This window comes from Staphylococcus sp. TE8 (assembly GCF_000692055.1).
Lineage (GTDB): Bacteria > Bacillota > Bacilli > Staphylococcales > Staphylococcaceae > Staphylococcus > Staphylococcus capitis.
Window position 1 is genome coordinate 910,152 of sequence record NZ_JMGB01000001.1, and the last position, 115,343, is coordinate 1,025,494.

Here is a 115,343-nt window from a genome sequence, read left to right on the forward strand (position 1 = left end):
AATATCACCACCATTGATAGCCATTTCCTTTCGATGATGGATAGGTAACTGGTTATATACTTCTTCAATAGAACGTTCATTTAAGATTAAAGGATTAGGTGTGTTAAGATTGTTTTTCTTGATTGTTTCCTTAGTAGCTAATACATTTTTAATATTTTTTATGTCATTATCATAAATCACAATAATTAAATCCTGCTTAGATTGTACCTGTGGTAATGTTTTAATTAAATTCGCTAAGGTGTGAATATTAGAATTTTCGTTATTGCTTATCTTTAGTAATTTAAGTGTATCAGTCATCGGTTGCTGAGCTAGCATGATAGCGATCCACATTTCAAATTCTAATGGTTCATCGATATGAACGCGTTGCATATTAAATGAATTAAAGAATGGAATGTGCTTAAAGGCATCTATCTCTTTCATTTGATTAAAACTTTGAGCAACATTGATACCCTTAATGAGTTTCTTTAGTTCAACAACAATGCGTTCTATAGATAGGTATTGAATATCAGCAATCTGCTTGCGCATCGCATCAAATGTATTGTCTACAATCTTAAAATCGAGTTGAGCTTGAAAACGTAGTCCTCGAATGATACGTAACGCATCCTCTTCAAATCGTTCACGAGGTTCACCTACTGTACGAATCAGCCGTTCTTTTAAATCGCGTTCACCCTCAAAATAATCATATGTTTTATAATTAGAATCCATTGCAATGGCATTTACAGTGAAATCTCGACGTTGTACGTCTTGGTATAAATCACGTACGAAGTGCACTTCGCTCGGTCTACGATGATCCACATAATCTTCTTCAGCACGAAATGTTGTTACTTCATAATTTTCATGATGATAAACGACATTGATAGTACCATGTTCCTTACCTATTGGAATGGTCTTCTCAAAAATATCTTCAATTTCATTAGGCGTTGCACTGGTAGTAATATCAATATCATGGATGTCTCGTCCCATGAGATAATCACGAACTGAACCCCCAACGAAGTATGCTTCAAATCCATGATGCTGAATATGATCTAATATTGGTTTGGCACGTTCAAATAACTCGTTACTCATCTTAATTTTCACCTTGTTCTAACATTTTTTTATAATAATGTTCATACTGATCAGTAATCAATTCTGAAGAAAAGCGATCACGAATATCTTCAAGCATTTTTGATTGCATTTGTTTATATAAATTGGGATTTTCTAAGAGCTGAATCGCATATTGCGCTGCTTGTTCACTGTCACCAATATTTACTATAAAGCCCGTCTCTTCATGCTTAATTACCTCTTTGATACCTCCAGCATTTGTACCAATTGGTAATACACCCGTCTTCATTGCCTCTAATAAAGTTAAACCAAAACTTTCTTTTTCACTTAAAAGTAGCACGAGATCTGATAGTTGATAAAATGCACTTACATCATTTTGTTTACCTAAAAATAGTACATGCTCTTCTACATTGAGTTCGCGAGCTTTTTGGCGCATATCTAGTAATTCTGGGCCGTCTCCAAGTAATATTAGTTTACTAGGAATTCGTTCATGTACTTTGGCGAATGTTTCAATGATTGTATCAATACGTTTTACTCTTCGGAAGTTTGATACATGAATGAGTACCTTCTCTTCAGGTAATATGCCGTAACAATCCTTTAATTCTTCATTATGTCGTGTTGGGAATTCATTTTCACGAACAAAATTATAAATAGGTACAATTTCTTTATTTGTATCAATAATTTCATATGTTTGTTGTGCAAGAGAATGACTCACACTGGTAACAATGTCACTCTGTTCGATACCAAATTTAATAGCATTCTTAAGCGAATGATCATAACCAAGCACTGTAATATCTGTGCCGTGAAGTGTAGTCATGATCTTTACATCTTTGCCGGACATTTGCTTTGCTAAAATGCCACAAACCGCGTGTGGTACGGCGTAATGCATATGTAAAACGTCTAAATCGTATTCTTTAATGACGTCAGATATTTTAGTACTTAATGTGATATCATATGGCGGATATTGAAATACTGCATATTGATTCACTTCAACTTGATGGAAAGTAATATTCGGTAAAGGTTTACGTATTCTAAAAGGAATATTCGAGGTAATAAAATGAACGTCGTGTCCGCGTTCAGCCATCTTTATACCAAGCTCTGTTGCAATGATTCCAGAGCCGCCCATGGACGGGTAACAAGTAATACCGATTTTCATCTGTGCCCATCCTTTCTATATATTATTTTCTTTCGAAACGATCTTTATCTCGTGTATTAAATTTCTCCATCGTTTCATTAAAACTTTCAGTCATATCTATATCTAGTGAATTAGCGATACATAATAATACAAATAAGTTATCTCCTAATTCAGCTTTGATGGTATTGTCAGCTTCAGAATCTTTTTTCTTCTTTTCGCCATAATGATGATTAATTTCTCTTGCTAACTCTCCTACTTCTTCAGTCATTCTAGCGAGATTTGCTAGTGGTGAGAAGTAGCCTGCTTTGAATTGACCAATATATTCGTCAACTTCTTTTTGCATTTGTTCCATCGATTTCATTTTATGGTATTCTCCTTTAATGCGTTTCTCATATAGTATATTACAATTTGTTAGTTGATGCATTTCAAGTGCAATAATAGAAACTGTAGATTTATGTTGAAAATAAAAAACCTGGTAAGTATTACATCTACATGTAATCTTAACCAGGTTTATAAAAAGTATTTATTATATTATTCGCTTGATCTTGCAAGTAAAATGATACGTGCAAGTTCAGCTAATGCTACTGCTGTTGAAGCAACATAAGTCATTGCTGCTGCAGATAACACTTTCTTAGCGTGTTTGTATTCTTTCTCATTTACGATATTTAAAGCAGTGATTTGCTTCATTGCTCTTGAACTAGCATTAAACTCAACAGGTAATGTCACAATTGAGAATAATACTGCAAGTGACATTAATCCAGCACCAATCCATAATGCAGTTGAACCAAATGCACTTCCGAAAGCAGTTAACACGATACCTAACATGATAACCATGTAACTTAAAGAACTACCGATATTAGCAAGTGGTACAAGTGCACTTCTAAATCTTAATGGTGCATAACCTTGTTGGTGTTGAATTGCGTGCCCAACTTCATGGGCTGCAATTGCTGTACCAGCAACTGAAGGTCTATCGTAGTTTGCAGGAGATAAACAAACAACTTTTTTACTAGGGTCATAGTGGTCTGTTAAGAATCCGTCACCTTTAACGACATCAACATCGTAAATACCATTTGCATGTAGTATTTCTTCAGCAACTTCTCTACCTGTTTTACCACTAGTGGATCTCACTTGTGAATACTTTTCATAATTAGATTTAACTTTATGTTGAGCCCACATTGGGATGACCATTAATATTACGAAATATATAATCATAGATATTAAAGACATTAAACTCACTCTCCTCTAGTATTATTTTACTGACAAAATAGTGTTTAATCAAATGTTTTAACTTTCATAAAACGTTGTAAAACTAAGTATAAAATTAAGGCGCTTATACTCAGACATACTGATAATACTCCGATTTGAAATGTATGTGAAGCAATAAAGTCATAATAAGGAAATTGACCGAAACCATAATCGATTATGTCATTAATCAATACCCATATTAAAGCGACTAAGAACCCAGTCATTGTTACTTTAAAGCGTGGATAAAAATAGATAGCTTCAACGGCCATAATACCGTGGGATACAATTAACATAATACCGTTAATTGTCACTTCACCCTGCTCAACAAACATAAGAATATTCATGATAACTGCCCACACAACATACTTAATTAAAGTTACAAAGGCTAGAGCATTTAAAATTGCGGAACGTTTGTTAAACAACATGAGCATGATAGATAAACTTAGAAAAAGTGATGCTGTGGGGCTATCAGGTACAAATGGTTTAAAATAACGTGGAGTAATATAAAGTTGTCCACTATACCAATCATAGCCATATATCGTTCCTGCCACATTACATATAAGTAAGAAAATAAGCACCCATTTCCTATAAAGAGTCATTTCCCATATCCATTTATAGTCACTCATTGTTCTTCCTCGTGTATAGCATCAACGTCTTTCATTTTCAATGCATTTAAAATTTGTGTAAGTTGATAAAATCTTTCAGGTTCATTCATTTGTAAACTTAAATCAATATTTTCTTGTAAATTTTCAATCAAAGAAGATTGCTTTCTTTGATTCATTGAAATCGCATATAAATCTTGTACGTATGCGGAGTAACTTGGTGAATGAATCAATTGTGCCAAGATTAAATCGTCGTAGCGAGGTTCATACTTATGATTATCCGCAAAATGTATTTGAATATCTAGACGAATTGTATTATTAGCGATATATTCAAAGATTTCATTCGTGTTAATGTATGTTTGATCGTCTTTAGTAAATTGAATTGCAGAAGCATGTGCGTTTACTTCTGCAATTTCTAAAGTATGATGTTGTTTAATTTTTCCACTTACGAAATGAACAAGGTTCAGTTTGTCATGATTTGCTTTTAAGTAATTAAGTACCCAAACGGTAATGCGTGATTTGAAACGGTATTGAAATAGTAAATACTCTAAAAAGCTTTGTTTCATTCGTATGAGCGATTCATTCATTAGTATTCACCCACTTAAGATTGGATTCTCATAGCTTCATCATGCCAAGTTTCATTACTAGGATCAATTTCTAATAATTTATCTAAAATTGATTTTGCTTTGTCTTTATGTCCAATTTCTAATAGATAGAAATAATAATCGCTTAAAAATTCAGACTGTGTGTTTAAAGTCGGGTATGCTAATTCGAAGAAATGTTGAGCTTCTTTATCGCGTTCTTCATGACCATAAGCATATGCTAAATGCCACATAAACACAGGGTCTAAGTCTTCCTCATCTACAAAGGTAAGAAGTTGAATAATTGCTTCATAATCTTCTTCATTTCGGTATAAGTCACTTAATATTAGCAATGGTTCATGATAGGCATTGTCGACTTCAAGTGCTTGTTTTAATAATTCAACACCTTCATTCGCATCGCCATGCTCTATTTCTAAGCTACCTGTAGACACCATAAGCTCTTTGTAGAACTGACTTAGTCTAAGCCCTTCTTTACCTGTTTCAATCGCATCTGGGTAGTTCTTTTCATTTTCATATAATGATTGTAAGTAGAAATAACCTTGAATAAAGTCAGGATCTTTAGACAATAATGTTTTCATGATTTTTATCGCTTCTTGCGTTAAATCGTTCTTTTCATAAGCAATAGCCTTTTTGAAATAATCCTCAGAGTTCATTTCATCTTCACTAATTTCATCAAATAATCCAATAGAATCTGTATAGTTACCACTTTGTAAACTACAGTCGGCCATTCTTGAAAATAAATTAACGCCATTCACTTGGTATTCGCCTGTCTCTAGTACTGTCTCATACTCAGTTGTAGCGCGTAAATATTGTCCATCAAAGTATAGTAATTCAGCTAAAGCGAAATGTATAATTGGGTCGTTAGGTTCAATTTCTAACGCTTCTTGAAGCTTATCAATGGCAACTTCCAACATATTAATTTGTTGATATAAATCAGCTTCTAGCATTAACTTTTCAGTTGATGTTTCAACTTCAGCTAAATATTCTAATGCTTCATCAGTTTGATTCTCAGACATTAATCCTTCAATAAAGTAAATAAGTAATTCACTTTCATCAGGATATTTATGATATAACGTTCTAAACACTTCTAAACCTTGAGGTGTTAAACCGAAATTATATAATGTTTCGCCTAAGATAAATAACGCGTCATCGTTATTTGAACTTAATGCTTCGTTTACACGAGAGTCTAAATTCTCTAATTTTTGTAGATTGATATCGTCTATTAATTTATAGATATCTTCCATAATTTATTTTCCCTCATTTTCTAAAAGCTTTAATTTTGGTAAGAAACCTGGGAAAGATACATTAACTGCGTCAAATTGCTCTATTGTTAAAGGTTCAGAACTTAGTAACGAAGCTACAGCTAACATCATACCTATACGATGATCCGTTTGACTATCTACTGTCGCACTCGCTTTAAATTCGGAAGGATGTATAATCAATCCATCGTTTGTTGGTTGTAGGCTGAAACCTAGCATATTGAGCATATCAGCAGTTGTATCTATTCGATTCGTTTCTTTTACCTTTAATTCTTCTGCATCTTTGATAATACAAGTACCTGAAGCTTGAGTGCATAATAATGCGACCACAGGAAGTTCGTCAATCGCTTTAGGTACTATATCACCTTCAATAGTAATTGGCTTTAAAGTTGGGGTGTATTTAACTCGAATAGAAGCTGTAGGTTCAGCGTCGTGAGTCACGTTGTTTAATTCAATATTACCCCCCATAAGTTCAACGATGTCTATGATACCTGAACGTGTCGGGTTAATGCCAACATTATGAATTGTAATATCGCTTCCAGGTGTAATTAGCGCGGCTACAATAAAGAACGCTGCTGACGAAATATCTCCAGGCACATGGAAATCCTGTGCTTTGATGTGTTGAATTGCATGAGGTGAAGTTCGAATCGTCTTACCCTCAATCTCTATTGGAATATTAAAATGTTCAAACATTGTCTCTGTATGATTTCTACTCACATCAATTTCAGTGACGGTTGTTGCTTCCTCTGAAAAGATACTCGCAAATAAAATTGCACTTTTTACTTGAGCACTAGCAACCTCCATTTGATATTCTATACCTTTAATAATAGATGGCTTAATAATTAAAGGGGTATAATTTCCTTCAATACCTGAAATATGAGCATTCATTTGTAACAATGGCTTTAGGACACGATCCATAGGTCTTTTACCAATAGAAACATCACCAGATAGTACACTTTCAATTCCTAAACCACTAAGTAGTCCCGCTAATAAACGTGTTGTTGTTCCAGAATTCCCCGTATACAACACTTGGTGTGGTGTCTTAAATTGTTGATAACCAGGTGAGTCAATAATGATTGTCTCTTCATGTTCAGTTATTTTAACACCTAATAACTCAAATATTTCCATAGTACGGCGACAATCTTCTCCAAGTAAAGGCTTATAAATTGTAGTTTGACCTGTCGCTAGAGATGCAAGCATGATTGCTCGGTGTGTCATGGACTTGTCTCCCGGAACTTCTATTTCACCCTTTAAAGGGCCATTGATGTCGATAACTTCACTATTAGTCATGTTTATCACCTACCTAAAATATGACTGTAATTGATTAAATGCTTTAAGATGTCTCGTTTTATCAACATGAAGTACAATAGGACTACCCCAATCTTGAAGTAAGACCATTTGAATACCTTCACTGTTATTTTTCTTATCAAGTAACATAAATTGATATGTGTCTTCAAAATTAAGCTTAGGGATAATCTCTAAAGGATAATTTAAACATTGGAGATAATTAATGAAATGTTGAATATCATATTCGGTATGCAACATTTGATTAGCTACAATAAATTGATAGAGTATGCCTATCATTACTGCATGACCATGTGGTATTTTATGTTCATATTCCACAGCATGACCAAAAGTGTGACCTAAGTTAAGAAATTTTCTCATACCTTTTTCTTTTTCGTCTTCAACAACGATGTGCAATTTCGTTTCTATGCCTTTAAATAAGTAATAGTCTAGTTGATCTAAAGATTTTAACTGTTTATCAGAACTAAAATGTGCCTCTATATTTTGCGTAGCTTCCTTACCATTCAATAATGCATGTTTATAGACCTCAGCATAACCACTCAAAACTTCAGTATAAGGTAGCGTTTCTAAGAAATTTAAATCATAGATGACAGCTTTAGGTCGATAAAAGGCACCGATAAGATTTTTACCATGCTTTGAATTAATACCTACTTTTCCGCCAACACTTGAATCATGTGCGAGAATCGTAGTAGGAACTTGGATAAATCCTACACCTCTTAATAGAGTTGCAGCAATGAAGCCGGCGAAATCACCCGTTGCCCCTCCACCTAAAGCGATAATACATGTTTGTCGTGTTAATTGATGACTTAATAATGATTCCATTGTTTGATTGTATTGGCCAAATGTTTTAGTTTGTTCGCCAGCAGGAATGATAATTTTCTGCGCATGATGCTTTTTAGTTAAGGTATCTATTTTCTCTGAAAATTGGTAATACACATTAGCGTCAATAATGAAGAATACTTTGTCATAATCTTTGGTAAAAGAATCCAAGTATTCAATTGCATCGTGCTCCACAATAATTGGATAGTTGTTATTTTCATAAGTTGTTTCAAGTTTCATCTTATCACCTCTTAAGGATGGTGTATTTAAAATTCAATGTTTAACTGACGACGTTCTTCGATTTGTGATTTTAATTGATCGATGTGATTAGATTGGAATTCTTCCAGTAATGCTTTTGCCAATTCAAAAGCTACAACATGTTCACATACCACACTTGCAGCAGGAACCGCGCAACTATCAGAACGTTCAATCGTCGCTTTGAAGTCCTCTTTAGTATTGATATCTACTGAGTTTAAAGGTTTATAGAGTGTTGGAATAGGTTTCATTACTCCATGTACAATGATTGGCATCCCATTACTCATACCACCCTCAAATCCTCCAAGGTGATTCGTAGCTCTATAATAACCGCTATCGCTATCGTAATGAATTTCATCTTGAATCTCACTACCTGGTTTTTCAGCGGCTTTAAATCCTTCGCCAAAACTAACACCTTTAAAAGCATTAATACTTACAACGCCTTGCGCGATGCGACCATCTAATTTACGATCATAGTGAACATAACTCCCTACGCCAACAGGCATATTCTCTGCCATAACTTGAACTACACCACCAATTGAGTCGCCTTCTTTTTTTGCTTCATCAATTTTATCACGCATTTGTTGTGCGATATCTTCATTAATTACACGTACATCGTTTTTGTCAATATTGGCTTTGAAAGTTTCAGTATCATAAAGGCCTTCATCTTTAACGCCACCTATTTCAACCACACGACTGTACATATGAATATCTAGTTGTTCTAAGAGTATTTTAGAGACAGCCCCTACAGCGACGCGTGCTGCGGTTTCTCTAGCAGATGAACGCTCTAATACATTTCTTAAATCACGATGATTATATTTCATTCCTCCAACCAAATCAGCATGTCCAGGTCTAGGTTTTGTAATGGTACGCTTCATGTTTTCTCTTTCTTCATCGCTTATTGGTGCTACGCCCATAATTTTTCTCCAATGCGTAAAGTCATCGTTAGTCACGACTAAAGTAATTGGACTCCCAAGCGTATAACCATTTCTTACTCCAGAAACAATTTCAATTGCATCCTTCTCGATTTGCATACGACGTCCTCGACCATATCCGCCTTGACGTTTAAACATTTCCTTATTAATATCTTCAGCTTTAATTTCTAAATTAGCTGGTACACCTTCAATGATGACTGTAAGTTGTGGACCATGTGATTCACCTGAAGTGAGGTATCTCATGAGCGCACACTCCTTTCTCTTCTTTAATGCATTAAATTGTAATATGTTTAATATATTATCATATTCATACACACAACATAAGTCTTGAACTTTAGCGTCATGTAACTTCATTGGTGAAAATAAAGAGAACCGATTTAACTTTCGCTAAATCGGTTCTTAGTGGATAAAATGAAATTCATTTATTTATATTTTTTATTCGTATAACCAGTCTTCTCTTGGTGATGTATAATCAGCAATTTCATTGCTATTAAACCATAAACTAATTTCACGTTGCGCTGATTCTACAGAGTCAGAACCATGAATAATGTTTCTTCCAACTGTTAAACCAAGATCGCCTCTAATCGTACCAGGTGCGGCTTCAGAAGGATTAGTACTACCGATAATGTGACGAGATACTGCGACAGCATCTTCTCCTTCTACAACCATCGCAAAAACAGGAGCTGAAGTTATAAATGAAATTAATTTTTCATAGAAAGGTTTACCTTCATGTTCGCTGTAATGTTTCTCAGCTAATTCAGTAGGTACTTGCATCAATTTACCACCAATAAGTTTTAACCCTTTGTTTTCAATTCTTGAAATAATTTCTCCAATTAAATTTCTTTGTACTGCATCTGGTTTGATCATTAAAAATGTACGTTCCACTTTGCGTGTCCCCCCGTAAGTTGTGTTTCATTCATTTACCGAAATATGTATAGGCTTATTTCCTATCGAACAAGATAAGCTTTTATCCTGCCACCATTTCATAGTAACAGGATAGTGAAGCGCTTTCAATACTTTTCACAGAACTTACTTATTTCTACTGCCCATTTTTTTAATGAGTTTTTTAAATAAAGTTTTATTAGGTCCCTCTTCTAATTCCTCAATTAAAGCAATTGCTTTATTTAAATACTTCTCACTTATTGCTTTAGATTCTTCAATGTTATCGGATTTTCGAATAGTTTGAATACATGTATCGAAATCAGATTGAGGACTTTGAGCATTTAAGTTAGTGATTTTTTGTTTGAAATCCTTATTCTTTCTCATTTCTAAAAGTACTGGCAAAGTAATATGACCGTTCATCAAATCGCTACCTACAGGTTTGCCCAATTTCTTTTCTGAGCTTGTGAAATCCAAAACATCATCAATGATTTGGAAACTCATTCCAATATAATGACCAATAAGTTTCAATTTGCGTATAGTTTCTTTAGAAGCACCAGAAGTAATTGCACCTACTTCAGTAGCTAATTGAATCAGTAAAGCAGTTTTACGATTAATACGACGCAAATAATTTGTAATATTTTGTTCGCTATTAAATTGATCTTGAAATTGAAATAACTCTCCCCTACATACGTCTACAATAGAGTTAGAAATAATAGAGTGAACGCGAGCATCTTTAATCTCAGATAGATGTTGAAGACCTAATGCAAGTAGGAAGTTTCCTGTTAATATAGCAGTGGTTTGATCCCATTTTTTAGAAATTGTGGGACGTCCTCGACGCTTGTCACTCTTATCAATAACATCATCATGGACGAGTGTAGCCATATGAATGAGTTCTAGTGCTACAGCCACACGATAGGTATCTTCTGAAGTACCTTCACTTGTGCCAAACTGACTGCTTAAAATTACAAAAACAGGACGTACTCTTTTACCACCTGAAGATAATAAGTGGAAAGAAGCCTCTTCTAGAGTTTGATCCGTACTTTGAATCGCACGTTCCAAACGTTCTTCAACTTTTTTTATTTCATTATTAATGTTTAACTTTGCCACGTTAATCACCTTTGGTAGAATCTTTTTCTTTATAGCCAAGGTGCATTGCAGCAACGCCACCTGTGAAGCTACGTACTGTTATATCATTAAATCCTGCTTCAAAGAATAAACGTTTTAACGTTTGCTTATCAGGAAAATTAAATGTTGATTGCTGTAACCATTCATACTCTTCTTTAGACTTAGCGAACATTTTACCGAATATAGGCATCACAAACTTGAAGTATAGGCTATAAACTTGTTTGAATAATGGTAAAGTAGGTTGACTTGTTTCAAGGCATACTACCATACCACCTGGTTTTAGTACACGGTGCATTTCTTGTAATGCAACAAGATAATCTGGTACATTTCTAAGTCCAAATCCAACTGTCACATAATCAAATGTATTATCATCAAATGGTAAGTTCATAGCATCACCATGAACAAGTTTCACATTGTTTAATGAAGATGTTTTTTCTTTTCCAACTTCTAGCATGTTCTCGCTAAAATCTAATCCAGTCACATGTCCCTTGTTGCCGACTGCTTTACTTAATGCGATTGTCCAGTCAGCAGTACCACAACAAACATCTAATGCTTGACTACCTTCTTTAACACGCATGTGTTTCATCACGTGTTTTCTCCAAACTTTGTGTTGTTCAAAGCTAATAATATTATTTAATCGATCATATTTTTGAGAAATATTTTGGAATACTGTATGTACTTGTTCTTTTTTTGCTTGATTTTCACCCATGTTAATTACCTCTTCTTTTTATATAGCTTTGATTAATTGTATTGAAATATTGGTCGATTGCTTGTTCATCATATTGATTTAAATATGAAGGATAATAGCCATCATCATTTTTAGTTAATTCATAGAATAAAGCGTACTTATCAACTTTCTTTCCAAAATGAGCAAGCGTAATATAAGGGAAAAGTACTTCAATATCAATGATAGCTTCACTTATCTCGTATTCTGACAATGTTTGCTGATGAAGTGAAGATTTTAATTCGTTTACTTTTACAATAGCTTCACTCATTGATAATTGATAAGAAAGATCATTAATTTCTGCTAATAACGTATAATAATGAGCACTTAGCAAATCTCCAATTAAAATTCCATTTTTAGATAAGTTATTCTTAGCAATATCATCTAGATGACTCATTGAAGTGTCAATAGTGAGGCAAGCAAGCTTAGCTTTTTCAGGAATAGAATATGAATCAAGTAAATTTCCTAATGAAGAATTAATATGAATCGATTCGTAATCGTTTATACCTTTAAGCCTTTGTTCTATTTGTTTATTTAGTTTGCTTATTGTCGTTTCCATGTTCACACCTCACGATATTATCATAATAATATTAACATTATATGTATGAAATTAAAATCTATAGGAGTTGTTCTTTTATGTAAAACTCCATTTGTTTAAAAGTGTTGATGTAAATATTACTCTTAATGTTATATATGTAAAAAAATGGGAGTAGAATAAAAAACTAATTCCTCTGTTAGCTTCATTACCCCACTCCTATTTAGTCAATTTATTTTATTTAAAAAGAAAATTAAGTATGTAAAAAAGAATACCTACTATTAAATAATATAAGGAATACATTAGTCTTCGACTAATGCATAAAACCAACTAATAACAACACAGTTGTAAAATGAACGCCTTAGTCTTTGACTAATGCATAAGAACACCTATTTATTTATTAATAAAAAAAGGTGTTCTAAAAAATAAAAAAAGCCCCTGTGGGGCTTTTTGTAAGTAAAATTATTTAACAGCATCTTTTAATGCTTTACCAGCCTTGAATGCTGGTACTTTACTTGCAGGAATGTCAATTTCTTTACCTGTTTGAGGGTTACGACCTTTACGAGCAGCACGTTCACGTACTTCGAAGTTACCGAAACCGATTAATTGTACTTTTTCACCTTTAGCAAGTGATTTTTGGATTGATTCGAATACAGCGTCAACTGCTGAACCAGCTTCTTTTTTAGTTAAGTCTGCTTGTTCTGCAACTGCATTGATTAAATCTGTCTTATTCATTATGAATTCACCTCCTGAGGTTTTATAATGATATATTAAATATCATTATGTTTAGACTTTAACACACTGATTACTGTCATCGCAACGATTTATGCGTTAGAAACATTGATTTTACGCGTTTCATGATGAATTTTTTGAATATTCCTTCTAAAAGTGTAATTATACACTTGTCATTCAGCTTTTTTACCTCTACCCATAAGCTCTTTAACGCTTTCATTAACAGGTACATCTTCAAATAGTACACGATATAATGCACTTGTAATAGGCATATCTACATGTTCTTTTTTAGCTAAATGATAAACAGATTTAGTCGTATAAACACCTTCAACTACCATTTTCATTTCTTGTAAAGCTTCATCCATTGTTTTACCTTGTCCTAATTTAAAGCCAAGCGTATAGTTTCTTGAATGTGTTGAGGTACATGTCACGATCAAATCACCAATACCTCCTAATCCTAAGAAAGTCATTGGATCAGCACCTAATTTTTCTCCTAGACGACTAATTTCTGCTAAACCGCGCGTCATTAGCGCAGCTTTAGCATTATCACCAAAGCCCATACCCGCTACAATACCGCTAGCAACGGCTATAATATTTTTGAGTGCGCCTCCAAGTTCAACACCCACCAAGTCATTATTAGTATAAACACGTAAATAATCATTCATAAATAGATCTTGGATTAAAGCACTGATTTTCTCATCCTTAGAAGATGCTGCTACAGTAGTGGGTTGTTTAATAACTACTTCTTCTGCATGACTTGGACCTGAAAGAACACCAATACCCGCATTGTGTTCTGATGAAATAGAATCATCTATCATTTCAGACACACGTTTAAATGTACCATTTTCAATTCCCTTAGCAACATGTATAAATGTTTTTTTAGAAGTAAGCAGTTTATCAATATTAGTAGCTACTTCTCTCATTGCTTTCGTAGGTAGAGCCATTAGATAAACATCTGCATGCTGTGTTGCTTCTTCAAGTTGAGTTGTTGCTTGAATCGTTTCATCTAATTTGGCATCTTTTAAATAATTTTTATTCATATGGTGCGTATTTAATTCGTTAACACTATCGTTGTTTTTTCCCCACATTAATACGTCGTGACCATTTTGGGCTAAAACATTAGCAAGTGCAGTACCGAAACTACCCATGCCAAAAACTGTTATTTTTGTCATAATTAAATCCCCTTTTTTAATTAATTTCTCTTTCTAGGAATAATATGGATTGGCGTTCCTTCGAAACCAAACGCATTTCTAATTTGATTCTCTAGATAACGTTTATATGAGAAGTGCATTAATTCTACATCATTAACAAAAACTACAAAGGTAGGTGGTTCTATTGCAACTTGTGTTGTATAGAATACATTTAATCTTCGCCCTTTGTCTGTTGGTGTTGGATTCATTGAAATTGCATCCGTTACGACTTCATTAAGTGTTGAGCTTTGAACACGTTTTTTATGATTTTCACTTGCCTCAGTTATGTATGGGAAAAGTGTTCTTAAACGTAAGCTCTCTTTAGCTGATACAAATGCAATTTGAGCATAATCCAAGAATTGAAATTCATTTCTAACATCTTCAGTGAACTTTTTCATTGTTTTGCTATCTTTTTCAACGGTGTCCCATTTATTTACAACAATAACAATAGCTTTACCTTCTTCATGAGCATATCCAGCTACACGTTTATCTTGTTCAATAATACCTTGTTCAGCATCGATGACGACAAGTACGACATTTGAACGTTCGATTGCTTTTAAAGCGCGTAATACTGAATACTTTTCAGTGGATTCATAGACTTTCCCCTTTTTACGCATACCTGCAGTATCTATAAGAACATAATCCTGTCCTTCATATGAATATTCAGTATCCACAGCATCTCTAGTTGTACCTGCAACATTTGAAACAATAACACGCTCTTCCCCTAGAATTGCATTAACTAGACTAGATTTACCAACATTTGGTCTACCTATAATAGAAAGTCTAATTGTATCTTCATCATAAGGATCTTCGGTTTCTTCACCAAAGTTCTCAACTACGGCATCAAGTAAATCCCCAAGTCCTAAGCCATGTGACCCAGATATTGGATAAGGATCCCCAAAACCTAATGAATAGAAATCATAAATATCATTACGCATTTCAGGATTATCTACTTTATTTACTGCTAATACAACAGGTTTCTTAGATTTATATAACATTTGTGCAACCATTTCATCACTTTGTGTAAGTCCTTCTCTTACATTTACCATGAAAATGATAACATCTGCTTCATCGATAGCAATTTCTGCTTGTGCACGTATTTGAGTTTGGAAAGGTGCATCCCCAATTTCAATACCACCCGTATCAATGATATTAAATGCATGAGTTAACCATTCACCAGAAGAATAGATACGGTCACGTGTTACGCCTGGGGTATCTTCAACAATCGATACACGTTCGCCCACTACTCTATTAAAAATTGTAGATTTACCAACATTAGGTTTGCCTACAATTGCAACTATCGGTTTAGTCATAAGGTAACTTCCTCTCTTTCTTAATCTCTATAATTTTATCACATGAATGCGCTTATTCAAAACTTCATTAGATGTTTATCGTCATGTATAAAGGGCTTTTTACAATTTTCATAGAAAAATAAAACTCCAATTAATGTTCTAAGAACTACTTAAAGTTCTAAGACTTAATTGGAGTTTATAATATAAAATATACAAGAAAATTAATCGATAATATTAAAATTTAAGGTCTTTAAATTTATCTCCGAAAACATCCCCTAAAGTTGGGTTATCTTCATCATTATCATTTTCTAAATAAGATTGTGTTGTAGATTCATCACTTTCGATAACATCTTCTTTAGGTAATGTAGCTTTAATTGATAAAGAAATTCTTTCATTTTCTTCATCTATTCCTAAGATTTTAACGTTAACTTGTTGACCAGGTTCTAATTTTTCACTAGGTGAACCAATATGTTTATGGTCGATTTCAGAAATATGAACTAAACCTTGTACGGCAGGAGCAATTTCTACAAATGCACCGAAGTTAGCTAAACGTACAACTGTACCTTCAATAACGTCATCTTCGTGGAATTTACCTTTGATATTTTCGAAAGGTGTTGGTAAAGTGTCTTTAATTGATAATGAGATACGCTCAGAATCTTTTTCGACTGATTTGACTTTGACTTTTACATTATCACCTACAGATACAACTTGTTCAGGTGATTCAACATGTTCGTGTGATAGTTCTGAAACGTGAACTAAACCATCTACACCACCGATATCAATGAAAGCACCAAAGTTAGTTAAGCGAGCTACTTTACCGTCAATAACGTCACCTTCGCTTAATGAATCTAATAATGATGCTTTTTTAACATCATTTTCAGCTTGTTCTACAGCTTTACGGCTTAAAATGACTCTATTGTTTTCAGGATCTAACTCTTCCACTTTAATGCGGATAGTTTGTCCATCAAATACAGAGAAATCTTCAATGAAATCAGTTGAAATTAGTGAAGCTGGTACGAATCCTCTTTGACCAACATCTACGACTAATCCACCTTTTACTACTTCAGTAACTTCAGCTTCAATCACTTCATCATTATCAAGTTTTTCTTGTAAGTATTCATATGATTTTTCAGTTTCAAGCTGTCTCTTAGATAAAATATACGCGCCTGAGTCGTTTTCTTCATCGAACTCAATTTTAGTGACATAAGCTTCAACCTCATCACCGACTTTAACTACTTCACTTGGATTTTCGATGTGGTGAGTAGAAAGTTGGCTGATTGGGATGATACCATTAAATTTACCACCGTTGATGTGCACAACAACTTGTTTATCTTCAACTTGTTGAACCTCACCAGTGACTTTGTCACCTTCTTTAATATCATTAATCATTGATTCATTGAATTCTTCAGTCATCTTGTTTGCCTCCTTATACACTACATAATTATAACATCTTATAAACTGACAGAATTGTCAAGAAATTCTACTTTAAATATACTTTCTTATTCAAGTTAATCACTTAAGAAAGTTGACTGTCAGTCATAAGCCAACCACTTCATTTAATATTATGGCTTAGATTATGATTTAAATCTTTTAAATGCATCCATCAATTCCTTAATATTATTTCAATGATATCTACTTATTAAGATATGTTAAATTATTAATTTGAAAAAATATAGTTTGTAACTATTCACGGATGCAAATCTTATTTTCCAAGTTAATTATATAGAACATTAATACTTAGTTAAACTGATATGCTTAATAAAAAGACTATAATCATATACCAAGTGGTACATCAATTATAGTCTTTAATAACTTATACTTATTTAAGATGATCTACCATAGATAAAATTTCGTTAGTTACTACTTCAATAGACTTTCCAGTTGTATCTAATGTGATTGCATCGTCAGCTTTCTTTAATGGTGAAATCTCTCTATTCATGTCGTAGTTATCACGATCTTCAATTTCTTGTTTTAATTGCTCTAGATTAGATTCAATACCACGTAATTCATTTTCCTTTTGACGACGTTCTGCTCTCTCTTCAACGGAAGCAATCATGTAAACTTTAAGTTCAGCATTAGGCAATACAACCGTACCTATATCTCTTCCATCCATAACAATCCCTTTTTTGGCTGCTAAATCTTTTTGAATTTGTACTGCAAATGAACGAACAGGTTCTTTTGAAGCAACGTAAGAAACATGATTAGTGACGTCATTTTCTCTCAAATAATCAGTCACATCTTTCCCATCTAAAATAATTCTTTGTCCTTTTTCTTTATCATAAGTTAATTCTAACTCAGTACTTTGAATTAACTCGTCAAAATTACTCGGTTTGCCATTTTGTAAGTATTTATATGTTATGGCACGATACATTGCTCCTGTATCAACATATATCATAGTTAAACGGCTAGCAACTTGCTTAGCAATGGTACTTTTTCCTGCAGCTGCTGGACCGTCTAATGCAATATTGATTGAACTCATTATTCATTAACCTTCCTTGTTGTTTTGTAAATATTATTTTATCATAAAAAAGTAAAAGATTAATAGGAGGAAAGACAATGAAAAAACTCCTTGTTATACATACTGGTGGCACTATTAGTATGTCACAAGATGCTTCAAATAAAGTTGTAACCAATGATGATAATCCTATATCAAAACATCAAGATATCATTGGTCAATACGCTCAAGTGGAAGAAACACATTTATTTAATGTTCCTTCTCCCCACATGACTATAGAAAAAGTTACTCAACTTCAACATAAAATTATTCAATGCGTTGAAATAAGTGAATATGATGGTTATGTTATTACTCATGGAACTGATACTTTGGAAGAAACAGCATTTCTACTCGACTTATTACTTGAAATTGAAGAACCTGTTGTTATTACTGGAGCCATGAGATCCTCTAATGAAATTGGTTCTGACGGTTTATATAATTTCATTTCTGCAATAAGAGTTGCTTCTTCTAATGATGCCTCAGGAAAAGGCGTAATGGTGGTCTTTAATGATGAAATACATACCGCTCGAAATGTAACCAAAACCCACACTTCTAATATCAATACATTTCAAAGCCCTAACCATGGACCTCTTGGGGTTTTAACAAAAGATAGAGTACAATTTCATCATCATCCCTATCGTCAATCTTCTTTTAAGATGATAAACCATCAATTGTATGTGCCTCTTATAAAGTCTTATATGGGAATGGGTAGTGACCTTTTAGAGTTTTATGCGAACCAAGGTGTCGACGGTATAGTCGTAGAAGCTCTCGGGCAAGGTAACTTACCCACTACATGTTTACATGGACTTAAGCAAATCCTTGATAATGGCATCCCTATCGTTCTTGTTTCAAGATCGTTTAACGGTATTGTAAGTCCTGTCTATGCTTATGAAGGTGGCGGTGCTGATTTGTTTGAAAAGGGTGTTATATTTTCAAATGGATTAAATGGACCTAAAGCAAGACTTAAATTATTAGTTGGTCTAAGTCAAAATATGAATCATCAAAAATTAAAAAATTATTTTGAAGAATAATTTATAAAAAACGAGTTGTATGCCTCTAAGCCAAGGTATACAACTCGTTTATTTTATTATGACTCAAGTGGTGTTTGTTTTTTACTAAGTATACTTTGTGTAATAATGCCACCGTGGTATTTACCGTTTTCAATGAAGATAGTATTAGCATCATTACCCGCGGCAATGACTCCTGCGATATAGCAATTTTCAACGTTTGTTTCATACGTTTCACGATTGTAAACAGGTGCTGTACCATATTCATTAGTATTGATTTCTATACCAATAGATTCTAGGAAATTGTAATCAGGATGGTAACCAATCATTGCGAACACGTAATCATTTGCAATCTCAATTGTACGTCCATCCTTTTCATAAGTGACTGTATCTTCAGTAATTTGTGTTACATTAGCGTTAAATTCCATATTTATTTTTTCATGGTTAACGAGTGATTCAAAATTTGGTAATATCCATGGTTTAATCGCTTTTGGATATCTTTCACCACGATAAATGACTGTTACATTTGCTCCAGCTTTTTCTAACTCTAAAGCTGCGTCTACTGCAGAATTTTTACCACCAATAATTACCACATTTTGATTGAAGTATGGGTGTGCTTCTTTAAAGTAATGAAATACTTTAGGTAATTCAGCGCCCTCAACCTCTAATTTATTATGTTGGCCGTAATAACCTGTCGCGACAGTTAAAAATTTGCATTCATAAACATCTTTAGTTGTTGTAATGGTAAACTTATTATCAATTTTTTTAACTGTTAAAACTTCTTCAAATGGATGTATGTTTAATTGATGATGTTTAACAACTTCTCTGTAATAGACGAGCGCTTGATTTCGTCTCGGTTTACTTTCTTCGACAATAAATGGAATATCTCCGATACTCAACTTATCACTTGATGAAAAGAAAGTTTGATGAGTTGGATAATTGTAAATTGATTCTACAACATTCCCTTTTTCTATTACTAAAGTTTCAATCCCTTTTTTCTTCTGCTCTATAGCAGCGCTTAAACCGCATGGGCCACCACCAATTATAATGCTTTCAACTCTTTGCATGATTTGCCCTCCTTTAATCACCAAATTATTATATCAGTTATTAATGATTTTAGCTAAGCATGAAAAGAATAAAATTAAAAAAATTGAGTATATTCATGTGAATATAAATATAAAAGAATGAAGTTAAATTAAAAAACGTTCTCTTGGCAATTGCCGAGAGAACGTTTTTTATAGTGTGCTTTATGGTTTCTATTGAGGAATAACTAACGTTTGACCGTTATGAATGTCATTACTACTTAAACCATTAGCACGTTTGATTTTATCAACATTTTGCTGAGTACCCTCACCGTAATACTGGATTGCGATACGGTATAGGTTTTCTTTACCGTTTACAGTATGAGATTGTTGACCTTGGGTATTTTGTTGATTGTTATTGTTACCTTGTGTAGAGTTACCATTATTTTGTTGATTATTTTGTGTACCTTGGTTTTGGTTGTTAGCAGTACCGTTTTGATTAGATGAATTATCTGTGCTATTTGCATTTTGATCTGAACCAGCAGCACCACCGTTAGCACTATTACCATTTTCATCTGAATTTGAAGCGCTATTATTTGAAGAAGCTTTATCTTTGTCGCTGTCTTTATTGCCATCTTTATTTTTATCTTTGTCTTTGTCTGAAGAAGCTTTATCTTTATCATTTGCCTTTTTATCAGAATCTTTCTTACTTTGGTCAGAAACTTTATTATCATCGTTTTTACTATTATTATGATTGTTTAATGCCATTCCACCAAAGATAGCAATTGCACCAAGTATAAGCACTGCAGCAATCAGTGGTAATAATATCTTCATTATTCCACCTTTTTTCTTATTGTCACGGTTATCATTTCTACGGTCATAATTGCGGTCGTCTCTATTGTTGTTTCTATCGTCTCTACGCCCTTGGTCATGTTGATTGCGATTATCTTTATGTTTGTCATGTTCATGTTTTGCTAATCCAGCAGCTCCAGCGGCACCTGCAGCGCCAGTTCCAACAGCAGCAGCTTTTTTACCTTTACCAGATTTCTTATCATGATCTTTATTATCTTTGTTACGTCGTTCATGATCGAAATCTTTGTCATGTTTGTTATTGCGTTTGTCATTAGTGTCATGATGTTGATCATGACTAGCATGTTTGTCTTCATGATTTTTATTTTTCTCATCATGGTGATGTTTAGCAACACCGGCAGCACCCGCAGCGCCAGCAACACCTGCACCTGCGGCAGCAGCTTTTTTACCTTTACCAGATTTCTTATCATGACGTTCTCTATCTTCATCAAAGTCTCGCTCTTCGTGGTCTTGTTGACGACGATGATTGTCTTCAGTTAGATCATTATTATGACCTTCATTAACTTTAGGTCCAGGACGAGCACCTGCTTTTTTATTAGATTGTTGAGCAGCGTTACCAGTAGCTCCAGCACCTGCAGCTCCACCAGCTATAGTTGCATCTTTTCCGCTACCTAATCTATCATCTTGTGCACCTTGGTCTTCACGCACGTTATTACTTGAACGGTTTAAATTTTCATCATGATCGTGTTGACCGTGGTCTGTGCGAGATGCTGTGTCGTAATTATCGTTTTCACCATTATGTAATGATGCTTCATCATAGCGATCATCTAGTGAATTATTTTCATTCGAGTTGTCGTTACGTTCATCTTGTTGTTTATTATGATTAGTAGCAACATCACGACGTCTCTTACGACGTTGTGCGTTTCTAGGAGGAAATTGTTGATTTGATTTATCCTCAATATTTTCTTTTGATTCATCTTGCTGTTCATCGTTTACACGATTGTTGTGTTCTTCTGGATCAATAGATTGACGATTTTTTTCAAAATCATCTTTGAAACTATTATTAGACACAAACATCATCCTTTCTTTGTTTAAGTGAATTTAATAACGTTACATTTAATATACCCACGTATAAGTGTGAATATGTATGAAATTTAAAAATATTTAATACATTTAAATAAGTCTTACATTTTAATTATAGCTTGATAAAATTCTTTAAGTAAAGCGATAGCTAGCCTGAGAATGAAGATTGCCAATTTAGTCAGAAATAAATGATGCTTCATAATCATTTTAATTAGATATAATTATCTGAAGTTAATCTTCAAATAAGTTTTGCAATTTTTCTTTATAATTCATTTTCCTTTTTACTTTTTTGCGATTAAAAGTTTTTATTTCTTCCAATTCAGTATCATTGTCGCAACATCTTACAGGTTTATCCGGATGTTCACCAAAAAACTCGAGTAAATAATTACGGCGACATTGATCTAAATTTTTATAGCCTAGTATGCGCATGTATCCTAAACGTTTACGTTGAAATGATTTTTTAAATATTGATTTAAGGTCATTAATTGTAAACTGACGATATAACGTATCTAGAATATCCTTTTTAACGGGTGGTAAAAATTCACCTAATTCAAACATAGAGATATCCTCTTCAGTCATCATATCTGCAAACAATAAGGTTTCTAAAATGAAACTATCATCGGGTTGATACAAGCTAATGGCTTGACTCGGTTTACCATCTCTTCCTGCGCGACTAATTTCTTGTAAATAATTGGAAGGACTTGAAGATAAATGAAAGTGAATGACAGTTCGGATATCTTTTTTATTTATTCCCATCCCAAAAGCACTGGTGGCTACGATAATAGGTATATCATTATTTAAAAATTGTTGTTGAACAGTTTGACGTTCTTGATAACTTAAATCACCATGATAAATGCCCGTTAAGAATCCCGCCTCATAAATTAATTTAGCTAATTCTAGACATCTTTTCTTAGAGGAAATATAAATAATCGTGGGTCCTGAATAGCTTAAAAAAGGTATGAGCCACTTTATTTTCTCATCATCATCGTTAAAATTCTTATGTTGTAAAGAAATGTTATCTCTATTCATACTCGTTTTAATGACATTTAAATCAATACTAAGAATATGTGATAAATCTTCTTCTAAATGTGGTGGAGCTGTCGCAGTTAACGCAAGTATACGCGCATTTTTGAAGTGAGAAGTGATTTGTCCAATAAGGGCATAATGTGGTCTAAAGTCATAACCCCATTCTGATAGACAATGAGCTTCATCTAGAACTATTAAACCAAAGTCTAAATGTGATATTAACTTGAAATTCTGTGGCTGTAATAAAAATTCGGGACTTAAATAAATGAATCGACTTTGTGAAATTTGATTAATATGGTTTCTCTTTTCGATTTCATCCATACCTGAATGTATATATGAGACGTGAGATTCACCATTAAGTTTCATTTGCATCACTTGATCATCCATTAAAGAAATTAACGGTGATATGACTAACGTTGGTTTCTCAATTAAATATGTAGGAAGTTGGTAACATAAACTTTTCCCGCTTCCTGTAGGTAAAATACCTAAGGTGTGTTTACCTGCTAATATGCTTTCAATAATCTCCTTTTGGCCACGTTTGAAAGTCTCAAATCCAAACCATTCTTTAAGTTTATCTTCTAACACGTAAGTCACCTCGCTCAATACCTACGATGATTAATTTTATTTGAAAATAAGTTAAGTCTTCAAATGCTTGTTTGTATTCTCTTAATCTTAGGCCTATGTGATGATCATAATATTGAATAAATTGATCAATTTCATTTTGATTGACATAAGTGTTGTAATCATTCTGATAACCTTTAATAAATATTTCCAGTACATGATCTTCAATAGTATTTATTTTAACGTTTTGATGTTCTGCTATTTCTTTCATATTCATACCGTGTAGTAATTTTTGATAACTTAGAAAAGTTTGATTTAACAACTGAGGTAAGATAATTGTTTGAGATAGTATAGGATAATTAGATTCGTCTTCAATCTCATCTAATAAATCTATCAGTTGATTCATCTCTAATTCAAATAGTTCAGATTGCTTTATATCCTCTATCAAACTAATTTTCTGACGAGTATACATAGGTTCCTCATACCCTTGTAGATAGTAATGTAGCACATTCTTATTATTGTGACGTTCTATTGCGTCGAATAGTGAATATATTTCTGATATAAATGACGCTTCCAATTGAGATAGTTTGATATGATTATATAGCTGTTTCACTTTCTGTTGTACGTAAGTATTTTGAACTACTGGAATAAATTTAAAAGAATCTTTGCGAGTATTCGATAATGTTTGGATAAGTAGTTGTATACAACTAAATGTTCGGGTTAAACTATCATATGTATATCGAGGATGCGTTTTGATATCTAATTCATGATTAAAATCATCCTTTTGTAGTATAAATCGCTCAAAAGTAGGATATTTTAAATTGGGTAAACTATGATATAATGACAAAAGTTGTTGGCTCGAAGCGTCAAAAAAAGTTTGATGAGACTTCTTGCCTATTAAAATATTATAAATACTTTTATTTGTTTTGTAGTTAAATGCATGATCAATAGCATAAGATAATATATCGTACAAATTAAACCCTCACTCTATAAAACGAATATATTGAAATGAAAAATGTCGATGTCTACAATTGTATTAGTAATACTAGTGTAGCATTTTTATCAAAGGAGGCGAATGAAAATGGCTAAATATACAATCGTTGATATGGATACTTGTATAGCATGCGGTGCATGTGGTGCAGCAGCTCCAGATATTTATGATTACGACGACGAAGGTATTGCTTTCGTAATCCTTGATGATAACCAAGGTACTGCTGAAGTGCCTGAAGAGTTATACGAAGATATGGAAGATGCACTAGAAGGTTGTCCTACTGATTCAATTAAAATTGAAGACGAACCATTTGATGGTGACGCGCTTAAATTTGAATAATAAATTGACTCGAATTCTTAATTATAATTGTTAGGAATTCGAGTTTTTATTTTTGATTACTACTTGCCTCATTTTTATTTAAGAATGATATCAAAAACGCTCTTGATACTAAGATATTTTGAGATAACTTAGTATCAAGAGCATTTATTTATTTTAAAATATTTTTTAGTCTTTTATATAGTAAAACAAAGATAATTGAAATGATGATACCTTTGATAATATTAAACGGTATTACACCGGAGACAATTACAATTTTAAGATTCTTAACGACATCTCCTAAATTAAATATCATTCCATATAATGGAAGTAATACAAAGTAATTTAAGATACTAAGTACAATAGTCATTACAATCGTACCAACTATTAGACCATAAATTAAAGTGCGTGTTGAGCGTTTGTTTTTATATACATAATAAGCTGATAATAAGAAACTTGCCCCGGCTAAAAAGTTTGCTACAGGCCCAACAGGGTCTCCCATGTTAAATAAAAAGTTTAAGATATTTTTAATGAATGCGACAATAATACCTGCAATGGGACCTAATAAAAAAGTAGCAAGTAACGTTGGCACATCACTAAAATCTAACGTTAAGTATGGTGGTAAGAATGGTAGCGGAAACTTTATAAATGTTAATACAAACGCAACCGCACTTAACATACTTATAGTTATAAGACGTTTATTTTGTTGCATATTTAATTTTCTCCTTCCATTCATCTTGCTTAGAAAAGGAGGAAATTTGCACAACAAAAAACCTCCATCTTCTCCCATCCAGACTATACTGTCGGCTTCAGAATCTCACTGAATCAAGAAATAATATGACAACTACGTGTGTTATCGAATTATTTCGTCGCAGGCTTAAATTTACTGCCGGTTGGGAATTGCACCCGACCCCGAAGATGAATATTGATAATGTTTTTATTTAATTTTTATATTACACGATAAAGGTGATAAACTCAATGACTCTGCTTTCTTATTAAAAAATAAAATCGTTAGTATAAAGTACTTAGTTATTTATTATCAAAAAGATATTCGATCAATATAAAAGTGCTTCCTTTCATCAAATCATTCAATTGACCTAATTTTCTATAAACCGAAGATGAAACTTTATCATTGATGTGAAGTTAGAACATATTAGAAACACAAAAATGCACCCCAAAAGTTAGAGTAAATCTCCAACTTAATGAGATGCACATCGAATTTGTATTTTAAAATTTTGTTTACTCTGCTACATTATTTTTAGGTTGAGGGAGCTTAATTATAAATGTGGTACCTTTACCGAGCTCACTTTTTACTTCAATTTGTCCACCATGCTCTTCAATAATCATCTTACAAATAAAGAGACCTAAACCAGTTCCCTGCTTACCACGTTTACGTGAGGCATCCACTTTATAGAAGCGGTCAAACACTTGTTGTAAATGTTCTGGAGCAATACCTGTACCTGTATCGCTAATATATAAAATATTATATTGCTCATCTTTACTTGCAGTTACTGCAATTGTGTCACCTGGTTGTGTATATCTTGATGCATTATCAATGAGATTAGTTAAAACTTGATCCATTCGATCCATGTCATAATCCCATAGAAGATGATCATTGCCAGAGTTAAATTCCATCGTTAATCCTAAATCGTCTGCTTGCATACGGTATTTAGCTTTCATTTTATCTAAAAGATTTTTTATTGGTTGTACTTCTTTCTCAACCGATAGACCTTCAGCATCCATTCGTGCAACATTTAATAATTCATTAACTAGACGATTTAATCGCTTAGATTCATCTAATACAACACCAAGCGAATCACGAATTTCATCTGGTTCAGTGACTATACCATCAACAATTGATTCTGTATAACCTTGTAATAAGGAAATGGGTGTGCGTAATTCATGGGATACATTGGCGATAAAGTCTTTTTTCATTTGATCTAAATTATGTTCATTTGTCATATCACGAATAATCACTACAATACCACTTCTGCCATTCGGCTGAATACGATTGATATAACTTGTGATAAAGACGTAATAACGCGTACTAATTTCTATTTCGAGAAATTCAGTTCCTTTGGATTCAAAAGTTTTTTCGATTTGTTGTTCAATTGATTCTTTTGAAAAATCATCAATAAAATGGATGATATCATCAGCCATTTTATTAGAAAAGATAACGACTCTTTGATCGTTTATACCTAATACACCTTCGACCATGGAGTTTAATAAACTGTCACGAATACTTTTAGATGATGATAAAGCGTCAATATGTTCTTGAATCTCGTAATTCATATTATTGAAAGCTCTTGATAAGTCGCCAATTTCATCTTTAGTAGATACGGAAGATATTTGACTATAATCACCTTCAGAAACTTTTTGTGCTTGTGTCTTTAATTGTCTCAAGGGTTTCGTAATTCTGTTCGATAAGAAGAATGCAAATACTGTACTAGCTGCTATAACTATAATTGCAGTAATCAAAATGATAATAGTTATAGCATTATTTGTATCTTCAATAGATTTTAAGTCTTTATAAATAAACACGCCACTATGCTTACTACTAGCATCTTCTTGTGGTTTCATTGGATAACCTAATAGTATATATGATTGTGTATTACCGTTATTTTTAATTGTGACGTTTTGAGTTTCAAATTCGCCGTTATTGAAGACTCTTTTAAATTTAGGGCTCTTTTTAATTTCATTGAGCATTTGAGTTTTCGTATTATTATATGATGCGTGTGGTTTATCATTAAAATTATTCATAATGATTAAACCACCAGGACCATCTACAAGTTTTTGGCTGTTTTGGATAGCAAGTGATTTATTGTGAGATTTCTCAACGAGTGAACTAATTCTTTTGGCATCTTCTTTAATAGAATTTTCAGTTTCTTGCGTAAAATAATATTGAATAAAGGTAATTAAGGATACACTTAATAAAATTAAAACTGTCGCTACTATTAAAATAATAGTTAACCACAGTTTTATAACTACGCTATTTAGTCGGTTCATCACTGGCTTTGACCTCGAACTTATAGCCTACACCCCAAACAGTTTGAATCATTTGAGCTGCATCGTTAGATACACGATTTAATTTCTCTCTTAAACGTTTTACATGTGTATCTACTGTTCGCAAGTCGCCATAAAATTCATAATGCCATACTTCTTTAAGTAATTGTTCACGATCGAACACCTTATTAGGTGTCTTAGCTAGATATATGAGTAATTCATATTCTTTAGGTGTTAAATTCACTTGCTCGTTATCTGCAAGTACTCTATGTGCATCATTATCAATCACTAAATGATTGAATTCAATAATATCACGTGCATGTGGTTCGCTTTGTTCTGAGTTTGCAGATTGAGTACGTCTTAATAAAGCTTTAACTCTTAATACAACTTCTCTAGGTGAAAAAGGCTTAACAATATAGTCATCGGCACCGGATTCAAATCCTTCAACTCGGTTAGTTTCTTCTCCTTTTGCCGTAAGCATAATAATAGGTGTATCTTTGTGTTCTCTTAGTTTAGATGCGACTTCTATACCATCCATTTCTGGTAGCATTAAATCTAAAAGAATGCACGCATAGTTATTATCCATCGCAAGCTGATAAGCTTCCTTACCATCACTAGCTTCATGGATTTCAAAAGATTCTCTTTCTAAGTATAATTTAAGCAATCTTCTGATTCTGTCTTCATCATCAACGATTAAAATTTCGTTAGCCATATTACTTTTTACCTCCTACACATGCTGTTCAAATTCATTTGTTATTATAGCACAGGTTGAACATATTAAGTGACTGATAGTTAAAACTATGTGAAAAAAATCTCAATCTTATTGGTAAAAACATATTTTTTGTGTTTATTTACCATTTTCTGCTAAATGTCTTAACGTTTTCACCTCATGAGGGGTCAACACACGACCTTCTCCGGCATTTAAACCTTTCAAGTCTAAAGGACCAAATTGAATACGTGTTAATTTATTCACTTCATGACCAAAATATTCAAACATACGGCGCACTTGACGATTTCTACCTTCACTAATAGTAATTTCGACTAATGTAGTGTTTTTCTCTTTATCTTGTCTTTTTATTTTTACTTGAGCCGGTTGAGTAAAACCATCTTCTAATTCAATGCCTTGTTCTAATTCTTTAACTTGTTCTCTCATTAAATAGCCTTTTAATTTAGCAACATATTTCTTTTTAATGTGATAACGTGGATGAGTCATTAAGTTAGTGAATTCTCCGTCGTTTGTTAACAATAAAACACCTGATGTATCATAATCTAAACGTCCAACTGGATATATACGAGTTTCAATATCTTCAAAATAATCTGTCACAACTTTACGACCACGATCATCAGATACACTCGTAATAACTTGAGTAGGTTTATAAAATAAGATATACATTTTATCTTCTTGTTCTATTTTAATGCCCTCTACTTCAACTGTGTCTGAGTGAGACACTTTTGTTCCTAATTCAGTCACAACTTGTCCATTTACTTTGACTTTTCCTTCGGTTATGAGTGTTTCAGCTTTGCGTCGTGATGTATAACCACTATTCGCAATTCTTTTTTGTAGTCTCTCTAATTCTTTACTCATTTGAATCTCCTTTTTGATTAACTAAATTACTAAAGAATTCATCCATTTCAGCATCATCCTCTTCAGTCGTTGGTAATGACTCAAGACTTTCTATACCAAATACATTTAAAAATAAATCGGTAGTTATTAAATGATGACTTCTAGAATGATCGACCTCTTTAGCTTCTACTAAACCTCTAGCTATAAGTGTTTTAACAGCGCCATCGGAATTAATCCCTCTTATCATTTCTATATCGCTACGAGTGAGTGGTTGATTATAAGCGATAATAGAAAGTGTCTCCATAGCTGCCTGAGATAACTTCATTTTAGATTTTTGTTCAATAAGCTGTTCAATATAAGACGATGCGTCTTTTTTCGTTGTTAAAACATATGTTGTACCAAATTTTTGGATAACCAAACCAGGAGATTGATAGGTATCGATTAACTGGTCGAGTTCATTTTCATTCAACTCCAAAATTTCCAATAATTGCTTCTGCTCTAATCCTTCATCACCAGAAGTATATAATAAAGCCTCTAATATTCCTTGGTTATCCAATGTTGTAATTCACTCCTCTAATAATATCGATGTCCTCAAATTGATTGTTTTGATTAATATTGACGATACCAGATTTAGACATTTCTAATATAGCTAGAAAATGTGTTACTACTTGTTCTACTGGTTCGTGGAAAGTAAATAAACTAAAGAAATTAAATGATTCGTGCTCTTTTAGACGATTTGTAACTTGTTCGGTTGCTTGTTGTATTGTAAATGTCTCTTTTTTAATTTCTACAGATTTAGGAGTATTGAGTTCTACTCTATTTTTAACTCTTTGATAAGCTACGATGAGTTCTGTTAAATCTATAGTCTGATTTGGATCCCATGATTCATCAGTTTCCAAATGCGATAAATCAGTAGGATACTTCGTATAATAAAGTTCTCGTTGATCTTTCATATCATTAAGTATTTCAGTATATTCTTTATAGTTTTGATATTCGATTAAACGCCCTACTAAATCTTCACGGGGATCTTCTTCAATGTCATCTTCTACACTCGTTTGAGGTAGCAATAATTTACTTTTAATCATTAAAAGTTCAGAAGCCATGACTAAATATTCACTAGCGATATTAATTTCAAGTTGATTCATCGCATGAACATATTGCATATATTGCTCAGTTAAAGCTTTCATGGGAATATCATAAATATCTATTTCAAATTTCTGTATTAAATGCAATAACAAGTCTAATGGTCCGTTAAACGCATCTAGTTTTACTTCATACATCCTATCTACCTCAATCTCGTGTTGCATCTTTAGTGCATATTTCACACAAATATTATAGCATGAATACATATAACTTTTAAATTTTGGGTGGATTGCCATGGATGACGCGTTAATTCATTTCTATTATCAATTTCATAAGCATCAACATTATTTTTTATGTCATGATATTTTAGAAGAAGCTTGGAAATTAAATCCCTCTTTCTCTAAAAGTGACGCGGTAGTGAGTTTAATACTATTTGCCACAGCTTGTTATCATTACCGACGTGATAATATTAAAGGTGCTTTAAAATCATATAAAAAGTCACTGTCTGTTATTAAACAAGCAAAAGATAAAACTCAATTACATTTAAATATAGATGAGTATCAAAGCATGATTTTACATCAAATAAATTCTATTAAAGATCATCATGCATTTGTACCTGTCAAACTACCTATACACACATCATTTGAGAAAGTTATTAAACGTGTATATCAAGATTACAGTTTTACTCAATTTGTAATATCAGAGCCTTACATTGTTCATCATCATATAAAACGTGATCGAACAGAAGTTATACAAGCCCGTGAAGAAGCAAGACAATTACGTCGTTCACATACTCAACGTCCTTATAATACATTAAAAGACCAATAAACGTATGATAGCTACATTAAATCACTACGTTTATTGGTCTTTTAAATTACAATTAAGCTCTAGGATGAAATTGATTATACATTTTTCGAATTTGAGATTTTGATACATGTGTATATAATTGTGTCGTAGATATATCAGAATGGCCTAACATTTCCTGGACAGCCCTTAAATCAGCGCCATTTTCAAGTAGATGTGTAGCAAAGGAATGTCTTAACGTGTGAGGTGTTAATGTCTTATTAATGTTCGCTTTAATACCATTCTGTTTAATCATCTTCCATATACCTTGTCGTGATAAAGGTTTGCCATGCATATTAAGAAATAATACATGTGTGACAGTTTGTTTTAATAATTGAGGGCGAACTGTTTCAATGTATGTAGTTAAATACTCAATAACAGCATCACCTAAAGGAACAATACGTTCTTTATTTCCTTTACCAAAAACTCTGACAAACCCCATCATTAAATTGACATCTTCGACTTCTAATTGAATAATTTCAGAAACGCGCATACCTGTAGCATATAAAAGCTCTAACATCGTCCGATCACGATAACCATTATTCTTACTCAAATCTGGTGTTTCTAATAAATCCAAAACTTCCTGAACCTCTAATACGTCAGGTAGTTTCTTTTCGTATTTTGGCGTTTCAATTAACACTGTCGGATCTTTCGCTGCATATCTTTCTCTTAATGCGAACTGATGAAAGCTTCTAATTGTAGATATAAAACGTGCAAGTGATTTTGAGGATTGACCCAAATCTATTAAATGACCTAGGCACTCTTGAATCACTTGACGATCCACGAAATCAATATGGGAAATTTTTCTTTCTTCAAGATATTCTTCATATTTTTTTAGATCCCTACGATAAGCGCCAATGGTATTACTACTCAAACCCTTCTCGATTTGAATAAAATTCAAATATTCTTCAATGATTGTATTCATATAAGCACCTCTATTGAAGCGGTGGCTTCTTTAAACTTATTAGATTGCGTTAGAATTTTTAAGTATATTTGTGAAAATAAACCCCAAATTAGCCTTTACCTTTCGCTTGGCAATCAGAACAAACGCCATGGAAAGTTAAACGATGGTCAAGTATTTTAAAGTTAAATTCATTTTCAACACGATTTTCAACTTCAGGTAGTAAATCTTCATCAATTTCATCTACCTTACCACATTCCATGCATACAAGATGATGATGGAAATGTTTAGCCCCTTCTTTACGTAAATCGAAACGAGCTACTCCGTCACCAAAGTTTATTTTATCAACGACTTTGAGTTCAGCTAACAACTCTAAGGTTCTGTATACCGTAGCTAAACCAATTTCAGGCGCTTTATCTTTCACTTTTAAATACACATCTTCAGCACTAAGATGATCTTTTTCATTCTCTATTAAAACTCTAACTGTAGCCTCTCGTTGTGGAGTTAATTTATAAGATGATTGTTGTAATTGTTGCTTCACGCGATTGAGACGTTCTTCCACGGAAGCCTCACTCCTCTACTAAGAATTATAATCATTTTAATTTAATCTATGATTCACTAAATAAAATATCAATATTCTCAATAAAAAGCAAGAGTTTACGCTAGTTATTTAGAATGATTATAATTTAATAATAGGTGCTGTAGAGCGATAATTGTTTTAGCATCCTCGAGTTCCTTATTTTCTAACATAGATTTTACATTCTCAATAGATACCTTATGTAGTTCTACAAATTCGTCATCATCTAAATTCATTTCACCTTCAGACAACTGATCTGTAAAATAAATTGATAATTTCTCACTTGAAAAACCTGGAGATCCATACATATCTGTTACAAATTCTAGATTTGAAGCAATATATCCTGTCTCCTCTTGTAATTCACGTTTCGCAGCTTCTTCACGCTCTTCACCTTTTTCAAGTTTGCCTGCTGGTATTTCAAGCAAAGGTTTTTCAGCTGGCTTTCTAAATTGTTTAACTAATAGGACTTCGTCTTCAGGTGTTACTGCACACACTGCTACGGCACCATTATGATAAACTAATTCACGTTTAGATGTACTGCCGTCGGGTAATTCAACATCATGTAGTTCTAGGTCAATAATTTTTCCATTGTAAATGACTGTGCGGTCAATCGTTTTTTCGTTTAATCTCATATGTAAACACGTCCCTTTTATTTATATTTATAAATTGATAAACTGAATGCGTCAGTTAAAGTGTATCGAAAGGAGAATGGACATGCAAAAAAATATTTTAAAAAGTGGCATCGAAATTTCTGAACTTGGTTTGGGGTGCATGAGTTTAGGTACAGATTTTAATAAAGCGCAACCTATCATTGAAAGTGCAATCGAACAGGGTATTACATATTTTGATACTGCAGATATGTATGATCAAGGAATTAATGAGGAAATTGTAGGAAAAGCTTTAAAGAAATATCAAAATCGTGATGACATCGTAATCGGTACGAAAGTCGGCAATCGACTAACTGACGATGGAAACGTAACATGGGATCCCTCTAAAAAACACATTAAAGAAGGTGTGAAAGGATCTTTAAAACGTTTAGGACTAGACCATTTAGATTTATATCAATTGCATGGTGGAACAATTGATGATCCACTAGATGAAACTATCGGTGCTTTTGATGAATTAAAACAAGAAGGTATTATTAGAGCTTATGGTATTTCATCCATCCGTCCAAACGTTATTGATTACTATTTAAAACATAGTCAAATCGAAACTTTAATGTCTCAATTTAATTTAATAGATAATAGACCTGAAAGTCTTTTAGATACTATTCATGAGCAACAAGTTAAAGTGTTAGCGCGTGGACCAGTGTTTAAGGGATTATTAACCTCTAATAGTGTCGATGCATTAGATAAAAAGTTTGAAGATGGTATTTTTGAATATACTCGTGATGAGTTAGGTGAAACCATTGCATCAGTTAAAGAAATTGAAAGTAATTTAAGTGCCCTTTCATTTAAATATTTAACTTCTCATGATGCTCTTGGTTCAATCATCGTCGGCGCAAGTAGTGTAGAACAAATAGAAGAAAATGTGCGTAACTATTATAAGGATGTAAGTTTAGATCAAATTAAATCTGCGCGTGAACGTGTGAAGAATTTAGAATATACTCAACATCTAAAATAATGTATAAGAGAGTTTAAAATATAAAAGCTTTAAGATGATTTCAACATACTTGAAATGGTCTTAAAGCTTATTTTTGTTTACTCTGAAGCGAAAGTAGTATGAGTAGTCTCATTATAGATTTCTTGAAACCAATAAACATGTTCTTAATAAAAAGCCACCCATCTCAAAATAAGTTTCGGTGATTAAAATTGTTTGATGTAAACATGGTTCTTTTGAGTCGTCTTCGCATTCACTTCTATTCCAAGAATCTGATGTTGAATTACAAGTTGATAAAATTTTGCCTCAATATATTCAATTTCAGCATCACTGAGCGTGTTATAAAATTCAGTACCAACTAAATATTCTAAAGTAAAAATCTTATTAATTGGTAGTCGTTTAGAATTAGCGATTGCTTTATTAATAATACCATCGATGCTACATATCATTTTTAGACCACCCTTTTAAAAGGACTTATAGCAAGCCTGCTTCATAATTAATTACTATTCTTTGTTTTTAAATAAATTCGGTAAACATTTTTCCAGTGTTCTAGGTGCAAGTTGATATAATTTTAAAATATTATGCATCCAACCAGGTTGATTGATTTCTTTTTTATTCTTTAAAATTCCTAAAATGATGCGCTCGGCAAGTTGCTCAGCATCAATCATTATAAGTTTATATTTATTAAAAAAAGCAAGTGACGGGTCTGCCTTTTTATGAAATGGTGTATCGATAGGTCCAGGATGTACTGCCATAATATGAAATTCAGGTTCTTCTAATCTTAATGCGTTAAGAACGGCAGTCAATGCAGCTTTTGAAGCGCCATAGTGTGCCGCGTTAGCTTGCGTAACAAAGGCCGCTTGACTTGAAATGCCGATAATATGTGCATGTTTTACTAACTTTGGTCGTAGAATTTGGTACATTAAATTAAAACTTACGAGATTAACGTCATATGTTTCAATGACTTCGTCTAAAGTATGGTTATTAATGGATTTAAAATAACCTAAACCTGAACTGTATATGAAACCATTGACTGGCGCTTTTATTTTTTCTGAGAGTTGGTAAATATCTTCTCGTTGTTGTAAGTCACATTGAATGACATTTATATTTTTAGAATGACTTCTGAAATCAATTTGATTAAATTTAGAAATGTTTCTAGCTAAAACAGTGACATGAGCGCCTCTTTTAAGAAGTTGGTGAACGAGGGATAATCCAAGACCACTTGTTCCTCCTGTCACGATATAATGTTGTCCTATCATATTTAACATCCTTTTTGTACTAACAATGCATTTTATAAGGAAAATGAAGCAATATCATGCGTTTATACGAGTTATATTACTTCTTATAGATATGTGTTACTATGTATTTATAATCTTAAGGCAATATAAATGATTAATCAAAAGAGATGAAGGTGATGTGGTTAAAATGAAACTTGTATTCTATGGTGCAGGTAATATGGCACAAGCTATTTTTACAGGAATTATTAATTCTAATAATTTAGATCCCAATGACATTTATTTAACAAATAAATCAAATGAACAAGCTCTGAAAGATTTCGCGGAAAGATTGGGAGTTAATTATAGTTATGACGATAAAGAATTATTGAAAAATGCTGACTACGTTTTTCTTGGAACGAAGCCACATGATTTTGAAGCATTAGCAGAAAGAATTAAAGATGATATTACTGATGATAATCGCTTTATTTCTATTATGGCTGGCCTATCGATTGATTATATTAGACAGCAATTAGATACGAATAACCCATTAGCACGTATTATGCCAAATACTAATGCGCAAGTGGGACATTCTGTAACAGGAATTAGCTTTTCAAATAATTTTGGACCTAAATCTAAAGATGAAGTTAATGAATTAATTAACGCATTTGGATCGGTTATAGAGGTTTCTGAAGATCATTTACATCAAGTGACTGCGATTACAGGTAGTGGTCCTGCATTTTTATATCATGTATTTGAGCAGTATGTTAAGGCAGGTACTGAACTAGGATTAGAAAGAGATCAAGTAGAAGAATCTATTCGTAATTTAATTATCGGGACAAGCAAGATGATAGAACGCTCTGATTTAAGTATGGAACAATTAAGAAAGAATATTACTTCTAAAGGTGGAACTACTCAAGCAGGCTTAGATGCCCTATCTCAATATGATATTGTATCAATGTTTGAAGACTGTTTAAGTTCTGCTGTTAATCGTAGTGTAGAATTATCAAATAAAGAATCTGAATAAATAAGCTAAAACGCTTTTTCCCTTTCCCGGCTTGAAGGGTAAGGAAAAAAGCGTTTTTTATATTTTATATGTCTCGAAATCTTTAACGAAATAAAATTGTGGAATCTGAGATTGATTGTTAATTTCTTTATAAATAGATTCTACATCTTCTAAGTTGTATCGATTGCTAATATGAGTAATAAGACTTTTACCAACATTAGCGTTCTTAATCAATTGAAAAACATCATCTATGTGGCTGTGATGATAATTGTTGGCAAGTGTCTTTTCCCCTTCTATATAAGTAGCTTCGTGTACCATGACATCTGCATTTTTAGCTAATACATATTCATTATCACAAGGTTTCGTATCTCCAAATATAGCAATGATTGGGCCAGGTTTCGCTTCTCCTTTAAAGTCATCAGATTGGTATATCAAACCATTATGTTCAAATGTATCTTGTATTTTTACTTCTTGATATTTTGGACCAGGTTCTAACCCAATGGCTTTTAGAGCTTCAACATTAATTGTTCCTGGTGTGGTTGGTGCTTCTATACGATAGCCATAAGATGTAATACCATGATTTAACACTTCTGCTTGTACCGTAAAACCCTCATGATGATATGTAAATTGTTGATTAATTTCGATATATGTAATTGGGTAATTAAGATGTGATTCCGATAACTTTAAAGACGTTTCAATATAATTTTGAATTCCTTTAGGACCAATTAGAGTTAAAGGTTTATTCTCTCCACCTTGGAAAGAGCGACTTGTAAGTAATCCAGGAAGACCAAATATATGATCGCCATGCATATGAGTAATAAAGATGTGATCAACTTTTCCTAACTTTATTGAATGATGTAGGATTTGGTGTTGCGTTCCCTCTCCAACGTCAAATAACCATACTGAATTTGAATATGGTTCTAAATTTAAAGCGATGGATTGTGTGTTTCTCTCTTTAGTCGGTAACCCTGCACTCGTACCGAAAAATGTAACTTCCATGCATGATCCTCCTCTTCTTTCATATATTCTATCATATGTCATCATATTTTCTATATGAAGAAATAAAATATAATCAATACATTGTGTTTAATCCTTATACTTGCTAATCACTTATATGTATTTGTATGGTAAAGATATATGGTTAAATAGGATATAATCATGATATGATTTTGTTAACATTAAAACAATGTACTTCATAGTGTTAGTGCTATTGGAATAATCATTTTCGAAAAAATAAATTGTGCTTAATTTCAAGCATATTTGATGACCATAAGTAATGATTATCATATAATATAATAATCTAGTATAATGATATATTTATTAAAAATGAAAGCATTGATACTAATATAAATCGGTGAGTCAATTGATATTCATCATATATCTATTTAAGAATTGAGGTTTTGATCTTGAGTACTAAAAGTAAACACATCCCTTGTTTAATAACAATATTCGGTGCCACTGGTGACCTTAGTCACAGAAAGCTATTCCCTTCTATATTTCATTTGTTCCAACAAGATAATTTAGATGAGCATATTGCTATCATTGGTATAGGTCGTCGTGATTATTCAAATGAGGAGTTTCGTGATCAAGTTAAATCATCAATTCAGAAACATGTTAAAGACACGAATAGAATTGATGAATTTATGAATCATGTCTTCTATCATAAGACGGATGTAAGTGATGAAAGAAGTTATGAATCCTTACTACAATTTAGCAATCAATTGGATAAAGAATTAGGTTTACAAGGTAATCGTTTATTCTATTTAGCGATGGCACCTCAATTCTTTGGAGTTATCTCTGATTTCTTAAAATCATCTGGCCTTACTAATACAAAAGGTTTTAAACGATTAGTGATTGAGAAACCATTTGGTAGTGATTTAAAATCAGCGGAATCATTGAATAACCAAATTAGACGTTCATTTAAAGAAGAAGAAATTTATCGTATTGATCATTATTTAGGTAAAGATATGGTGCAAAATATTGAAGTACTACGCTTTGCGAATGCCATGTTCGAACCCCTATGGAACAACAAATACATTTCTAATATTCAAGTAACGTCTTCAGAAATTTTAGGTGTTGAAGATCGTGGTGGTTATTATGAATCAAGCGGTGCTTTAAAAGATATGGTGCAAAATCACATGCTACAAATGGTTGCCTTATTAGCGATGGAAGCACCTATTAGCTTGAACAGTGAAGATATTCGTGCTGAAAAAGTTAAAGTTCTTAAATCATTACGTCAATTTAAACCTGAAGAAGTTAGAAAGAACTTCGTACGAGGTCAATATGGTAAAGGAACTATAGAAGGTAAAGAAGTTAAGTCTTATCGTGAAGAAGATCGTGTGGCCGAGGATTCTAATACACCTACATTTGTATCAGGAAAATTAACAATTGATAACTTTAGATGGGCTGGTGTCCCTTTCTACATTAGAACTGGTAAACGCATGAAATCGAAATCGATTCAAGTTGTTGTTGAATTTAAAGAGGTTCCTATGAACTTGTATTATGAAACAGATAAATTATTAGATTCCAATTTACTAGTCATTAATATTCAACCTAATGAAGGCGTTTCGTTACATTTAAACGCTAAGAAAAATATTCAAGGCATCGATACTGAACCAGTTCAATTATCTTATGCTATGAGTGCACAAGATAAAATGAATACGGTTGATGCATATGAGAACTTGTTATTTGATTGTCTTAAAGGTGATGCTACTAACTTTACGCATTGGGAAGAATTGAAATCAACTTGGAAATTTGTAGACGCTATTCAAGATGAGTGGACTATGGTTGAACCATGCTTCCCTAACTATGAAGCGGGTACTAATGGCCCTCTTGAAAGTGATTTATTATTAAGTCGTGATGGAAATCACTGGTGGGACGATATTCATTAATTTACTGTGATAACGTAATAGATTTTTAATGATTGTTTAGAAAATAATTTAAATTTAAGTGAATGATAGCGAACTTATTTATAGTATTGCATATAAGGTGTTCTTATCTAATGAATACCTAGCAAGCTATACTTCAAGTCCGTTATTGTTCACTTTTTTGATTTTAATTTTAAAATACTAGGGCTTTCAGATGTATCTTAGGCCAAAATAATGTACAATAATGATTATGATTCAAAGTAATTGGAGTGAAAGTTTTGGACGTTATCAAGCAAATACAACAGGCAATCGTATACATTGAAGATCGTCTATTAGAGCCTTTTAATTTGCAAGAACTCAGTGATTACGTTGGTCTTTCGCCATATCATTTGGAACAATCATTCAAAATGATTGTTGGTCAATCGCCAGAACAATATGCTCGCGCTCGTAGAATGACGATTGCAGCAACAGACGTCATGCACGGCGCAAGTCGTTTAATGGATGTAGCTAAAAAGTATAGATATGCTAATTCTAATGAATTTGCTAATGACTTTAGTGATTTTCATGGCATTTCACCTATCCAAGCCTCAACAAAAAAAGATGAACTTAAATTTCAAGAAAGATTATATATAAAATTGTCAACGACAGAAAGAGCTCCGTATACATACAGGCTTCAAGAAACAGAGGATATTTCACTTGTTGGATACTCTAGGTTCATCCCTACTAAGGACTTATCTAATCCTTTTAATGTCCCTGATTTTTTAGAGGATTTATTGGTTGAGGGCCTTATTAAAGAACTTAGACGATATAATGATGTGAGTCCATATGAATTATTTGTCGTTAGTTGTCCGCTTGACCAAGGTTTAGAACTTTTCGTTGGTGTTCCTAGCGAACGTTATCCAGCTCACTTAGAAAGTAGATTCTTACCAGGACGGCACTATGCGACATTTAATTTACAAGGCGAAATTGATTACGCTACGAATGAAGCGTGGTACTATATTGAATCGAGCTTACAACTCACGTTACCTTATGAACGAAATAGTTTGTATGTTGAGGTTTATCCATTCGATATTTCATTTGACGACCCATTCACTAAAATACAATTATGGTTGCCTATTAAACAAGAAGCTTACGATTTTGATGAACTAGATTAAATTTGAAAATGACAAAAGGTAAAGTGATGTAAACTTTGAATAATACATCACTTTACCTTTTCTTTATGTGGAAGACTGTTGTTATTCGTCTTCTCACGTGGTGTTTAGACTTTAATGACAAACGCTTCATATGGCTGTATTTTGTCAAAGTCTATAACATGGCTACTATAGTTGTGAAGCATGACTTGCTGTTCATTTTCAATGAGATAAGGGACATTGAGTTTTGAAACTTGATCAGTAAGATTTCCTACTACAAGTACCTTCTTGCTATTCAATGTACGAGTATATGCAAAGAGATTAGGATTGTCTTCATCCACTAAATTAAACTGTCCATATGTGTATATTTCATCAGATTTTTTTAATTGAATTAAATCTTTATAGAATTGTAGTATTGATTGAGGATCATGGATTTGTTGTTCAACATTGATTGTTTTATAGTTAGGATTGACCGGGAACCACGGTGTGCCATTGGTAAAACCTCCGTTCGTTGATTGATCCCATTGCATAGGTGTTCTTGAATTATCACGATTTTCCATTTTATATTTATTTAAAAGCGCATTAACATCGCCACCCTGAGCTTTAACGATGTTGTATTCGTTTTTTACTGCAACGTCATTGAAGGTTTCTATACTATCAAATGGATAATTAGTCATACCTATTTCTTGCCCTTGATATATAAATGGTGTGCCTTGTTGTAAAAAGTATGTTACAGCATGACTAGTAGCAGATTCGTACCAATACTGTTTGTCATCTCCCCATGTTGATACACGACGTGGTTGGTCATGGTTTTCGATAAATAATGCATTCCAACCAACATCTTCTAAGCTTTTTTGCCAACGATTTAAAATAGTTTTGTAAGATTTTACATCAAATTTTGAATCTCCTGTACTCCATAAACCTAAGTGTTCGAATTGAAAAATCATATTAAATTTGCCTTCTTCTTCGCCAACCCATTCTTTAGCGTTATCAGGGTTTACACCATTAGCTTCACCTACTGTCATAATATCGTATTGACTTAGTGATTTGTCCTTCATTTCTTGAAGCCATGGTTGGATACCAGGTTGATTCATATCAACATCAAAGGCTGGCGCATATGATTTTCCCTTTGGCAAAGGTAAATCTCCAGCTTCAAGTGTCTTTTTGATATGAGTGATTGCATCAACTCTAAAGCCATCAATACCTTTATCAAACCACCAGTTCATCATTTCAAATACAGCATTGCGTACTTCTGGATTATCCCAATTCAAGTCGGGTTGTTTTTTACTAAATAAGTGGAAATAGTATTGGTGTGTTAATTCATCATATTCCCAAGCTGATCCATTGAAGATACTCTCCCAATTGTTAGGCTCAGAACCATCCTCTTTAGGATCTTTCCAAATGTACCACTCTCTTTTAGGGTTATCCGTACTTGATTTAGACTCTATAAACCACGGATGTTCATCTGATGTATGATTTACAACTAAATCTAAGATTAATCTCATACCTTTATGATGGACTTCTTTAAGTAAACGATCAAAATCTTCCATGGTGCCAAATTCGTCCATGATAGCTCTATAGTCGCTAATATCATAACCATTATCATCATTAGGAGATTGATACATCGGGCTTAACCAAATCACGTCGATACCTAAATCTTTAAGGTAATCTAATTTTTCGATAACACCAGGCAAATCACCGATACCATCATTGTTACTATCATTGAAACTCCTAGGATAAACTTGGTAAGCTACTGCTTCTTTCCACCATTTTCTGTTCATTTGGTTCACTCCTCATTCGTTATTGTCGTTTGTCACTCTATAAAGTGTGTTAAATTGATACTCTCTTAATATACATTTGTAGTTTAACAATTTTATAATTCTTTGTGTGCATTTATGCAAGCGCTTGCATAGATATTGTAAATAGAGCCTCACTCCTTAAAATTAAAGTTTTGAGTGAGGCTAGTATCTTTATTTATTCAATATTGATAATTATTCTTCAACCCATTGTGTGTGGAATACACCTTCACGATCTTTACGTTCATAAGTATGTGCACCGAAGTAGTCACGTTGAGCTTGAATTAAATTTGCAGGTAAGTCTTCTGAACGATAACTATCGTAGTAGTTAATACTTGCTGAGAAACCAGGTGTAGGAACGCCATTTTGAACACCTGTTGCAACAACATCACGTAGTGCATCTTGATATTCAGTTACAATATTTTTGAAGTAAGGATCTAGTAATAAGTTTTGTAATTCTGAGTTATTATCATAAGCGTCTTTAATTTTTTGTAAGAATTGAGCACGAATGATACAACCCTCTCTCCATATCATAGCTAATTCGCCCAGTTTTAAATTCCATTCATGATCTTCACTTGCTTTACGCATTTGAGCAAAACCTTGTGCATATGAACAAATTTTACTCATATATAATGCTTTGCGAATCTTTTCTAAGAATTCTTCTTTATTACCTTCAAAAGAAGCTGTAGGACCATTCAATGTTTTAGAAGCATTAACACGTTCTTGTTTAATTGATGAAATAAAACGTGCAAATACTGATTCTGTAATAATTGTCAACGGTATACCTAATTCAAGTGCATTGATTGAAGTCCACTTACCAGTACCTTTTTGCCCTGCAGTATCAAGAATTTTTTCAACTAGTGCTTCCTTATCATCGTCTAATTTTGTGAAAATATCACCAGTGATTTCGATTAGATAACTTTCTAATTCACCAGCATTCCATTCTTTAAAGGTATTAGAAATTTCTTCATGAGACATTCCTAATAAGTCTTTCATCATCGCGTAGCTCTCTGCGATAAGTTGCATGTCAGCATATTCAATTCCATTATGAACCATTTTGACGTAATGTCCTGCGCCATTTGGCCCAATATAAGTCACACATGATGCACCATCTTTAGCTTTTGCAGCGATTGCATCAAGAATATCACTTACTTTATTATATGCGTCTTCTTGGCCACCTGGCATTAATGAAGGTCCAGTTAATGCACCTACTTCTCCACCAGATACTCCCATTCCGATGAAATTAACGCCACTTTCAGCAAGTGCTTTATTACGACGGATTGTGTCTTGATAGTTTGTGTTGCCTCCGTCGATTAATATATCATCATCATCTAGTAAAGGTAATAAGCCATCAATTGTTGCATCAGTAGCAGGTCCAGCTTTGACCATTAGTAAAATTTTACGGGGCTTTTCGAGTGAATTAACAAATTCTTCTAAAGAGTAAGTTGGGTGAATTTGTTTACCTTGTGATTCTTCAATCATTTCATCTGTTTTTTGTCTTGAGCGGTTATATACTGAAACACTATATCCTCGAGATTCAATGTTCCAAGCAAGGTTTTTACCCATTACAGCTAAACCTACTACTCCTATTTGTTGTGTCATATTACTTACCTCTCTTGTTCAAAATTTTCAATAATATTGTAACATAAAACGCATATTAACAATTACTAAAAGACTGTATTATTCGCTAACAAGTTCTATAATTTTTAAAATTTGACTTGCTAACATACATAATTCTTTAGTAGCGATACGTTCAGATGTTGTGTGGATATTTTCATAACCTACTCCTAAAATAACTGAAGGAATTCCATATCTATTCATTATATTTCCATCAGAACCACCGCCAGCAATACAAGTATCACCTTTAAGTCCTAAAGCAACTGCACTTGCTATTGCATATTTAGTCACGTCTTCATGATCTTCCACCTTAAATCCTGGATAACTTGTTTCTATTTCTACATGAGCTTCACCACCAAATTCTTTAGCAGTGCTCTCAAAGGTATCTTTCATATGTTGAACTTGTACTTCAATACTTTGGTCATTGTGAGATCGTGCTTCAGCTTCAAGAACAACTTCATCAGCAACAATATTCGTTGCAGAGCCACCATGGAATTTACCAATATTTGCAGTTGTTAAATCATCGATTTGGCCTAAATTCATTCTACTAATCGCTTTAGCAGCGATATTAATCGCACTAATACCTTTAGTTGGGGTACTCGCGTGGGCCGTTTTACCTTTAATGGTAGTATAAATCTTCATTTGTGTAGGGGCACCGACAACAGTTGTACCTACCTCTTTACTTGCATCAACGGCATAACCAAAGTCTGCATCTAGTAATTGCGTATCTAATGCCTTAGCTCCCAATAAACCTGATTCTTCACCAACTGTAATGACAAATTGAATTTGTCCATGAGGTAAATTATGCTCATTTATCTGTTCGATTGTTTCGAGTATAACAGCTAAGCCTGCTTTATCATCTGCGCCTAGAATAGTTGTACCATCAGAGTAAATGTAACCATCGTCTTTCACTTGAGGTCGTATATTTACACCAGGTACTACTGTATCCATATGACTAGTGAAATAAAGCTTTGGTATCTGTTTGTTTGATAAATTACTAGGTAAAGTACATATTAGGTTGTTAGCGCCTAATCCTTCTTGTTCTGAAGCGTTATCCTCCTTGACGATTAGCCCTAGATTTTCAAATTTTTCTTTAAGTATAGGTTGAATAGTTTTTTCATAACCTGTTTCTGAATTAATTTTTACTAATTCTAGAAAAGTATTCAATATACGTTCTTTGTTAATCATGAGTGCAAGTCCCCTTTCGTATATAAATATATTTTAACTGACTTTCAAGTTTATCAAAAATAAATTGATTGCTTTTTAGAATTAAATCATATAAGGTTACGATATATAGACGTATTTAAGTCGTTGTTAAACGATTTATATAAATATACGGAGGAATTAAGAATTGAATAATAAAGTTTTACGTATCATTATTATTGTTATGCTTGTAGCCGTAGTACTTGCATTACTACTTACAAGCTTGGCACCAGTTATGAACTAATAAACAAACCGTTACATCGAACTTTTTTCAAAATAAGTTTAATGTAACGGTTTATTTTTCATATTTCACTATGCAATTTTAACGAACCAAATTGTGATTTGATATTTAAGTATTCTTCTAATTCATTTAATATCTGTATAACATTTGCTCGTGAATTTAATGCTTGATGTGTAGTTGGTAACGGTAATTGATCTAAGGATAGTCGAATCTCATAAAGAGAGTGAAGTCGCAATGCTGTATAATCGTTACTATTAACGTTGCTGCCTATTTCTGACATTAATTGAGATATTTTTTCAAGGATAGGGTCATCAGTAGAAATACTTTCTATAAGATGCGTCATTCTTTTTAATAACTCTACTTGTTCTTCTCTCATATCAAAGTAGTGATAGTAGGAGTTTTCATTTCTGACAAAATGATTTTTAACATCCCTAAAAGCTAAGGACTTTGCTTTCTTGATGTTTAATAGTAGTGCGTCGAATTTAATATCTAGTTGATCTTTGCGCATTGTACAAGCATGACTAAAAATAGTGAAAATATCTGTAATTTGATGTTCAATATCATTTTTATAACGTTTTAAATTTTTGTCTAAACTTGGCATCATGAGATTCATAATAAAGGCAATACCTAAACCTACTGTTAAAAGTAGTATTTCATTGATCATCAAGTGCCCATTGATTTCTTTAGCATTAAAAACATGTAATAAAATGACGCAACTCGTTATTACGCCTTCTTGAGCATTGAGAACAACTGTTAAAGGAATAAATAAAAGGACAATTAAACCTAAAACTAATGCATGTTGACCTAATAAACTAAAAATAGCTGAGCCTAAAAACAAAATTAATAAACATGAGACTAGGCGTGAAACAATAGCTTGTACAGAATGCATTTTAGTATGCTTGATACATAATACGACTAAAATCGCACTAGAAGCATAATTATCTAAACCTAGTAACTTACAAATTATGACTCCTAGCGTCATTCCTACTGCAGTTTTGAGAGTTCTAAATCCAATCTTATAAGGATTTAACTTTAACATGTGTTTTAGGCCTCTTATCTTTCTTCACAATATTTTTCGAATAAGCCTTGTAATTGGTTGATTACATCCATAACATCATGACCTTCAATTTGATGACGTTCTATCATTTCAGTAATTTTACCGTCTTTAATTAATGCAAAAGAAGGACTTGAAGGTGCATATCCTTCAAAATAATCTCTTGCTTGTTGAGTTGCTTCTTTATCTTGTCCTGCAAAAACTGTGACTAGTCGATCTGGTAATTTATCATAGTGTAATGCGTGAGAGGCTGCTGGACGTGCAATACCACCAGCACAACCACAAACTGAATTGACCATAACTAAAGAAGTGCCATCTTGTTTTAAAACACTATCTACTTCATCAGCAGTTGTTAATTGTTCATAACCTGCTTCTTCAATTTCATTACGTGCTTGTTCAACAACCCCGTTCATATATAAATCGAAATTTAAATCCATATTAGGTCACCTTTCATTTCATTGTTAATTTTAACTTCTTTTATTCTACTAATTAAAAGTATATTGTTCAACAAGCTTGATTAAGTATTCTCACTCATTTTCAAATAAAATAAACTGTCGACAATATCAATGAAGTTGTCGACAGTAATATATGGATATGTGAGATTGAAATCTTAATAGATATTTGTATTCTCAATAGAATATCGTTCAATACGTTTTTTAATATGATTCATAAATTGACCTGTTTGTAGTCCGTCAAGGATACGATGATCGATCGAAATACATAAATTAACCATACTTCTAATTGCAATCATATCATCTATAACAACAGGCTTTTTAACCACAGATTCCACTTGTAATATTGCGGCTTGAGGATGGTTAATAATTCCCATTGAAGACACTGAGCCAAATGAACCAGTATTATTTACTGTAAATGTGCCACCCTCCATATCTGCTTGAGTGAGTTGGCCATTGCGAGCTTTTGTAGCTAAGTCATTGATTTCTCTAGCAATACCCTTGATAGATTTTTCATCAGCATGTTTAATGACCGGCACATATAATTTATCTTTATCAGCTACAGCAATTGAAATATTAATATCTTTATGAATAACTATTTCATCACCTTGCCATGTGCTATTTAGTAAAGGATGTGCTTTTAAGGCATCAGCTACAGCTTTTACAAAGAATGCAAAGAATGTCAGATTATAACCTTCGTTTTGTTTAAATGTGTTTTTGTGATGATTTCTTGTTTTAACTAAATTCGTTGCATCAGCTTCTATCATCATCCAACCATGAGGAATTTCAGTAACACTTGTCACCATATTTTGAGCAATTGCTTTACGAACCCCTTTAACAGGAATTGTACTTCCTTGATTGTATGTTATATCGGACTCAGATTGACTTTGAGATTGTAAAGTTTGTTGAGATGATTGGTTGTTTTGACTCTGATTACTAGTGGAATTGCTAGTTGTATTTTCAATCATTTCAGGATTATTAATTACTTTTTCAATATCTTTTTTAGTGACACGTCCACTGAAACCTGTACCCACTACTTGAGTTAAATCGATGTTGTTTTCAGAAGCTAATTTGAAGACAACAGGTGAAAAACGACCATTATTTTTAGGTTGTAAAGATGAATCATTAGTATTTTCATTTATTTTAGATTGAGACAAATCATTTTTATGACTAGAAGATTGTTCTTCATAAGAATGATTTGCTTCTGTCTCACTATCTATATCATCTCTTTCTTCCCCTGTATCGATTTTACAAATTACTGCATCAACGCTTACTGTTTCTCCTTCATTAACTATAAGTTCGGTAACTTTACCTGAAACTGTAGAAGGTACTTCAGCGGTAACTTTATCTGTAATTACTTCACATAAAGGTTCATATTCTCCTACCTCATCGCCTACAGCAACTAACCATTGTTCTATTGAACCTTCATGAACACTTTCACCTAATTTAGGCATTTTAATTTCCAATTGATACCCTCCTTAGAATTCCGCTAATTCGCGCATTTTTTCTTGTATCTTTTCAGGACTCATCATTATTTCATTTTCTAAGACAGGTGAAAATGGCATAGATGGAACGTCGGGTGCAGCTAAACGCATAATCGGTGCATCTAGTTCAAATAAGCAATGTTCTGCTATAATTGCCGAAACCTCTGACATAACGCTACCTTCTAAATTATCTTCTGTAACGAGTAAAACCTTGCCGGTTTGTTTAGCACGATCAATAATAGTTTCTTTATCTAATGGATATACCGTTCTTAAGTCTACAACTTCAACATTAATACCGTCTTCAGCTAAAATATCAGCTGCTTGTAAACAATAATTAACCATTAAACCATAAGTGAAAACAGTGATATCATCGCCTTCTCTTTTTACATCTGCTTTGCCTAAAGGTACTGTATAGTAATCTTCTGGAACTTCTTCTTTTAAAAATCGATAAGCTTTTTTGTGTTCAAAGAATAAAACTGGATCATTAGATTCAATTGATGATAATAATAATCCTTTTGCATCATAAGGTGAAGAAGGAATTACTATTTTTAATCCTGGGGTTGAAGCGAAAATGCTTTCAATACTTTGTGAGTGATACAAACCACCATGAACACCTCCACCAAAAGGTGCTCTAATAGTTATAGGACAGCCCCAATCATTGTTAGAACGGTATCTCATCTTAGCAGCTTCACTTATTATTTGATTAGTCGCTGGTAGAATGAAATCCGCGAATTGAATTTCTGCGATAGGGCGTTTACCCATCATTGCTGCGCCTATTGCAGTTCCTATAATATTTGACTCTGCAAGTGGGGTATCAATTACACGTTCTTTTCCATATTTTTCTTGTAAGCCTTGTGTAACGCCAAATACGCCACCCTTTTTACCTACATCTTCACCTAAGATGAAAGTATTTTTATTTTTTTCAAGTGCTAAATCATGAGCTTGGCGAATTGCTTCTAAATAGGATAATTTAGTCATTTTCTTGGCCTCCTTCATCATAAACGTGTGCATATGCTTCTTCGATTGAAGGATATGGAGCCTCTTCAGCGGCCTTCGTCGCTTTATTAATTAATTCTTTGTGTTCTTGTTCTAAATCAGAAAGCCATTGTTCATCTATAATCTCATTTTCAAGTAAGAAGGATTTAAATTTAATATTACAGTCTCCTTCTTTAAGACTATCACGTTCTTCTTGAGTACGATATTTATCATCGTCATCTGAAGAATGTGGTGTCATTCGAGAAGTAACAGCTTCTATTAAAGTAGCGCCTTCTCCATTTAAAGCACGATTTCGTGCTTCTTTCATAGCTTTATAAACAGCAATAGGATCATTTCCATCTACTTGTTCACCATACATACCATAACCTAAAGCACGATCAGATAGTTTTTCAGCAGCATATTGTAATGAATCTGGTACTGATATAGCATATTTATTATTAATAATCACGCAGACAAAAGGTAAATCGTGCACACCTGCAAAGTTAAGACCTTCATGGAAGTCGCCTTGATTTGAACTTCCTTCCCCAACAGTTGCGGTAGCAATATTTTGTTTATTATCCATTTTTAATGCAAGGGCAGCACCTACTGAATGCGGAATCTGAGTTGCTACTGGAGAACTCTGAGATAAGATGCCTTTATCTTTATGACTAAAGTGAGATGGCATCTGTTTACCGCCGGAATTGATATCATCTCTTTTACCGAAAGCAGATAACATCGTGTCTAAGGGTGTTATTCCCATATATGTAACAAATGCTAAGTCACGATAATATGGAGAAGAAATATCCCCTTCTTCCATAGCGTATGCCATACCAATTTGAGTGGCTTCCTGTCCTTGACCACTTACAACGAAAGGAATTTTACCTGCGCGGTTAAGAAGCCATAATCTCTCGTCTACCTTTCTTCCTAAGTCCATCCATTTATACATCATCTTGAGGTCTTCTTCAGTAAGGCCTGCTGACTTATAATCAATCATTATTTTACCTCCTACTATACGTGAATCGCTCTACCTTCAACTTTTAATCCTAATTCCATCAAAACTTCAGATAAAGATGGATGAGCATGGGTAGTTAATCCAAGTTCTAAAGATGAGCCATTCATAAATTGCAATAATGAAACTTCATTAATCAATTCAGTTACATGAGGTCCAATCATGTTAAGACCAATGATTTCATCATTTTCTTTATTAATAATCACTTCGCAAAAACCATTTTGCTCACCAATATCATCAATCATCGCTTTCCCAATTGCTTTAAATGATACTTTATAAGCACGCGCTTTAATGTTTTGAGCTTTGGCTTCTTCAATATTTTTACCAATTGAAGCAATTTCTGGATATGTGTAAACACATTTTGGTACCAGGTCATAATTAACGGGTATAGGACGCCCATCAAACATGTGTTCAACTGCAACTAAACCTTCTTTTGAACCTACATGAGCAAGCTGAAGTTTACCTATGCAATCTCCTGCAGCATAAATATGCTTATCTTCAGTTTGTTGATATTCATTAGTGATAATATGTCCTGCTTTATTTGTTTTGATTTTTGTATTATTAAGACCAATATCTTGTGTATTTGGTGTTCTACCAACAGATATTAAAACTTTATCTACTTTAATTGCATTATTTTCAAAATAAATTGTAACACTATCATCATCTTTTTTAATACTATTTTCATCTAATTGGATATTCTCGTAGAAAGTTACACCTCTATGAGATAATTCTTTTTTTAATGATGAAGCGATTTGAGTACTTTCAGTTGGTAAAATACGGTCATTTGCTTCGATAACAGTAACTGAAGTTCCTAGGTCATTCATTAGTGAAGCAAATTCTAATCCGATGACACCACCACCTATAATCGCCAAATGTTCTGGTAAAGACTCAATTGAAAGGATATCGTCACTTGATAAAATACGTTCATGATCAAATTCAATAAATGGTAATGATTTCGGTGTAGAGCCAGTAGCAATTAATACAAATTGATTTGGTATTAAATCAGACTCACCATCTTCGTATTCCACTGAAATCGTACCACTTTGAGGTGAAAATATAGATGTTCCTAATATTCTACCAGTTCCATTATATATATCTATGTGATGGTGTTGCATTAACTGGTTTACACCTGTATGCATTTGATTCACAATATCATTTTTACGTTTTAAAATATTTTCAAAATTAACATTAAAATTACTTACATCAATACCAAAAGTACTAGCATTTTTAATAGTATGATGTATTTCAGCAGATTTTAATAAAGATTTAGTAGGTATACACCCTTTATGTAAACATGTGCCACCTAATAAAGATTTTTCAACTATTGCTACTTTCTTACCTAATTGCGAAGCTCTGATAGCAGCTACATAACCAGCAGTTCCTCCACCAAGGACGACTAAATCATATTGTTTTTCTGACATGGTCTTACTCCTTAAATATTTAGAAGACTAAATATGTCTGACATATATAATCAAGACATCTTAGTCCTCTAATAAAATTACTTATTTTAATATTGAATTACATATTGAACTAAAGGTGATGTAATTCAAGATGTTCTTATAAATTAATACTTTCCTATTTTACATCAATTCGGATAGTTATTAAATTTAAAAATTAATGACAAATTTTTAAGAATCGATTCATTATACTCTTTTTGAGAAAAATTTTGAATGTGCTACTACTAAAATGAATAAAGATTAATCTCTGTGATTTTGAGCAATCATTTCTTTAGCGTTTTCTCTTGTTAAATCAGTAACACTAGCTCCGGAAATCATTCGCGCTACCTCATTAATTCTATCGTCATCTAATAACTCTTTAACTTGAGTAGTTGTCCTGTCATCTTGTGAGGCTTTACTTATTAGAAGATGATGATCACTCATTGAAGCAACTTGAGGTAAATGAGAAATACATATGACTTGTATGAATTGAGCTATGTCTCTCATTTTTTCGGCCATTTTCTGTGCTGCTTGTCCAGAAACACCTGAATCCACTTCATCAAATAGAATTGCTGTTTGGCCACGTGATTTAACAAATATGCTTTTCAATGCAAGCATTATTCGAGATAATTCTCCTCCTGAAGCAATTTTATTCAAGCTTTTTAAAGGCTCTCCTTTATTAGGGCTAATTAAAAATTCTACAAATTCGATTCCTTCGTAGTTAGGTTCATCAAGAGGTTTGAAAGATATTTCTAAATTTGCATCTTTCATTTGTAAATTTTGAATTTCAGAAACAATATGGTCACGTAATTCCCTAGCGACGCGTCGCCGTTCTTTTGATAATGCTTTACCTATATCAATTACTTCTTGATAAAGTTGGTTAATTTCTTCTCTTAATTGTGATGAACTTTGTTCATAGTTTTCAATTTTATTAATCTCATTCTCTAACTTACTTTGATAAGCAATGAGTTCAGGAACATCTTTTCCATATTTTCGTTTTAGGTTATTTAAAAGATTCATCCTTGATTCAAGTTCATTTAATACTTGTTCATCAAATTCGGTGTTTGCCATTTCATCATATATATCATGTTTTGCGTCTTCAAGAACATAGTAGAATTGGTCAATATCTTCTTTCAATTTTTCGTATTTTTCAGGAACAATATCATTGATAGATTGAAGATGATTACTTAATTCGTATAATCGATCCGGAATAGCATTCTCATCTGTTAGTACTTGATGCGCATTATTCAATGCTAGGCTCAATTTTTCAGAATTCTGAATACGTTTAATATCAACTTCTAGTTGTTCTACTTCATCTTCTTTTAAAGAAGCTTCTGTAAGTTCTTCGAATTGAAATTTCATCAAATCAAGACGCTGTAGCAATGCTTGATCGGCTGATTCCAAATCTTCTAATTCTTTTCTTTTATCTTTATATTGATTGAAAATATTTTTATATTGTTGTAGCAAATCAGAATATTGATTTTCTGCATAATCATCGAGTAATTGAAGATGATATTTTTGCTTGAGTAATGATTGAGTTTCATGTTGGCCATGAATATCTAATAATTCTTGCATCACTTTTCTTAAATCTTGAAGTGTGACAATTTGATTATTGATACGACAAATGCTTTTACCAGAACTAAAGATTTCTCTCTTAACTAATAAAAAGTCTTCATCAATATCAATGGATAAATCCTCTAGAATAGATATTGCATCTTTGCTTTCATCTATATCGAATATACCTTCAATGATAGCTTTTTTCTCGCCATGACGCACATAATCAGAAGAAGCGCGCATTCCTATTAGCTGTCCAATTGCATCAATGATGATAGATTTACCTGAGCCTGTTTCGCCACTTAGGACTGTTAATCCATCTGAAAATTGTATTTCAAGTTTATCAATGATAGCAAACTGTTTTATTGATAAGGTTTGTAACATAAATTCATCGCATCCTTATAATAAATTAAAAATTCTAGTTTTTATCTCTTCACTTGCTTCTTCATTTCTACAAATAAGTAGACATGTATCATCGCCACAAATGGTACCAAGTACTTCATCCCAATCAATTTGATCAAGTATCGCTCCAATTGATTGTGCGTTACCTGGAAGTGTTTTAAGTACAAGTAAGTTTCCAGTTCCCTCTATATTTACAAAAGAATCCATTAAATATCGTCCTAATTTTTCTAAAGGATGATATTTTCTATCATTCGGTAAACTATAAACATATTGACCTGAAGGTGCGGGAACTTTAATTAATTGTAATTCTTTTATATCTCTTGAAACTGTTGCTTGTGTCACGTTTAAATCATATTCATTTAATCGTTTTACCAATTCATCTTGTGTCTCTATTTGTTCGTTCGAAATAATTTCTCTAATTTTTATATGTCTAACTGATTTTTTTGGCACAATAAACACCTCTAGTTACGAATATTTATACAATGATTTTAACACAAGCGACTCGTAACTACTACTAAACACTATTTAAATTTAACATTATTATTTTTTATCTTTGGCATGATAAAGGCATTTATTATAAAAATCCAAACTTTAACATGATAAATTAATTAATTGAATAAAAATTAGAGAATGAATATTTTTTGTATATGGAAAACAAAATATATATTAAATAATAAGGATTTGTATCTAAGATTTCAAAATGAAAATATAATAGCTAAAACAAATCTAAAATTTAGCCTATAAATGAACTAGAACTCATCCATTTATAGGCTATAAATTAAAATCTAAATATCTTTATTAAATTTAATGATCTCTATTGTAAAATAAATCAACAATTTTTATTAATTCTGAAGTTTGATATTGTGAAGATATATTATTCAGACATTCCAAAGCTTGATTCTTATGATATTCCAGTTTGTCTTCAGCACCCTCTTTGCCTAATAAGGAAACATAAGTACTTTTATTATTCAATTCATCACTACCTACCGCTTTACCTATTTTTTTCTCATCGCCATAAACATCTAATAAATCGTCTTTAATCTGAAACATAAGTCCTAAATGTTCGCTGAATTCATTTAGATTGTGAGACGTCTTCTGATCTACTTGTGCAATATCTACAGCAGCCATTACTGCAAAAGTAAGAAGAGCGCCTGTCTTTGCTTTATGAATAGACTCTAAAGTTTTTAAATCAACTGTTTGATTTTCGCTTTGCATATCTAATGTTTGTCCGCCAACCATACCGATATGTCCGCTTGCTTTAGATAATCGTTGTAAGACTTTTACTTTAACATTATCTTCAATTAAATCGTCATTTGAGACTAATTCAAATGCCTTTGTTAAAAGTGCATCTCCAGCTAATATTGCTTTCCATTCACCATAGACTTTGTGATTAGTTAGTTTACCGCGACGGTAATCGTCATCATCCATTGCAGGTAAATCGTCATGAATGAGTGAGTATGTATGAATCATTTCTAAAGCTAAAGCACTTTGAAGTCCTTTATGATAGTCTTCATTTAGCATATTTAATGTAAGTAATAATAATACAGGTCGAATTCTTTTTCCGCCGGCCTGAAGTGAGTACATCATGCTCTCTTCTAAATCGGTATTTAGATGAGATTCGGGAATTGCCTGCTTAAGATTATTATTAACTTCTTCGATTAAATTACTCATTGTTAGCTTCTTCATTTTCTTGTTCCTCAGCTTCTTCTTGCATTAATTTGTTCACTTTTTTCTCTGCATCTTTTAGTGTTGTATCACAAGCAGTTGATAATTTCATTCCTCTTTGATATAAGTCTAGTGATTCCTCTAATGAAACTGTTTCATTATCTAATTTTTGAACGATATTTTCTAGTTCTTGCATCATTTCTTCAAAGCTTTGCTTTTCTTTACTCATCATTACACCTTACTTTCTTTACAGTAGCATCAACGTTGCCATCTTTCATTGTTAAAGTGATTGTATCATTCTCAGTAATATCATGTGTACTTGTAACTACTTTATCATCCTTATTTACAATTGCATAGCCACGTAACATTGTATTAGTAGGACTCAAATTATTTAGATTTTCAATTTTATTTTTTAAATCTGTTTGTAATTTTGATAATTCATTTGTTATTGCTTGAGTCATACGTTCACGATATTGGGACACATGCATTTTATCTTGAGAAATGTTGTTATTGAGTGTTTTTAAATTGAAATGTTGTTTCAATAGCTTGAGGTTTTGAGTATGCTTTTCAAGATATGTCGACATCAATTGCTTAAGTTGTTTTTCAAGGTCATCACGCTTTTGAATTTGTTGATCATACAATAGTGAAGGTTGCTTAAATTTATAATAAGAATTTAGATGACTTAATTGTTTCTTCTGTTGTTCGACATATTGTTTAATAAACCTAGTTAATGAAAATTGATATTGTTTAATTTGTTGCATTAATTCATATTGGTCGGGTGTTGCGATTACAGCAGCTTGTGTAGGAGTAGCTGCTCTAACATCAGCTACAAAATCACTTAAAGTAAAGTCAGTTTCGTGTCCCACAGCTGAAATAATTGGTGTATTACAACTATATATTGCTTTAACTACTTCTTCCTCATTAAAGTTCCATAAATCTTCAATAGAACCACCACCACGCCCAACTATAATGGTGTCTACATCAAGTGTGTCAGCATGTTCAATTTTCTCTATAATATCTTGTTTTGCTTGCGTACCTTGTACCAATGTACTGATGTGTATTTGTTCAACTAAAGGATATCGACTGTTAATTGTTGAATGAATATCTCTAATTGCAGCACCAGTACTAGCTGTTAGGACCGCAATTCTTTTGGGGAATTTGGGTATAGGTTTCTTAACGCTGCTATCGAAATAACCTTCTTTTGTAAGTTTTTTCTTAAGTTCTTCTAACTTTTGATATAAATTTCCAATTCCGTCAAGTTGCATCTTATTTACATAAATTTGATAGTTGCCCCTTCTTTCATAAACGGAGACACGAGCTTCGAGTAGAACTTCATCACCTTCTTTAGGTTCAAAGCCTAATTTAGAAGCATTACCTTTAAACATCATAGCGCTAATCACACTCTCTTTATCTTTAACGTTAAAGTATAAGTGTCCACTTGAATGTTTCTTAAAGTTTGATAATTCTCCCTTTATTAAAACAGATTGCAAATGAGGATCTTGATCAAATTTATATTTAATGTATTTAGTTAAAGTAGTAACACTTAAATATTCAGTCATACATATCACTCATTTTAATTATTTATATTACTTAAAACACCATTAATAAATTTATAGTGACCATCATCACTAAATTGTTTAGTAAGATCAACAGCTTCATTGATGATAACTTTTTTAGGAGTGTCACTGTGTAACATTTCAAATGTAGCCATTCTTAAGATAATACGGTCAGATTTTAGTAAACGTTCAATTGACCAATCTTTTAAATATGGTTTAAACTTCTCATCTAATACAGCTTCATGATCTTTTACTCCTGTAACTAACCAGTTAATAAAATCAAAGTCTAAATCTGGATAATCATCTTTTATAAAGTTGATTGCTTCAGTGATACTTAAATCAGATTCTTTCATTTCTAATTGAAATAAAGTTTGAAAAGCTTGAATTCTTGATTCTTTACGACTCATATTTTACTCCTTCAAACGTATTTATATAATTAATGAGGCTGAAACATAAAACATTGTCTCAGCCATAATTAGCATATTGGTGAAAATGACTGAATTAAAATTTTTTTAATTTTTTTAATTCAAATCAGTCTAACCAGTAGGAATATCATAGAATGTACTACATTTATAAGTGACGCTTTATTTTGAATTAGAATTCTAATAAATGCTACTTCTATAATACCTCTACTTTATATTATTTATTTTTCTACTATAATTTGTGTAATATGAATGTTAATTTGTTTTGGTTCAATTGCTGTCATAGTTGTTATTGAATTAAAAATTGCAGATTGAATATTATTGGCTGTTTTAGAAATATTTACTCCGTGCTTTAAAGCACAATAAATATCAATGTATATACCATCATCTTTAGCCTCAATTTTTACATCTCTATAGAGGTTTTTTCGACTAATTTTCTCTAAATTCGTCTTGCTTAATTCAGCAAAATGGCCTGTGATTCCATCGATTTCTGACGTGGCAATACTAGCAATAACAGATAAAACTTCTGGCGCAATTTCAATTTTACCTAAATTCGATTGAGAATAATCTGCTACATTGACCATCCGATAACCTCCTATTGATCATCATCCATAATATTGTATTTTTCTAAGAATTTTGTATTAAATTCACCACTTCTAAAGATTTCATTATTTAGTAGTCTAAGGTGGAACGGAATAGTAGTATCTATTCCTAATACAAGATACTCACTTAGTGAACGAATACCAGTCATAATGGCTTCATCCCTAGTAGGTTCATGTACAATAAGTTTAGCTACCATAGAATCATAATATGGAGGGATTGTATAGTTAGTATAACATGCTGATTCTATTCTCACTCCAAAACCACCTGGTGCTAAATATTGAGTAATCTTACCTGGTGAAGGCATAAAGTCTTTATATGGATTCTCAGCATTTATACGGAATTCTATAGCATGGCCATTAATTGAAATATCCTCTTGTTTGAATGGTAAAGCTTCACCCATAGCTACTTTAAGTTGTAATTTAACTAAATCCACACCAGTGACCATTTCAGTAACAGGATGTTCTACTTGAATACGAGTGTTCATTTCCATGAAATAGAAATTATCATCATCAAGATCGTAAATGAATTCTATCGTACCAGCGTTCTCATAGTTAACTGCTTTAGCTGCTCTAACAGCCGCATTTCCCATTTCTTGACGTTTTTCTTCACTTAAAATGGGAGAAGGCGCTTCCTCAACTAATTTTTGCATTCTACGTTGAATCGTACAATCACGCTCACCTAAATGTATGACATTACCATAACTATCTCCGACAATTTGAATCTCAATATGTCTAAAGTTCTCAATAAACTTCTCTAGGTATAAACCACCGTTACCAAAGGCAGTTTCTGCTTCTTGTTGAGTCATACGAATACCTGTTTCAAGCTCTTTCTCGTCACGTGCAACACGAATACCTTTTCCGCCACCACCTGCAGTAGCTTTAATTATTACAGGATAACCAATTTTTTTAGCTACTTTCTTAGCATCATCGATACTTTGGATAAGTCCTTCACTACCAGGTACGACAGGTACATTAGCTTTAATCATTTCTGCTTTAGCTACGTCTTTAATTCCCATTTTTTGAATAGATTCATAACTTGGACCAATGAATTTAAGTTGACATGCTTCACATAATTCTGCAAAGTCGCCATTTTCAGCTAAAAATCCATAACCAGGATGTACTCCGTCACAACCAGTAGAAGTCGCAATAGATAATATATTAGGTATGTTCAAATAAGAGTCCTTAGATAAAGTTGGACCGACGCAATATGCTTCATCAGCAATTTGAGTATGTAATGCATCTTTGTCCCCTTCAGAATAAATAGCTACTGTTTGGATACCTAAATCGTGAGCAGCTCTGATTATTCTAACAGCTATCTCCCCACGGTTTGCGATTAATATCTTATTCATTATTTCACCTTAAATAACGGCTGGCCATACTCTACCATTTGTCCGTCTTCTACTAAGATTTCCACGATCTCACCTGATGTTTCAGCTTGTATCTCATTAAATAATTTCATTGCTTCAAGAATACATACAGTTGTGTCGTTTGAAACTTTATCCCCTACTTGAACATAAGCATCTTCCTCTGGCGAAGGTGATTTATAGAATGTACCAACCATTGGCGCATTAATCGTTTCGTAATTATCACTAGCAGATTCTTGAGTTTCTTCCCCTGATTGAGTAGTTGATTGAGGTTGTGGCGCTGCTTGTGGTTGAGAAATCTGTTGTGCAGGTTGTTGAGCTACTTGAGGTGTAATGATTTCAGTTTCTTTCTCTTTTTTAAGATTAACAACGCTACCTTTGTTATCCTCAATGTTAATTTCAGTTAAATTAGATTGATCAAGAATTTCAATTAATTCTTTTATTTCTTTAAAGTTCATTTCGTACTGACTCCTTAGGTTTGTTTTCATCTACCCGTCTATTTTACTTGAGTCATTCACTCAATTCAAGCATGTTCATATGATGAAACATAGATAACAGGCTTAGTAACTAATAATTTAAAAAACAAAAATTGCAACAAACGGGTTTAGTAATAATTATTAATTAAATCAAGAAAAATACTCAAATATAGATGCCATTATATTTTCTAGTAAGTTTTGTAGCGATAATGATGCGAAGACGTTTGAATGCTTATCAAAATGATTCTGAGGTTGGGTAAATAGTGGTTCAGATTAATAATTCTAAGTTAAATTAAACTACTACATGAATTAAAATGTTCAGTGGTGGATAAATTTTGATTTTATGTTACTTTTATTGAAGTAAAAGTCCAAAAAATATTACCCCCCTTAAGAATGCACACCAATTTCAATGTACACTTTAAGGGGGGATAGTTAATAAGTATAATTTGTCTAGCCTCTAGAAATGTAACTTCCGTCGCCAGTATTAATTACTAAAATATCTCCTTCATTAACGAATAAAGGCACATTTAAAGTATATCCAGTTTCTACAGTAGCAGATTTTGTTGCGCCTGTTGCTGTATCACCTTTAATACCTGGTTCAGTTTCAGTTACTTCTAATTCAACTGTTTTAGGTAATTCAACTCCAATAATTTCTCCTTCATATGATTGAACTTGAACTTCCATATTTGCTTTTAAATAGTTTAATTCATCTTTTAAATAATCACCAGGCAATTCGATTTGATCGAAAGTTTCATTATCCATGAAAATATGATTATCTCCATCAGCATATAAATATTGCATGCGACGGTTTTCAATCATCGCCTGTTCAACTTTCTCTCCTGCTCGGAATGTTTTTTCTTGGATAGCACCTGTTCTTAAGTTTCTTAATTTAGAACGAACAAATGCAGAACCTTTTCCTGGTTTAACGTGTTGGAAATCAATAACTTTCCAAATTCCATTATCTACAGAAATTGTTAAGCCTGTTTTAAAATCATTTACTGAAATCATTCAGTCTCCTCCTCAATTATACGCGCTTACTCTAAAATAATAAGGTCTTTTGTGCATTTAGTAAAGACATCACAGCCATTTTCTGTGATTAATATATCGTCTTCTATTCTAACACCACCAAGTCCATCGACATATATACCTGGTTCAATTGTTACACAATTATTAACTTTCAATTCACCTTCGCTATTCTTAGATAGCAATGGTCCTTCATGAATATCTAAACCTATACCATGTCCAAGAGAATGACCAAATTCCTTTCCATAACCATGAGACTCGATATAATCTCTTGATAAAGCGTCAGCTTGTTGAACAGTCATACCAGGTTTTATTTCTTCGATTGCCTTAATTTGAGATTGTAGCACGATTTCATATATTTCTTTCATCTTTGGATCAGGTTCACCTATAGCGAAAGTACGCGTTATATCGGAACAATAACCACGATAGTACGCTCCAAAATCTAAAGTAATCATATCACCTTTTTCGATGCGTTTGTCACTAGCTACTCCGTGAGGTAATGCGCCTCTATAACCTGATGCTACAATTGTATCAAAAGATGGACCATCGGCACCTAATTCTAACATTTTACTTTCTAGGCGCGCTTTGATTTCTCTTTCACTCATACCCACTTTTGCTATTGATAAAATATATTCATATGTTTTATCCACAATTTCTGCTGCTTTTTTTATAAGTTGAATTTCTTCTTTATTTTTCACTTCTCTTATCTTATCAATAGAATCCCTTATACTAATCAAAGTAATTATACCTTTATTAAGTTCAACATATGTATCATAACTAATTAAGTGTCCTTCAAAACCGACATTCGTTAACTTTTTACTTTCTAATATTTGTTTTATTTCTGAAATTAACCCACTTTGACGATTAATAATTTCAAATTCAGTTGCTTGATTAGTCGCTTGTTCAATATATCTAAAATCAGTTACAAGATAATTTTTATCAGGGGTTATTATCAAAGCGCCACTTGTTCCCGTGAATCCTGAAAGATATCTTCGATTAAAATCAGATAGAACAATAAGTGCATCCAAACGTTTATGCTCCAAGATTTCATGAACTTGTTTTAATTTATTCATTTGCATCACTCCTAATGATAACGTTTGTACATTTTTATTTTATACATTAAAATGATAGCATAATTAATAACGATTATAATAGTTTTTGGTTTAGGGAGAATACAATGAAAAAATTTATATTAGTGCTAGGAGCATCTTGTTTGTTAGCAGGTTGTGGAAGTCAAAACTTGGCTCCATTAGAGGATAAGACTACTAAATTACGAGATGATAATCACCAACTTAAGTTAGATATACAGCAACTTAATCAAGATATAAGTAACCAAAAATCAAAAATTGCTGGATTAAAACAAGATAAAGAAAATAGTAAAAAGACATCCTCTAACAAATTGAAAATCAAAAATTTAAAAGCATCGTCCAATTATTATGATAAAGTAGCTGAGGCTATAGGAGATTATAAGAATATAGAGGCAGATGTTACAAAGAACAAAGGTAAAAAAGATATTCAAGATAAGTTAGATAAAATTACGAATAAAATTAATGAAGCTTTTTCAACTTATAAAAGTTCGGTTGACAATGATTCTAATTCTGAAGAAGATAAACAGAAAAGAAAAGAGATTAGCAAATTTGATAAAGATTTATCAGGTGCAATGAATAAAATTAGAAACGGCTATCAATCAAAAGACGCTAAACAAATTAAAAAAGGTCAACAAAAACTTACTACCGTAAGTTCAAATATTAGTAGTTAATAGGAGTTTTTAGATGCGTTATATCATCTTTTATATTATATTGGCTATTGCTGCTTTTGGATTAATAATGAATTTAGATGAATTTCTTTTTTCAATAATTAAGACTTTAATAAGTTTTGCAGTAGTAGCTTTAATCATTTATCTCATTTATTATTTCTTTTTCTTAACTGAAGATCAAAGGAAGTATAAGAGAGCTGCTCGAAAGTACAAACGAAAAAATAGAAAGCATTAAACAAAAATAGCATTGAAGTATGCGAATTAAACTTGACTTCAATGCTATTTTTATATTATTTACGAAACATCCAATCGTCAGAACGATATTTTTCTTCAAGTTCTTTTACCTCAGCAAGCTGTTGTTCTGATAATTCTAAAGGTTTGAACTCAATATTTAATCCAGTCTTGAACCCTTCTTCAAAGGCTTTTTCCATTTCACTTAAAGTAATATGAGTGTCAGAAATGTCATTAATTGCCACTGCTTTTTCAACGAAAGCTTCCTTCATTTTAGCTTTAAGTCTATCATTTTTGAAAATAAACATATCAAATAGTTCATCAATATCAATATCTTGTAAAATTGAACCATGTTGTAAAATGACGCCTTTTTGTCTTGTTTGAGCACTTCCTGCTATCTTTCTACCTTCAACGACTAATTCATACCAACTCGGAGCATCAAAACATACTGAACTTCTAGGTTGTTTTAACTTTTCTCGCTCTTCCTTTGAACGAGGAACGGCAAAGTATGTCTCAAACCCTAAATTTTTAAACCCTTCTAATAAACCTTGAGAAATTACTCTATAGGCTTCTGTAATCGTTGAAGGCATATTTGGGTGGGACTCAGGAACTATCACGCTATAAGTTAATTCTTTATCATGTAAGACGCCTCTCCCCCCTGTTTGACGTCGAACTAAACCGAATCCTTTTTCATTAACCTTTTCAATATCTATCTCTTTTTGTAATCTTTGAAAATATCCAATTGAAAGTGTCGCAGGATTCCAAGTATAAAATCTTATAACAGGATCAATCTCTCCTCTAGAAACAAAATTAAGTAATGCTTCATCCATAGCCATATTATAGTACGGATCTTGACTTCCTGTATTAATAAAGTTCCAAGTTTCAGTCATAAAAAAACCCCTAACAAAATGTTTAAAGACTTAACTATTAAGTATATTTGTATATATCTAGTTTATATGATTTAAACATAAACTAACCCGAAAAAAATATTTTGATAAATTGTCCTAACAGTCTTATAATTATAATATCGGTTAATTAGGGAGGATGCAAGATGGGTATCTCTTTGTACATTGCAATTGGAATCATCGTGATTATCATTGCGTATATGGTCATCCAACAAATTCTTAATAAACGAGCTGTTAAAGAATTAGACCAAAATGAATTCCACAAAGGCTTGAGAAAAGCTCAAGTTATAGATGTAAGAGAAAAAGTGGATTATGATTATGGTCATATTAATGGTGCGCGTAACATTCCAATCACAATTTTTAAACAACGTTACCAAGGTTTAAGAAAAGACCAACCAATTTATTTGTGTGATGCTAATGGAATAGCGAGTTATCGTGCTGCTCGTATATTAAGAAAAAATGGCTATAAAGATTTATACATGCTTAAAGGCGGATATAAAAAATGGACAGGTAAAATTAAATCTAAGAAATAATTTTACGACCATATCGTTTCGCCTAGTATTTTTCACCCTTGAAATGTTGTAATTTGAATTATAACTTTTTAAGGGTATTTATTATTGCAGTAAAAAATAATATTTAGGCTTTAAAGATAATCTTTTGAAAAATAAGTTATTTAGATTAATAAGAGAAAAAAGCTCAATGATGTATTATAGCTTAAACATCATTGAGCTTTACTATTTTAAGTATAATTAATTTTCAATATTAATGTTCAATTGTTTTTTCTTGTTTTAAATCTTCGAATTTAAGAATTGGCTTACGTGCTGCAGTTGTTTCGTCTAATCTATCTATAATGGTTGTGTGCGGTGCTTCAAGCACTACATCAGGATTATCTTTCGCTTCATTAGAAATTTGTATTAGTGAATCTACAAAATGATCTAATGTTTCTTTAGATTCAGTTTCTGTAGGTTCGATCATCATTCCCTCTTCAACATTAAGTGGGAAATAAATAGTCGGAGGATGAACTCCAAAATCTAAAAGTCTTTTTGCCATATCTAATGTACGGACGCCAAATTGTTTTTGTTTCGTTCCGCTCAAAACAAACTCATGTTTACAATATTGGTCATATGGGATTTCGAAATGGTCTTTTAGACGTGCTTTAATATAATTAGCATTCAGCACAGCAGCCTCTGAAACTTCTTTAAGTCCTTCAGCACCCATAGTTCTAATATACGTATAGGCTCTTAAATAAATACCAAAGTTACCATAGAATGGTTTAACTCTTCCAATTGAGTTTTCAATGTTATTATCATACTTATAGAACTCGCCATCTTTAATGACCATCGGCTTAGGTAAGTAGCTAGATAACTCTTTTACCACACCTACTGGTCCTGAACCAGGGCCACCGCCACCATGAGGTCCAGTAAACGTTTTGTGTAAGTTCAGATGAACTGCATCAAAGCCCATGTCTCCAGGTCTAACTTTATCCATTATTGCGTTTAAATTTGCGCCATCGTAATAAAGTAGACCACCAGCTTCATGAACGATTTCTCTAATTTCCATAATATTCTTCTCAAATATACCTAATGTATTTGGATTAGTTAGCATGATAGCAGCTGTATTCTCATTTACAACTCTTCTTAAATCATCAATATCTACTTCTCCGCGCTCATTAGATTTAACAGTGACTGATTTAAATCCGGCAAATGAGGCTGAAGCAGGGTTTGTACCGTGAGCAGAATCAGGTACAATAACCTCATCTCTATGTCCTTGTCCATTATTCTCATGATAAGCTTTGAAAATCATGAGAGCTGTCCATTCACCGTGCGCGCCTGCTGCTGGTTGAAGTGTTACTTCATCCATACCTGTAATTTCTTTTAGCTCTTCTTGCAAACTATAAATAATTTCAAGTGAACCTTGAATGTGTTCTTCCTCTTGCAATGGATGAGATTCACTAAATCCAGGTATTCTAGCAACTTTTTCATTAACTTTAGGATTATATTTCATCGTGCATGATCCCAATGGATAAAAACCAGTGTCTACACCAAAATTTTTATTGGAGAGTTCCGTGTAATGTCGAACTAAATCTAGTTCAGCTACCTCAGGAAACTCGGCTTTATCTTTACGAATATATTTGTCATCTAATACAGAGGAAATTGTAATGTCCTCAATATCACTTTGAGGTAAAGAATACGCATATCTACCTTTTTTGGATCTTTCAAAGATTAATGGACTTGATTTACTAACCATTTAATTCACCAGCTTTCTGAACAAAATTATCAATTTCTTCTTTAGTTCTTAATTCAGTTACGGCAACTAGCATATGATTGTTGAAGTCATCAGAAACTTCACTTAAATCAAAACCACCAATAATACCTTGGTCAGCTAATTTTAAATTTACTTCTTTAATAGGTTCATCAAATTTAACTACAAATTCATTAAATGAATTACCATCTAATACCTCAAAGCCTTTATGTTTAAATAGTTGTTTAGCATAATTAGCATGTTTTAAATTTTGAACAGCAATATCATATATACCTTGTTTACCAAGAGCTGACATAGCAATTGAAGATGCAAGTGCATTAAGTGCTTGGTTAGAACATATATTTGAAGTCGCTTTATCTCTTCTAATATGCTGCTCTCTAGCTTGTAAAGTTAGTACAAATCCACGATTGCCTTCATCATCCTGAGTTTGACCTACTAAACGTCCAGGTACTTTACGCATTAACTTTTTAGTTGTAGCAAAATAGCCGCAATGAGGTCCACCAAATTGTGTAGGTATACCGAACGGTTGAGTATCTCCAACAACTATATCCGCTCCAAAAGTACCTGGTGGTGTTAAAAGACCTAAAGCTAGAGGGTTAGCATATACTATAAATAATGCTTTTTTATCTGCAATAAAACTATTTATTTTTTCAAGATCTTCAATTGAACCATAAAAATTTGGATATTGTACTGCAACTGCGGCAGTATCATCATCAATTGCTTGTTCTAATTTTTGTAAATCAGTTATTGTTCCATTTAAATCGATTTCAACTACTTCAAACTCTTTACGTGTTTTAGCGTAAGTATGTAAAACTTGTAAAGCTTGATAGTGTAAACCTTTTGAAACAACAACTTTATTCTTTTTAGTCTGACTGAAAGCTAAAATACAAGCTTCAGCAAAACTAGTCATACCATCATACATAGATGAATTTGCAACATCCATATCTGTTAGTTCACAGATTAAAGTTTGAAATTCAAAAATTGCTTGTAACTCACCTTGAGAAATCTCAGGTTGATAAGGTGTGTACGCAGTATAAAATTCTGATCTAGAAATCATGGCATCTACAACTGCAGGAGCATAATGATCATATACACCAGCACCTAAAAATGAAGCGTGAGTTTCTTTTGTGATATTTCTATTGGCAAGAAGATTAAGTCTTCTTACTAAACTAGTTTCTGCCTCTCCCTTAGCAATATTTAAATTTCGATCTAATAAAATATCGGCTGGGACATCACCAAATAATTCTGAAATTGATTTTGCTCCAATAGTATCTAGCATTTCTTGTTTATCTTGATCTGTTAAAGGTATATAACGATGACTCACTATTTACACCCCTCCGTATTATTTAGTAATTTGATTTTTCTTAACAATTTTTGCTTTAACTTGGCGCTTACGAACTTGTATAAGCACTTCTTTACCCATTTCGAATGCATCTCTATTTATAATAGCTAGTGCGATAGATTTACCTGAAGAGGGAGATTGAGTTCCGGATGTTACCTCTCCAATGTGGTTACCTTCTAAATCAAATACTTCGTAACCTGTTCTAGCAATACCTTTACCTATTATCTCTAATCCAACAGTTCTTTTAGTGGAACCATTTTCTTTTTGATCTTTAAGAACAGATTTGCCAATAAATTCTTCTTCAATAAGAGGTTTAGCAGCAAAAGCAATACCTCCTTCATAAGGAGTAATAGATTCTGTTAAATCTTGACCATGTAGAGGTAAACCTGCCTCAAGGCGTAAAGTATCACGAGCACCTAAACCACAAGGAACAACGTCATATTCTAATAATTGATTCCAAATGTCTACTGTGTCTTCAGATTTACAATAGATTTCGAAACCATCTTCCCCTGTATAGCCTGATTGTGAAAGAATGATATTTTTATCAAAAAACTTCACATCTTGTTTAAATTCAAACATACTCATGTCACTAACATCCACATCAGTATGTTCATTCACAAGATGTCTAGCTTTTGGTCCTTGAATAGCAAGTTGACCATATATATTTGAAGAATTATTCACATTAACATCAAAATTGCTACTTTGCTTAGAAATCCAATTAAAATCTTTATCAGTATTTGCCGCATTTACTATTAATAAAAAGTGGTTTTCTGCTAACTTGTATGTAACTAAGTCATCTATAATACCACCTTCTTCATTACATAAAGCTGTATACATTGCTTTAGTATCTGTAAGATTGTTAGCATCATTTGATAAAATATACTGAACAAAGTTAAATGCTTCATTACCAGTAATTTCTATCTCTCCCATGTGGCTTACATCAAAAAGACCAATTTCATATCTCACAGCGTTATGTTCTTCTTTAATACTAGTGAATTGAACAGGCATAGCCCATCCACCGAATTCAACTATTTTCGCACCATTATCAACGTAGTTTTGATATAAAGGTGTCTTTTTAAGTTCAGTTGTCATTAGAAAACCCCCTATTTTTAATAAAAAACAGGATAGCATAGAGCTACCCTGTTAAAATAATTCATCCAGGAACGCGTTACAGTATTATCCTTTTGCCTGAGAGTTTCGTTAAATAACTTGCACCTTCGGCGATAAAGCTAAATATTTACAATATTCTTAAATTAATTATTATGTAGATATGTTTTAGCTTTATTCTCTCTAATACTGATCAATCGCAAAATAAATTTTGTAAAATCTTTTCATATATTTCAGAAACAGTGAGTGCGCTATTCACCTTCATGAATGCGGTTTCATTATATCTTGAAACCCTTGAACAATACAAGGTATTTAATTGTTCTAGAGATTTATCTTTAGCATTGGGTCTATGAGGATCACTAACTATACGTCGATAAATAACATTGATATCACAATCAAGCCATATAACATTCTTTTCATTTTTAAGTAGTTTCAAAGAATCTTTATTTTCGATTATTCCTCCACCAGTAGATATAATTTCGAATGTATTCAAACACTCTTTTAAATATTTAAATTCTAAACCACGGAATTTTTGTTCTCCATGTTCCTGAAATATATCGGGAATTGATTTGTTTTCATTTCTTTCGATATATTCATCTAAGTCTACATAACTTAAATTTTGTAAATCAGAAAGATATCGTCCAATCGTCGTTTTACCAGTACCCATGAAGCCAACAAATATAATAGGTGCTTTACTTTTAATCAATCTAATCTACCTCTTTTTTAATGTTTTAGCAATAACATCATCATAGTAAATATCTAAGTTATGTAATGTCTTTAATTTTAAACCATATTGAGTAATATAAAAAGATATAATTGATAAATAAAATGAAAAAATTACTACTAAATATAAACTAATGAACGCTTTTTGACTATAAATAGAGGTTTTTCTCTTTATAATAGTTCGTATCTCCTTGCCTTATTTTTATTTTTAAAATATTATTGTTCGTCTTTATTATTTTGAAAGAAACTACATTGTTTAATAGAGTGATGTTACCTCTCTGATTGATATTTTTATATATTTTTTTATTATTATAGATATATCTAATTTCCTCATCCTTTTTTCTAATTTTGATTGTTGAATCATTATCTTTACTTGGCGAATACTTGGAAGTTTGTACATCTTTAAGAATATCTCTACAAAAAAATTCAAAGTCTAAATCATCATTATTTTTAGCTAAATGTAGGTAGTAAGAAGTGAGATTAATAATATTAGGTGTTAAAGAAAGACATAATGAGGTTACTGATAATGCGAAGAGTATTTCAACGAAAGTAAAGGCTTTAATTTTCAAATGAAACACATGTTTTAATGTTAAAGTCTCTATCTTTTCCACATATTTTCTTTTGATATAGTTGTATTTCATATTGATCCATTACAACTCCTTGTTTAAGTTGTTCCTTACTAAATTTATTCAAGCTGGTAATAATAGACTTTTTAATTTCTATGGTTTTTAAATAATTATTATAGTTATTATTCATTGTGGAGAGTGTTGGTATCAAAATAAGTGTGATTAATCCGATGATTAGTAAACCTAATAAACTATCGAGTAATAATGAAGCTCTTAGTTTAAATTTTGACATATCTAATACGTCCTTTTTCAATATGTAAAATAATTTTATAGGTAGCTTTATTCATTGCAATTGTTAGAGAACCAAAACGGTTAATATTTCCTTCTCTATTGAAATTCAACGTATTAATTCTAGCAATATTAGTGATTTTCCCGTGAGGGACTTTAAATTTATATTTGCTCCCTTTTTCTTCTACAATTTGGATAACATTTGAATTATTTGTAAAAACTAAGGCTATCGATCTTTGAGATGCAATTGCTTTAGATTTAAAGTAATTAAGTCTAGTAATGAATTGCTTAATTTCATGTTCTTCATTAATTATTTGTACATTCATAAAACTTCTTGACCATAAAGTTGTCATTAATAATACGCTAATGGTAAATAAGACCAACATCATTTCAACTAGAGTGAATGCACTATATTGTTTAGTTCGCAACAGCCTCACCATTCGAAATACTAATAGTTTGTCCGGATTTACAATTTTTCTGTCCTTCTTTTATAAAACCTTCAGCAATTAATTCTTCAATATTATTAGGGTTACGATTATGCTTTAATGTATATGCTTCAATTTGACTATTTACCATTTTTACTTGAGCATCACAACCAGTAGATTGGATATGTGCTGTTTGTTTGGCAATATTAGGTATAATTAAAATAAGTAATAAACTAATAATTAATAAAACAAGTAACATTTCAATTAAAGTGAAAGCTTTAGATTTTTTTAGTTTTTTTAATATTTTCATTAAGAGTCCTCCCTATTTGATGGTTTGCATTAGTTCAAACATAGGTAACATGATTACAAGATATAAAGAAACTATAAATAGACCTAATATAAAGAAAATGACTGGTTGAATAAATTTAGTTTGCTTGAGAACTTTATCTTCAAAATGATGCAATAACATTTGGCTATATAATTTTAATTCAATATCTAGTTTTCCGCTTTTTTCCCCTTGCTCAATAAATTTGATTAAATCAAGTTGAAAGCATTGTAAGCTTTTTAATATAGCCGGTAGTGACATCCCTTTATCAATACTTTCTAATAAGTAGTTACCTAAATATTTAAAAAATTCATTGTTTTGCTCATTTCTATATATATGGACAATATGTTGAAGGCTTATACCATTTTTATAAAAAAGAGAGAGTTCATTAGATATTTGATAAGTTCTGAATATTTTATAGTAAGAATTGACAAAGGGGATTTTAACTATATATTTTATTTTTTTATTTATGGGAATTTTGTTTAGGAGTTTATAAAAAATTATATATATATATCACAATTGAACAAAATGTAAGCAATAATACAAAAGCAGGCAACTTTGTAATGAAAACGGTAAGTATATTTTGTAAAGTAGATAGTTGAACATTCATAGTCGCGTATAATTGTTGAAATTGAGGTATAACAGTCATATTTAGCACGATTAACATGATTAGAAATATACTTATCAGCACTATTGGATATTGAATAGTTTTTAGAAATGCCTTTTTAGCCTTCAAGTTTCTTCTCATATATTCAATGGCGTCTGCCATTGAAATTTCTAAATTTCCATACTGTTCTGCAAATTTTACTTGAGTAAGTATAATTTCGGGGTAACCAATCATCTTCAATACTTCATAACATGTTCCACCTGCTTGAATAGATTCTATTATTATTTTACTAATGTTTTTATCTCTATATATAAAGTGTAAATTTAGAAATTGAAAGCTTTCATACAATGTGAATCCATGTTCAAATAAATGTTTTAGTCGTTGAAGTAGTTCAATGGATTGAGCTTCGGTAAGATTCTTTTTTCTGTTAGGTTTAAGTATACTTATTAACAACCTCTTCACAAATTACCCCTTCCTTAGATAGATTAGTTAGATGTGTAGCCAGCTTAGTGAAGCTATTTGGTAGTTCATGATTGTGTTCAAAAAAGTATTCTACTTGATTTTGGTTCATTACTTCACAAACTAATTCACGCGTATTAGTTTGTGTGGTGATAAGTCTTTGATTAGATATTAAATTTATAGATTGACATAATTCTTGCACTGTAACACCCATTTCTAGTAGACGAAGTAAAGCCCCTTTACAATCATTAGCATGTAAAGTTGTAAGCACTAAATGACCACTTAGACTTGCTTGTATAACACATTTAGCAATATAAGCATCACGAATTTCTCCAATCAAAATGACATCAGGGTCACATCTAAGTATGGCTTTAAAAGAGTTAGTATAATTTATCCCGGCCTTTTCATTAACTGAAATTTGAGTTATCCCATCTAATAATTGCTCAACAGGATCTTCAATTGAAATAACATTTAAATTTAAATTTTGATGGGCATGCATTACCATTTGATACATTAAAGTGCTTTTCCCAGAGCCAGTTGGACCACTAAAAAGTAATAATCCTTGTTTTTTATTCATTAAGTGCTTAAAATCTTTAAATTCATATGAGTCACGTCTTTGTTGGAAATATTGAGGTACGATTCTTATAACGCAACTTTCATTTCCTAAAGATAAAGGTAGCGTAGAGATTCTTAAGTAATACATATTTTGCAATTTATAAGTATATCTTCCACTTTGGGCTAGCTGTTGGGTCGAAACATCTAAGCCTGATTTGAACTTCATATAAACAAGTAACTTTTTGTAAATAGCATGTGCCAGTGTATCGTAATTAATAAGTTGATCGTTGATTCTTAGTTTAATTAAAGTATGGTGCTCCGTAGGAATAAAATGTATATCACTTGCAGCATGCTCTATAGCATAATTAACTATCTCTTGAAATAACATTTTCATAAAAAAATCACCTCCTACATATATCAACGTAGGAGGTGAAATAATTACTTTATTTAATTAACCATTTAAAAAAGGGTTTAATTGTTCATCATCAACAGTAGTATATGGACCGTGACCAGGGAATAACGGTAAATCGCCTTCAAGTTCAAATATCTTATCTTTAATAGAATCAACTAATGTTTCGTAGTCCCCTCTATAAAGATCAGTTCTACCAATGCCATTATTAAATAAAGTGTCACCCACTACAGCAAATTCATCAAAAACGTAAGTTAAACTACCTGGAGAATGTCCTGGAGTGTGTAATACGTCAAATTTGAAGCCCTCAATCTCTTTTGATCCTTCTTCTAATTTTGAAGGTTTAGCATAACTTATAACTTGAGGCATACCATATTGTTTAAATTTAGATGCACCATTTTTTTCTGGATCTTGTAAAAAATCAAATTCCTCTTGATGCATATAAACAGGAACGTCGTATTTAGAAATAATGTCATCTAAAGCACCAATGTGATCGTAGTGAGCATGAGTTAATAGAATCGCTTTCAATGGCTTATTAATTTGATTTAATTTTTTAATGATTTTATCACTTTCACTTGAAGGATCTATTAATATAACACTTTCTTCATTTTCAATGAAATATGCGTTTGTATCCACTAAACCTAAAGTTAAATTTGAAATTCTCATTATTGTTCACCACTATTATTTAAATGTTTTTGAACAGATTTGAGTTTATCATTCATCTTTCTTGATTTATCGCGACGATCATCAATTCGAATATTTGTACATACTCTGTCTAACCCTTTGTTGAAAGGTAATTCATGTATTGCTTGAATGACTTCGAATAGGTCCTTTAGATCACCTTCGATAAGTGTGTTCATTGGTGTTAGTTGGTAATCAATTTTACCTTCTTCTTTAAATTCATTAAGTTTAGTTTGTATTTCTGCTATATATTTGCTTACGCTAGGACCTTCTGTTCCTACTGGAATAACTACGACATCTACAATTGCCATTACTTAACACCCTCTTTATCTAGTACATATGTTTTAATTAATCCTGCGGCACCTGTGATTCCAGCATCATTCCCAAGTTGTGCTTGTACAATTTCTGTTTCAAATTGAGCTGGAGTAAATGTTAAATTGCGATATTCAGTTTTAATATTTTCAATTAGAATTGGTCCAGCTGTAGACATGCCACCACCTAGTACAATATATTTAGGATTACTAGTAACACTTATAATGCTACATAAATAACCAATATAATTTGCAACTTTTTCTGTGATAAAAATACAGAATTGATCACCAGCTTTAGCAGCATCAAAAACAGCTTTAGCCGTTACTTTATTATCTTTTATTAATTGTAGAATTGAAGATTTAAAAGTAAGTTTAGGATAATAGAAATTTACTAAATTAACTACCCCAGTTGCGGATGCTACAGTTTCTATACAACCAGCTTTACCACAATTACAATTAAAACGTTGATCAAAATCTGCACGCATGTGGCCGATTTCAGCTCCTGATCCATTGTGACCATGTACAATTTCTCCATTTGAAATGATGCCGCCACCTAGTCCAGTACCTAATGTAATAGCAACAACATCATCTGAACCTTCGCCAGCACCTTTATGCTTTTCGCCTAACGCTGCAACATTTGCATCATTATCAACATAGACTGGGCAATCTACATATTTTTGGAATATTTCTCTAACATTAACGTTTCCTGTCCAATGCAAGTTTACTGCACCATTCACTACTCCAGTTTCGAAATTAACTGGTCCGGGCACCCCAATTCCTACTCCTTGAACATTAGTAAAATCATAGTTAAATTCTTTTACTTTCTCTACAAAAGAATCATAAATATTTTTCAGCAATAATTCACCTGTATGATCACTAGTATCTGTATGAATTGACCATTTATGTAATTGTTCTAGATGAGTATCAAAAATTCCCAATTTACAAGTTGTTCCGCCAATATCGGCCGCTAAAATAATATTTGTCATTTATGTTCATTCCTTCTCTGATTAATTATCAAAATACATTTTAGATATTCATCTTTAGATAATAGTTGAAAGTTATATAAAGATTTTACCTCTTGTAACATCATTTCATACATATCTTCTGGATCTTTAAAGTAAATGATGAAACCATATTTTTTTAGTAACTGTAAAACATCATAAAAGTTATTTATCTTTCGAGTCACTTGATTCACTCAACTCTTTTTGTAAATTTTTATAATTTGTATTACTAGGATCGCTCTTTGCAGCTTTTTTAGCATATTTCAATGCTTTTTTGTCATCACTTAATGAGCGATTTGCGATGGCTAATTCATAATTGAGTATACCAGAATTAGGATATTTTTTTATTCCTCTTTCCCATTCTGCGATAGCCTCAGATTGTGAGTCTTCAGTTGCTGTAATTAAACCGCTCAAATAATAGGTTTCATCATCAGCATAATTTTTATTTAATGTTTGGTTAACCACGTTTCTCGCTTCTCCGTAGTGACCACCTAGCATTTGATCTTTAATAAGTTTGTCATAAATATTGTCTTCTTTAATAGTAAATATTCTGATTTGTAATATAACAAATATCAATAGTAAAACAATTAATAATATCCAAAACAAATTACGATTTACATTAAAGTAATATCCTATAAGTGTAATTAAAAGGCCACCAATAAATCCACCTAAGTGAGCCATAATATTAATATTAGACATGAAAAGTGATAAACATATTAAAATTAGTAAGGCTATAAGTAATTGGCCAATAACTTTTCTATCAAAAGTCTTACTTAAGTACATTATTGCGAAAATTGAACCTATTAATCCAAATATTGCCCCACTCGCTCCTACTGAAATTGTGGAGGTATTAAATGATAAGGATACAAAATTACCAAATAATCCTGACACAAAATATATAACTAACATTCTCCAAGAACCCACTATAGATTCAACAATCTTCCCAAAAATGAATAAGGAAAGCATATTCATCAATATGTGTTCAAAATTAAAATGTAAAAACATCGAAGAAATAAGCCTATACCATTCACCATGAACAACATTAAAATGTACAAGCCCACCTACTTCTAGTAATTTAACATCTGAGAATCGATTAAGATATAAAATCATACATAACCATATGATTACATTTGTGATAATTAAGACATATGTAGCCGGTGTAAATCTTTGCATGTGTCTATCAAGAGGATTATTGGTTAAAACTTTTCTTTTATAGTGAGAATAAGTCTTTTTATCCTCGTTGTTTATAAGCATTTTGTAAAGTACAAAATGTGGGGTAATTGCTTTTATATCTTTAACATTTCTAATAATGTGAAATTGAATTTTTATAGGATGACTCTCATTATTTTTTTCTTCTAGAAAGTCTTTATCAGTGAAATAATAAAAATTGAATGACTTTGGTTTAAAACCTATAGTTTGTTCTAATTGGTTAAAATTCTCTTTAACTTTAGACTTATCAAATCTGATTTCTTGTGAGGTAGTAACATCTCTTCTAAAAACCACTACAGATTTTTTTCTTTTATGTACTAGCCAAATTTCATTATTTTCCTTTTCACTGCTTAACAAATCATAATTTAAAAATCTAATCCAGTAGTATAAGGTTTTCCAATAAAGTTTATCGATAATCATTTATTCCTCCACTACATTATTGTTATATATAATTAGTTGATCAACGGGTTGATCGAATGATTCTTTATCAAATGTAGTAAGTTGAAAATCATATAGCAAGCTAACAGTTCGAGTTTTAAATTGAGTTAAAAATTTATCGTAGTAACCGCCACCGTAACCGATACGATAGCCATTCTCTTCAAAGGCAACACCTGGGACTACTAATAAATCCATGTCATTAGTATGTTCAGTATTTGAAACAGCATGATAGATTCCTTTTTCATCTTTTTCAATATCATTAAGAGATAATAAGCGTTTGAATGACATACGCTTATTTTTATAATCTGTCTCAGGTACGTAGACTTTCTTATCATTCATTATAGAGGACTCTATTAAGTGATAAGTGTCGACCTCATGTGGCATTGATAACACAAAACCTATCGATTTAGCATCTTGATAAGCTTGTGTATTAAATAATTCATTAGCTAACCATTGATCTGCGATACTTTTTTTATCTTTATTAAAACCTTTAAGTTTTTCTATTGTTGCTCGTCTTATATGTTTTTTACTCAACATTTTCACCCACTTTGTTCACCTCATATTATAACGTTAATCAATTATGATGTCATTAAGTTGAGATGTATTCTCAGCTATAAAAAAAGAAACCTCATAATTGAGGTTTCTTGATTAGTTAGATTAAGTTTACTTTAGATAAACCTAATTATTTAGTTTCACGGTGTAAAGTTTGTTTATTATCACGTGCACAGTATTTTTTCATTTCAATACGTTCAGGGTTGTTTCTTTTGTTTTTAGTTGAGATGTAGTTTCTATCTCCACATTCAGTACAAGCTAATGTAACGTTTACGCGCATGATTATTCCTCCTTACCTTTTCTAAATACGACCTTATCATTATACCAATTACATAAGTAATTGCAAAGAAGATTTTATTAATAATTTATTATCAAATCTAATTATCATTGTTATCAGCGTTACTATTTTCATTAGTGCTTTCGTTTTGTTGTTTATTGTCAGAGTGAGATTCATCTTTATCATCTTTTTTGTCTCTGTCTCTGAAATAATAGTTGATAACATCTCGGCCTAAGTCTCCGCCATTTAACCAAGGCGGTGGTACAGGTTGGTTAGTATAAACAATAGAGAATGATAATTTAGGATCTTTAATAGGGGCATAACCAATATATGTTGAGTTAACTCTAGATTCTCCGTTTTGGAATACCTCTGCTGTACCTGTTTTACCTGCCGAAGGAACCACAGTATTTTTGAAACTAGCGTAACCAGTACCGTCTTTCTCATTAAACGCCATTTTAAATCCATCTTGTACTTCTTTAATTTCGTTTTCGGAGTTGTTAACTTTATTTAAGACGTTTCCTTTAATTTTTCGTTTTAATGGACCTAAATCATCTTTATTTGTAGATTCATGTATTGCAAGACCGATATGTGGTTGAATTCTATACCCATTATTAGCAATCGTTGATACGTATTGTGATAGTTGTAATGGCGTATATGTGTCATATTGTCCAATAGACAAGTCTAGGTAATTACCTGGATTATTAGTCAATGGTTCGATTTGTCCGGGGGTCTCGTTAGGTAAATCAACACCTGTTTTAACACCTAAGCCCACTTGATTTAATCCTTTACGCAATTTTTGTCCAGCTATCGCTATATCATTAGGTAGTGGCATACCTGAGAAATAAGGGTCTCCAGCTAATTTTAATGCTGTTTTAAACATATATACGTTAGAAGAGTGCATTAGGGCTTCTTTATCATTTATTGTGACTCTGCCATTTTTATTAAAGTATGAACGCTTAGTAAGACCTCCTTGGAATTTTAAAGGTTCATCAACCATTGTTTCTCCAACTTTAATTGCATGGTTTTGGTAGCCAGCTAATAATGTTCCACCTTTAACTGAGGAGCCTACTGCATACTGAGCTGTAAAGTTACCAATATCAAAATCTTTTAACTTACCTTGTTTATTAATTTGTTTACCAGCCATCGCTAATATATCACCATTCTTAGGATTTTGAACCACTATAAGTGCATTATCCATATCTTTAGCGCCTTGGCTTCTTAATGTTGAAATTTCTTTTTCAAGTAAAGATTCAACTTTCTTCTGTAAATCGATATCAATAGTTAATTGTAAGTCATGACCTCTTGAACCTGGATTAATGACCTCTGAGTTTATAACTTTACCTGATTTATCTGTCGTATATTTCATTTGTTTTTTAGTGCCTTTTAGAACATCTTCATATTGATATTCTAAATATGATTTACCTACTCTATCATTTCTTGAATATCCTTTAGATAAATACTGTTCTGTTAGTTCTTTAGGGATACCTTCTGTTGAAGTAGATACATCACCAAAAATTCCTCTTAGTGAGTCTCCATATGGATATTTTCTATCCCAATCCATTGAAGTATTTACCCCAGGTAATTTTGAAAGTTGCTGGGATACAGCAGCATATTCCTTTTCTGTAACGTCTTCATTTTTTATAGTTTGTGGATCTAAAGTAGATCCTGCGTTCATTTCACGATAAATGGCTAAAACTTGTAAATCTTTTTTACTAAGTTCATCTAATTGTTTTTTACCAATTTTGTCTCTTTGTTGATTATCATATTGTTCTTGAGTGATATTACCACTCTCTAACAATGACTGTTCTTTCTTCATTAATCGTTTTGCTTTCTCAGGATGTATTTGTACCCAGAAATCTTTTTTATCTCGTTCAGTAATTTTATCTGTATCCATTTTAATAAGGTCAGATAATTTTTTAGCAGTATCTAACATTTCTTGTTGAGTTGTTTTTCGATTTCGAGTATATGTAATTGCCATTTTTGAAGCATTGTCTACAAGGACTTTGCCATTTCTATCTAATATGCGGCCCCTCGGCACTGATTCGTTAACAGTTATGTTTTCATCATTCTTAATTAATTGTTTATAATGTGATCCTTGTGCTATTTGCAAATAACCTAACCTTAACACTAAAATTGCGAAGATTAACACGATAAAACCGAATACGAAATTAATCCTCTTATTCATGGTGTTTCTGGTTCTCTCATCATTTGATTTTTCTTTTAATCTTTTCAGCAAAACAACCTACCTCTATTCAACGTGTCTCATACAAATGATATATTATATTAGATTATTTTTCTATCATTTTGACAAAAAAATAACGGTCTCTAGATGAGACCGTAAACAAATGTGCAAAATTATTTTGCTGCTTTGTATAATTCGTCAACTTTTTCCCAGTTAACAACGTTCCAGAATGCACTAATATAATCTGGACGTTTATTTTGATATTTAAGGTAATAAGCATGTTCCCAAACATCTAAACCTAAGATTGGAGTTTTACCTTCAGTTAATGGGTTATCTTGGTTTGGAGTAGTAACGATTTCTAATTGACCGTTATTTACTACTAACCATGCCCAACCAGATCCAAAGCGTGCAGCAGCTTTATCTGCAAATTCTTTTTTGAATTCATCTAAAGAACCCCATTGTTCTTTAATTTTGTCTACTACTTCACCTTTTTCTTCAGAATTTGGTGATAATAATTCCCAGAATAATGAGTGGTTTAAGTGACCGCCACCATTATTACGTACTGCAGTTTGAATATCTGAAGGTACGCTATCTAAATTAGCAACAATTTCTTCGATTGATTTAGCTTCTAAATCTGTTCCTTCAACTGCTGAGTTTAATTTAGTTACATATGTGTTATGATGTTTGTCATGGTGAATTTCCATAGTTTGTTTATCAATGTGTGGTTCTAATGCATCATATGCATAAGGTAATTTTGGTAATTCAAAAGCCATAAATAATCATCCTCCTAAATTGTCTGTACAATTATCATAACAAGTAGCTTTAATAGCAACAATGAATATGCTTACATAGTAATTATTATATATAGCTACTAATTATTTTGTTACATCATTAGTATATCTCAGTTTAAAGCCATTTAAACATGAAAATTCTTAGAAACTAATTTTTCAGACCATTGGCCTATGTTTTAATAATCAAGTTTTTGAAAATAAAAAAGCAACCCCTCTAAGGTTGCTGTGATATTTAAATTATAATTTACTCTATATTTAAGCATTTTTTTGACATGATTCACATACACCATACACTTCTAATTTGTGGGTATGAATTGCCACATTAGGTAAATATTGCTTTATTTGTTCAATTGGACAAAAGTCTATGACTTTAGTATCTCCACAATTTTCACAAATAAAATGATGATGGTGGTGGTTTGTGCAAGCTATTCTAAACTTCATTTCACCTTCTAATTCAGTACTCTCTATAATACCTAAATCTTTAAAAAGATGAAGATTACGGTATACAGTATCAAAAGATATACCTGGATAATCTTTATCCATTTTTTGTTGAATGTGCTTAGCGTTAAGATACTTATCCTCTTCAACGAATATATCTAACATATCTTTACGTTTATCTGTATATTTTAATCCATTATCTTTTAAAATTTTAATAGCATCATTTGTATTCATTTGAAATTGCTCCCTTTTTAAACTTAACTTTTAACTTTTGGTAAGCCATCGTGATTATAAGCATGATTACTAATAATACTACAATAACACCACCAGGTGAAATGTTCATATAAAATGCAAGAACTAATCCCATTATTACGGATAACTCACCTAGCGCAACACTTAGTGCTATGAGCTGTTTAAAACCTTTAGTTATTCTCATTGAGATTGCTATAGGCAAAGTAATCAGTGCACTAACTAGCAGAATTCCTACAACTCTCATTGAAGCAGAGATAACCATTGCAACAATAATAATAAATAAGAATTGTATCCATTTTGGAATACCAATGACTTTACTATATTCTTCATCGAAAGATAAGATAAATAATTCTTTATAAAATAATATTATAAAAAATACAACTATAATTGCGATTATGATAATGGTATTTAAATCACTTAAATTAACAGCGCTAATTGATCCAAAAAGTAATCCGACAATTTCTTGATTAAATCCATCTGCTAATGAAATAAAGATGGCACTCAGTGCGATGCCGGCACTCATAATAATAGGTATTGCTATTTCTTGATAATTTGAAAAAGATGTTCTTAGCTTTTCAATTAAAAGTGCACCTATAACAGCAAAAAGTATTCCAAACCACATGGGATTAACAAATGAAAGTGTAGGTAATATTGTAAGTAAAAACATACCAAAGGATATACCGCCTAAAGTGACATGGCTTAAAGCGTCAGCAATAAGAGATAGTCTTCTAACAACAATAAAAGCGCCAATTAAAGGTGCGATAAAGCCAATTAAAATACCGCTAATAAGAGAATATCTCATAAAATCAAAATTTAATAACGCATCTATCACAAGTTACACTCCTCAATAAATATTATATTTTTATCCAGTTTCAATATTTTCATTACAACAATCACGATTGTGTTGATGATCAACAAATTGTATTGGATGACCATATATTTTTGAAATTTCAACTTCATCTAAAGATTTAAAATCTTCAGTTGTACCATGGAAATGAAGATGTTTGTTTAAGCAAGCAACTTCAGTAGCAGTATCAGCTACAACTCCGATATCATGCGTTACTAAAATAATAGTAATACCCTCTTTTTTTAGCGTATCTAATGTAGCATAAAACTCACTAACATGTTTGGCATCAATGCCATTTGTCGGTTCGTCTAAAACTAATACACTTGGATTAGATATTAATGCTCTAGCAATTAAAACACGCTGTTGTTGGCCACCTGATAACTCTGCAATGTTTTTGTTAATTAAATGTGCAATATTTAATTTTTTCAGCACTTGTTCAACTTTCTTATTATCTTCTTTATTAAATCTTTGAAACAGTCTTTTAGTCTTTGTTAGTCCGCTCAGAACAACCTCTTTCACACTTGCTGGGAACCCCGCATTAAAAGCTGTTGCTTTTTGAGAAACATAACTAATTTTTAATGAAGTTTTATTCCCTTTATACATTTTTCCTTCAACAAAAATCTCGCCTTTTTGTAAAGGTAATAGTCCAAGTATTACTTTCAATAAGGTGGATTTTCCCGCTCCATTAGGACCAACGATGGCTAGAAACTCACCTTTGTTGATTTTAATATTAATATTTTCAAGTACATGTTTATTATCAAAATAGTAATTTATATTTCGTAATTCGAAAACTGGCGTTGTCATGTTTTCACCTCGCATAATACTATACAACTTCGTGAAAGTTATGTAAATAGTAATGTTTACGACTAAATAAAAGAAACGAGACAAAAATCATTCCAATTAATAGATGATTTTGTCTCGCCCTATTTATTTTTACCTAAAAGGTAAAAACGATTTATTGATTTAAAATTTTATTCTTAAGATCTGAATCAAATTTTTGTGCTTTTAACATTTCAATTTCGAATTTATACGGTGGTTTTTTATTTTTCTTATCCTCACCTACATATGGTGTTTCTAAAATTTTAGGTATATCTTTAAATGCGTCATGGTGGACAACATAATTTAGCGCATCGAATCCAATATGACCAAATCCTATATTTTCATGACGGTCTTTATGTGCACCGATTTCATTTTTACTATCATTCACATGTACAACTTTAATACGGTCTACACCAATAACTTTATCAAATTCATTTAACACACCATCGAAGTCTTCTTTGACATTATAACCAGCGTCATGGGTATGACATGTGTCAAAACAAATTGATAAACGATCATTATGTGTAACGCCATCAATAATTTGAGCGATTTCCTCGAACGAACGGCCTACTTCTGAACCCTTACCAGCCATCGTTTCAAGGGCAATTCGTACATCATTGTCATGAGTTAATACTTCATTAAGTCCTTCAATAATCTTTTTAATACCTACGTCGGCACCAGCTCCAACATGAGAACCAGGATGAAGAACAATATCTTTTGCGCCAATTGCTTGCGTGCGTTCAATTTCGTTTTGTAAAAAATCGACACCTAAGTTGAATACTTCAGGTTTAGTCGTATTTGCGATGTTGATAATATAGGGTGCATGAACAATGATATTAGATAAACCATATTCTTTCATGGCCTCGTGTCCTTTTTCTATATTTAAATCTTCGATGCTTTTTCTTCTCGTATTCTGAGGAGCTCCTGTGTATATCATAAACGTAGATTCTCCAAATTTATGGGCTTCTTCTGCAGAGCCTTGTAACATCTTCTTACCACTCATTGAAACATGAGAACCTAATAGCATGTCATTCACCTATCCTTTATTGTTTTTACGTTTTTGTTTATTTTGTCTCTTACTATAAATCTTTCTTTCTTGGCGTTTCATTTTTTCTACTTCTTGCTTAAACTTTTTCTTATATCCTGGTTTAACTTTTCTTTTCGATTTACTTCGAACTTTATGTTTAACTTCATTTGTTAAGTGATCATCTTTACGTTGTCTAGTGCGTCTAGTGTCGTGTGCTTTAATCGGTTTAAGCTCGCCATTTTTAATGTCCACATTTTCAAAGTGATAGCCTTTATCTTCGATTAATGAAATATTGTGCTCTTCATCAGGGCTATAAAGAGTGATTGCTACCCCTTTATAATTACCCCTTCCTGTACGACCTACACGATGTGTAAAGAAATCAATATCATTAGGTACGTCGAAATTTATGACGTGACTTACCCCTTCAATATCGATACCTCTCGAAGCGAGATCACTTGCAATAACATATTGGAAGTCTAAGTTTCTAATACGTTTCATTTGTTGTTTACGTTCTCTAGGTGTCAAACCACCGTGAATCATACCTACTTTAATACCTTCATTATTTAGAGAATCTGCAAGTTCGTTTGCATTTTCTCTACTATTACAGAAGATAATACAAAGATATGGATTCAAAATATCTATTAGATTTAGCGTTTTATCTACTTTAGCAGTCCCTTTTGTAGGTATTAAATAAAATTCAATGTTCTTTTTATTTTGAGACTTATGATCAACCTCAACGAATTCAGGTTGGCTTAAATATTTATTTAAAAATGGTTGCAATGATTTAGGAATCGTTGCACTAAATACAGCAATGTGCGCTTCATCGTTTAATCTAGCTGCTATATAATCTACATCCTCAATTAATCCTAAATCAATCATTAAGTCAGCCTCATCAACAATTAAATTGCTGGCAAGGTGTGCGTGAAGATGTCCGCCTTGAGCAAGGTCATTAATACGTGTAGGTGTACCAATAATTAATTGAGGTTGTCTATTACAGCGTTGTTTGTCTTTTTCAATATCTGTACCACCTATAAACAATTTAACGTTCACTTCTTGTTTAAATTTGCACAGGTGACTCGCTGCTTGGAATAATTGTTGAGCGAGCTCTCGTGTTGGTGCAACTACAATGTCTTGGGGTTCTTGAAGATTAACATCAATCATTTGTATTAAAGGTAATAAGAAAGAATGCGTCTTTCCTGTACCAGTTTGTGATTGACCTATTAAGTTAGTGCCTTTTAATATTCTTGGGATAATTCTATTTTGTATTTCTGTAGGTTTTTCAAAATTAAGATCTTGAACCGCTTTAATTAAACTTTCGTCTAAATTAAAATGCTCAAATGGATGTTTTGCCATGTTATGGCCTCCTTTAAAGTCTAATAAGCAATTTGTTATTTATAAGTAAAAGGATCAGTATCAATATTTGAGGCTTCGATAGGGAACATATCTTTATACTCAAATAACCAATCTTCTAGTAACAATTTTAACCCTTGCTTCATTACATATTCGCTATAGTGGTTGATATCAAGTAGATTGACTCCTTGTATTTTAGCGTCTAATGCATCGTGATGTTTGATATCTCCAGTAACAAATACATCTGCACCATTACTGTGAGCTTCATACTCGAAACCTATACCTGAACCACCAATCATTGCAACTTTATTAATCACCGCGTCAGAATTACCAGTATATCTTAAACTATTAATATTTAATTTCTCTTTAGCGTAACTAGAAAACTCATCTAAAGTCATTGTATGAGGAAGTTCACCTATAATACCTAATCCAAATTCGCTTTGTTTTTGTAGTTTAATAAAATCATAAACAGGTGTTTCATAAGGATGATAGTTTATAATTGCTTGTTCTGTAATTTGCTTTTCATTTTCAGAAATCATAAATTCAAGTTTAATCTCATCTACATATTCTATACTATCAAGTTGACCAAGGTAAGGGTTAGCTTCTCCAACAGGTTTGAACTGTCCCTTTCCAGCACTTTCAAAGAAACAATATTCGTAATTCCCTTCTTTAGCTAAGCCGAGTTGGTTTAATTGGTCTTTAAAGTTTTCAACATTTTCTTTAGGAATAAAAGTTTGAACCTTATAATATGTCGTGTAACGTTGGTTAATCTGGTTAACGTTATTTAAATCAAGTGTATCTGCCAACATTTTATTGACGCCACTAGGATTTACATCTAAATTTGTATGCATTGCGATAAGATTAATATCATTTTGAATCAATTTGCGTATAATTTTGCCATAACCAGTTTGAACAATATTTTTTATACCTTTAAAGATGAGTGGATGATGTGCAATGATTGTATTGATATTTTTATCTATCGCTTGATTGACAACCTCTTCAGTACAATCTAAAGCGGTTAATATACCATTTACTTGTTGATTCTCATCACCGATTAATAATCCGACATTATCCCATGATTCTGCAGTGGAAAATGGGACATGATAATCTAAAATGGACATGAGTTTACTCAATTTCATTATCTAACACCTCTTGTATGAGATTTATTTCACTGTCAATTTCTTTTAGTCTCTCATGATGCGTTGATGAATTCAATTGTGACTTAATGTGATAAAGTGCTTCAAGTTCTCTATTCCATTTCTTGTAGAAATGTTCATTTTTTTCCTCTAACAAATACGGGCCAAATTTTTCTTCTTTTGTAGAAAGTGGCATTATAGATTGGTTAAATTCAGCAACTACAATTTCATAAATATGCCCTTTTTCTTCAAGGATAACCTCGTTTATAACTTCATAATTCAGTGAAGTTAATACATTTCTTAAAACTTGCGTTTGGATGTTGCTCTGTAAAATAAGTCTTGGGTGATGTGCTAATTTTTCTTGACCTTCTTTTAAAATTTTAGCAATGAGAGGTCCTCCCATGCCACAAATCGTTATATTATCAATTTCATCATCATGATTGATAACTGCTAAACCGTCTCCTAAGCGAACTTCAATCGAATCACCTAAGTTATTTTCAGCTACATTATTTAGCGCAGCTTTGTACGGTCCTTTGATGACTTCTCCAGCAATTGCACTGTTACATATCTTATTTTGGATGGCATAAATAGGTAGATATGCGTGGTCCGAACCAATATCAGCTAGCGTTCCTTCTTTTAAAAATGAACACACACGCAATAATCTTTGGTTTAAATTAATCATTTTTAAACTCCTCATATGTATTAAAAAAGAGCGGGATTGAATTCAGTATATTAAAAGTTGAATTCATTATCCCACCCTCTCAAGTGTGATGATTCAATTGGGCGAGGTAAAATTAATATGCATTAATTCATAGCTACTTCCCCAACATTATTATTTTAATCCATGAAATCTTTAAGTCTCTTACTACGACTAGGATGTCTTAATTTTCTTAAAGCTTTAGCTTCGATTTGACGTATACGTTCACGTGTTACGCCAAATACTTTACCTACTTCTTCAAGTGTTCTTGTACGTCCATCATCTAAACCAAATCTTAAACGTAATACATTTTCTTCTCTATCAGTTAATGTGTCAAGAACATCTTCAAGTTGTTCTTTTAACAATTCGTAAGCTGCATGGTCTGATGGGCTTTGAGCTTCTTGGTCTTCAATGAAGTCACCTAAATGACTGTCATCTTCTTCACCAATTGGCGTTTCAAGAGATACAGGCTCTTGAGCAATTTTCAAGATTTCACGTACTTTTTCAGGTGGTAAATCCATTTCTTCACCAATTTCTTCTGGTGCAGGATCTCGGCCTAAGTCTTGTAAAAGTTGGCGTTGAACACGTATTAATTTATTAATTGTTTCAACCATATGCACAGGAATACGGATAGTACGTGCTTGGTCAGCAATAGCTCTAGTGATTGCTTGTCTAATCCACCAAGTCGCATATGTTGAAAATTTAAACCCTTTACTAAAGTCAAATTTTTCTACAGCTTTAATCAAGCCCATGTTACCCTCTTGAATTAAATCAAGGAATAACATACCTCTTCCTACATATCTTTTAGCAATACTAACAACAAGACGTAAGTTGGCTTCAGCTAGACGAGATTTTGCTACTTCATCGCCTTGTTCAATTTTTTTAGCTAACTCTATTTCTTCTTGAGCGCTTAATAAGTTAACTCTACCAATCTCTTTAAGATACATACGAACTGGGTCGTTAATTTTGACACCAGGAGGGGCACTTAAATCATTTGGATTTAATTTCTCATCTGTATCTGAACTATCTTTTTCATTAACAAGCGTTATATCATTATCATTTAGTTGATCGAAGAAATCATCCATCTGGTCAGAATCCATTTCGAAATTCTGAAGCTTCTCAGCAATTTCTTCATGACTTAAATGACCTTCTTTTTTACCCTTGTCAATTAATTGTTTTTTAACATCTTCTAATGTTAAAGTCGGATCAATTGTTTGCTTTTTAATTTTCACTTGGTTATCAGACATGAAAAGGCCTCCCGATTTTGATAAATACTGATAATCTCTCAATAACTATATATTATATCAATTAAATATGATTTGTATATTGTAAATTTTAAATTTATCACTTTCAATTAAGTCATTTAAACACTTTCAATAATGTGTAGTTATATTATTATTTTAATCTAAGTTTACTATTAAAGTTGTGACAATAATTTTCTACCCGTTCAACCTCTCTAGTAACCATTAGTTCAAATCTAATCATTAATTGTAAAAGTCTGACCTACTAAATTCTAATTAATAGATTTAGCTTAAAATTACATTCTATTTTTGTTTTTATCGACAATAAGTTGTAAGTAATACTTTTGTAATTCAACATCTCCAATGCGCGATGCTTCCCTTAGTTTGTGATTTAATGATTCAATTGACTCATCATCATTATTATTAATAATTAGTATGTAGTCCTCTATTTCATTCTCGTAAGGTTCATCATTGAGGGTATATTGTTCAAGTTCAATAAATGCCTCTCTAAGCTCATTGGAATCAATGTATTGCATAACATCACTGATACTATAATTATCATGTTCTGAAAAATAGTCATGCAAAATATTAAATATACTCTTAAAATATTTATTTGTAAAGTCTTCATCACTAATTTTTTGATAATAATTTATAAAGGTATCCTTATCTTTCATAAAATGCTTCAATAGAGCTCTTTCAGCTTTTTCATGTTTAGTTAAATTATTAAACAATTGTGAACCAGATTGCGGAGAATATCCATATTCTGCTGGTGCCACTTGTGGCATATTGTTAGAACCAACTTCATGATAGATCATTTCTGGGCTCATATTGAATATATTAGCAACATCTTGAATTAACTTATTACGTAAAATTGTTGATTGAACTTGAGCGATGTCATGAGTTGCTTCTCTAAAATGTCTTTCATAAGCTAAATCATTATTATTAATTTCATCTTGATGTGACTCCACTTTAAACAGCACAAATGCCTTTTTATCCTTAGCAACAAAGTTTAAAAAAGCCTCATTTCCATATTTGCCAATGTATTCATCAGGATCCATACCGGATGGTAATTGAATCACATATACATTCAGACCTTGTTGTAATAAAGCTTGACCCGTTTTTAAAGTAGCCTCTCTACCAGCGTAATCTCCATCAAACATTAATGTAATGTTATTTGTTAATTTTTTTAGAAACGTCATATGTTCTTGGGACAACTGTGTACCCATACTCGCTACAACCTGTTTTAAACCAGCGTAATCTGATTTAATAACATCCATAAATCCTTCTAATAATACAATTTCGTCGTTTTGGCGAATCGATTTACGTGCTTTATCTAAATTATATAAGAGTCTACGTTTTTGAAAGATGGGTGTTTCAGGGCTATTCAAATATTTAGGTTCTTGGTTCGTATATGTTCTTCCAGAATATCCAACTATTCTACCTTGAGCATTCTTCAAAGGAAACATGATTCGGTTTCTAAATCTATCATAGTAACTAAAATTTTCTTCATTTCGAGACAATAGACCCGCTTCGTAAGCTAATTCTATGTCATATCCTTTCTTCTCAAGAAAATCATGACAAAAATGAGAGCTATCTGGCGCATATCCAATTTGTCTCTGCTTGATGAGTTCGTCAGTAAAACCACGCTGACGTAGGTAGTTTAATGCCTCTTCACCCTCAACAGTTTTCATCAAGGCATAGTGATAGTAATCTTGAATTAACTCATGCATTTCTATCATTTTTAAATCGTCTGAGGCCATTTGAGATTGTTGATTATATTGAGTTTGCCCCACATCAACTTTAATATTTACACGTTCGCCAAGTTCTTTAACAGCTTCTACGAAAGGTATATCTTTAATCTCCTGTGTAAATTGAAAGACATTGCCACCTTTTTTACAACCAAAACAGTGACAAATTTGTTTATCTTCAGATACTGTGAACGAAGGTGTCTTTTCATCATGAAAAGGACACAAGCCGATATAATTGCGTCCTCTTTTTTCTAATTTTACATATTCGCTTACTAAATCTAATATATCTGTTTTATCTTTAATTTCATTAATGACCGATTGATCTATACGCAAATGGAATCACCTATCAAATATTAGTCATATAATTATATCTTTTTTCTACGGAAAATGAAATCATTTCGATTTACTTTCTTCAATTAAATGTATGATATCATTCGCTGTTTCTTCAATAGCTTTGTCAGTAACATCTATGACCGGACAACCTACTTTATTAACTAATTCATCAAAATAATTCAATTCTTCTTGAATACGTGCCTCTGTGGCATACCTAGCCTTATCTCCTAAACCTAATTGTTTTAATCTTTCTTTACGTATGCGATTTAGTTTCTCTTCACTTATTTTTAAAGCAATACATTTAGAGGTATCAATATCAAATAATGCATCAGGTGGAGTTACTTCAGGAACTATAGGTATATTCATCACTTTATAACTTTTATGTGCTAAATACTGAGATAATGGCGTTTTAGAAGTTCTAGAAATACCTAACAGAACGATGTCGGCTTTTGGTAATCCTTTTGGATCTTTTCCGTCATCATATTTCACAGCAAATTCAATTGCATCAATTTTTTTAAAATACGCATCGTCTAGCCTGTGAACTATTCCTGGTTCATAATATGGTGTTTCATCAATCGAATCCGATAACAAATCCATTAGAGGTCCCATAATATCGACAGATTTTAATGAAAATTCTTCGACTTTTGCAAGCATATATTTTTTAATTTCTGGTTTAACCAAAGTGTATACAATAATTGCATTGGTATCTCTAGCAACTTGAATAACTTCATCTACATGTTCAAATGATTCAATATAAGGATATCGAAGAAATTCATGTTTACATTGTTTAGGGTTAAATTGAGATACTCCTGCTCTTGCTACTAACTCTGCAGTTTCACCAATTGAATCTGAGGCTACAATTATCTTTATAATGTCCATGTATTTACCACCTATTCTTTGAATAATGATACGAATAATTTAGTTATAGTTGTTTTAGAGATTCGACCAATTACCTCGTATTTTTTATTGTCTTTCTTCCTTACAATTGGTAGTGAGTCAATCTCGTTATCTATCATTTGATTGGCAGCGTATATCACAAGTTCTTCCTCTTCTAAATATGTCACATGTGGCATTCTAGTCATATTTACACTGATAGGCATTGTATGTATATCCTCACCAATCATAGATGCTCTTAATAAATCTTTTCTAGAACATACGCCTACGAAGTCATTGTCATTATTAGTTATAAATAATGTCCCTGCATCTTCTAAAAATATAGTACATATTGCATCATAAACTGACATTTCTTCCTTAATGACAACTGGTTGAGACATATAATCTTTAACCACATATTGTCTCAATTGTTCATTAATAATTTTATTTTTCGATTTACCTGAATAGTAATAACCTACTCTAGGTCTCGCTTCTATAAAACCAGACATAGTAAGTATAGCTAAGTCCGGTCTTAACGTAGCTCTTGTTAAATTTAATTTTTCAGCGATATGCTCACCTGTGATCGGTCCTTTGGATTTGACAATCTCAATTATTAGTTCCTGTCTTTTACTAAGTTCTATAGGTCTTCACCCCTCTTGAATACTTTCTATTATAACTTTTATTATAAATTGCTACAAATACATATAAATACTTGCTATTAAAAATTCTTTCAATTAGAATAAAGTTAAAGCGAGTTAAGGATGGTGCGAGCTTAACAACTTATATTGGCGAATGACTTATTAATGAAATAAAAGCGAGTGTCTGCACTAATTTGGGTGGAACCGCGGGTTAAAAATTGTAAGTAACCATATTGTATTATAACAATACATATGATTAAAAATACTTTTTAAAACTCGTCCCAAGATAATAATACATTACTAATATGTATATATTGTCTTGGGGCGTTTTTTATGTCTAAGGAGAGTTAATTTATGGCAAAAGATATGGAAACAATTGTTCAATTAGCAAAACATAGAGGGTTCGTCTTCCCCGGTAGTGATATTTACGGTGGTTTATCAAATACATGGGATTACGGACCATTAGGCGTTGAACTTAAAAATAATATTAAAAAAGCTTGGTGGCAAAAGTTCATCACACAATCTCCATATAATGTGGGTATTGATGCAGCTATTTTAATGAATCCAAAAACTTGGGAAGCTTCAGGTCACTTAGGCAACTTTAATGACCCTATGATTGATAATAAAGATAGTAAAATTCGTTATCGTGCGGATAAATTAATTGAAGATTACATGCAAAAAGAAAAAGGTGATGAAAACTTCATCGCTGATGGATTAAGCTTTGATGAAATGAAACAAATTATTGATGATGAAGGTATTGTATGTCCTGTAAGTGGCACTGCAAATTGGACTGATATTCGTCAATTTAATTTAATGTTTAAAACTTTCCAAGGTGTAACTGAAGATTCCACTAACGAATTGTTCTTACGTCCTGAAACAGCTCAAGGTATTTTCGTTAACTATAAAAATGTACAACGTTCAATGCGTAAAAAATTACCGTTCGGTATTGGTCAAATCGGTAAATCTTTCCGTAACGAGATTACACCTGGTAATTTCATTTTCAGAACAAGAGAATTTGAACAAATGGAGTTAGAATTCTTCTGCAAACCTGGTGAAGAAATTGAATGGCAAAACTTCTGGAAAACATTTGCAGGTCAATGGTTAAAAGATTTAAATATTAATGAAGAAAATATGCGTTTAAGAGACCATGATGCAGATGAGTTATCTCACTACTCTAACGCTACAACTGATATTGAATACAAATTCCCATTTGGTTGGGGCGAATTATGGGGTATCGCAAGCCGTACAGACTTCGATTTACAAAAGCATAGCGAACACTCTGGTGAAGACTTTAAATATCACGATCCAGAAACAAATGAAAAATATGTTCCGTATTGTATCGAACCTTCATTAGGTGCTGATCGTGTAACGTTAGCATTCTTATGTGACGCATATGAAGAAGAAGGTGTTGAAGGAAGTAAAGATGCACGTACTGTAATGCATTTCCACCCTGCCTTAGCACCATATAAAGCTGCGGTATTACCTTTAAGTAAAAAATTATCAAGCGAAGCGATTAAAATCTTTGAACAATTAAGTCAAAGCTTCTCTATTGATTTCGACGAATCACAATCAATTGGTAAACGTTACCGTAGACAAGACGAAATCGGTACACCATATTGTATTACATTCGACTTTGATTCATTAGAAGATAATCAAGTAACTGTACGTGACAGAGATTCAATGGAACAAGTACGTATGCCAATTTCAGAATTAGAAACATTCTTAGCAGAGAAAGTTAAATTTTAATAACTTATTACCTAATAATACTCTTACTTTGACACAATAAGTGTTTAGGTAAGAGTATTTTTATTACATAAAAAATCCACACTATTCCGTTTATCGAAATAAAACGGTTTAGTGTGGATCACTTTCTAATCTTTTAAGTTGATTAATTAATTTTTGACTCTTAAAAAACATACCAGCATATTCTCTATAGAGCATGATAATAAGTTCTGACATCTCATCTAAGATTTCTTTATGAATACTCAGTGAATTCATTTTATTGATAGGTAGTTTTTGTAGTATATCTAATAGATAAAGCGAGCGATTTGTTAATTTGAAAGCGTGTGGATCTTGATATAATACTTCTTCAGAGATTGCTCCATCGAATTTGAAACTATAACCTACTAATTTAGATTGATCTTCATTTCCAGTAATCACACACTGATTAAATGAAGCTGTAAATCCAAATTTAGACATACACTTCAATAGTACTACGATAGACATGAGTTGTGCTGATGTGCCCTCTGCTATCTTAGTAAGTACAAAATATAGTAAGTCATAATTGTACTTCGAAACTTCATTTTCTTCCATAGATCTTTCAATAGTCTCTGTGCATAACGATGCATAACTACTTTCAAATAAATCAAGCTGTAATTCATAATGTTGATCAATCACATCTACAGAATTGAGTGTTCCCATGCCACGCCATTTATTATAAATAAATAAGCCATACACAAACATTTGTGTATGAGCTTGTAATCCAGATTTAACTTTTTTCGCACGTCGAGCCATCAAAGGTATTTTAGCGCCATATTCATTTAAAATTGTGATGATTTTATCAGACTCACCATAATCTACTGATTTGATTATGATGCCTTTTTGTTTCATTAACATGACTCATTCACCGACTCTCTATCAATCAATCTTGGTCTTCTACATAACCAATTTGTCGTATAAAGTTTACTTTATTTCTCCAATCACGTTGTACCTTTACCCAGAGCTCTAAGTAAACTTTAGATCCTAATAGCATCTCTATATCATGACGTGCACGTTTACCTACCTCTTTAAGTTTTTTACCACCTTTACCGATGACTATACCCTTTTGAGAATCACGCTCAACGTAAATCGTTGCTTCAACTCTAACTCTGTCTTCATCTTCTTTAATCATTCTATCAACATTAACGCCTATTGCGTGAGGTATCTCTTCACTTGTTAAATGTAATATCTTTTCACGGATAATTTCGCTAACAACAAATTGCTCTGGGTGATCAGAAATTTGGTCGTCAGGATAGTATTTCGGACCTACAGGTAAATAAGATTTCAACACATCTATAAAGTGATCTACATTCAATCCCTCAAGTGCTGAAATTGGTATAATTTCTGTGAAGTCCATATATTCTTTATATTTTTCAATTCTAGGCATCAAAGCATCCGGATGCACAAGGTCAATCTTATTTAATACCAAAAAGATAGGCGTTTTAACATTTTTAAGCATTTCCATGATATATTCATCGCCACGACCAATATCTTCGTTTACGTTAACCATAAACATAATTGCATCTATTTCTGATAGTGTATTCTTGGCAACTCTCATCATATAATCACCAAGTTTATGTTTAGGTTTGTGAATACCTGGCGTATCAATGAAGATGATTTGTGCACCGTCTCTTGTCATGACGCCTTGAATTTTATTACGTGTTGTCTGTGCTTTATCTGACATAATCGCAATTTTATGCCCTATTACTCTATTTACAAATGTAGATTTACCAACATTAGGTCGACCAATGATGGATACAAATCCTGATTTATGTTCTTCTGTCATTAATTTAAATCCTTTCCTGAAAATCCTAATGGTAATAATTCGTTTACAGTAGACTTAATCATTTCACCTTTATGATTAGTCATATACACAGGCATATCATCATCGCAAAGTTCTTTAAGTACTTGTCTACAAGCCCCGCATGGTGAGGAGGGTTTATCCGAATCAACAGTAACGGTTATCGATTCAAAATCCCCTGGTTTATATCCTTCTGAGATTGCTGCAACAAGACTTGAACGTTCAGCACAAATTGCCATGGAATATGCAGCATTTTCTACATTTGCTCCATGAAAAGTACGTCCGTCCTTAGTTCTTAAATAGGCACCAACTTTGAAGCGACTATATGGAGCATAAGCTTTACTTTGTGCCTCCCTAACTTCCTTAAAGTAATGCGATTGATAACTCATTTATTTTCCTCCCAAAAATAAACTTAAAATATGTGGTACAAAAACTATTAATCCAATACATAATGCTAAAACAGACACAATTACAACACTAAAAGCAGCGATATCTTTAGCGTGTTTAGCATATTCATGATAATCGGTTGTTACCAAATCAACCACAAATTCAATTGATGTATTGATAGCTTCTAGACTCAATACTAAAGCTATTGAGAATAATATAAACATCCACTCAGATCGATTGATATGAAAAATAAACCCCATAATAATAGCGATAATTCCTGCTAATATGTGAAGTAAGAAATTTTGGTCTTTTTTCAAAATGGCTGTGAAGCCATCATAAGCGTATTTAAAACGTCTCATTATTATGATTCTCTTGTTAAACCGTATGCATTAAGAATTGCATCTTGTCGACCAAACATTTCTTTTTCATCTTCATCTGTCATATGATCATATCCCAATAAATGTAAAAAACCATGTAAAGCTAAGAAACCTAATTCACGTTCAAAAGAATGTCCGTAATTTTCAGCTTGTTCATGTGCTACATCTGTACATATAATAATATCGCCTAAAACTCGAGGTATATCAAGTTCATTCATATCGATTTCTGGCTCGTCTTCTTCTAAAGCGAATGAGATGACGTCAGTGACTTTATCTTTATCTCTATACATTTTATTGATATTTTGAATTTCATCTTTATCTACAAATGTTACTGAAAGTTCAGCCTCACTATCAATATGTTCTTGTTTTTTAGCAAAGGTAAGTAATGAATCTATTTGTTCATACCATTCATTCTTTACTAAATCGGTATGGTCACTAAAGTCAATTGTAAACATTTACTCAACTCCTTCATAACGATCTATAATTTTACTTACAAGTGGATGTCTTACAACGTCACTTTGATCTAATTTCATAATACTAATTCCATTGACTCCATATAATTTTTTAATTGCTTCTTTTAAGCCACTTTTTACGCCTTTTGGTAGGTCAATTTGAGTTTGGTCACCTGTAACTACCATTTTTGAACCAAAACCTAAACGAGTTAGGAACATTTTCATTTGTGCGTGCGTTGTATTTTGAGCTTCATCTAAAATAACAAACGCATCATCTAATGTTCTACCTCTCATATAAGCAAGTGGCGCAATCTCAATAATACCCCTCTCGATGAATCTTTCAGTTTGCTCTCTACCTAAAACTGTATTTAAGCCATCATATAGAGGACGTAAATATGGATCTACTTTTTCTTTTAGGTCACCTGGTAAGAAACCTAAAGATTCTCCTGCTTCAACGGCTGGCCTAGTCAATACGATACGTTTAACTGAACCTTTACGTAATTGTTTAGCTGCATATACAACTGCTAAAAAAGTTTTACCTGTACCAGCAGGACCTATTCCAAATACTAAGTCATTTCTCTTCATAGCATTGATATACATACGTTGTCCCATTGTTTTAGCACGAATCGTTTTACCAAATGCATCTTTAGTAATCTCTTCATCATACAAATCAAGTAAATGTTGAATTGTATCATTGTCTGCCATTTTAATAGCAGCCTCTACGTCTTTAAGTGTAATTGTATTACCTAATTCTATAACTTTAAGTAAATTGGTGAGAACTAATTCTGCTTTTTCAACATGCTCTAATTTTTCGCCTTTAACAGCTATTTCTTGACCTCTAGCATGTATCACGACATCAAAATTATCTTCAATAGTTTTTAAATGCTCATCATTATTTCCCATTAAAGCTTGTGATTGATTAATGTCGTCAATTTGAATTATTCCTGGCATAAACGCGCTCCTTTACAAGTTACAATAATAAGTTTTATTAGCTAAAAATTTTAGACTAATTTGTTATTTTTAATAAAAACAATATCCAAACACATTATATCATTCTTATTCATCTTAATGATGTGATTATGCTTTGCTTCAAAATTATTGAACAAATACTACTGAATATATATATTATTTCTTACTAAAATTTTACTAAACTCATACTAATTAGACAAACTAAAAAGAGAGTAAAACAGTATTCAATATTTAAGCATGAATACATAGTTTTACCCTCTAACGTTAATACAATAGCTAATTCTTTAATTTTTAATTAAGAAATTTAAAGTTGCTTTGGCTTACTTAAAACTTCTGACCAAATCAGACCATTTATTACTTCATCTTTATCAAATTGAAAAGCAGAATGAGACATATTACGTTCAATGTTTTGAGAATTAAGTAATTGTTTTAAGCGATAACGTTTAGTTCTCTCTGATAAATACTTATCCTCAATAATGTCTCTTGCTTTTTTCTCAATCAATTCGAGTTGTTTTTCTTTTTCTTTATCAATTTCGTTGCGAACATTTTTTAAATCCTGAGTCAAATTGGACTCGAGTTCTTTTCTTAATTTTTCTGCACTTTCATCTCGTGAAGTTGAAGTAACAGGTTGAGGTCTAGGATTATCCTGGTTATATGGTGTTGGGTCAGGTTTAGGATGATTTTTGACTTCCGGTTGTTTATGAGTTTCTTTAGACGATTTATTTTCTGTTTGAGAGTTAGCATCTTCATCTTCAAGGTTTTTACTTAAAGGTGGAAGCGTCTCTTCAAATTCTCTTCGTTGCTTTTTCTCGGGTTCATCATTTAATTCATCGTTAATTTCTTTAAATGTTTTTTCTAATTCTTCAAAGAAACCACCTTTTTTAGGTTGATTATCACTTTGCGTATTTTGAGGTGGCTTTTGATTTTGTCTGCTTTCATGACTTTTATCACGTAGCGCGCTAATACCGGTTACAATAACAGATATTATAAATATGATAATACCGATATTCATTTAATCACCTCATTATTTATTGTTCTGGTGATTCGTCATCATTCTGATCAGTACGTTTGTTAATAGCATTTCTCATGCCAGTATCTGCTTCAATATTTTTAAGATTATAATAATCTTTAACTCCAATATTACCTGATCTAAGAGCTTCAGCCATTGCTAATGGTACTTCTGATTCAGCTTCAACTACTTTCGCTCTCATTTCTTGTACTCGAGCTTTCATTTCCTGTTCAGAAGCTACTGCCATAGCACGGCGCTCTTCAGCTTTCGCTTGAGCAATATTTTTATCTGCAAGAGCTTGCTCAGTTTGTAAATCAGCACCGATATTTTTGCTAATATCTACATCTGCAATATCAATAGATAAAATTTCAAAAGCAGTACCTGAATCTAAACCTTTACTTAACACAGTTTTAGAAATATTGTCTGGATTTTCTAGAACCTCAGTGTGATGCTCACTTGAACCAATTGTAGAGACAATACCTTCGCCTACACGGGCAATAATTGTTTCCTCTCCAGCACCACCGACTAATCTTGCTATATTTGCGCGAACAGTAATACGAGCTTTTGCTTTAACTTCAATACCGTTCATCGCTACACCAGCAATAAATGGTGTTTCAATAACTTTAGGGTTAACTGACATTTGAACTGCTTCGAGTACATCACGACCAGCTAAATCAATTGCCGCTCCTCGTTCAAATGGTAAATCAATATCTGCACGTTGTGCTGCGATATTTGCATCAACAACTCTATCAACATTACCACCAGCTAGGTAGTGTGACTCCAATTGATTTGTTGTTAATTTTAAACCTGCTTTATGTGCTTTAATTAAAGGTGCAATGACCTTTCTTGGTGAAACTCTTCTTAAACGCATACCTACAAGGGTACCAATACCTACGTGAACGCCTGCTGCTATAGCAGAAATCCATAATCCTATAGGTACAAAAGAAAATAGTATGAGTAAAGCTACTACAATAATTACAGCAATGATTATAAAACCAATACCAAACATTAAATCGCTCCTTAATTTTATTCTATTTCTCTCACAACTACACGCGTACCTTCAACCTCAAGAATTTTTACTTGTCTATTTCTTAAAATAAATGTGCCGTCTGAAACTGCATCTATTCTTTCATCGTCACAAGTAATAATCCCAGCAGGTCTAAGGTCAGTGATTGTTTGAGCAGTTTTACCTACAAGGTGAGAGCGGTCGTCATGTGAACGATAACCAGCCTCTGAATTTGTTGAATCTTTTAAGATCACTTTATCAAAAAATGGTATTTTCTTGTTGAAAATTTTCACTAATATCACCCATTCAATTATTGATAAAATTAACGCAACTATTACATTACCGAGCATGAGTATAATATTATTTCCTAGCATGATGATACTGAGAGTTATGAGTAGCATACCAATAATACCTATCACGGCACCAATGATAAACAGTTCTATAATAACTAGTATGACACCAATAGTAAACAATAATACTGATAAAACATTTACATCTCCATTGATAAGGAATCCTAAAAATAAAAGTAATAATGCTAGTGAAGCAATAATTCCAATCAAGTTAATGCGTTTTGAATATAATTGATACAAAAAGCCTAGGAAGATTATACACGTAAGAATTAGTGAAATAAAAGGTTGCGTAATAAAACTTGATAGATTATCAGCCCAACTATTTTCACTAGTGAATCTTGTAAAAAGCAACGTATGTATTAGATAGGAGTAATTCACTATTTCACCTCGCCCTCACATTAATTATACATGAAAACGCACCCATTATATAGTATTTCACTAATATATAAATTGGTAATTTGTAGCTTAACAATTTAATTTTATTAATTTTAATAATATTTATTTATTTATCTGAAAAATGAAAAAGATTTAATTAATTGAGCAATACGTTTAAATAATTTTACGAGAATAATTAAAGTAGTTAGCATAGTATAAAAAAATACCCTAGTTCTAATAACTAGGGTATCTATTATATATAATTAACATTCGTGTTGAGGGAGTCAACAGAGCTATTAATTATTTGAATTTACGTTTACGTGCAGCTTCTGATTTCTTTTTACGTTTAACGCTTGGTTTTTCGTAAAATTCACGTTTACGTACTTCTTGAATTGTTCCACTTTTTGATACTGAACGTTTAAATCTACGTAAAGCATCTTCTAGTGATTCGTTTTTACGTACTACTGTTTTAGACATCTGTATTTCCCTCCCTCCAAATATCAACGGAACTTTATAGTCATCACATAGTAAAAACTATGCAACTATTAGTATAATATAACTCAAATAGGTGGTCAATTAGTAAAATTTACATTTTTTAAATATTTAGACAAGTACTTCTTCTTCAGATTTATTCGTAGCATGCTCAACTACTCTAATGGCTTTACCATCATTTAGAGGATAGTCAGCTTTAAGAATTTTTACTTTAACAATTTGTCCAATTAGTGATTCATCACCTTCAAATTGAACTTTCATATAGTTATCTGCATAACCTACCAATGTATTCGGTTCTTCGCCTTTTTCTTCAGGTATTACTTCAAGCACTTCATTTTCAAATTTAGAGGCATACTCTTTAGCAAGTTGGTCACTTAAAGCAATCAATTTATGCACACGTTCATTCTTAACTGATTCATCGATTTGATCATCCATTCGAGCTGCTGGTGTACCAATTCTTGGTGAATATGGGAACACATGTAATTCAGAGAATTGATGTTTAACAATAAAATCGTACGTTTCTTGAAATTCTTCTTCAGTTTCTCCAGGGAATCCTACTATTACATCACTTGTTACAGCTAAGTCAGGCAATGCTTTGTGTAATTCTGTTAATCTCTCAGAGAAATGTTCCATAGAATATTTACGTCTCATACGTTTTAAAACTGAATCTGAACCAGATTGTAACGGAACATGTAAATGTCTTACTACTTTGTTTGAATTGCCAATAACCTCTATTACTTCATCGGTTAATTGGCTCGCTTCGATAGATGAGATTCGGATACGCTCTAAGCCTTCAATTTCATCTAAATCTCTTAACAATTGCGCTAGATTATAATTTTTTAAATCTTGACCATAACCACCAGTATGAATACCAGTTAAAACAATCTCTTTATAGCCAGAGTTTACTAATTGTGAAGCTTGTTCTACAACTTTCTCAGGATCACGTGATCTCATCAAGCCGCGTGCCCAAGGTATAATACAAAACGTACAAAAATTGTTGCATCCTTCTTGGATTTTTAAAGAGGCTCTAGTTCTATCGGTAAAGTAAGGAACTTCTAGCTCCTCATATGTACGATTCTTCATTATATTACCAACACCGTTAATTGGTTGTCTCTCTTCTTGGAATTGATCAATATAATCTAATAATTTATGACGGTCTTGAGTACCGACAACTACATCCACGCCAGGAATTTCCATAATTTCAGCTGATGATGTTTGAGCATAACAACCTGTAACACATACAACTGCTTCAGGATTTTGTCTGATCGCACGTCTAATAATTTGTCTACTTTTTTTATCTCCAGTATTCGTAACAGTACAAGTATTGATAACAAATACATCTGCATTTGTTTCAAAATCTACTCTATCGTAATCTGCTTCTTTAAATAATTGCCATATTGCTTCGGTTTCATAGTGATTGACTTTACAACCTAATGTATGAAATGCAACTGTTGACATCGTCTTCACCCCAATAATTCTTTTTCAAAACTCACTGCACTTAAAGCATATAGAGGTGCAGTTTCTGCCCGTAAAATACGTGGACCTAAGCCTACTAAAGTACTATTTTCATTGAATAAAGACACTTCTTTATCAGATAAACCGCCTTCAGGTCCAAATATCATTAAAACACGATCTTGTGTTTTAAATTGCTTTATAATTTGTTTAAAATGACTTAAATCACCATGTTTAGCCTGTTCTTCATATGCTATAAGAACATAGTCATAATGACTTATAATATCATAAATTTCCTGTAAATTCGACTTAAAATAAATATTAGGAATTGTTAAACGATAACTTTGTTCTGCAGCTTCTTTAATAATTTTTTGCCATCTTTCTAACTTTTTAGCAACTTTAGATTCATTTAATTTAACTACTGAACGGTCCATACCAACTGCAATAAATTCATTAGCGCCCATTTCAGTTGCTTTTTGAATCATCCATTCATACTTATCAGCCTTAATCAATCCGCTACAAATAGTGATATGTTGTGGTAATTCTGTATCAATGTTTTGTTTATCTTTTAACTCTAGTTCAACATAATTATCGTTTAAAGCATTTATTTGACACTTGTACACGGTTTGATCTAGAAATGTAACGATAACTGAATCACCTTCACTATAACGCATGACATTTTTTATATGATGAATATCTTCTTTATTTTCAATAAAAAAGCGCTGAAGTTTATCAGCGCTTTGATTAATAAAATATCTTTGCAAATTAATCACTCACTTTCTGACCAACGATGCAGACCCAACCGTTGTCATGTTCTACAGAAATGATATTAAAACCAACACGCTTCATATGAGATTCTATCTCTTCATATTTTTCTTCTATAATACCTGAAGTAATAAAATATCCTTCTTCAAATAATGTATTATAAGCATCTTCTATCATTTCTTCAATAATGTGAGCAAGAATATTTGCAATAACGATATTATATTTCTCTTTTTCTTCTTTTAATAAATTACCGGGAACAGCTTCAATTGCGTCTTCACAACGATTCTTTTTGAAGTTCTCCTTAGCAACATTTACTGCCATTTCATCAATGTCTAATGCTTTAATTCTTTTAACACCAACGAGATGACTTGCAATACTTAATATACCTGAACCTGTTCCAACATCAATAATAGAATCAGTTGGTTGAACATATTCTTCAATAGCTTTTAAACACATACTAGTAGTTGGGTGGTCCCCTGTACCGAAAGCCATACCAGGATCGAGTTCAATACATAACTCATCACTGTTTTCTTTTGTGTAAGTTTCCCAACTTGGAACTATGGTAAATCGATTAGAAGCTTTAAAGGGATGGAAATAATTTTTCCATTCATTCGCCCAATCCTTCTCCGCAATTTCCTTTTCTGAAAATGTAAGTACTTCTTTATCTAAATTTGATACATTTAAAATATTATTCTTAATACTCTTTCTGAGTTCATCATTGAATGTAAGTTCATTAAAATAAGCTTTTAAACGAACACCACTACTAGGATAATCCTCAGGGTTTAATTCATAAATCTCACCAAATTTATCTGATGGTGGTGTTTCTAAGTCTCTTGAATCTTCAATGACTACACCATTAGAACCATGATCTTCAAGTATATCAGTTACTTCAAATTCAACATCGTGATTAACTACAATTGAGAGTTCCGTCCAATTCATTCTCTATTCTCCTTTGAAGAATCTTTTTGCTCTATCTTTAAAATTAGAAGGTTGTTCACTCACGTCTTCGCCATTAATTTCAGCAAATTCTTTCATAATTTCTTTTTGTCTATCGTTCATTTTAGTTGGAGTAACTACTTTAATATTAACGAATAAATCTCCATAACCATAACCGTGAACGTTCTTAATACCTTTATCTTTAAGACGGAATTGCTTTCCTGTTTGTGTACCTGCAGGTATTGTTAGCACTACATTACTATTTAAAGTTGGTATTTTGATTTCATCGCCTAAGGCAGCTTGAGGGAAGCTCACATTTAAATTGTAGTAAATGTCATCTCCATCACGTTCAAATGTATCGGAAGGTTGAACTCTAAACACTACATATAAATCACCGTGAGGACCACCGTTTACACCTGGTGAACCTTCACCAGCTAAACGAATTTGTTGTTCAGTATCTACACCTTCTGGAACTGTAACTTCTAATTTAACAGTTTTATTTTCAGTTCCTTTATCGTGACAAGTAGGACATGGCTCTTCAAATTCTTGACCACTACCTTCACATTTAGGACAAACTTGTTCAGTTCTGACTCTACCTAAAATAGTATTTTGTTCGACGGAAACATGACCAGCTCCATTACAATAGCTACAAGTTTTTTTACTTGTTCCGGGTTTCGCGCCTTCACCATCGCACGTATGACATGTTACATCTTTTCTAATAGAAATTTCTTTTTTAGTACCAAAAACAGCTTCTTCAAAGGTAACAGTCATAGTATATTGTAAATCATCACCTTTACGTGGCGCATTAGGATCACGTTGTCTTGAACCACCACCGAAGAATGAACTGAAAATGTCTTCAAATCCACCTCCGCTAAATCCGCCAAAGTCTCCGCCACCGAAACCTTGACTACCGAATCCTCCTTGTGGGCCTTCATGTCCAAACTGGTCATAATTTGCACGTTTATTATCATCACTTAAAACTTCATAAGCTTCGGAGATTTCTTTGAATTTTTCGTCTGCGCCTTCTTCTTTATTAATGTCTGGATGATATTTTTTTGATAATTTACGATAAGCTTTTTTAATTTCGTCCTTAGAAGCGCTTTTACTTACGCCTAAGACTTCATAATAGTCTCTTTTGGCCACAACTATCTCTCCTTTTATACGTTTAACAAGATTAGTTTATCTGATTAATTCTTACTATCCAAATAAAAAGCCAAAGCCAATGTTCAATTGACTTTGACTTTTTTGGCTTAGTCATAAATTAAACTTATATACTAACTCAACCTAGAATTATTTTTTATCTTCGTCATCTTTTACTTCTTTAAAGTCCGCATCTTCTACAGTGCTGTCTTGAGAACCTTGTTCTCCTTGAGCTTGTTGCTGTGCTTGTTGAGCTTGTTCGTATACTTTAGCTGATAAATCTTGAACAACTTTTTCAAGTTCTTCTTTTTTAGATTTGATGTCTTCCATATCTTCGCCTTCAAGTGCAGATTTAAGCGCATCTTTTTTCTCTTCAGCATTTTTCTTATCATCTTCACTAATATTGTCGCCTAAATCAGTGATAGTTTTTTCAACTTGGAATACTAAGCTATCAGCTTCGTTACGTAAGTCCACTTCTTCGCGACGTTTTTTATCTGCTTCAGCGTTTTCTTCGGCATCTTTAACCATGCGATCAATTTCTTCATCAGATAATGCTGAGCTTGATTGAATAGTGATATTTTGTTCTTTGTTAGTTCCTAAATCTTTAGCAGTTACATTAACGATACCATTTTTATCAATATCAAATGTTACTTCGATTTGAGGTACACCACGTGGAGCAGGTGGAATATCAGTTAATTGGAAACGACCAAGAGTTTTGTTATCTGAAGCCATTGGACGTTCACCTTGTAACACGTGAATATCAACTGCTGGTTGGTTATCAGCTGCTGTTGAATAAACTTGTGATTTAGATGTTGGAATAGTAGTGTTACGTTCAATTAATGTGTTCATGCGTCCACCCATGATTTCAATACCTAGTGATAATGGTGTTACGTCTAGTAATACTACGTCTTTAACATCACCAGTGATGACACCACCTTGGATTGCAGCACCCATAGCTACTACTTCATCAGGGTTCACACCTTTATGAGGGTCTTTACCTACTTCTTTTTTAACAGCTTCTTGTACTGCTGGAATACGAGTAGAACCACCAACAAGGATAACTTCATCAATATCAGAAGTTGATAAGCCAGCATCTTTTAGTGCTTGACGAGTTGGTTCCATTGTTTTTCTAATTAATGAATCTGCTAATTCTTCAAATTTAGAACGAGTTAAGCTAATTTCTAAATGTAATGGACCACTTTCTCCAGCTGAAATAAATGGAAGTGAAATTTGAGTTTGAGATACACCTGATAAGTCTTTTTTAGCTTTTTCAGCAGCGTCTTTTAATCTTTGTAGTGCCATTTTATCTTGAGATAAATCTACGCCATTTTCTTTTTTAAATTCTGAAACTAAGTAATCAATAATTACTTGGTCGAAATCGTCACCACCAAGTTTATTGTCACCTGCAGTAGATAATACTTCAAATACTCCGTCACCTAATTCAAGGATTGACACGTCGAAAGTACCGCCACCTAAGTCAAATACAAGAACTTTTTGATCTTGTTCAGTTTTGTCTAAACCGTAAGCTAAAGCAGCTGCAGTAGGTTCGTTGATAATACGTTCAACTTCTAGTCCAGCGATTTTACCAGCATCTTTAGTAGCTTGACGTTCAGCATCATTGAAGTAAGCTGGAACAGTGATAACTGCTTTATCAACTGTATCTCCTAAATAACTTTCAGCAGTACTTTTTAAGTTTTGTAAAATCATAGCTGAAATCTCTTGTGGAGTGTATGATTTATCTTCGATATCTACTTTGTAGTCTGTACCCATATGACGTTTAATTGATTGAACTGTATTAGGGTTAGTGATTGCTTGACGTTTAGCAACTTCACCTACTTGAGTTTCACCATTTTTAAAAGCAACTACTGAAGGAGTAGTGCGTGCGCCTTCTGGATTTTGAATTACTTTTGGTTCGTCACCTTCTAATACGGCAACGCAAGAGTTTGTTGTACCTAAGTCGATTCCGATTACTTTACTCATAATAAAATTCCTCCAATGTCATTTTGTAATTTTATACAATGTTTTTTCAATCAGTTTATTGATTTACTTTTACCATTGATGGTCTCAAGACGCGATCTTTTAGTTTGTAACCTTTTTGAAGTTCTTGAGTGATTTCCCCCGATTTAAAATCAGGATTATCATCTTGAACCACCGCTTGATGAAGATTAGGGTCAAATTCTTGACCTTCAGCTTCAATTTCTTCAAGACCATTATCTTTTAAAGCTCTAAGTAAACTTTCATGAACCATTTGGACACCTTTTTGTAGTGATTTAAATGATTCATCATCACCTTCAATTTGTAATGCACGTTCAATATTATCTATTGACGGAAGGATGTCAGTTAAAACACCTTGAGCTTGATAAGTTTTGTTAATTTGATTTTCATTTTGAATTCGACGCTTATAATTTTCAAATTCAGCGTACAATCTTAAATATTTCTCTTCATTATCATTTGCTAGCTTTTCTAATTCTTGAATTTTCTCATCTTTAGGATCTACATCCTCAGTTTGAACTTCTTCCTGAGAATCTTCTTGCAAATGATCTTCATTTACTTCACTATTGTCAGTATTTTCAACTGAGTCTTGAGAATTATCAACATTTTGAGTTTCTACATTCTCTTCTGAATTAACTTCTTCCTCAGTATTATTCACTGATTGATCTTTTTCTGTCATTTTCTGACCTCCAATACAATTCTAATTACTACCATATTTGGTTAAGTAATTGAATTACATTTTGATAATGCATCGCAGTTGGTCCTATGACCGCAATTTGTCCTTTAAGTGATTCATCAACATGATACTGACTAGTAACTATGGAGATATCACTTAAGCTCTCATCAATTTCCTTTCCTATTCGAACATTGATTTGAGAAGTAGAAATATCATCTAAAAGTTCAGTTATTCTATTTGATTCAATGTACTGCAATATAGGTTGAATCGATGATACGTTAGTTTCGTTTAACGCATCAATAAGTTTAACCTTTCCACCCATGTAAATGCTATTACTTTGATTATTAATATGAATATTAATTAATTCAATCATCTCATTTACTAACTCTTGTTCATCACTAGAATTAACAAAACTTTTAATCTCGTGTTGAATATCTTGGTTATGTTTATTGAAATGGACAGTTAAAAAGTTAGCTATTCTGTTTAGATTGAGATGATTAAGTTGTATTTGAGTTACAACATGAATATTTTCGACATGTCCGGATGAAAAGACCATAACTAATATAACCAAATGACTATTGGCTTGAATCAAATGAATATTATTAATAATATCTTGATTGTGATTTGGACGTACAACCAACGTTGCATATTGAGATTTCATAGATAGTTCATTAGCAAAGTATGTCAATGCTGTAGAAATATCATAGTGATTCTCAATCAATAATTGATTTAAACGTTGAATTTTGTTTTGATTTTGATGAGATGTTTGTTCTAATAAACGATTGACATAGTATCTAAAACCTAATTCTGAGGGAGTCCTGCCAGATGAAGTATGCGTCTTCTCAATGAAGTTCATATCTTCAAGCTGTTTCATTTCATTTCTAATAGTTGCTGGGCTTACCTCTAAATTATGTCGGTGAATTAATGTTTTAGAACCAATCGGTTGTCCAAAATCAACATAATCTTCAACAATTGCATTAAGAATGCTTAATTGTCTTTCTGTAATCATGTTTTCACCTCATTAGCACTCTTTTCTCTCAAGTGCTAATTATAATTTATCAAAAAGGTCAAAGTAAGTCAATGTTAAAGCATTAAAATATCAAATTTTTTATACGTTGAGTAAAAAAGCCTCGAAAACCTCATTCCCAATGACTTTACCACGTTCAGTTAATGATATATAACCGCATTTATTTTCTAATAAATTTCGACTTATTAAATCCGTAATTGTTTGACCAAATACTTCTTCAATATTTATACCAAATTTTCTCTTAAATCTTGATATGCTAACACCTTGGTTCATTCTTAAGCCAAGAAACATCTCCTCTTCCATTCTCTCTTCAAAAGTTGGGGTGTTCTTTGTAAGTATAGGTTCCTCATTGTTATAAATAGCTTTAATATAATGATTAACTGGATTGAGATTGGTATATCTTACACCATCCACATAACCACTTGCTCCTGCACCAAAACCATAATATTCTTCATTAAGCCAATAGACTTTGTTATGAGTTGATTCGTGACCTTTTTTCCCGAAATTAGAAATCTCATACTGATTTAAATTAGAATCCTCTAATCGTTTCATCAAATATTGGTACATATCTGCCCCTAAATCCTCATTAGGAAGCTTTAAATGTCCTTTTCTATACATGTTGTAAAATTGAGTTTTTGGTTCAAGAATAAGACCATAGCTCGAAATATGATCAATATCCATTTCTAAAGCTAATTCTAAACTTTGTTTAAAATCTTCTAATGATTGCTGTGGTAAATGATACATTAAATCAAGGCTAATTGAATTAATACCTGCCTTGCGAGCGTTGTTTACAGCGCTATAGATATCATTAGTTTTATGAGTTCGTCCAAGAATTTCTAACAACTCCGGCTTAAACGTTTGTACTCCCATCGAAATTCTATTAACACCATATTTTTTTAAAAGTGCTACTTTCTCATAAGTTAATTCATCGGGATTAGCTTCAAATGAATATTCTCCATGAATAGTAAACGTGGTATTAATAGCTTTTAGTAGTTTTTCAAGTTGTACAATATTCAATGCAGTGGGTGTCCCTCCGCCAACATACATTGTCTCAAGCTTTCTATTATTTACAACTTGCATTTCTTTAATGAGCGCATCTAAATATTCATCTACTGGCTGCTTATCTATAAAATACTTATTAAAATCACAATAAGTACAGATTCTTACACAAAAAGGTATATGTATATAAGCACTTTTAACTGTCAAAAAATCCCCCCCATTCACTAACGTAAAAAGAGCGGAAGTGAAATCAATTTCTTTATACAACGATTTCAACATCCCGCTTCAATGTTATTTAAATTATTATAAACTATTCATCTTCCATTTTAAGCACGGCTAGGAAAGCATCTTGAGGAATTTCAACATTTCCTACAGCTTTCATTTTTGCTTTACCAGCTTTTTGTTTTTCTAAAAGCTTACGTTTACGACTAATATCGCCACCATAACATTTAGATAAAACATTTTTACCCATAGATTTAATATTTGTACGGGCTATAATTTTTTGACCTATAGCTGCTTGAACAGGTACTTCGAACTGTTGTCTAGGTATAAGTGTTTTTAATTTTTCAACAAGTGCTTTACCTCTTTCATATGCAAAGTCTCTATGGACGATGAAACTTAAGGCATCCACTTTATCTCCATTAAGTAAGATATCCATTTTAACTAGATTACTTTCTTTATTTTCAATGAATTCATAATCAAATGAAGCATAACCTTTAGTATTAGACTTAAGTTGGTCAAAGAAGTCAAACACAACTTCAGATAATGGAATTTCATAAACAATGTTTACTCTTATATCATCTAAATAATCCATATTTACAAATTGACCTCGCTTACGTTGGCATAGTTCCATCACTGCACCAACATAATCATTAGGTACCATCATTGTAGCTCTTACAAATGGTTCATAAATATGTTCTATTTTGTCTCTTTCTGGCATCTGAGCTGGATTGTCAACAGTAACTTCAGTTCCATCCTTTAAAATACATTCGTATATAACTGAAGGAGCCGTTGCAATTAATTCAATACCGAACTCTCTCTCAATTCTTTCTTGAATAATTTCCATATGCAACATGCCTAAGAAACCAGTTCTATATCCGAACCCTAATGCTTGTGAAGACTCAGGCTCAAAATCGAGTGAAGCATCATTGAGTTGTAATTTTTCTAACGCTTCACGTAAATCATTGTAATCTTTATTGTCTATTGGGAATAGACCACAATAAACCATTGGATTCATTTTTTTATAACCTTTGAGTGGCTTATCTGCAGGACGATTAGCTAATGTGATAGTATCACCTACACGTGAATCATCTACATTTTTAATACTTGCAATGATATATCCTACGTCTCCTACTGTTAATTCTTCAACAGGAAGTTGTTTAGGTGTATTAATGCCTACTTCTGTCACTTCAAATTCTTTACCTGTAGCCATCATTTTAATCTTATCCCCGGCTTTAACTACACCATCAATGATTCTAATAGATGAGATAACGCCTCTATAAGGATCATACTCTGAATCAAATATTAGAGCTTTTAAAGGTGCATCAGGATCTCCATCAGGAGCTGGTACAACTTCTACTATTTTTTCTAAAATTTCTTCTATACCGATATTTGATTTGGCACTAGCAAGTACTACATCATCTTGGTCTAAACCAATAACATCCTCTAATTCTTGTTTAACTCTTTCAGGTTCAGCTGCAGGTAAATCAATTTTGTTAACAACTGGTAATAACTCTAAGTCATTATCAAGAGCTAAATATACATTTGCTAAAGTTTGAGCTTCAATACCTTGAGCGGCATCTACAACTAAAATTGCGCCTTCACATGCAGCTAATGAACGCGACACTTCATATGTAAAGTCTACATGTCCTGGTGTATCTATAAGATGGAAAGTATATGTTTGACCATCTTTAGCATCATATTTCAAACGAACAGCATTTAACTTTATAGTAATACCGCGTTCTCTTTCAAGGTCCATGGAATCAAGTAGTTGATCTTGCATTTCACGTGTTTCAACTGATTTTGTATTTTCAAGGATTCTATCCGCTAACGTTGATTTCCCATGATCTATGTGTGCAATGATAGAGAAATTTCTGATATTTTCTCTTCTATTATAGCGTTCTTGCTTATCCATCTTATCCTTCTCACTTTCATAATATTAACCCGATATATGTATACATCTTTGATATGATAACGTTTTTAAAGGGTAATTGCAAACACTCTATCAAAGAGGTTAAGTTTTCATTTTCTATCAATTCTTATTTACCCTAACAATTTTAATTATATAGAGTTAAAACACACTTTCCAATAGTTAAAGTTACTAAACATGATTATTATTACGCATAAATAAATGATTGCACAAAGGTAAGACATTTGATAAAATATTTCTTGTTGTAATCAAATAAATTTTGATAAGTTAAGCTCACTTTTAGGAGGTGACAGAAATGCCAAACATTAAATCTGCAGTTAAACGTGTTAGAACAACTGAAACAGCTGAAGCACGTAATATCTCTAAAAAGAATGCAATGCGTACAGCAGTTAAACGCGCTAAAACAGCAATCTCTACTGATGCTGAAAACAAAAATGAATTATTAAGTTTTGCAATTAAACAAGTTGATAAAGCTGCTCAAAGCAACTTAATTCACTCAAACAAAGCTGATCGTATTAAATCTCAACTTATGACAGCTAACAAATAATTCAGTTTATTAAAAAAGATCAAGCATAGTGCTTGATCTTTTTTGTTTAATCATTAATCTATAAAGATAAAATTAATAATTCTAAAATTAACTGTTTGTCCATATAAGAAGATTTTAATTTATAATCGGTTTCTGCACATGAATCAATAATGTTTAATAAATCATTTAATTGATAGTATCGTGCTTGGTTTAGAGCAAGTTTCACTCTATACGGATGCGCACTAACTGTCTTCGCAATCTGCTGGCCACTGTACCCTTTTTGTTCTAAAATCTTAGATTGATAATATAATCTATAATTACTAGTTATTAAAGCTAAAAGTTTTATAGGTTCCTCTTTCATAGTAATTAAGTCATTCAATAATTGTATAGCCTTATCCTTTTTTCCTTTTTGAATATATTCAGTTAAAAGAAAAACGTTTTGCTCTAAGCTTCTATTTATAATTTGATTAACATCATCTTTATTAACTGTAGGTCTATCTCCTATATACAGCATAAGTTTCGAAAGCTCCTGTGAAACAATGTTGAAATTAATACCTGTTAGTTCAATAAATAGATTTAAAGCATCTTGTTTAATATCTTTATAATTTTCGTGTAATTTATTTTGAATCCATTTTTTTATTTCTTCTTCAGACATTTGTTCAACTTTTTTGAGTTGCGCATTTTTTTTAAGTGATTTTGTTAATTTTTTACGTTCATCTAACTTATTTTGATAAACCTCAAAAAGAATCAGATTATCCCCGTCATATTTTTCTATAAATTCCATTAACTGCTCTGGATTATGATTGAGTTCCTTTGCACCTTTTTCACCTGTAAATATGTATGCATTTTTTACTACAATTGCTTTTTTATCAGAAAAAAAAGGCATAGTTAATGTTTCTTCAATGATGGGCGTTAGATCATTTTCATACATATTAAATTTAACGTAGTTAAAATCATCTTTTTCTTGCCCGAGATAATTATTAACTATTTCTGAACTTTTCTTCTCGACAAGCTCAGGTACTTCGCCATAGATAGTTACGATATTGTCGCTCATAAGTGCATCCTTCCTCTATATCTCATACTTTTAAATTATATCATTTTATTGAGTGACTTCTCTAGCGATAGTTTTTAGATGATCTTTAACATTCATCACATTTAAATGGTGTTTATCTAAATTAATCGTCATTTCACCGTTTTGTTGCGTGTCATACACTAAGCTTCCATATCTCTTTAAACGTTCAATAACTTCGTCATTAGGTAATTTATATTTATTATGTTTTCCACTTGAAATCAAACTTAACCTTGGTTGAATTTTCTTAATAAATTCTTCAGAGCTACTTGTTCGACTACCATGATGTCCTACTTTTAAAATATCTATTGTAGGCAAATGATATTTCTTCAATAAAATATCCTCATTGTTTTTAGTGGCATCACCCATGAGTAAAATATTTCTATTGTTATATTTTATTAATGTAATGATTGAATACTCATTTTTATCGGAACTTGAGGATATAAATGTATCGTAAATTTCTAATTCAGTATCATCAATCTTTATTTGAGGTATATTTTTAGCTTCAATTATATTTATCCTTTTTTTCTTGCATTCGTTGTGAACTTGATTTAATAAATGCTTAGGAAAACCATCACTGTTTAATATTAAATTTTTAATTTTAACATGGTCTATGATATAAGGAAGTTCCCCCATATGATCCGCATGTGGATGAGTAATAATTAAATAATCAATCGTAGTAATACCTCTTCGCTTCAAACTTGGGAGAATTTTGTATTTAGCAATATTATGATGTTTAAATTCAAAGTTTTCTTCTCCTTTCCCTCCAGTATCTATTAATACAGTTTTATTTGTATTACTTTTGAAAAGTATGCTATCCCCCTGGCCTACATCAAAAATTGTTAACTCTGCGTTTGAAGGTTTACTCAATGTAGATATTATTATTAAGGTAATTAAAAAGTATATTAGGGATTTAAAAATCTTTTTGTACACTAATAAATAATAAGCAATCAATATATTTATTAACAATATTAGTAGATAAATTTCGCTTAAAGAAGGTATAAACCACTTATAATTATTAAATTTCAAAAAGAAGTGGAGTAATAAATCATGTATTTCATAAATTTTATTCATGTAAACATTTAGAATTTCAAAATTTGATACAATGTGAGTCATAATAAAAAAGCAAATTATTGAAGGAAAAAGTATGAAACTGTAGAAAGGCACAAAAACTAAATTCGAGAGGAAACCAATCCATTGAAATTGATTAAAATGATATGTACTTATAATAATAGAACTATATTGAGCTATACATGTAATGGCTAATATGCTTTGAAATGAAGTTAATTTTTTTAAATAAGGTTGTGATAGTAAAATAAAAAAGCAAATTAAGAAAGAAAATTGAAAACCTATATTATAAACATAACCTGGATTGCTTATAAACATCATAATAAATATGATAGAAAGCAAATCAATAGAAGATTTTCTGAATCTTTTAGGAAGGATTAAAACTAATATTGCGATTGAAATTGCTCTTACTGCGCTAGGAACAAAGTCAGTATAAACAGCGTATAGTACTAAAACATTAATAATCATTGTTTTAATAATGACAAGTGGCGTGTTAAATCTCACTAAAAGTTGATGAATGAGAAGTATAATTGCTGCTACATGAGTCCCACTCACTGCTAGTAAATGATATATACCTATATCCTTCACTTTATCTCTATAATCAGCATTGATTAATAATGGATTACCTGTAATCAGTGCTAAAATTCGATTTGGATATTTTA

At 32.2% G+C, this 115,343-nt stretch carries 119 protein-coding genes, 1 pseudogene and 2 riboswitches (2 of these 122 cut by a window edge); of the genes and pseudogenes, 13 read left to right on the plus strand and 107 right to left on the minus strand.

Features of this window, described 5'->3' with window-relative positions; translation table 11 throughout:
- The 19 genes from CM54_RS04240 to cmk form a co-directional block, all read right to left on the minus strand.
- Window positions 1–1,065: the 5' portion of a CCA tRNA nucleotidyltransferase gene (locus CM54_RS04240; protein WP_037549168.1), read on the minus strand. The gene continues 138 nt to the left of window position 1, outside the view; 1,065 of the gene's 1,203 nt are visible here — the first part of the coding sequence; it begins with the start codon at window positions 1,063–1,065; its stop codon lies beyond the left edge, outside the window.
- Window position 1,066: 1 nt separating this feature from the next.
- Window positions 1,067–2,197, minus strand: coding sequence for an N-acetyl-alpha-D-glucosaminyl L-malate synthase BshA (gene bshA, locus CM54_RS04245; RefSeq protein ID WP_037549170.1), 1,131 nt, complete (start codon window positions 2,195–2,197; stop codon window positions 1,067–1,069).
- 22 nt (window positions 2,198–2,219) lie between these two features.
- On the minus strand, window positions 2,220–2,537 hold the full coding sequence (locus tag CM54_RS04250) for a nucleotide pyrophosphohydrolase (RefSeq protein ID WP_002453277.1): 318 nt from the start codon (window positions 2,535–2,537) through the stop codon (window positions 2,220–2,222).
- Between the two features lie 170 nt (window positions 2,538–2,707).
- The gene (locus tag CM54_RS04255) at window positions 2,708–3,403 is read right to left on the minus strand and encodes a zinc metallopeptidase (RefSeq protein WP_002433625.1); all 696 of its coding nucleotides are present in this window, start codon (window positions 3,401–3,403) and stop codon (window positions 2,708–2,710) included.
- A 44-nt stretch (window positions 3,404–3,447) separates the two neighbouring features.
- Window positions 3,448–4,047 carry a DUF1405 domain-containing protein gene (locus CM54_RS04260; RefSeq protein ID WP_037549172.1) on the minus strand — a complete coding sequence of 200 codons (600 nt, stop codon included), beginning with the start codon at window positions 4,045–4,047 and terminating at the stop codon, window positions 3,448–3,450.
- Window positions 4,044–4,610 (minus strand): YpiB family protein, encoded by a 567-nt coding sequence (locus CM54_RS04265; protein WP_037549175.1) that lies wholly within the window; start codon window positions 4,608–4,610, stop codon window positions 4,044–4,046. Before CM54_RS04265 ends, CM54_RS04260 begins: the two co-directional genes overlap by 4 nt.
- A gap of 14 nt (window positions 4,611–4,624) precedes the next feature.
- Entirely contained in the window at window positions 4,625–5,869 is a 1,245-nt protein-coding gene (locus CM54_RS04270; RefSeq protein ID WP_002433612.1) for a tetratricopeptide repeat protein, read from the minus strand.
- A gap of 3 nt (window positions 5,870–5,872) precedes the next feature.
- Window positions 5,873–7,174 (minus strand): 3-phosphoshikimate 1-carboxyvinyltransferase, encoded by a 1,302-nt coding sequence (gene aroA, locus CM54_RS04275; protein WP_037549177.1) that lies wholly within the window; start codon window positions 7,172–7,174, stop codon window positions 5,873–5,875.
- A 9-nt stretch (window positions 7,175–7,183) separates the two neighbouring features.
- Complete coding sequence (gene aroB / locus CM54_RS04280; protein WP_037549178.1) at window positions 7,184–8,248, minus strand: 3-dehydroquinate synthase; 1,065 nt, start codon at window positions 8,246–8,248, stop codon at window positions 7,184–7,186.
- A gap of 26 nt (window positions 8,249–8,274) precedes the next feature.
- Window positions 8,275–9,441, minus strand: a complete 1,167-nt coding sequence (gene aroC, locus CM54_RS04285) for a chorismate synthase (protein ID WP_037549179.1) — start codon at window positions 9,439–9,441, stop codon at window positions 8,275–8,277.
- 192 nt (window positions 9,442–9,633) lie between these two features.
- Window positions 9,634–10,083 (minus strand): nucleoside-diphosphate kinase, encoded by a 450-nt coding sequence (gene ndk / locus CM54_RS04290; RefSeq protein WP_037549180.1) that lies wholly within the window; start codon window positions 10,081–10,083, stop codon window positions 9,634–9,636.
- 144 nt (window positions 10,084–10,227) lie between these two features.
- Complete coding sequence (locus tag CM54_RS04295) at window positions 10,228–11,187, minus strand: polyprenyl synthetase family protein (protein WP_002433857.1); 960 nt, start codon at window positions 11,185–11,187, stop codon at window positions 10,228–10,230.
- Between the two features lies 1 nt (window position 11,188).
- Window positions 11,189–11,914, minus strand: coding sequence for a demethylmenaquinone methyltransferase (locus tag CM54_RS04300; protein WP_002433785.1), 726 nt, complete (start codon window positions 11,912–11,914; stop codon window positions 11,189–11,191).
- Between the two features lies 1 nt (window position 11,915).
- A complete protein-coding gene (locus tag CM54_RS04305; protein ID WP_002433592.1) occupies window positions 11,916–12,488 on the minus strand; it encodes a heptaprenyl pyrophosphate synthase subunit A in 573 nt (190 codons plus the stop codon).
- Window positions 12,489–12,926: 438 nt separating this feature from the next.
- Entirely contained in the window at window positions 12,927–13,199 is a 273-nt protein-coding gene (locus tag CM54_RS04310) for an HU family DNA-binding protein (RefSeq protein ID WP_002433931.1), read from the minus strand.
- A 170-nt stretch (window positions 13,200–13,369) separates the two neighbouring features.
- Window positions 13,370–14,368 carry an NAD(P)H-dependent glycerol-3-phosphate dehydrogenase gene (locus CM54_RS04315; protein WP_037549184.1) on the minus strand — a complete coding sequence of 333 codons (999 nt, stop codon included), beginning with the start codon at window positions 14,366–14,368 and terminating at the stop codon, window positions 13,370–13,372.
- A 20-nt stretch (window positions 14,369–14,388) separates the two neighbouring features.
- Complete coding sequence (gene der / locus CM54_RS04320; protein ID WP_037549185.1) at window positions 14,389–15,699, minus strand: ribosome biogenesis GTPase Der; 1,311 nt, start codon at window positions 15,697–15,699, stop codon at window positions 14,389–14,391.
- 213 nt (window positions 15,700–15,912) lie between these two features.
- The gene (rpsA, locus tag CM54_RS04325; RefSeq protein ID WP_002453288.1) at window positions 15,913–17,091 is read right to left on the minus strand and encodes a 30S ribosomal protein S1; all 1,179 of its coding nucleotides are present in this window, start codon (window positions 17,089–17,091) and stop codon (window positions 15,913–15,915) included.
- A gap of 406 nt (window positions 17,092–17,497) precedes the next feature.
- The gene (cmk, locus tag CM54_RS04330) at window positions 17,498–18,157 is read right to left on the minus strand and encodes a (d)CMP kinase (RefSeq protein WP_002433890.1); all 660 of its coding nucleotides are present in this window, start codon (window positions 18,155–18,157) and stop codon (window positions 17,498–17,500) included.
- A 77-nt stretch (window positions 18,158–18,234) separates the two neighbouring features.
- Here cmk and CM54_RS04335 point away from each other — a divergent pair, with 77 nt between their 5' ends.
- Window positions 18,235–19,203: an asparaginase gene (locus CM54_RS04335; protein ID WP_037549186.1), complete on the plus strand. Its 969-nt coding sequence runs from the start codon at window positions 18,235–18,237 to the stop codon at window positions 19,201–19,203.
- 56 nt (window positions 19,204–19,259) lie between these two features.
- On the opposite strand, the gene ypdA is transcribed toward CM54_RS04335, so the two are convergent.
- The 4 genes from ypdA to CM54_RS04355 all read right to left on the minus strand — a co-directional run bounded on the left by ypdA (window position 19,260) and on the right by CM54_RS04355 (window position 24,654).
- Complete coding sequence (gene ypdA / locus CM54_RS04340; protein WP_037549188.1) at window positions 19,260–20,246, minus strand: bacillithiol disulfide reductase YpdA; 987 nt, start codon at window positions 20,244–20,246, stop codon at window positions 19,260–19,262.
- Window positions 20,247–20,435: 189 nt separating this feature from the next.
- Window positions 20,436–22,082 carry an elastin-binding protein EbpS gene (gene ebpS, locus CM54_RS04345; protein WP_037549190.1) on the minus strand — a complete coding sequence of 549 codons (1,647 nt, stop codon included), beginning with the start codon at window positions 22,080–22,082 and terminating at the stop codon, window positions 20,436–20,438.
- Between the two features lie 243 nt (window positions 22,083–22,325).
- Window positions 22,326–23,705: a RecQ family ATP-dependent DNA helicase gene (locus tag CM54_RS04350; protein WP_037549193.1), complete on the minus strand. Its 1,380-nt coding sequence runs from the start codon at window positions 23,703–23,705 to the stop codon at window positions 22,326–22,328.
- On the minus strand, window positions 23,692–24,654 hold the full coding sequence (locus CM54_RS04355; RefSeq protein ID WP_037549195.1) for a helix-turn-helix domain-containing protein: 963 nt from the start codon (window positions 24,652–24,654) through the stop codon (window positions 23,692–23,694). The genes CM54_RS04350 and CM54_RS04355 overlap by 14 nt, the downstream gene beginning before the upstream one ends.
- Before the next feature lie 108 nt (window positions 24,655–24,762).
- Here CM54_RS04355 and CM54_RS04360 point away from each other — a divergent pair, with 108 nt between their 5' ends.
- Entirely contained in the window at window positions 24,763–25,011 is a 249-nt protein-coding gene (locus CM54_RS04360; RefSeq protein ID WP_002433578.1) for a ferredoxin, read from the plus strand.
- 148 nt (window positions 25,012–25,159) lie between these two features.
- On the opposite strand, the gene CM54_RS04365 is transcribed toward CM54_RS04360, so the two are convergent.
- From CM54_RS04365 to CM54_RS04390, 6 genes are all read right to left on the minus strand, one after another.
- A complete protein-coding gene (locus CM54_RS04365) occupies window positions 25,160–25,699 on the minus strand; it encodes an ECF transporter S component (protein ID WP_023350233.1) in 540 nt (179 codons plus the stop codon).
- A gap of 62 nt (window positions 25,700–25,761) precedes the next feature.
- Window positions 25,762–25,911: riboswitch (FMN riboswitch) on the minus strand.
- Window positions 25,912–26,226: 315 nt separating this feature from the next.
- A complete protein-coding gene (locus CM54_RS04370) occupies window positions 26,227–27,993 on the minus strand; it encodes an ATP-binding protein (RefSeq protein ID WP_037549197.1) in 1,767 nt (588 codons plus the stop codon).
- The gene (locus tag CM54_RS04375; protein ID WP_002433904.1) at window positions 27,977–28,702 is read right to left on the minus strand and encodes a response regulator transcription factor; all 726 of its coding nucleotides are present in this window, start codon (window positions 28,700–28,702) and stop codon (window positions 27,977–27,979) included. The genes CM54_RS04370 and CM54_RS04375 overlap by 17 nt, the downstream gene beginning before the upstream one ends.
- A 135-nt stretch (window positions 28,703–28,837) precedes the next feature.
- A complete protein-coding gene (locus tag CM54_RS04380; protein WP_002433632.1) occupies window positions 28,838–29,575 on the minus strand; it encodes a pseudouridine synthase in 738 nt (245 codons plus the stop codon).
- Window positions 29,568–30,110 (minus strand): SMC-Scp complex subunit ScpB, encoded by a 543-nt coding sequence (scpB, locus tag CM54_RS04385; protein WP_002453300.1) that lies wholly within the window; start codon window positions 30,108–30,110, stop codon window positions 29,568–29,570. Before scpB ends, CM54_RS04380 begins: the two co-directional genes overlap by 8 nt.
- On the minus strand, window positions 30,103–30,834 hold the full coding sequence (locus CM54_RS04390) for a segregation and condensation protein A (RefSeq protein ID WP_002433782.1): 732 nt from the start codon (window positions 30,832–30,834) through the stop codon (window positions 30,103–30,105). Before CM54_RS04390 ends, scpB begins: the two co-directional genes overlap by 8 nt.
- Window positions 30,835–30,931: 97 nt before the next feature.
- On the opposite strand from CM54_RS04390, the gene CM54_RS04395 reads away from it, so the two are divergent.
- Window positions 30,932–31,465 (plus strand): DUF309 domain-containing protein, encoded by a 534-nt coding sequence (locus CM54_RS04395; RefSeq protein WP_037549199.1) that lies wholly within the window; start codon window positions 30,932–30,934, stop codon window positions 31,463–31,465.
- A gap of 52 nt (window positions 31,466–31,517) precedes the next feature.
- Here the strand turns inward: CM54_RS04395 and xerD are convergent, their stop codons facing one another.
- The 3 genes from xerD to CM54_RS04410 form a co-directional block, all read right to left on the minus strand.
- Complete coding sequence (gene xerD / locus CM54_RS04400; RefSeq protein ID WP_002433630.1) at window positions 31,518–32,405, minus strand: site-specific tyrosine recombinase XerD; 888 nt, start codon at window positions 32,403–32,405, stop codon at window positions 31,518–31,520.
- Window positions 32,406–32,493: 88 nt separating this feature from the next.
- Window positions 32,494–32,943 carry a ferric iron uptake transcriptional regulator gene (gene fur / locus CM54_RS04405; RefSeq protein WP_002433885.1) on the minus strand — a complete coding sequence of 150 codons (450 nt, stop codon included), beginning with the start codon at window positions 32,941–32,943 and terminating at the stop codon, window positions 32,494–32,496.
- A gap of 104 nt (window positions 32,944–33,047) precedes the next feature.
- Window positions 33,048–33,590 (minus strand): NUDIX domain-containing protein, encoded by a 543-nt coding sequence (locus tag CM54_RS04410; protein WP_002433666.1) that lies wholly within the window; start codon window positions 33,588–33,590, stop codon window positions 33,048–33,050.
- 82 nt (window positions 33,591–33,672) lie between these two features.
- On the opposite strand from CM54_RS04410, the gene CM54_RS04415 reads away from it, so the two are divergent.
- Window positions 33,673–34,581, plus strand: coding sequence for an aldo/keto reductase (locus CM54_RS04415; RefSeq protein WP_037549202.1), 909 nt, complete (start codon window positions 33,673–33,675; stop codon window positions 34,579–34,581).
- A gap of 182 nt (window positions 34,582–34,763) precedes the next feature.
- Here CM54_RS04415 and CM54_RS04420 read toward each other — a convergent pair whose 3' ends face one another.
- On the minus strand, window positions 34,764–35,006 hold the full coding sequence (locus CM54_RS04420; protein WP_037549204.1) for a hypothetical protein: 243 nt from the start codon (window positions 35,004–35,006) through the stop codon (window positions 34,764–34,766).
- A 54-nt stretch (window positions 35,007–35,060) separates the two neighbouring features.
- The gene (locus tag CM54_RS04425; RefSeq protein WP_037549206.1) at window positions 35,061–35,816 is read right to left on the minus strand and encodes an SDR family NAD(P)-dependent oxidoreductase; all 756 of its coding nucleotides are present in this window, start codon (window positions 35,814–35,816) and stop codon (window positions 35,061–35,063) included.
- Window positions 35,817–35,982: 166 nt separating this feature from the next.
- Between CM54_RS04425 and proC the strand changes: the two genes are divergently transcribed.
- Window positions 35,983–36,798, plus strand: a complete 816-nt coding sequence (gene proC / locus CM54_RS04430) for a pyrroline-5-carboxylate reductase (protein ID WP_002433940.1) — start codon at window positions 35,983–35,985, stop codon at window positions 36,796–36,798.
- A gap of 57 nt (window positions 36,799–36,855) precedes the next feature.
- Here proC and rnz read toward each other — a convergent pair whose 3' ends face one another.
- Entirely contained in the window at window positions 36,856–37,776 is a 921-nt protein-coding gene (rnz, locus tag CM54_RS04435) for a ribonuclease Z (RefSeq protein ID WP_023350224.1), read from the minus strand.
- Between the two features lie 407 nt (window positions 37,777–38,183).
- Between rnz and zwf the strand changes: the two genes are divergently transcribed.
- Both zwf and CM54_RS04445 read left to right on the plus strand, forming a co-directional pair.
- Entirely contained in the window at window positions 38,184–39,668 is a 1,485-nt protein-coding gene (gene zwf / locus CM54_RS04440) for a glucose-6-phosphate dehydrogenase (RefSeq protein ID WP_002433925.1), read from the plus strand.
- Window positions 39,669–39,922: 254 nt separating this feature from the next.
- On the plus strand, window positions 39,923–40,798 hold the full coding sequence (locus CM54_RS04445) for an AraC family transcriptional regulator (RefSeq protein WP_002433855.1): 876 nt from the start codon (window positions 39,923–39,925) through the stop codon (window positions 40,796–40,798).
- Between the two features lie 104 nt (window positions 40,799–40,902).
- On the opposite strand, the gene CM54_RS04450 is transcribed toward CM54_RS04445, so the two are convergent.
- The 3 genes from CM54_RS04450 to CM54_RS04460 all read right to left on the minus strand — a co-directional run bounded on the left by CM54_RS04450 (window position 40,903) and on the right by CM54_RS04460 (window position 45,375).
- Window positions 40,903–42,555: a glycoside hydrolase family 13 protein gene (locus tag CM54_RS04450; RefSeq protein WP_037549208.1), complete on the minus strand. Its 1,653-nt coding sequence runs from the start codon at window positions 42,553–42,555 to the stop codon at window positions 40,903–40,905.
- A gap of 210 nt (window positions 42,556–42,765) precedes the next feature.
- Window positions 42,766–44,172, minus strand: coding sequence for an NADP-dependent phosphogluconate dehydrogenase (gene gndA / locus CM54_RS04455; RefSeq protein WP_037549211.1), 1,407 nt, complete (start codon window positions 44,170–44,172; stop codon window positions 42,766–42,768).
- A gap of 78 nt (window positions 44,173–44,250) precedes the next feature.
- Window positions 44,251–45,375, minus strand: a complete 1,125-nt coding sequence (locus tag CM54_RS04460) for a M20/M25/M40 family metallo-hydrolase (protein WP_037549213.1) — start codon at window positions 45,373–45,375, stop codon at window positions 44,251–44,253.
- A 163-nt stretch (window positions 45,376–45,538) separates the two neighbouring features.
- On the opposite strand from CM54_RS04460, the gene prli42 reads away from it, so the two are divergent.
- Window positions 45,539–45,634 (plus strand): stressosome-associated protein Prli42, encoded by a 96-nt coding sequence (prli42, locus tag CM54_RS12530; RefSeq protein ID WP_150130644.1) that lies wholly within the window; start codon window positions 45,539–45,541, stop codon window positions 45,632–45,634.
- Between the two features lie 58 nt (window positions 45,635–45,692).
- Here prli42 and CM54_RS04465 read toward each other — a convergent pair whose 3' ends face one another.
- The 17 genes from CM54_RS04465 to CM54_RS04545 form a co-directional block, all read right to left on the minus strand.
- Window positions 45,693–46,670, minus strand: a complete 978-nt coding sequence (locus CM54_RS04465; RefSeq protein WP_023350221.1) for an aromatic acid exporter family protein — start codon at window positions 46,668–46,670, stop codon at window positions 45,693–45,695.
- A 14-nt stretch (window positions 46,671–46,684) separates the two neighbouring features.
- The gene (brxB, locus tag CM54_RS04470; RefSeq protein WP_002433599.1) at window positions 46,685–47,122 is read right to left on the minus strand and encodes a bacilliredoxin BrxB; all 438 of its coding nucleotides are present in this window, start codon (window positions 47,120–47,122) and stop codon (window positions 46,685–46,687) included.
- A gap of 173 nt (window positions 47,123–47,295) precedes the next feature.
- The gene (locus tag CM54_RS04475) at window positions 47,296–48,603 is read right to left on the minus strand and encodes a dihydrolipoamide acetyltransferase family protein (RefSeq protein WP_037549215.1); all 1,308 of its coding nucleotides are present in this window, start codon (window positions 48,601–48,603) and stop codon (window positions 47,296–47,298) included.
- A 12-nt stretch (window positions 48,604–48,615) separates the two neighbouring features.
- A complete protein-coding gene (locus CM54_RS04480; protein WP_002433659.1) occupies window positions 48,616–49,599 on the minus strand; it encodes an alpha-ketoacid dehydrogenase subunit beta in 984 nt (327 codons plus the stop codon).
- The gene (locus tag CM54_RS04485; protein ID WP_037549217.1) at window positions 49,592–50,590 is read right to left on the minus strand and encodes a thiamine pyrophosphate-dependent dehydrogenase E1 component subunit alpha; all 999 of its coding nucleotides are present in this window, start codon (window positions 50,588–50,590) and stop codon (window positions 49,592–49,594) included. Before CM54_RS04485 ends, CM54_RS04480 begins: the two co-directional genes overlap by 8 nt.
- Window positions 50,591–50,604: 14 nt before the next feature.
- Window positions 50,605–52,026 (minus strand): dihydrolipoyl dehydrogenase, encoded by a 1,422-nt coding sequence (lpdA, locus tag CM54_RS04490; RefSeq protein ID WP_023350216.1) that lies wholly within the window; start codon window positions 52,024–52,026, stop codon window positions 50,605–50,607.
- 276 nt (window positions 52,027–52,302) lie between these two features.
- Window positions 52,303–53,979, minus strand: coding sequence for a DNA repair protein RecN (gene recN, locus CM54_RS04495; RefSeq protein ID WP_037549223.1), 1,677 nt, complete (start codon window positions 53,977–53,979; stop codon window positions 52,303–52,305).
- A gap of 15 nt (window positions 53,980–53,994) precedes the next feature.
- Window positions 53,995–54,447: a transcriptional regulator AhrC/ArgR gene (gene ahrC / locus CM54_RS04500; RefSeq protein WP_002433875.1), complete on the minus strand. Its 453-nt coding sequence runs from the start codon at window positions 54,445–54,447 to the stop codon at window positions 53,995–53,997.
- A gap of 354 nt (window positions 54,448–54,801) precedes the next feature.
- A complete protein-coding gene (locus CM54_RS04505) occupies window positions 54,802–55,683 on the minus strand; it encodes a polyprenyl synthetase family protein (RefSeq protein ID WP_037549224.1) in 882 nt (293 codons plus the stop codon).
- Window positions 55,661–55,891: an exodeoxyribonuclease VII small subunit gene (locus CM54_RS04510; protein ID WP_002433880.1), complete on the minus strand. Its 231-nt coding sequence runs from the start codon at window positions 55,889–55,891 to the stop codon at window positions 55,661–55,663. Before CM54_RS04510 ends, CM54_RS04505 begins: the two co-directional genes overlap by 23 nt.
- A complete protein-coding gene (gene xseA / locus CM54_RS04515) occupies window positions 55,884–57,221 on the minus strand; it encodes an exodeoxyribonuclease VII large subunit (RefSeq protein ID WP_016898182.1) in 1,338 nt (445 codons plus the stop codon). The genes CM54_RS04510 and xseA overlap by 8 nt, the downstream gene beginning before the upstream one ends.
- Before the next feature lie 14 nt (window positions 57,222–57,235).
- The gene (gene nusB / locus CM54_RS04520; protein ID WP_037549226.1) at window positions 57,236–57,625 is read right to left on the minus strand and encodes a transcription antitermination factor NusB; all 390 of its coding nucleotides are present in this window, start codon (window positions 57,623–57,625) and stop codon (window positions 57,236–57,238) included.
- Between the two features lie 236 nt (window positions 57,626–57,861).
- Entirely contained in the window at window positions 57,862–58,224 is a 363-nt protein-coding gene (locus CM54_RS04525; RefSeq protein WP_002433947.1) for an Asp23/Gls24 family envelope stress response protein, read from the minus strand.
- 11 nt (window positions 58,225–58,235) lie between these two features.
- Window positions 58,236–59,591, minus strand: a complete 1,356-nt coding sequence (gene accC / locus CM54_RS04530) for an acetyl-CoA carboxylase biotin carboxylase subunit (RefSeq protein ID WP_002433804.1) — start codon at window positions 59,589–59,591, stop codon at window positions 58,236–58,238.
- Window positions 59,591–60,064: an acetyl-CoA carboxylase biotin carboxyl carrier protein gene (gene accB / locus CM54_RS04535; protein ID WP_002433598.1), complete on the minus strand. Its 474-nt coding sequence runs from the start codon at window positions 60,062–60,064 to the stop codon at window positions 59,591–59,593. The genes accC and accB overlap by 1 nt, the downstream gene beginning before the upstream one ends.
- 468 nt (window positions 60,065–60,532) lie before the next feature.
- Entirely contained in the window at window positions 60,533–61,090 is a 558-nt protein-coding gene (gene efp / locus CM54_RS04540; protein ID WP_002433618.1) for an elongation factor P, read from the minus strand.
- A 26-nt stretch (window positions 61,091–61,116) separates the two neighbouring features.
- A complete protein-coding gene (locus tag CM54_RS04545) occupies window positions 61,117–62,178 on the minus strand; it encodes a M24 family metallopeptidase (RefSeq protein WP_023350210.1) in 1,062 nt (353 codons plus the stop codon).
- A 104-nt stretch (window positions 62,179–62,282) separates the two neighbouring features.
- On the opposite strand from CM54_RS04545, the gene CM54_RS04550 reads away from it, so the two are divergent.
- Both CM54_RS04550 and CM54_RS04555 read left to right on the plus strand, forming a co-directional pair.
- Window positions 62,283–62,864 carry a hypothetical protein gene (locus CM54_RS04550; protein WP_037549228.1) on the plus strand — a complete coding sequence of 194 codons (582 nt, stop codon included), beginning with the start codon at window positions 62,283–62,285 and terminating at the stop codon, window positions 62,862–62,864.
- Between the two features lie 13 nt (window positions 62,865–62,877).
- Window positions 62,878–63,096: an SA1362 family protein gene (locus CM54_RS04555; protein ID WP_002433847.1), complete on the plus strand. Its 219-nt coding sequence runs from the start codon at window positions 62,878–62,880 to the stop codon at window positions 63,094–63,096.
- Between the two features lie 55 nt (window positions 63,097–63,151).
- Here the strand turns inward: CM54_RS04555 and CM54_RS04560 are convergent, their stop codons facing one another.
- Window positions 63,152–63,982, minus strand: a complete 831-nt coding sequence (locus CM54_RS04560; protein ID WP_002433604.1) for a lipoate--protein ligase family protein — start codon at window positions 63,980–63,982, stop codon at window positions 63,152–63,154.
- 161 nt (window positions 63,983–64,143) lie between these two features.
- On the opposite strand from CM54_RS04560, the gene CM54_RS04565 reads away from it, so the two are divergent.
- A complete protein-coding gene (locus CM54_RS04565; RefSeq protein ID WP_037549229.1) occupies window positions 64,144–64,530 on the plus strand; it encodes a rhodanese-like domain-containing protein in 387 nt (128 codons plus the stop codon).
- Between the two features lie 229 nt (window positions 64,531–64,759).
- Here CM54_RS04565 and gcvPB read toward each other — a convergent pair whose 3' ends face one another.
- The 30 genes and pseudogenes from gcvPB to CM54_RS04715 all read right to left on the minus strand — a co-directional run bounded on the left by gcvPB (window position 64,760) and on the right by CM54_RS04715 (window position 91,909).
- The gene (gene gcvPB, locus CM54_RS04570) at window positions 64,760–66,244 is read right to left on the minus strand and encodes an aminomethyl-transferring glycine dehydrogenase subunit GcvPB (RefSeq protein ID WP_023350207.1); all 1,485 of its coding nucleotides are present in this window, start codon (window positions 66,242–66,244) and stop codon (window positions 64,760–64,762) included.
- Window positions 66,237–67,583 carry an aminomethyl-transferring glycine dehydrogenase subunit GcvPA gene (gene gcvPA, locus CM54_RS04575; protein ID WP_037549230.1) on the minus strand — a complete coding sequence of 449 codons (1,347 nt, stop codon included), beginning with the start codon at window positions 67,581–67,583 and terminating at the stop codon, window positions 66,237–66,239. Before gcvPA ends, gcvPB begins: the two co-directional genes overlap by 8 nt.
- Window positions 67,584–67,601: 18 nt before the next feature.
- Window positions 67,602–68,693 (minus strand): glycine cleavage system aminomethyltransferase GcvT, encoded by a 1,092-nt coding sequence (gcvT, locus tag CM54_RS04580; RefSeq protein ID WP_037549231.1) that lies wholly within the window; start codon window positions 68,691–68,693, stop codon window positions 67,602–67,604.
- A 74-nt stretch (window positions 68,694–68,767) separates the two neighbouring features.
- Window positions 68,768–68,905, minus strand: a riboswitch (glycine riboswitch).
- A complete protein-coding gene (locus tag CM54_RS04585; RefSeq protein ID WP_331280358.1) occupies window positions 68,902–69,411 on the minus strand; it encodes a shikimate kinase in 510 nt (169 codons plus the stop codon). (Overlaps the previous riboswitch by 4 nt.)
- A 169-nt stretch (window positions 69,412–69,580) precedes the next feature.
- On the minus strand, window positions 69,581–70,072 hold the full coding sequence (gene comGF / locus CM54_RS04590; RefSeq protein ID WP_037549236.1) for a competence type IV pilus minor pilin ComGF: 492 nt from the start codon (window positions 70,070–70,072) through the stop codon (window positions 69,581–69,583).
- On the minus strand, window positions 69,990–70,289 hold the full coding sequence (locus CM54_RS04595) for a hypothetical protein (protein ID WP_037549238.1): 300 nt from the start codon (window positions 70,287–70,289) through the stop codon (window positions 69,990–69,992). The genes comGF and CM54_RS04595 overlap by 83 nt, the downstream gene beginning before the upstream one ends.
- Window positions 70,276–70,725, minus strand: a complete 450-nt coding sequence (gene comGD / locus CM54_RS04600) for a competence type IV pilus minor pilin ComGD (protein WP_197018892.1) — start codon at window positions 70,723–70,725, stop codon at window positions 70,276–70,278. The genes CM54_RS04595 and comGD overlap by 14 nt, the downstream gene beginning before the upstream one ends.
- The gene (gene comGC / locus CM54_RS04605) at window positions 70,703–71,014 is read right to left on the minus strand and encodes a competence type IV pilus major pilin ComGC (protein WP_029625707.1); all 312 of its coding nucleotides are present in this window, start codon (window positions 71,012–71,014) and stop codon (window positions 70,703–70,705) included. Before comGC ends, comGD begins: the two co-directional genes overlap by 23 nt.
- A gap of 18 nt (window positions 71,015–71,032) precedes the next feature.
- Window positions 71,033–72,104: pseudogene (gene comGB, locus CM54_RS04610) on the minus strand (competence type IV pilus assembly protein ComGB).
- A complete protein-coding gene (comGA, locus tag CM54_RS04615; protein ID WP_037549240.1) occupies window positions 72,076–73,050 on the minus strand; it encodes a competence type IV pilus ATPase ComGA in 975 nt (324 codons plus the stop codon). The pseudogene comGB and the gene comGA overlap by 29 nt, the downstream one beginning before the upstream one ends.
- Window positions 73,051–73,107: 57 nt before the next feature.
- Complete coding sequence (locus tag CM54_RS04620) at window positions 73,108–73,731, minus strand: MBL fold metallo-hydrolase (RefSeq protein ID WP_023350199.1); 624 nt, start codon at window positions 73,729–73,731, stop codon at window positions 73,108–73,110.
- On the minus strand, window positions 73,731–74,057 hold the full coding sequence (locus tag CM54_RS04625; protein WP_002433945.1) for an MTH1187 family thiamine-binding protein: 327 nt from the start codon (window positions 74,055–74,057) through the stop codon (window positions 73,731–73,733). The genes CM54_RS04620 and CM54_RS04625 overlap by 1 nt, the downstream gene beginning before the upstream one ends.
- Window positions 74,057–75,043 carry an ROK family glucokinase gene (locus CM54_RS04630; RefSeq protein WP_023350198.1) on the minus strand — a complete coding sequence of 329 codons (987 nt, stop codon included), beginning with the start codon at window positions 75,041–75,043 and terminating at the stop codon, window positions 74,057–74,059. The genes CM54_RS04625 and CM54_RS04630 overlap by 1 nt, the downstream gene beginning before the upstream one ends.
- Complete coding sequence (locus CM54_RS04635) at window positions 75,040–75,243, minus strand: YqgQ family protein (RefSeq protein WP_002433937.1); 204 nt, start codon at window positions 75,241–75,243, stop codon at window positions 75,040–75,042. The genes CM54_RS04630 and CM54_RS04635 overlap by 4 nt, the downstream gene beginning before the upstream one ends.
- Complete coding sequence (locus CM54_RS04640; RefSeq protein WP_037549243.1) at window positions 75,224–76,687, minus strand: rhomboid family intramembrane serine protease; 1,464 nt, start codon at window positions 76,685–76,687, stop codon at window positions 75,224–75,226. Before CM54_RS04640 ends, CM54_RS04635 begins: the two co-directional genes overlap by 20 nt.
- Window positions 76,688–77,239 (minus strand): 5-formyltetrahydrofolate cyclo-ligase, encoded by a 552-nt coding sequence (locus CM54_RS04645; RefSeq protein ID WP_030063896.1) that lies wholly within the window; start codon window positions 77,237–77,239, stop codon window positions 76,688–76,690.
- 148 nt (window positions 77,240–77,387) lie between these two features.
- Entirely contained in the window at window positions 77,388–77,537 is a 150-nt protein-coding gene (gene rpmG, locus CM54_RS04650) for a 50S ribosomal protein L33 (protein WP_002433802.1), read from the minus strand.
- A 97-nt stretch (window positions 77,538–77,634) separates the two neighbouring features.
- Window positions 77,635–79,770, minus strand: coding sequence for a peptidoglycan D,D-transpeptidase FtsI family protein (locus CM54_RS04655; RefSeq protein ID WP_037549245.1), 2,136 nt, complete (start codon window positions 79,768–79,770; stop codon window positions 77,635–77,637).
- Window positions 79,771–79,889: 119 nt separating this feature from the next.
- Window positions 79,890–80,489, minus strand: a complete 600-nt coding sequence (locus CM54_RS04660) for a superoxide dismutase (protein ID WP_002433778.1) — start codon at window positions 80,487–80,489, stop codon at window positions 79,890–79,892.
- Window positions 80,490–80,762: 273 nt separating this feature from the next.
- Entirely contained in the window at window positions 80,763–81,179 is a 417-nt protein-coding gene (locus CM54_RS04665) for a Fur family transcriptional regulator (protein WP_002433544.1), read from the minus strand.
- Entirely contained in the window at window positions 81,166–82,029 is an 864-nt protein-coding gene (locus CM54_RS04670; RefSeq protein WP_002453342.1) for a metal ABC transporter permease, read from the minus strand. Before CM54_RS04670 ends, CM54_RS04665 begins: the two co-directional genes overlap by 14 nt.
- A gap of 30 nt (window positions 82,030–82,059) precedes the next feature.
- A complete protein-coding gene (locus tag CM54_RS04675; RefSeq protein ID WP_087671590.1) occupies window positions 82,060–82,863 on the minus strand; it encodes a metal ABC transporter ATP-binding protein in 804 nt (267 codons plus the stop codon).
- A 136-nt stretch (window positions 82,864–82,999) separates the two neighbouring features.
- Complete coding sequence (locus tag CM54_RS04680; protein ID WP_002433664.1) at window positions 83,000–83,890, minus strand: deoxyribonuclease IV; 891 nt, start codon at window positions 83,888–83,890, stop codon at window positions 83,000–83,002.
- A 9-nt stretch (window positions 83,891–83,899) separates the two neighbouring features.
- The gene (locus tag CM54_RS04685; RefSeq protein WP_037549247.1) at window positions 83,900–85,243 is read right to left on the minus strand and encodes a DEAD/DEAH box helicase; all 1,344 of its coding nucleotides are present in this window, start codon (window positions 85,241–85,243) and stop codon (window positions 83,900–83,902) included.
- Between the two features lie 35 nt (window positions 85,244–85,278).
- Window positions 85,279–86,379, minus strand: a complete 1,101-nt coding sequence (locus CM54_RS04690) for a Nif3-like dinuclear metal center hexameric protein (RefSeq protein WP_037549250.1) — start codon at window positions 86,377–86,379, stop codon at window positions 85,279–85,281.
- Window positions 86,366–87,058 carry a tRNA (adenine(22)-N(1))-methyltransferase gene (locus CM54_RS04695; protein WP_030063902.1) on the minus strand — a complete coding sequence of 231 codons (693 nt, stop codon included), beginning with the start codon at window positions 87,056–87,058 and terminating at the stop codon, window positions 86,366–86,368. Before CM54_RS04695 ends, CM54_RS04690 begins: the two co-directional genes overlap by 14 nt.
- A 155-nt stretch (window positions 87,059–87,213) precedes the next feature.
- Entirely contained in the window at window positions 87,214–88,320 is a 1,107-nt protein-coding gene (gene rpoD / locus CM54_RS04700) for an RNA polymerase sigma factor RpoD (protein ID WP_002436727.1), read from the minus strand.
- Between the two features lie 290 nt (window positions 88,321–88,610).
- A complete protein-coding gene (gene dnaG / locus CM54_RS04705) occupies window positions 88,611–90,395 on the minus strand; it encodes a DNA primase (protein ID WP_023350190.1) in 1,785 nt (594 codons plus the stop codon).
- Between the two features lie 60 nt (window positions 90,396–90,455).
- Window positions 90,456–91,274: a pyruvate, water dikinase regulatory protein gene (locus tag CM54_RS04710; RefSeq protein ID WP_002453349.1), complete on the minus strand. Its 819-nt coding sequence runs from the start codon at window positions 91,272–91,274 to the stop codon at window positions 90,456–90,458.
- Between the two features lie 11 nt (window positions 91,275–91,285).
- Window positions 91,286–91,909: a helix-turn-helix transcriptional regulator gene (locus tag CM54_RS04715; protein ID WP_072093086.1), complete on the minus strand. Its 624-nt coding sequence runs from the start codon at window positions 91,907–91,909 to the stop codon at window positions 91,286–91,288.
- Window positions 91,910–92,260: 351 nt separating this feature from the next.
- Here CM54_RS04715 and CM54_RS04720 point away from each other — a divergent pair, with 351 nt between their 5' ends.
- The gene (locus CM54_RS04720; protein WP_037549254.1) at window positions 92,261–93,652 is read left to right on the plus strand and encodes a glycine--tRNA ligase; all 1,392 of its coding nucleotides are present in this window, start codon (window positions 92,261–92,263) and stop codon (window positions 93,650–93,652) included.
- A gap of 108 nt (window positions 93,653–93,760) precedes the next feature.
- Here the strand turns inward: CM54_RS04720 and recO are convergent, their stop codons facing one another.
- The 19 genes from recO to lepA all read right to left on the minus strand — a co-directional run bounded on the left by recO (window position 93,761) and on the right by lepA (window position 112,003).
- Entirely contained in the window at window positions 93,761–94,516 is a 756-nt protein-coding gene (gene recO / locus CM54_RS04725; RefSeq protein ID WP_197018900.1) for a DNA repair protein RecO, read from the minus strand.
- Between the two features lie 31 nt (window positions 94,517–94,547).
- Window positions 94,548–95,450 (minus strand): GTPase Era, encoded by a 903-nt coding sequence (gene era, locus CM54_RS04730; RefSeq protein ID WP_037549271.1) that lies wholly within the window; start codon window positions 95,448–95,450, stop codon window positions 94,548–94,550.
- Entirely contained in the window at window positions 95,450–95,854 is a 405-nt protein-coding gene (gene cdd, locus CM54_RS04735) for a cytidine deaminase (protein ID WP_002436745.1), read from the minus strand. The genes era and cdd overlap by 1 nt, the downstream gene beginning before the upstream one ends.
- Entirely contained in the window at window positions 95,855–96,211 is a 357-nt protein-coding gene (locus CM54_RS04740) for a diacylglycerol kinase family protein (protein WP_002453353.1), read from the minus strand.
- Between the two features lie 2 nt (window positions 96,212–96,213).
- A complete protein-coding gene (gene ybeY / locus CM54_RS04745; protein ID WP_002436567.1) occupies window positions 96,214–96,684 on the minus strand; it encodes an rRNA maturation RNase YbeY in 471 nt (156 codons plus the stop codon).
- Window positions 96,685–97,632, minus strand: coding sequence for a PhoH family protein (locus CM54_RS04750; RefSeq protein WP_023350187.1), 948 nt, complete (start codon window positions 97,630–97,632; stop codon window positions 96,685–96,687).
- Window positions 97,633–97,954: 322 nt separating this feature from the next.
- Window positions 97,955–98,662, minus strand: coding sequence for a hypothetical protein (locus tag CM54_RS04755; RefSeq protein ID WP_037549273.1), 708 nt, complete (start codon window positions 98,660–98,662; stop codon window positions 97,955–97,957).
- A gap of 16 nt (window positions 98,663–98,678) precedes the next feature.
- Window positions 98,679–99,668, minus strand: a complete 990-nt coding sequence (floA, locus tag CM54_RS04760) for a flotillin-like protein FloA (RefSeq protein WP_002436747.1) — start codon at window positions 99,666–99,668, stop codon at window positions 98,679–98,681.
- A 17-nt stretch (window positions 99,669–99,685) separates the two neighbouring features.
- Window positions 99,686–100,366 (minus strand): NfeD family protein, encoded by a 681-nt coding sequence (locus CM54_RS04765; RefSeq protein ID WP_443027712.1) that lies wholly within the window; start codon window positions 100,364–100,366, stop codon window positions 99,686–99,688.
- A gap of 324 nt (window positions 100,367–100,690) precedes the next feature.
- Complete coding sequence (gene rpsU / locus CM54_RS04770; RefSeq protein ID WP_000048060.1) at window positions 100,691–100,867, minus strand: 30S ribosomal protein S21; 177 nt, start codon at window positions 100,865–100,867, stop codon at window positions 100,691–100,693.
- 126 nt (window positions 100,868–100,993) lie between these two features.
- A complete protein-coding gene (mtaB, locus tag CM54_RS04775) occupies window positions 100,994–102,340 on the minus strand; it encodes a tRNA (N(6)-L-threonylcarbamoyladenosine(37)-C(2))-methylthiotransferase MtaB (RefSeq protein ID WP_037549278.1) in 1,347 nt (448 codons plus the stop codon).
- 5 nt (window positions 102,341–102,345) lie between these two features.
- Window positions 102,346–103,098, minus strand: a complete 753-nt coding sequence (locus CM54_RS04780) for a 16S rRNA (uracil(1498)-N(3))-methyltransferase (protein WP_037549282.1) — start codon at window positions 103,096–103,098, stop codon at window positions 102,346–102,348.
- A 1-nt stretch (window position 103,099) separates the two neighbouring features.
- Window positions 103,100–104,038, minus strand: coding sequence for a 50S ribosomal protein L11 methyltransferase (gene prmA, locus CM54_RS04785; RefSeq protein WP_023350183.1), 939 nt, complete (start codon window positions 104,036–104,038; stop codon window positions 103,100–103,102).
- 3 nt (window positions 104,039–104,041) lie between these two features.
- A complete protein-coding gene (dnaJ, locus tag CM54_RS04790) occupies window positions 104,042–105,178 on the minus strand; it encodes a molecular chaperone DnaJ (RefSeq protein ID WP_037549285.1) in 1,137 nt (378 codons plus the stop codon).
- Between the two features lie 147 nt (window positions 105,179–105,325).
- Window positions 105,326–107,155, minus strand: a complete 1,830-nt coding sequence (dnaK, locus tag CM54_RS04795) for a molecular chaperone DnaK (RefSeq protein ID WP_002436539.1) — start codon at window positions 107,153–107,155, stop codon at window positions 105,326–105,328.
- 55 nt (window positions 107,156–107,210) lie between these two features.
- Window positions 107,211–107,846 carry a nucleotide exchange factor GrpE gene (gene grpE / locus CM54_RS04800; protein WP_002453363.1) on the minus strand — a complete coding sequence of 212 codons (636 nt, stop codon included), beginning with the start codon at window positions 107,844–107,846 and terminating at the stop codon, window positions 107,211–107,213.
- A 28-nt stretch (window positions 107,847–107,874) separates the two neighbouring features.
- On the minus strand, window positions 107,875–108,852 hold the full coding sequence (hrcA, locus tag CM54_RS04805; protein WP_037549289.1) for a heat-inducible transcriptional repressor HrcA: 978 nt from the start codon (window positions 108,850–108,852) through the stop codon (window positions 107,875–107,877).
- 99 nt (window positions 108,853–108,951) lie between these two features.
- Window positions 108,952–110,076, minus strand: coding sequence for a radical SAM family heme chaperone HemW (gene hemW, locus CM54_RS04810; RefSeq protein WP_037549292.1), 1,125 nt, complete (start codon window positions 110,074–110,076; stop codon window positions 108,952–108,954).
- A 103-nt stretch (window positions 110,077–110,179) separates the two neighbouring features.
- Window positions 110,180–112,003, minus strand: coding sequence for a translation elongation factor 4 (gene lepA, locus CM54_RS04815; protein ID WP_002436542.1), 1,824 nt, complete (start codon window positions 112,001–112,003; stop codon window positions 110,180–110,182).
- A gap of 310 nt (window positions 112,004–112,313) precedes the next feature.
- On the opposite strand from lepA, the gene rpsT reads away from it, so the two are divergent.
- Complete coding sequence (gene rpsT / locus CM54_RS04820) at window positions 112,314–112,565, plus strand: 30S ribosomal protein S20 (protein ID WP_002436569.1); 252 nt, start codon at window positions 112,314–112,316, stop codon at window positions 112,563–112,565.
- Between the two features lie 58 nt (window positions 112,566–112,623).
- Here the strand turns inward: rpsT and holA are convergent, their stop codons facing one another.
- Both holA and CM54_RS04830 read right to left on the minus strand, forming a co-directional pair.
- Window positions 112,624–113,598: a DNA polymerase III subunit delta gene (gene holA / locus CM54_RS04825; RefSeq protein WP_037549295.1), complete on the minus strand. Its 975-nt coding sequence runs from the start codon at window positions 113,596–113,598 to the stop codon at window positions 112,624–112,626.
- A 45-nt stretch (window positions 113,599–113,643) separates the two neighbouring features.
- Window positions 113,644–115,343 carry the 3' portion of a DNA internalization-related competence protein ComEC/Rec2 gene (locus tag CM54_RS04830; protein WP_037549296.1) on the minus strand. The gene runs 517 nt beyond the window's last position, so 1,700 of the gene's 2,217 nt are visible here — the last part of the coding sequence; its start codon lies beyond the right edge, outside the window — the gene reads right to left on this strand; the stop codon is at window positions 113,644–113,646.

What these genes read in the sequence shown, in the direction of transcription:
- gndA (WP_037549211.1), bottom strand. Translation starts at nt 44,172, where the DNA reads ATGACACAACAAATAGGAGTAGTAGGTTTAGCTGTAATGGGTAAAAAC.
- comGD (WP_197018892.1), bottom strand. Translation starts at nt 70,725, where the DNA reads ATGGTGAGGCTGTTGCGAACTAAACAATATAGTGCATTCACTCTAGTT.
- CM54_RS04630 (WP_023350198.1), bottom strand. Translation starts at nt 75,043, where the DNA reads ATGACAAATATTATTTTAGCGGCCGATATTGGCGGAACAACTTGTAAA.
- rpsT (WP_002436569.1), top strand. Translation starts at nt 112,314, where the DNA reads ATGCCAAACATTAAATCTGCAGTTAAACGTGTTAGAACAACTGAAACA.
- CM54_RS04310 (WP_002433931.1), bottom strand. Translation starts at nt 13,199, where the DNA reads ATGAATAAGACAGATTTAATCAATGCAGTTGCAGAACAAGCAGACTTA.
- CM54_RS04255 (WP_002433625.1), bottom strand. Translation starts at nt 3,403, where the DNA reads ATGTCTTTAATATCTATGATTATATATTTCGTAATATTAATGGTCATC.
- CM54_RS04450 (WP_037549208.1), bottom strand. Translation starts at nt 42,555, where the DNA reads ATGAACAGAAAATGGTGGAAAGAAGCAGTAGCTTACCAAGTTTATCCT.
- accB (WP_002433598.1), bottom strand. Translation starts at nt 60,064, where the DNA reads ATGAACTTTAAAGAAATAAAAGAATTAATTGAAATTCTTGATCAATCT.
- CM54_RS04370 (WP_037549197.1), bottom strand. Translation starts at nt 27,993, where the DNA reads ATGAACCGACTAAATAGCGTAGTTATAAAACTGTGGTTAACTATTATT.
- ypdA (WP_037549188.1), bottom strand. Translation starts at nt 20,246, where the DNA reads ATGCAAAGAGTTGAAAGCATTATAATTGGTGGTGGCCCATGCGGTTTA.
- der (WP_037549185.1), bottom strand. Translation starts at nt 15,699, where the DNA reads ATGACTAAACCGATAGTTGCAATTGTAGGCAAACCTAATGTTGGTAAA.
- accC (WP_002433804.1), bottom strand. Translation starts at nt 59,591, where the DNA reads ATGAATAAGATATTAATCGCAAACCGTGGGGAGATAGCTGTTAGAATA.
- comGA (WP_037549240.1), bottom strand. Translation starts at nt 73,050, where the DNA reads ATGAAAATGTTATTTCAAGAGATAGTTAATTATGCTATAGAGCATGCT.
- prmA (WP_023350183.1), bottom strand. Translation starts at nt 104,038, where the DNA reads ATGAATTGGACGGAACTCTCAATTGTAGTTAATCACGATGTTGAATTT.
- CM54_RS04560 (WP_002433604.1), bottom strand. Translation starts at nt 63,982, where the DNA reads ATGACTGAAACTTGGAACTTTATTAATACAGGAAGTCAAGATCCGTAC.
- lepA (WP_002436542.1), bottom strand. Translation starts at nt 112,003, where the DNA reads ATGGATAAGCAAGAACGCTATAATAGAAGAGAAAATATCAGAAATTTC.
- aroB (WP_037549178.1), bottom strand. Translation starts at nt 8,248, where the DNA reads ATGAAACTTGAAACAACTTATGAAAATAACAACTATCCAATTATTGTG.
- CM54_RS04390 (WP_002433782.1), bottom strand. Translation starts at nt 30,834, where the DNA reads ATGTATGAAGTAAAACTAGATGCGTTTAACGGACCATTAGACTTGTTA.
- recN (WP_037549223.1), bottom strand. Translation starts at nt 53,979, where the DNA reads ATGTTACAAACCTTATCAATAAAACAGTTTGCTATCATTGATAAACTT.
- CM54_RS04420 (WP_037549204.1), bottom strand. Translation starts at nt 35,006, where the DNA reads ATGATATGTAGCATCGATGGTATTATTAATAAAGCAATCGCTAATTCT.
- CM54_RS04625 (WP_002433945.1), bottom strand. Translation starts at nt 74,057, where the DNA reads ATGGCAATTGTAGATGTCGTAGTTATTCCAGTAGGAACAGAAGGTCCT.
- comGF (WP_037549236.1), bottom strand. Translation starts at nt 70,072, where the DNA reads ATGAAATACAACTATATCAAAAGAAAATATGTGGAAAAGATAGAGACT.
- CM54_RS04660 (WP_002433778.1), bottom strand. Translation starts at nt 80,489, where the DNA reads ATGGCTTTTGAATTACCAAAATTACCTTATGCATATGATGCATTAGAA.
- floA (WP_002436747.1), bottom strand. Translation starts at nt 99,668, where the DNA reads ATGTTTGGTATTGGTTTTATAATCATTGCTGTAATTATTGTAGTAGCT.
- CM54_RS04305 (WP_002433592.1), bottom strand. Translation starts at nt 12,488, where the DNA reads ATGGAAACGACAATAAGCAAACTAAATAAACAAATAGAACAAAGGCTT.
- CM54_RS04480 (WP_002433659.1), bottom strand. Translation starts at nt 49,599, where the DNA reads ATGACTAAATTATCCTATTTAGAAGCAATTCGCCAAGCTCATGATTTA.
- CM54_RS04415 (WP_037549202.1), top strand. Translation starts at nt 33,673, where the DNA reads ATGCAAAAAAATATTTTAAAAAGTGGCATCGAAATTTCTGAACTTGGT.
- xerD (WP_002433630.1), bottom strand. Translation starts at nt 32,405, where the DNA reads ATGAATACAATCATTGAAGAATATTTGAATTTTATTCAAATCGAGAAG.
- CM54_RS04335 (WP_037549186.1), top strand. Translation starts at nt 18,235, where the DNA reads ATGAAAAAACTCCTTGTTATACATACTGGTGGCACTATTAGTATGTCA.
- CM54_RS04675 (WP_087671590.1), bottom strand. Translation starts at nt 82,863, where the DNA reads ATGCGAGGTGAAAACATGACAACGCCAGTTTTCGAATTACGAAATATA.
- CM54_RS04505 (WP_037549224.1), bottom strand. Translation starts at nt 55,683, where the DNA reads ATGAAGAAGCTAACAATGAGTAATTTAATCGAAGAAGTTAATAATAAT.
- CM54_RS04555 (WP_002433847.1), top strand. Translation starts at nt 62,878, where the DNA reads ATGCGTTATATCATCTTTTATATTATATTGGCTATTGCTGCTTTTGGA.
- rnz (WP_023350224.1), bottom strand. Translation starts at nt 37,776, where the DNA reads ATGGAAGTTACATTTTTCGGTACGAGTGCAGGGTTACCGACTAAAGAG.
- grpE (WP_002453363.1), bottom strand. Translation starts at nt 107,846, where the DNA reads ATGACAGAAAAAGATCAATCAGTGAATAATACTGAGGAAGAAGTTAAT.
- CM54_RS04685 (WP_037549247.1), bottom strand. Translation starts at nt 85,243, where the DNA reads ATGGCAAAACATCCATTTGAGCATTTTAATTTAGACGAAAGTTTAATT.
- recO (WP_197018900.1), bottom strand. Translation starts at nt 94,516, where the DNA reads ATGAAACAAAAAGGCATCATAATCAAATCAGTAGATTATGGTGAGTCT.
- bshA (WP_037549170.1), bottom strand. Translation starts at nt 2,197, where the DNA reads ATGAAAATCGGTATTACTTGTTACCCGTCCATGGGCGGCTCTGGAATC.
- CM54_RS04315 (WP_037549184.1), bottom strand. Translation starts at nt 14,368, where the DNA reads ATGACAAAAATAACAGTTTTTGGCATGGGTAGTTTCGGTACTGCACTT.
- CM54_RS04365 (WP_023350233.1), bottom strand. Translation starts at nt 25,699, where the DNA reads ATGCAACAAAATAAACGTCTTATAACTATAAGTATGTTAAGTGCGGTT.
- CM54_RS04690 (WP_037549250.1), bottom strand. Translation starts at nt 86,379, where the DNA reads ATGAAATTGAGTAAACTCATGTCCATTTTAGATTATCATGTCCCATTT.
- CM54_RS04265 (WP_037549175.1), bottom strand. Translation starts at nt 4,610, where the DNA reads ATGAATGAATCGCTCATACGAATGAAACAAAGCTTTTTAGAGTATTTA.
- cdd (WP_002436745.1), bottom strand. Translation starts at nt 95,854, where the DNA reads ATGAGTTATCAATCGCATTACTTTAAGGAAGTTAGGGAGGCACAAAGT.
- CM54_RS04380 (WP_002433632.1), bottom strand. Translation starts at nt 29,575, where the DNA reads ATGAGTAAAGAATTAGAGAGACTACAAAAAAGAATTGCGAATAGTGGT.
- gcvPB (WP_023350207.1), bottom strand. Translation starts at nt 66,244, where the DNA reads ATGGTTAGTAAATCAAGTCCATTAATCTTTGAAAGATCCAAAAAAGGT.
- CM54_RS04360 (WP_002433578.1), top strand. Translation starts at nt 24,763, where the DNA reads ATGGCTAAATATACAATCGTTGATATGGATACTTGTATAGCATGCGGT.
- CM54_RS04740 (WP_002453353.1), bottom strand. Translation starts at nt 96,211, where the DNA reads ATGAGACGTTTTAAATACGCTTATGATGGCTTCACAGCCATTTTGAAA.
- CM54_RS04510 (WP_002433880.1), bottom strand. Translation starts at nt 55,891, where the DNA reads ATGAGTAAAGAAAAGCAAAGCTTTGAAGAAATGATGCAAGAACTAGAA.
- mtaB (WP_037549278.1), bottom strand. Translation starts at nt 102,340, where the DNA reads ATGTCAACAGTTGCATTTCATACATTAGGTTGTAAAGTCAATCACTAT.
- CM54_RS04300 (WP_002433785.1), bottom strand. Translation starts at nt 11,914, where the DNA reads ATGGGTGAAAATCAAGCAAAAAAAGAACAAGTACATACAGTATTCCAA.
- proC (WP_002433940.1), top strand. Translation starts at nt 35,983, where the DNA reads ATGAAACTTGTATTCTATGGTGCAGGTAATATGGCACAAGCTATTTTT.
- lpdA (WP_023350216.1), bottom strand. Translation starts at nt 52,026, where the DNA reads ATGTCAGAAAAACAATATGATTTAGTCGTCCTTGGTGGAGGAACTGCT.
- dnaK (WP_002436539.1), bottom strand. Translation starts at nt 107,155, where the DNA reads ATGAGTAAAGTAATCGGAATCGACTTAGGTACAACAAACTCTTGCGTT.
- rpoD (WP_002436727.1), bottom strand. Translation starts at nt 88,320, where the DNA reads ATGTCTGATAACCAAGTGAAAATTAAAAAGCAAACAATTGATCCGACT.
- CM54_RS04525 (WP_002433947.1), bottom strand. Translation starts at nt 58,224, where the DNA reads ATGGTCAATGTAGCAGATTATTCTCAATCGAATTTAGGTAAAATTGAA.
- CM54_RS04410 (WP_002433666.1), bottom strand. Translation starts at nt 33,590, where the DNA reads ATGAGATTAAACGAAAAAACGATTGACCGCACAGTCATTTACAATGGA.
- CM54_RS04425 (WP_037549206.1), bottom strand. Translation starts at nt 35,816, where the DNA reads ATGATAGGACAACATTATATCGTGACAGGAGGAACAAGTGGTCTTGGA.
- CM54_RS04485 (WP_037549217.1), bottom strand. Translation starts at nt 50,590, where the DNA reads ATGATTGATTATAAGTCAGCAGGCCTTACTGAAGAAGACCTCAAGATG.
- CM54_RS04680 (WP_002433664.1), bottom strand. Translation starts at nt 83,890, where the DNA reads ATGCTATTAGGTTCTCATGTTTCAATGAGTGGTAAGAAGATGTTACAA.
- CM54_RS04665 (WP_002433544.1), bottom strand. Translation starts at nt 81,179, where the DNA reads ATGAATACAAATGATGCTATTAAAATTTTAAAAGATAATGGATTAAAA.
- CM54_RS04640 (WP_037549243.1), bottom strand. Translation starts at nt 76,687, where the DNA reads ATGATTATCGATAAACTTTATTGGAAAACCTTATACTACTGGATTAGA.
- CM54_RS04710 (WP_002453349.1), bottom strand. Translation starts at nt 91,274, where the DNA reads ATGGACATTATAAAGATAATTGTAGCCTCAGATTCAATTGGTGAAACT.
- CM54_RS04260 (WP_037549172.1), bottom strand. Translation starts at nt 4,047, where the DNA reads ATGAGTGACTATAAATGGATATGGGAAATGACTCTTTATAGGAAATGG.
- rpsA (WP_002453288.1), bottom strand. Translation starts at nt 17,091, where the DNA reads ATGACTGAAGAATTCAATGAATCAATGATTAATGATATTAAAGAAGGT.
- CM54_RS04565 (WP_037549229.1), top strand. Translation starts at nt 64,144, where the DNA reads ATGGGTATCTCTTTGTACATTGCAATTGGAATCATCGTGATTATCATT.
- brxB (WP_002433599.1), bottom strand. Translation starts at nt 47,122, where the DNA reads ATGGATTTAAATTTCGATTTATATATGAACGGGGTTGTTGAACAAGCA.
- CM54_RS04550 (WP_037549228.1), top strand. Translation starts at nt 62,283, where the DNA reads ATGAAAAAATTTATATTAGTGCTAGGAGCATCTTGTTTGTTAGCAGGT.
- CM54_RS04755 (WP_037549273.1), bottom strand. Translation starts at nt 98,662, where the DNA reads ATGAATATCGGTATTATCATATTTATAATATCTGTTATTGTAACCGGT.
- era (WP_037549271.1), bottom strand. Translation starts at nt 95,450, where the DNA reads ATGACAGAAGAACATAAATCAGGATTTGTATCCATCATTGGTCGACCT.
- CM54_RS04695 (WP_030063902.1), bottom strand. Translation starts at nt 87,058, where the DNA reads ATGATTAATTTAAACCAAAGATTATTGCGTGTGTGTTCATTTTTAAAA.
- CM54_RS04720 (WP_037549254.1), top strand. Translation starts at nt 92,261, where the DNA reads ATGGCAAAAGATATGGAAACAATTGTTCAATTAGCAAAACATAGAGGG.
- CM54_RS04595 (WP_037549238.1), bottom strand. Translation starts at nt 70,289, where the DNA reads ATGTCAAAATTTAAACTAAGAGCTTCATTATTACTCGATAGTTTATTA.
- aroA (WP_037549177.1), bottom strand. Translation starts at nt 7,174, where the DNA reads ATGACTAATAGTGAAGTTATCGACATCAATGGCCCTTTAAAGGGTGAA.
- CM54_RS04375 (WP_002433904.1), bottom strand. Translation starts at nt 28,702, where the DNA reads ATGGCTAACGAAATTTTAATCGTTGATGATGAAGACAGAATCAGAAGA.
- xseA (WP_016898182.1), bottom strand. Translation starts at nt 57,221, where the DNA reads ATGACTGAATATTTAAGTGTTACTACTTTAACTAAATACATTAAATAT.
- CM54_RS04620 (WP_023350199.1), bottom strand. Translation starts at nt 73,731, where the DNA reads ATGAGAATTTCAAATTTAACTTTAGGTTTAGTGGATACAAACGCATAT.
- CM54_RS04250 (WP_002453277.1), bottom strand. Translation starts at nt 2,537, where the DNA reads ATGAAATCGATGGAACAAATGCAAAAAGAAGTTGACGAATATATTGGT.
- rpmG (WP_002433802.1), bottom strand. Translation starts at nt 77,537, where the DNA reads ATGCGCGTAAACGTTACATTAGCTTGTACTGAATGTGGAGATAGAAAC.
- gcvT (WP_037549231.1), bottom strand. Translation starts at nt 68,693, where the DNA reads ATGACAACTGAACTTAAAAAGACACCTTTATATCAAAACTACGTTGAT.
- ybeY (WP_002436567.1), bottom strand. Translation starts at nt 96,684, where the DNA reads ATGTTTACAATTGACTTTAGTGACCATACCGATTTAGTAAAGAATGAA.
- efp (WP_002433618.1), bottom strand. Translation starts at nt 61,090, where the DNA reads ATGATTTCAGTAAATGATTTTAAAACAGGCTTAACAATTTCTGTAGAT.
- CM54_RS04750 (WP_023350187.1), bottom strand. Translation starts at nt 97,632, where the DNA reads ATGCCAGGAATAATTCAAATTGACGACATTAATCAATCACAAGCTTTA.
- cmk (WP_002433890.1), bottom strand. Translation starts at nt 18,157, where the DNA reads ATGAGTTCAATCAATATTGCATTAGACGGTCCAGCAGCTGCAGGAAAA.
- rpsU (WP_000048060.1), bottom strand. Translation starts at nt 100,867, where the DNA reads ATGTCTAAAACAGTAGTACGTAAAAACGAATCACTAGAAGATGCTTTA.
- hrcA (WP_037549289.1), bottom strand. Translation starts at nt 108,852, where the DNA reads ATGATTACAGAAAGACAATTAAGCATTCTTAATGCAATTGTTGAAGAT.
- CM54_RS04460 (WP_037549213.1), bottom strand. Translation starts at nt 45,375, where the DNA reads ATGATTAACAAAGAACGTATATTGAATACTTTTCTAGAATTAGTAAAA.
- CM54_RS04545 (WP_023350210.1), bottom strand. Translation starts at nt 62,178, where the DNA reads ATGAATAAATTAAAACAAGTTCATGAAATCTTGGAGCATAAACGTTTG.
- CM54_RS04395 (WP_037549199.1), top strand. Translation starts at nt 30,932, where the DNA reads ATGGATGACGCGTTAATTCATTTCTATTATCAATTTCATAAGCATCAA.
- holA (WP_037549295.1), bottom strand. Translation starts at nt 113,598, where the DNA reads ATGAGCGACAATATCGTAACTATCTATGGCGAAGTACCTGAGCTTGTC.
- nusB (WP_037549226.1), bottom strand. Translation starts at nt 57,625, where the DNA reads ATGAGTCGTAAAGAATCAAGAATTCAAGCTTTTCAAACTTTATTTCAA.
- aroC (WP_037549179.1), bottom strand. Translation starts at nt 9,441, where the DNA reads ATGAGATACCTCACTTCAGGTGAATCACATGGTCCACAACTTACAGTC.
- CM54_RS04465 (WP_023350221.1), bottom strand. Translation starts at nt 46,670, where the DNA reads ATGTTAAAGTTAAATCCTTATAAGATTGGATTTAGAACTCTCAAAACT.
- CM54_RS04270 (WP_002433612.1), bottom strand. Translation starts at nt 5,869, where the DNA reads ATGGAAGATATCTATAAATTAATAGACGATATCAATCTACAAAAATTA.